Source organism: Allobosea sp. CCNWLY174 (assembly GCF_037120455.1).
GTDB lineage: Bacteria > Pseudomonadota > Alphaproteobacteria > Rhizobiales > Beijerinckiaceae > Allobosea > Allobosea lupini.
In genome coordinates this window covers 1-114,027 of sequence record NZ_JBBBBQ010000012.1, presented here as the reverse complement: position 1 = coordinate 114,027, position 114,027 = coordinate 1, and the positions used below count along the sequence as shown (strand labels likewise).

Below are 114,027 nucleotides of genomic sequence, written 5' to 3'. Positions count from 1 at the left end.
GAAGCCGAGAAAGGTGGCGATATCGACGCCCGCAATGCAGGCCGCGATCAGGTGCTGGCCGCTCACGGGCCGGCCCTGCCGCGCACGCCGGTCGCAATAGGCGAGCGCCGCGGCAAGGATCGCCGCCATCGGATGCAGTACCGCCCGCTCGTGCAGACAGTCGAATTCCAGGGAGTGGATTCGGTAGGCGTTGACGAAGGCGGCCGATGGAGCAGGAAGCAGGTCGCCCGTGCCCCAGGCATGTGCCTCATCCGCCGTGCCCCAGCTGGCTGCGAGCGCATTCATCGCCGTAAGATCGGTCCCGTTCGAGCCGGCCGCGCCAACGCCGAGCGTGTCGAGGATGAAGACCTTCATCCTTTGAATCGCGGAGGCCGGAAGCGCCGCGAAACGCAGGCCTGAGACGTGGGAGACCAGAATCGGAAACGGATCGGTCATGTTGGGCTCGGAAGGACTGGCGGGGGTACAGCGTGCATTGCTCTGGCATCCATCGTCGCGATCAGAGAATTGAATACGAATTCATTCTCTCGCTCGTCAGCTTGTCAAGCCGCAGGACGCCCCGTCGCCTTGCTCATGCGCTCTGACGCTCGAGCGCTTTCTGCGGCACCTTGAAGCGCGGCGGCTTCGGCGCATCGAAGCCCGTCTCCTGCTTGGCGCGGGCCAGGATCTCCGGGATCGTGCCGCCGCGGTCGAACAGGGGCAGCTCGCCGCGCCCCGCCGCTATCTCGCCGCGCAGGGCCTCGGTGGAGGCAACGTCAAGATCCCCGTCGGCCGACACGACGACGCCATAGGCGCGGGCGCCGTCCTGCGTCACGAGTCCGCGCTCGACATCCTTGGCGACCAGCGCCGCGTCGCGCTTCAGCGGGTCGCCCCAGCCACCGCCGCCCCAGGTGTCGAAATGCAGCACATCGCCCGGCGCGACGTGGATACGGTCGCATTTCGAGGGAACGAGCGCCTGGCTGCCGTCGGCGCGGACGATGCGCTTGGTCGATCGCATGCCCGGAGCGCCGCCGTTGACGCCCCACGGATAGGTCAGCCAGCGGTCGTCATGGATCGAGATCTCTCCCGGCTGCAGGAACTCGTACTCGATATGTACGCCGTTGCCGCCGCGATGCAGTCCGGCACCGCCCGAGCTCGCGATCGTCTCGTAGGCGAGGATGCGCATTGGGAAGTAGGCCTCGAGATACTCGTTCGGCACATTGGTGAAAGCCGGGAAGAGCGAGTGCCCGTCGGGCCCGTCACCGACCGGCCGGCCCGGAATGCCGCCGAAGCCGATCTGGAAGAGCTGGTACCACTCGCCGTCCTCGCCATAGCCCGAATACATCAGGTGCGGGCTGTCGGAGAAGCCGGCGGCGTTGAGCGCGTCGGGCGCACCCTGTCCGAGCAGGCCGCCCATGAGGTCGAAGATGCGGCCGAGCAGGTGGGTACGGCAAGACAGGGCGGCCGGGCGCTGCGGCTTCAGGATGCTGCCCTTCGGGATGCGGACATCGACCAGATCGTAGAAGCCGTCGTTGAACAGGATCTGTGGATCGAACAGGTTGATGGTGAAGGCGCCGAGGAACATCTTGAACATCTCCTCATTGAGGAGGAAGTTCACCGAGGCGATCGATTGCGGGTCGGTGCCCTCGAAGTCGAAGATGGCGACATCGCCTTCCCGCCACATCGAGCAGGCGATCTTGTAGGGGCCGTGGCCCATGCCGTCATCGTCGATATAGTCCTCGAAATAGGCCTTTTTGTCCGCCGGAACGAACATTTTGATGATCGCGCCCATAGCGACGCGATTCCGCTCCAGCATCTCGTTCATCGCCGAGATGAAGGTGTCGACCCCGAAGCGATCGCTGATCTCGCGCACGCGACGCTCGGCGAGGCGCAGGCCAGCGATGATCGCGTTGAAATCCGATCGATTCCAGTGCGGCAGCCGGCAATTGCGCAGCAGCAGGTTGAATACGTCCTCGTTCAGCTCGCCCTTGCGGAAGATCTTGATCGGCGGGATCTGGATCCCTTCCTCGAAGATCTGCGTCGCATCGGTCGGCAGCGAGCCCGGAACCTTGCCGCCGGTGTCGGTCATGTGCCCGAACATCGCGGCCCAGGCGATCAGCCGCCCGTCCCGGTAGATCGGCATCATCGTCAGCCAGTCGTTGAGATGGCTGACCGCGCCGTCGCAGGAATATGGATCGTTGGTGAGGAAGACGTCGCCTTCCTCGATCGTGCCCTCATAGCCTTGCATGAAGCCGTAGAGGAAGGAGCCGAACTGGCCGACGACCATCTTGCCGTCGTTGTTGGCGATCATCGGGAAGGCGTCGTGCTGCTCGCGGATGCCGGGCGACATCGCGGTGCGGAAGAGCACCGCGTCCATTTCGGCGCGGGCATTGCGCAGGGCGTTCTCGATGATGTCGAGGGTGATCGGCTCGACGGCGACCTTGTCGAACGGCGTGGCGTTGGTCTGGATGATCTTCGCGGGCATGGTCGTGCTTCCGTTCAGTTCGACGGGCGGATCAGGATGCAGCCGGTGGCATCGACCTCGCCCTCATGGCCGGGCAGGATGAGGGTCGTCGTATCCATCTGCGCCACGATCGCGGGACCGGGAACGACATTGCTGGCGAGCAGCCTGGTACGATCGTAGACGCCCGCCTCGTGGTCTGCGCCCTCGACGAAGATCGTGGTGGTCTCGATCAGTGCGGCGCCGGGGTCGCGGCCGCCCTTGGCGAGCGCCTCGGCTTTGACGTTGGGGACAGGGCCCTGGACGATGGCGCGCAGCGTGACGAGCTCGTGCTCGGCATCCAGCGCAAAGGTGAAGAGCTGGGTGTGCATCTCGTCGAAGGACTCGCCGAGCCCGGCAAGACCCGTCTCGCGGAACGTCTCCAGTGTGGTCGCGACCGGGATGCCGAGACCCTGGCCGTGATAGCGCACGTCGATCTGGAGGGTGGTGTCCAACTCGGCCGCCGTCACGCCCTCGGCCGCAAGCGCCTTGGCCGCCTCCTCGGCGAGTTGCTCCAGCACCTGGAGGACCTCGGCATCGCTCAGCGTGCCGAAGCGGCGCACGAGCGTGCGCGAGGCCTCGTCACGCAGTCGTGTCGTGGCATCGCCATAAGCGCACAGCACGCCTGGCCCCGGCGGCACGATCACCGGCCAGGAGTTCATCAGCTTGCCGATGGCATTGGCGTGGAGCGGGCCGGCGCCGCCGAAGGCGACGAGGGCGAAGTCGCGCGGGTCGTAGCCCTGCTCGACGGAGACCAGCCGCAGAGCGCCGAACATGTTCTCGTTGACGATGTCGATGATGCCGGCGGCCGCGGTCTTGGCCGGCATGTCGAGGGCTGTGGCAATCTTCTCGACAGCGGTCGTCGCGAGGTCGCGATCGATCACCATGTCGCCGCCCAGGCGAGAATTCGCCGGCAGGTAGCCCAGCACGACATTGGCGTCGGTGACGGTCGGCTCGGTGCCGCCCTTGCGATAGGCGGCCGGGCCCGGCGCCGCGCCGGCGCTCTGCGGGCCGACGCGAAGGGCCTTGGTTAGTTCGGGCACATAGGCGATCGAACCGCCGCCGGCACCGACCGTGCGCACGTCGATCGACGAGGCGCGCACGGTGACGTCGGCGACGCGCGTCTCGCGCCGCTGCTGGGCGACGCCGTCCTGGATCAGCGCCACGTCCGTCGAGGTGCCGCCCATGTCGAAGGTGAGCAGGTTCTTGTAGCCGGCTTGCTGGGCGATCCAGAGCGCGCCGGAAACACCGCCGGCCGGGCCGCTCATCAGCAGGTTGACTGGGGCCGACTTGGCGCTTTCGACCGAGGCGAGCCCGCCATCGGAGCGCAGCACGTGCAGCTTGACGTCGCCCATGCTGGCGGTCAGCTCCCTATGAAGGTTCTCCATGTATTTGGCGACGACGGGCCGGACATAGGAGTTCACCACCGTTGTCTCGGTGCGCTCATATTCGTACATCTCCGGGATGACGTCGCTGGAGATCGAGACCGGCACTCCCGGCATCACGCGCTCGGCGATCGCCTTGACCCGACGCTCGTGCTCGCCATTGGCATAGGCATTGAAGAGCGACACCGTCAGCGCCTCGATGCCGCGGGCCTGCAGCTTCACCAGCTTTGCTTCGAGATCGGCCTCGTCGAGGTCACGCACGACATCGCCCTTGGCACCCATGCGTTCGTCGGCCTCGATCGTCAGCTCCAGCGGCGCAAGGAGCGGGCGCTTATTCCAGATCACCCAGCCACCGAGCCCGCCGGGCACGAATGAACGAGCGATCTGCAGCGTCTGTCGGTAACCCCTGGTGGTCACCAGCCCGACTTTCGCGCCGCGCGAGGTCAGGACGGTGTTCGTAGCGACCGTGGTGCCGTGCATGACATGTTCGATGCTGCGCGGATCGATCGCGGCCTCGGCGCAGATCTTGCGGATACCGTTCAGGACGCCGACCGAGGAATCCTGCGGCGTAGACGGCACCTTCGCGCTGTAGAGCTGGCCCGTCTCCTCCTCGATCAGAAGGAGATCCGTGAAGGTGCCTCCGACATCGACGCCAAGGCGATAGGATGCCTTCCCGGCCACCGCGGTCCCCATGATGCTCTCCCCTGAAACAGTCCTGGTCGTGCTCGGCCGCCGTTGAGGCGGTTGATGCGAGCCGAGTGACACCGGCGCGCCTCGTTGGCGGATCGGGAGAGGCATTCATGGGAGCGCGCTCGCGCCGCGGCTGCGCGGCGCAATCCCGGCAAGCCTGCATCGCGCAGACCTCCCGCTCTCTCCCGACAGTGTGTTCAATCCCGACTGATTATAATTTGTCCGGACAAGGTTGCGTCTTTCCCACCACCTGTCAACATGTCTCAACGCCATTTTTTCGGAAGGCATGGTCCGATGAACCGCGTATGGCAGTGATGATTTGGCAAGCGCCGAGCACGTTGAGATGGATGGAGTCGCAGCGTGTCGGTGCGGCTGCGGTCGACCTTGCGGAAGGCTGCGGGCATACTCGTTCACCGCAAGGCAGGGTTCGCCGCTTGCCATGCGTCCGGATGAATGGTCATTCGGCTGACAACGCACAGGCCTGAGATGAGCGACTCGAAGACGTCCGCCCGTTACCTGCAGATCGTCAACGTGCTCCAGGCCAGGCTGAATTCCGGTCTCTATCCGGTCGGCACCCTACTGCCGACCGAGGCCGAGCTGTGCCAGGAATTCGACGTCAGCCGCTACACGATCCGCGAGGCGCTGCGGCGGCTGATGGCGATGGGGCTGGTCTCGCGCCGGCAGGGTTCGGGCACGATGGTGCAGCGGACGGAACCGAGCCAGGGCTATTTCTTCGCCCTCAATTCACTGACAGACCTGTTCCAGTACTCGCTCGACACGTATTTCCAGATCGTCGGCATCGACGAGACGACGCTCGACACAGCGACGGCGGAGGCGGTCGACGGCAAGCGCGGCGCGCGCTGGATGGTTGTGACGGGCCTGAGATCGGTCTCCGAGGGAGAGAAGCCGTTCAGCCTGACCAAATCCTATATTCCGCACCGCCTGGCCTGGATCGTGCCCGAGCTGCCCGGCTGCGTCGGGCCGTTTTACGCACATATCGAGAAGCGCGCGAACGAGCCGATCATCAAGGCGCAGCAGCAGATCAGCGCCGTCCGCATGCCACAGGACGTGCTGCAGGCGCTGGGGCCGCTGACGGACGAATTATCGCTGCTCTTGCTCCGGCGCTACGTCTCGAAAAAGGGGACGCTGGTCGCGTCCTTCAACTGGCACATCGCGTCGGAATTCACCTATCGCATGGAGATCCAGCGCGACAGGGCATGATGGTGGCGCGCGCCTCAGGCCCCCAAGTCTCGCAGCTTGCCTACGATTCCCTTGTCGGCGAGTTCCGAAACATTCTCCGGCGTCAGGCCGAGGATGCCGCACAGCACCTCCCTGCCATGCTCGCCGAGCTCGGGGCCGGCGCTGACGATGCGCCCCGGCGTGTCGGACAGACGTGGCGCGACGTTCTGCATGCGCAGATCCCCGAACTGCCGGTGGGCGATCGTCACGATTGCCTCGCGCGCCTTGAAATGCGCGTCTTCCAGCATTTCGGGCGCGCGGTAGATGTCGCCGCAAGGTACGCCACCCTCGTCGAGCAGGCGCCCGAGCGTGTCGGCATCATGCAGCCGCGACCAGTCGGCAATGATCCCGTCCAGCTCGGCCTGCCGGGCGCCTCGCGCCACATGGGTGGCGTAGCGTTCGTCGGCCGCCAGGTCCGGGCGTCCCATGACCTCGGTGAGGCGCTTGAAGACGGTGTCCTGGTTAGCGGCTATCAGCACCATTCGTCCGTCGCGCGTCGGATAGACGTTCGAGGGTGCTACATTCGGGATAATGGCGCCGGAGCGCTCGCGGACATAGCCGGCCTGATCGTATTCGGTGATTAGCGATTCCATGATCGAAAGCACGGCTTCGTAAAGGGCGCTGTCGACCATCTGGCCGCGCCCGGTGCGCTCGCGGTTATGCAGGGCCATCAATCCCCCGAGACAGGCGAAGGTGGCAGCCAGCGTATCGCCGATCGAGATGCCCATCCTGCTGGGCGGCGTCGATGGATCGCCGACGACGTAGCGCAGCCCCCCGAGAGCCTCGCCGATGGCGCCGTATCCAGCCTTCTCGGCATAAGGGCCGGTCTGGCCGTATCCGGAGACGCGGATCATGATCAGGCGCGGGTTGATCTCCTTCAGCGTGTCATAGCCCAGTCCCCATTTTTCCATGGTTCCCGGGCGGAAATTCTCGAGCAGGATGTCGGCATCTGCGACGAGGCGCCGGATCAGATCCTGTCCCTCGGGCACGCGGGCGTTGATCTCGACGGATTTCTTGTTGCGGGCGATAACCGGCCACCAGAGCGACTTTCCATGGGCCTTCTCGCGCCCCCAAACGCGCATCGGATCGCCCGCACCGGGCTGCTCGACCTTTATGACCTCCGCACCGAAATCAGCCAGCAGCTGGCCGCAGAATGGCCCGGCCAGCAGCTGGCCCATCTCGATGACGCGGAGATCGGTCAGCGGACCGCAACGCGTGGAATCCCGAGCTTCGCCCATCGGTTCCTACCAAATTTGTCCAGACAAAGTTATGTGTTATTGGACTGGCGAAAGCCTGCCTGCAAGCTCTTTCTTCCGGAGGTAGCCGTGTCCACATCGTCGAACATCATCGAGATCGTCGAGGTCGCGCCGCGTGACGGGCTCCAGAACGAGCCGGTCTTCATCCCGACCGCAATCAAGCGGGAGCTGATCTCACGGGCCGTGGCTGCCGGCATCAGGCGGATCGAAACGACGAGCTTCGTCAATCCAAAGCGCGTGCCGCAAATGGCCGATGCCGACGTGCTGAGCGCGGAGCTGCGCGGCTATCCCGGTCTCAGCAGCATCGGACTCGTCATGAACGAGCGCGGGATGGAGCGCGCCGCCGCGCATTGCAGCGAAATCAACTTCGTTGCCGTAGCGAGCGAGACGTTCAGCCAGCGCAACCAGGGCGCCTCGATCGCCCAGACCCTCGCGAGCTGGCGCGAGGTAAGTGGCAAGGCGCGGGAGGCGGGCCTGCGCACTACCGTTACCATCGGCGCGAGTTTCGGCTGCCCGTTCGAGGGCGAGGTCGCGCCGGTGCACGTGCTGCGACTTGTCGAGCAGATTCTCGAAACGCGTCCCGATGAGATCGCCTTCGCAGATACGATAGGCTGCGGCGTGCCCTCGCAAGTGCGGACGTTGCTAGCGGGCGCCCGCTCGCTCGATGCCGGTCTCGCCTTGCGCTGCCATTTCCACAACACTCGCAACACAGCGCTTGCCAATGTGCTGGTAGCCGTGGAGGCGGGTGTCGGCGCGATCGACGCCAGCATTGGCGGCGTCGGCGGCTGCCCCTTTGCACCGAAGGCGACGGGGAACGTCGCGACGGAAGATGTCGTCTACATGCTCGAGCGCATGGGGATCAGGACCGGCGTCTTGCTCGATGCGCTGATCGAGACCGCGAATTGGCTGGCCCCGTCGCTGGCGAATCCCATCCAGAGCGGGCTTGCGCGGGCCGGCCTTTTTCCTGCCAACGCCCTTGCGGTCTGACGGACGAAACGTGATGGGTGATCCGATCCACCAGACCGTTACCGTGGCAGGGCGCAGTCTGCATTGCTTGCGGCTCGGTAGCGGCCCTTCTGTAGTGCTGCTGCACGAATCGCCGCGCAGTTCGGCGGTTCTCCTTCCGCTCGCCAACGCGCTCGCCAACCGCTTCACAGTCTTCGCCGTCGATACGCCGGGTTACGGCGCGTCCGATCCGCTGCCGGAGAGCCGGCCGACGATCGACGATTTCGCCGATGCGATCGCCGCCTCGCTGCAGGCGCTGGGACTGACCGGCTTCGCCGTCTACGGTACCCATACCGGTGCGACGATCGCTGCATCGCTGGTGCGCCGCCATCCTGGCCTGGTCTCTGGCGCGGTGCTCGACGGCTATCCGGTCTTCACGCGGGCAGAACAGGACCTCAACGCCTATCACTATTTCCCGAATTTCGAGCCACGCTGGGACGGCAGCCATGTCGCGGCGCTGTGGTCTCGCGTGCGCGACCAATACAGCTTCTTTCCCTGGTGGCAGCCAGGACGGGACAGCCGAATCCCGCGCGATCCGCCGGCGCTGGCGAACCACCACGCGGCCGTTCGCGACATTCTGTCCGCGGCCGACTATGCGGCCGGCTACAACGCGGCTTTTCGGACGGATGGGCGGGCGGCGTTAGCTGGCATCACCCGTCCTGCCCATCTTATCTGCCGGGAGGACGATACCCTCTTTCCGCATCTCGGTCGTCTTGGTGCGGTGGCATCGCCTTTGACGATCGAACGGATGGGCGTGGACCGGGCAGCCTGGGCAGCCCGCATCGGCACGGTCTTCGCGCAGCTTGCCAACGCCGCCCCGCCGCTCCAACAAGCCGGACAGCCGGGCAAGCCGGAAGGCGCCTTGACGGTTCTCGCTCCCGGGCTGCTCGCGCGCGCCTATGATACGGGTGTTAGGGCGGCGCCGCCGCTGGTGCTGCTACCCGATCTGCCGGGCCAGGCGCGCGACTGGGCTGATCTGGCACGTCGCGAGGCGCGCCGCCGGCCTGTTCTCGCACTGGAACTTCCCGGCGCTGGGCGCTCACTGGCAATGCTCGATGGCTCTCCTGCTGCAATGACCACCTTTCTCGCGCAGGCGCTCGATGCAGCCGGTCTCGGCACGATCGATCTGGCGGGAGCCGGTCTCGGCGGCCTGCTGGCGCAGCGTCTGGCGCAGGCTCGCCCGGGCGGCCGCGTGCTGCTGCTCGACCCGCCTCCCGCACGGTCCTTTGTGCCGGCCCTGCCATCTGAGCCGGACTGGCACGGCGGCTTCCTGATGGCGCATTGGTACGAGGCGCGCGAGGCGATGCTGTTCCGTCCCGCCAATTCGCGTCGTTCCGCTGACGCACGGTCGCTGGGGCCAGGCATTGATCTTGCCGCGATCCAGCGCCGCTTCGTTGCCGGGGTTTGCGCCGCGCCAGAGCTTATAGCTCTCGGTACGGCATTGGCGGGGGAGGCCGCGATTTGGCCCGAGCACACCGATCGGTCGACTGACGTCGTGCTGCACGAAGGCGACCCGGACAACGCATGTCTGGCGAGCCGCCTCGGCGCCGCGCGCGCGCAGTTCCGCAAGGCGCCGCTCGACGGACTGATCGACGCAGCGGCGATCTTGTTGGGACATGGCAACCATACGGATGGCAGCGATGAGTGAATTCGTCGTCAACACCACAAGGAGCATCGTCTCGCGGCCTGGCGCCGCGTCGAAGCTCGGCGAGATCGTCGGGCCGCTTCTCGGCGAGCGCATCGTACTGGTCACCGATGCGGTGCGCCGGGCGGGTCCCCGTTCTAGGCGCCGATGAACTGCGGTTGGCCAGCCGCCTCGCTCAGATAGATGCGAAGCCCCCGGCGGCCGTAATTCGGGATCTGGCCGGCGCGTCGCGCGCGTCAGGCCCGAGCTGGCCACAGCCTCCGCGGCGGAGCTGCCCGGCGTATGATTTATTTCGAGCGGCCTGATCTACTCGATCCCGACATTCGCGGCCAGAGCGACCAGGCGATCTGGGGGCGCTTGCGGGGAAATGAGCCCGACGCACCGGGTCGAACCTACGCCGCCACGCTTCAGGAATTTCGACGCCCTGGTGGCCGTGATCCAGATCGTCAGCCCGTCCCTAGCGAGCTAACGCGCTATCTTCAGTCGCAACTCGTCGCGGCCGCCTGAGGCGCTTGGTCTCGATGTCGAGGTAAATGTGCATGCGGCAGGTCCTCCTGTAACCTCTCCATGACTTGCGTCCGCCCCAACAGACAATAGAGCGCTGGCACGCTGATATGACATCTGCCAATCTGATCAGGCAACGGCTCGAAGAGGCTGTCGGATCGGGGGAATCGATGCTCACTAAAGTCGGCAGATTGAAAAATCTGGGCGTATTTGCGGACTACACCTGGGGCGCACAGCTTCCGAAATTCGAGCGATACAATCTCATCTATGGAGACAACGGCTCGGGGAAGACGACGCTCTCCCGCCTATTCGAATGCTTGGGGTTCGGCGCGCACGATGATTATCCGACCCTCGAATACAGAATCGAAAGCGAATCCGGCGACATCGTTCATGGTCGGGCGGCACACCGAAAGGTCCGCGTCTTCAATGCCGACTACGTCCAGCTCAACATTGGACCCATTGATGGCGCGCTCAAGCCGATCCTGGTCGTCGGCGAGGAAAACAAGGCAATCGCTGACGAGCTGGTGATCGAGCAGGCCGAAATTTCCAGTTGAACGCAGCTGATCAACGCCGCGAAGGACGCGATTAGCACCTTGGAGACGAGCCGCGGCAAGGTCTTCACCGCGATAGCGAAGACGATCAGCGAGGCGACCAGTGGCAGCACGGTTCGCAATTACCGAAAGAACAACGCCGAGGCCGCATTCGCAAAGCTAACCACCGACTTGACGCTCTCTGCGGCGGACCTCGAACTCCGCCGCGCGACGCTCCGGCAGGAGCCTATGGACGATGTCGCCTCCCCAAGCGAGCTACAGGTCATGGTCGGGCACAGCGCCGTTCCAATGACGGTCGCAGTCAGTTCCCTGCTGCAGGAAGCATCGAGTCTTTGCATTCGGTCGGCGATCTCGGATGCAATCCAGCGCCTGCGAGATCATCCCGACATCGCCTCGTGGGTCGAACAAGGGCACGCGCTCCACAGACAGCATGGCAGTACCGACTGCGAATTCTGCGGCCAACCGGTTCCAACGGAGCGATGGAGCCGACTTGAGGCTCATTTCAGCACCGAGGACCAGGCGCTCAAGTCGGCAATCGAAGCGTGCGCGGCGTCAATCGGTGCCCTCATGGCGCCACTCAATGCCGTAGTGCTTCCCGATCGGCTCGCGCTCTACAGCGACTTGCGGGACCGCTACGACGCTGCGGTTGCGGCTTGGCAAGCGGCCAAGGAGGAAGCTGACCGGCAGGTGCAAGCGGTCCTGGAGCGCCTAGCCGCCAAGCTAGCCGCCAGGACGGAGGCCCTTTCTTTTGACCTGGAGGTCGACCTATCGGCAGTCGCGGAAGCCCATGCGGCGCTCGCGGCCGTAATCAAGGATCAGAATGAAAAGACGGCGGGGCTGGGGCAGGCAAGCGACAAGGCACGGGCCGAGATTGAGCAGCACTACCTGACTAGCATCAAGGCCGACGTCGCGGATTATGATCAGAAAATCCGCGACAAGCAGGATCAGATCACGGACGCAACCGAGGGGTCGGCGGGCGAGGGGAAGCCGAGCCTAGAGGCACTCCAGACCTCTACAGCAGAGAAGCGCGCCCAGATTTCGAATGCGCATAAGGCCGGCGACCGGCTGACGAAGCTGCTTCACACTTTCCTTGGCCGCAGCGAGTTGGTCTTCAACTCAAGCGACGAGGGCTACCGAGTCCTACGGAACGGCAGGGTTGCCAAGCGACTGAGCGAAGGAGAGCGAACCGCGATCGCGTTTATCTACTTCATCGTGCAGCTGGAGGATCAAGATTTCGACCTAGCCGATGGCATTGTCGTCATCGACGATCCGGTATCCAGCCTAGACGCAAGCTCGGTCTACCAGGCGTTCGGCTTCCTGAAGGCTGCCGTTAAAGGCGCGAAGCAGGTTTTTCATCCTCACGCATAACTTCAGCTTTCTCCGGTTGCTCCTAAATTGGCTCCAGACCTTGCCAAAAGCCGAGCGCAAGAACGCGTTCTATATGCTGGTTTGGCCTGCTGCCGGTTTCGTGGACACCGAGATTGGGTGTTTCATGAAACCGGAGGTTGGGTATGCGACGAAGGCAATTTGGGCGTGAGTTCAAGATCGAGGCGGTTCGCCTGATCAAGGATCGCGGAGTGAGTGTGGCGCAGGCGTCTCGGGACCTGGATGTCCATGAGAACCAGTTGCGCAAATGGGTGAAGCTCTTTTCTGCCGATCCAGCGCAAGCCTTTCCCGGCCACGGCCAGATGAAGCCGGAGCAGCTTGAGATCGAGAAGCTGCGGCGCGAGGTGGCCAAGCTCAAGGCGGAGCGCGATATCCTAAAAAAGGCCGCAGCCTACTTCGCGAAGGACGTGACATGAGGTTCACGTTCATTGCGAAGCACCGGGGGATCTGGCGGGTGGCGTGGCTTTGCGAAGCGCTGGATGTGTCGCGCTCGGGCTTCCATGCCTGGCTCAACCGGTCACCGAGCCGGCGAGCACGCGACGACGAGGAGATCGGCAACAGGGTCCGGGCAAGCTTCCTTGGTTCGGATCGGACCTATGGTGCCAGGCGTGTCTGGCGGGACGTGCTGGCGGAAGGCATCGATTGCGGCCTGCATCGCATCGAGAGGCTGATGCGTGCCCAGGCTTTGCGCGCCAGGCCGCGTCGGCGCAGCCTGCCCAGGGATGAGGGCCAGCGATCTGCCATCGCACCTAATACGCTCGGCCGGGAGTTCCATGCCGAGCGTCCGAACCAGCGCTGGATCGCCGACTTCACCTATATCTGGACCGCAGAGGGCTGGCTTTACGTTGCAGCCGTCATCGACCTCTTCTCCCGCCGGGTGGTGGGCTGGTCGATGAAGGCCGACATGACCGCTCAACTGGTTACAGATGCACTGATGATGGCGATCTGGCGCCGGGGAAAGCCGGATGCCCTGCTGCACCATTCGGACCAGGGCAGCCAATATGCCAGCGAGCAGTTCCAGAAGCTCATGACCGACAACGGTGTCACCTGCTCGATGAGCCGCTCGGGCAATGTCTGGGACAATGCCGCGATGGAGAGCTTCTTCTCCTCCCTCAAAACAGAGCGGATCAAAGGCAGGGTCTACAGGACACGCGACGATGCTCGTGCCGACGTGTTCGATTACATCGAGCGCTTCTACAATGCCGTTCGCAGGCACTCGACCATCGGCTACATCAGTCCGATCGAGTTCGAAAAGAAGGTCGGATTAGCTTAACTGAGCGTCCACGAAACCCGAAGCAGGCCATTGTGCCGGTGCATTACGTTGGCTGGAGGCCCAGAAGGCCTGCCTGCGGCGAAGCATCGAAGTTGTCCAGAGGGACAAGCAGCCTGCTGATTGCGGCGGCGGACAGCCTCGTGCAATTGCTGCTTAAGCGACTGAGTCTAGTGAGTGACTCGGCGCGCAGCGCCTGCAGGATTAGCAGCATGTTTTTGTACCGAGAGGCCATGAGCGGCGGCGATCATCTTGCGTTCGGGGCGCACAGCTAATGGCCAAGCTTACTCTTGAAAAACTTGAACGCCACCTCTTCGCCGCAGCGGACATTCTTCGCGGCAAGATGGATGCGTCGGAGTTCAAGGAGTACATCTTCGGCATCTTGTTCCTGAAGAGATGCTCGGACGTGTTCGAGCAGCAGCGCGACAGAATCATAAAGGAGCAGCGCGCGCAGGGCCGGACGAACGAGGAGGCCCTCCAACGGGCCGATCACCCGTCTTCATATGACAAAACGTTCTTTGTCCCGACCGTCGCCCGATGGGGACGGCTGCTGCACGACGTCCATTCGAACGTCGCAAACGAGTTGAACAAGGCTCTGGCGGGCTTGGAAAACTCGAACCACCAAGCGCTATCTGGCGTCTTGGGCCACATCAATTTCGCCCGTAAAGTCGGCGAATCTGAAATCCCCGACGAGAAGCTGCGGCGGCTCATCAGCCACTTCAACAAGTACCGGCTTCTAGACGAGGATTTCGAGTTTCCAGACCTCCTCGGTGCTGCCTACGAGTATCTTATCAGCGAGTTCGCTGACTCGGCCGGCAAAAAGGCCGGCGAGTTCTACACCCCAAGAGGGGTCGTGCAGCTCATGGTGCGGATCCTCGACCCGCAGGGCGGTACGTCGCTCTATGATCCGACCTGTGGCAGTGGCGGCATGCTGAACCAGGGAAATGAACACGCCCTGCAGCACGGTGGGCCGCGGCTCCGCCTCTATGGACAAGAAGACAACGGGGCCGTCTGGGCGATTTGCCGGATGAACTTGCTGCTGCATGGCGTCCCTGACGCCGACATCCGGAACGGGGACACTCTGCTCGAACCGAAGCACATCGAGGACGGGCGCCTGATGCGCTTCGACCGCGTGATTGCCAATCCGCCGTTCAGCCAGAACTACACAAAGCGCGGCATCCAGTTTGGCGACCGCTTCCGCTTCGGCTGGTGCCCGACGACGGGCAAGAAGGCCGACCTGATGTTCGCGCAGCACATGCTGGGGAGCCTCAAGCAGAACGGAAAAATGGCGGTCGTGATGCCCCACGGCGTGCTGTTCCGCGGCGGGGAAGAGAAGAAGATCAGGATTGCCCTTCTCAAAGACGACTGCATCGAGGCGGTCATCGGTCTGCCTCAAAACCTCTTTTATGGAACCGGCATCCCGGCCTGTGTCCTGGTGATGCGCCATCCCGGCGGCAAGCGGGATGAGCGCAAGGGCAAGGTGCTTTTCGTCAACGCCGACCGCGAATATCGCGAAGGCCGTGCGCAGAACTTCATTGATCCGGAGCACATCGAGAAGATTGTCAGCGCGTATGATGCTTTCGCTGACGTGCCTGGATTCGCGTCCGTGGTCGACAACAAGAGCATCATTGAGGACGAAGCCGGAAACCTGAACATCCGTCGCTACGCCGACAGCAGCCCACCGCCAGAACCCCACGACGTGCGCGCACACCTTCATGGCGGTGTGCCAAAGCGTGAGATCGAAGCCATCCGCCCTCAGGCATTTGCGCAGGGCTTCGACGTCAGCGCGCCCTTCTCCGACCGCAATTCCGACTACGCCGAATTCGCTCCCGCCGTGGCGAAGCGGATCGACATCCGTGCATTGGTGGAATCGGATGCTGGCGTGGCCGCCCGGGCCGGAGAGATGCTGGGTGCCTTTGATGTCTGGTGGGCATTGGCGCAGACAGGTTTGGCAGACCTACCAAAAACCAAGCGCCTCATGCCGCTGCGGCGGGCGCTGCTCGACAGTTTCGAGCCGGCGATGCTGCCGGTGGGCTGCGTCGATCGCTATGCGCTGATGGGCGCCATCGCGGGCTGGTGGGACGAAATCCGCTATGAGCTGCGAGTCATCGTTGAGAACGGGTTCGCCGAACTTGTCGATGGCTGGGTTGAAACGCTGCGCTCCGCGCTCGAAGACGAAGAGGCCGATGACGACGAAGACAGCGACGTCAAGAAAACCGTGAAGGTGACGATGGAGGAGTTGCTCGCTCATCCCTTTGTGCGGCACCGGATGGCCGATTATGTCACTCAACTGTCTGCGGCGCAGGCCGAAGTGGAACGCATTAAGGCCGAGAAGGAAGCCTGGGAAACCGGCGACGGCGTCGAAGGCGCCGAGGACTGGATGGACGGGGCCGACGAAAGCGCCACGTTGCCCAAGGTGCTGGAGAAGCGCCGCAAGGAACTGCGTGCCGAGATGGGCGAGGATGACAGGCGCCGCAAGGAACTGGTGAAGACCACGCCAGCCGGAAAGCCGTCCAAGGGCTCCATCGACTGGATGCGGGCGCAAGGCATGGACGTGCGGGAATTCGAGGCCGAGCTTGCCGACCTTAATCGCCGTCTTGCGCCGCTGGTCGAGGACGCAGAGACCATTGATGTCATGCTCGCCCCCTATGAGGCGATCAAGGAGGAGCTGAAAGCGGCGCGCGCAACGCTGCGGCGGCTGAAGGCGGCTTTCGTCGAGCGTCTGACCGCCGCGCGGGCCGAGCTCGACGACGACGATTGCCGCAAACTGGTGCTCGCCATCGACCGCGAACGGCTATTCGACCGGCTGGAGCGTGCCCGTGCGCGTCGCGTCGCTGTCTTGGTGACCAACCTCAACCGTCTCTGGGACAAGTATCGGGTCAGCCTCAAGCATATCGAACGACGAAGGGCCGATGCGACAACGCGGCTCGACAGCTACCTGAAGGAACTCAGGTATGCCTGAAACTGCGTTGCCAATTCATTGGACACTTAAGCCGCTCGGCGCGCTCTGCAATCTGACCAATGGATTTGCATTCAAGCCCTCAGACTGGAGCTCCGAGGGTACCCCTATTATCCGCATTCAGAACCTGAACGGAGGAAAAGAATTTAATTTCTTCAAGGGATCATTTGTTCCGGAGAAGTATATTGTTGCAAACGGAAGTCTATTATTCTCGTGGTCTGGTAATCGGGGGACGTCGTTTGGGCCATTTATCTGGAAGGGCCTCGACGGATACGTCAACCAGCATATTTTCAAAGTCGAGTCTGTCGGTTCGACAAATGTTCGTTGGCTCTACTACGCCTTGGATCGGGTCCGCATTATGGCCGAGCGTGATGCTCACGGCGGGTCCGGATTGGTACACGTAAAACGCAGTGATTTTGTCAAATACTTGGTGGAGTGCCCTCCGCCGTGCCAGCAAGAACTGATCGCAGACATTCTCGATGCGATCGACGATGCGATCCTCGAGGCCGACGCGCTCATCGAGAAATTACGCACAGTCCACGTCGGCATGATCGACGATCTGCTTATGCGCGGTCTGGCAGACGATCGCTCACCCCGCGTGCCGTCTGCGCTCGTGGAGACGGCGGTCGGTCCGCGCCCGGCGAAATGGAAAATCGCGAATTTGGGGCGCTTCGTCGTGGGGGCAGAGTATGGCACCAACCTCTCGTTGGGCGACAGCAGCGCAGGCATTCCCGTTCTGCGGATGAACAACATCCAGGACGGCGAGTTTGATCTGTCCGATTTGAAATACGCGCCGGCTCATGCGGTCGAGCGATTCCGGGTGCAGCGCGACGATGTCCTGTTCAACCGCACCAACAGCTGGGAGCATGTGGGCAAGGCCGCCATCTGGCGGCAGGACGAACCTGGTCCCGCCTTCGCTTCCTACCTCGTGCGCCTTCATTGTGGCGACGAACTGCTGCCCGAGTTCCTTCACCTCTGGCTGAACTGGGCGCCAGTCCAGCGTGCCATCCGTCAGTTCGCGACGCCGGGCGTCCAGCAGGTCAACATCAATCCGACGAACTTGCGGCGGGCGTTGATTGCGGTGCCGGACACCTTGGACGAGCAGCGCGCCATCATCGCACGCGTGAATGGTGTTTCCACGGCTATTGAGGATCACTGTCGTGAGCGCGCCAAGCTGGCGTCGCTTCGCGAAGGGTTGCGTGATGACCTTCTGACGGGCCGTCAGCAGGTCGTGGCCATTCGAGAGGCCGCCGAATGAGCCAGCTGGACCGCCTGGACGAGTTGAACGCCGTTGAGCGCCCTTTGCTGCGCCAGTTGGGCGCGATGGGCTGGCGCCATATCGAAGGCGCCGACGAAGAGCCGGGCTGCGGCCGTAAGGACTTTCATCTGCTCGGCCGCAGCGATTTTCAGCAGACGCTGCTACGTGACCGGCTTGAGGCCGCACTGCGCCGCCTGAACCGCAACGACGATGGTTCTGAGTGGCTGGACCACCGCCGCATCATCCAGGCGATCTCGCAGCTCGAACGACCGACCGCGAGGGATTTCCTCGCGATCAACGAGGAGCTGCACGACAAGATCGTGCGCGGCGTGAATGTCTCGGGCCTCAACGGCGAACATGAGCGGCGCGTGCGCTTCGTCGGCTTCGAGCCGGACGACGAGAACGAGTTCGTCGCGGTGAACCAGTTCCGCGTGGATCCGCCCGGCGCCAGCGGCGTGTCCGGGTTCATAGTGCCGGATGTCGTGCTGTTCGTGAACGGCTTGCCATTGGTGGTCATCGAGGCCAAGAGCCCCGCCGTCACAGACCCCATCGCCACTGCGATCGACCAGATGCGCCGCTACGCCAATCGCCGCGTTCCCGAGAAGAATGAGGGCGCGGAGCGGCTGTTCTGGACAAACCAGCTTCTGGTCGCCACCGACTATTACGCTGCCCGTGTCGGCTCCGTCACGGCTCGGCCTGACGAGTTCTTGCCGTGGCGGTCAGTCAAGCCAATCGGCATCGAGGACACGCGCGCTGCAAACGATGAGGTCTGCCGCGAGATCGGCAAGGCGCTCGGCACCGAACTGGTGCAGCAGGAAGTGCTCGCCGCGGGTCTTCTTCGGCCAGCGTACCTACTCGACGCGATGCGCTCGTTCACCGTTTACATGACGACGGACGATGGTATGCGGATCAAGGTCGTGCCGCGCTATCAGCAATTCCGTTCGGTACACATTGCGCTGCAGCGCCTGCGCGAGGGCAAGACTCGCCGCCAGGATGGCATGACGGATCGGCGGGGCGGCATCATCTGGCACACCCAGGGCTCGGGGAAGAGCCTGACCATGGTGTTCCTGGTCAAGAAGCTGCGGACAGTCCCGGAGCTTCGGCGGTTCAAGGTGATCGTGGTCACTGACCGGACTGATCTCGAGGACCAGTTGTCGAAAACGGCGAAGCTCGCCGGTCAGGTCATGCGGGTGGCGCGGAACGCCGATGGCGCGAAAACGCATCTGTGCCGTCAGGAACCAGACCTGGTGTTCGTGATGATCCAGAAGCTGCAAGAACGGAACGGCGGCGGTGACGAGCAGGAAATCGTGTTCGCTGCCGAGAACAATGAGCGTCAGTACACGAAGAGTGATGCGCTTCTTCCCGCTAAGCCCGATCAGCTGCGTTTGGGCAAGCTGGTCGCAAAGATCGGCGAGCGGCCAGCCTTCCCGGTCTTGAACGAGAGCGAGGACGTTCTGGTCCTTATCGACGAGGCGCACCGCTCGCACACGAGTGGGCTCCACCAGAACCTTTTGGACGCTCTGCCGAACGCTGCGCGGATCGGGTTCACCGGAACGCCGATCGAGGAGAAGAGCAAGAAGAAGACGAGGGAGATTTTCGGCAGTTACATCGATCGTTACCTCCTCCGGGACGCTGAGGCTGACGGCGCAATCGTGAAGATCCTGTACGAGGGACGCGAACTCAAAGCCGATGTGACCGACAAGGGCACGCTGGATGGGTTGTTCGATGCCACGTTCGCCGGAAAGTCGTCCGAGGAGCGGGAGGCGATCAAGGACCGCTATGCGACGCGCGCGCGCGTTTTGAATGCCGCCGACCCGCTGAAGGCCAAGGCGATCGATGTGCTCCGGCACTACATCGTCAACATCCTTCCCAATGACCTGAAGGCGCAGCTCGTCGCCCCCAGCCGGGAACTGGCGGTCCAGTACGTCGAAGCGCTGAACGATGCCCGCGACGAGATCGTTGCCGCCGTTGAGGGCTCCGCGGAGATCTTGAAGGACATTGCACCTGAGGATACGCAGGAAGCCGGTGGGGACGTGGCGTTCCTGGCTACCGCGTTGCCTTACCTGGGCACGATAAGGGCACTTGAGTTTGCCGCTGTTATCTCGGTGGACCACAACGATCTGCCTCACCTGAAGGCTTGGGGCGGCGCGACCGAGACAAAGCAACGGATCGAACGCTTCAAGAAGCCGCTTTCACGCGATGGGCTCGCGATCCTTGTTGTGAAGAGCAAGCTGCTCACTGGCTTCGACGCGAAGGTCGAACAGGCGATGTATCTGGACCGCGCCATCGCGGGCGCCGAGCTGCTGCAGGCCATCGCCCGCACCAACCGCACGGCCGGTGAAGCGAAGCGGTTTGGCATTGTTGTTGACTACTATGGGGTTGGAAAGAACCTGGCAGACGCGCTGGCTCTCTATGACTCCGAAGATCAAAGCGATCTGACAGGCGGCATCGGCAAACCTGACGACCTGCTTCCTGAGCTTCGCCAAGCCCGCGATGCAGCGGTTAAGCACTTTGCCGATGTCGGCATAACCCTTGGTGCTGATCTGCAGGCCTATGTCGATGCGTGCGTCGGGAAGCTCAAGGATCAGAAGTTTCGGGCGCAGTTTCTGGTTCTGGTGAAGAGCCTCATCGGCTTGTTCGACACGTTGATGCCACGCCCCGAGGCAAGGCCGTTTACCAAGGACGTCAAGATTTTCGCCTTTATCGCCAAGGCTGCGGCGAACCTCTACCGGGACGGCACGCTTGATGTGCGTGGGGTGGCGCACAAGGTTCAAGCCATGCTCGATGCCTTCATCCAGGCGCATGGCATCGATCCAAAGATTCCGCCGATCGAAATCCTCGATCCAAACTTTGCTGCGGAGGTTTCGAGCAAGAAGACCGATCGTGCCAAGGCGTCCGAGATGGAGAATGCTCTTCGTCACCACATTTCGATTTCGTTCGAAAAGGATCCGGCGAAGTTCAAGAGCCTGAGCGAGAGGCTTGAAGGCATACTGACCAGTCATCAACAAGACTGGAACGAGATCGCAAGGCAGCTTCAGAAGCTTATCGATGAGGCCTTGGCGGCGTCATCCGCGTCAGCCGTGTATCACGGGCTCGACCCTTACACAGAGGGACCGATCTTCGGCATTGTGAGGATGCGATACGGGAATGGCGACCGGGACACCGAGCTTGCGGAACTGGCTTCGGAAATCGTTCAGCACCTGCGGCAGGAGAGTGCCGTAGCCGGCTTTTGGGACAATTCAGTCGGGCAAGAGGAAGCAAGACGTTGGGTTTTTCGTCAACTCGACAGTAGCAACTTGTTCCCATTCGCCGAGTTAGATGCAATCGCCGCTGATTGCATGGGGGTTGCGCGGGCAAACCGTGCAGCATTCACGTCATGAACGAAACTATTCGTCTCGAGGACCTCACCCTCCAAGTAAAGCGTAGCGAGCGCCGAAAAACTGTTGGCCTAACGGTGGGGCGCGACGCATCAATTGTCGCTCACATCCCGAAAGATGCCGATATCCACCAGGCCACCGAACTGATAAAAACAAAGCTGGTCTGGGTTCACCAGAAGCTCGCTGCCCATAAAGAGACGCGTGGCGAGGATGTATTCCGTCGCCCAGAATTCGTCGATGGTGAGGGCTTCTACTTCCTCGGCAAACATTATCGACTGAAACTGGTCGATGTAGACCCCTCCGGGTCGCCCACCCCCACAATTCGCTTCGACGGCGATCGGCTGTTGTTCCGACGAGAACAAGTGGCCGCGGGCGAGAAGCGCATAGCCGAGCATTACACGCGGACGGCTCACCCTTACTTGAATGACACGATGCACAGGTGGAAGAAGATCGTAGAGGTCGATCCTGTAAGATATGTAAAAATCATGGACTTGGGTTTCAGGTGGGCTTCCTGCAGCGCCGATGGAACGATTAATTTTCATTGGCGGATAATGCAGCTACCGCCGCAGGTAATCGACTACGTTGCTGTGCATGAATTGACGCACCTCAAAGTTCCCGATCATTCGCCGGCGTTTTGGCACGAAGTGAGCCGTGTGCTTCCGAACTACCAAACGCATCGCAAATGGCTGCGCGACAGGGGTGGAGAACTTTAGGGGGTTGAAATGGATACTGTTGCAGGCGCGCGTGAGTTTGCGGCATTCTTCCACTTTGTTCACGACGGGTGTGTGGGAAAGTTTCAGGCCTTCGGAACACATCGGCGCGCCGGTGTTAAGCATTTCGAGGCGAAATAGGCGAGGCCGGACAAAGCAGAGATCTCCCAGATGCCTACCCACATTACTGCTCGCCTCGCTTGGCACACGGACGGATGGAACGGTGCGATCTGCAAAACCCCGGAGAAGAACACCTATTGCGTCGGGTGCAAGTCCTTCCCCGGCGATGTCATAGCGCGGGAGCGCGATCTTGAGGCGGAGAAGCGCCTGGCGGGGTGCTCGGGAGTCAAGCTGGACGGCTATGTGCCGCCGTGCAGCTACAGCTACAACGCCTTTGGTCGGGCTGAAGCACCAAGCGCGTCCAACCCGCCTGACTTCTTCTTCGACGGCGCGCGCCGGCACGAATGGACGTTGCCCCCCGCGACAGTGAGCGTGTGGCCCTACGAGGCGATGTACGCGGAAGAGGTGAAAGCGGAGGGTTATCTCGACAACAGCAAGCGCCGCGCGCTTACGCTGCAGTTCTTTCAGCCCATTGAGAAGGACTGCGGCGCCAATTTCATCTTCTACTATGCGAACTATTCCAACCCGCTCTCTGAGGAGGCTGCACCGCGCTATGTCCTAATCGGCGTCTCGCGCATCGTGAAGGTCGGTAAGGAGCTCTTCTACGAGAACGTCTCGGAGGATATTGCCAAACGCTACGCCGGCGGCATGATCTGGGCGCGCGACATAAGCGCGGCCTATCCTGATGAAGGTGTGCGGCTGCCCTACCACCGCTACCTCGACGAACCCGACCGCCTCGCCGAGATCGCGCTATTCCCCGAAAATCCGCTCATCTGCAAATACGGCTCTAAGCATCTTGCAGACGACGAAGCCATCGGCCTTCTGGAGCAGTTTCTCGCGAAGGTCCGGTTTCTGCGCGACATCGGGGACGAAAGCGAGAACTGGAACGCCCGGGAGGCCTGGCTTCTCTCAACGATCAGCGAGCTCTGGCGCCATCGGGGTCTTTATCCCGGTCTCCTCAAGTCGCTGAAGGTGGCCGGGGCGACTCCGCTCATCGATGGCGTGAAGCAGCTCGCCGTTCAGGAAGGGCAGGAGCGCGCGCGAGCCGCCGCCTTCGAATTTCTGGAAACTGGAAAGGACAGCGTCCTCACTGCTGGCCTGGACGCAGCGGAGCGCAAGAAGATCGCACGGAGCTGGATGCTGCTGGAAGATGGTCCCCGCCTTCTCCTGCGCGATGTGCTGCCGCGCCTGGATTTGACACCGGAAGTGATGGACGCCGTTGCCTCGGAACGCCGTGGCGATTCCGGCATCGCCGCATCCGCCGAGGAAATCGTGGCGAATCCATACCTGATTGCCGAAATGTATTGCGGGACTGACGCCAGCGACCGCGTGCCGTGGAGTGCAATCGACCGCGGTGTGTTGCCGTCACCGGAGATTGGCGGAAAGCCCCTTGCCGGTGTTGAATTCAATGACGAGCGCCGCTTCCGCGCACTCTGCGTCGAACATTTGCGCCGCGAACCGAAGCACAGCTTTCGCTTCGCCAAGGATCTGCTGGTTGAGATTGCGCAGCGCATGGACCGGCTGCCGACTTGGAAGCAGGCGGAGTTCAGCGAACGTTACTTCACGGTGGATGCCGATTTTCTTTCGGGCGCGCTCGCTCTGCGACCAACAGGCCTTGGCCTCGCCGTCTATCTTAAATCCGTATTCGAGGATGAGCGCCTCCTTGAAGCAACGTTGAACGAACTGGTGTCGCGGCCCGAGATCGATTTACGACGCCCCGTCACGGCGGCGGACTGGTCGTCATGGGTGTTCAAATCCGATAGCCCGCTTGCGAGCAAGGCGAGTGCCGACTACGCGGACGCAACCCGTGAACAGGGCGAGGTCTGCGAGCGTCTGTTTCGCCTTCCGGTTTCCGTCGTCACCGGGCCGGCAGGCACCGGGAAGACCACGGTCATCGAAGCGCTCATCCGTGGGGTACGCCGCGCGGATGGGGAGGGCGCGGCCGTGTTGGTGTTGGCGCCGACCGGGAAAGCAGCAGACCGCGCCAGGGAGGTTTTCGAGAAAGCGTCGCTACAGCGCGTGGAGACGGTCACCGTCCATTCGTTCCTCGCCGCTAACGGCTGGCTCAACGGCAATCTGACCCTCAAGCGCCGTGGCGGCAAGAAGGCGGCCGTGGGGACACTGCTTCTCGATGAAGCCTCGATGCTCGACCTGGAGCTCGCAGCGGCGCTCTTTCGCGCGGTTGACTGGCAGCATATCCGGCGGCTGATCCTAGTAGGCGATCCGGGTCAGTTGCCGCCCATCGGGCGCGGGCGCGTCTTTGCCGACGTGATCCGATGGATGTCGGCCGCGCATCCTGCCAATCTTGGACGTCTAAGCAGGAACCTGCGGCAATTGCTGAACAAGGTCCGTGGCGAAGGAACGGCCATCGTCGCACTTTCGGAGCTCTTCATCGTCGACGATGAAGACAAAAGTATCGATGGCACGGACAGCGCGACACGCCCCGATCAGGAGGCGCTCATCGCACGCATTCATGCCGGCGGAGCGGTCGACCGAGACCTCGACGTGATCTATTGGGACGAGCCCGAGCAACTCGCCGAGATCCTGATCTCAGCCATGGAATCGGGGATGACGAAGGGTGCCGCTCCCGATGAGCGGCAACCCTATCAAATCTGGCGAAACGCCCTTGGCGACGATCCGACCACTTTCCAGATTTTGACGCCGCACCGCGGAGAGTTGCACGGTGTCGAGGCACTCAATGAAGTATGCCAAAGTCGCATTTCGAGTTTCATCATCGAGCGGATCGGCACGGTCGATGGAATCACCCTTTCCGACAAGGTTATTCAAGTTCGCAATCGGCCGAAGTCCGACCCGATCTGGGGTTACGATGCGGCAACACGAAAGAAGCTGAAGGTGGAGGTCTTTAACGGTGAGATCGGCACCGTGCAGGCCTTTGGTTTTGAAAGCAGCAAACTCTGGGACAGAGTCAAATCGGGCTACGGACCTAGGCTACGGCGCTTCGCCGTGCGGTTTACGCGAAAGCCGGGGATCACAGTCGGCTATGGCAGGGATGTTCCTAACGACACGAACTACAAGCTGTCTGAGAGCGTCGAAGAGAATCTGGAGCTGGCCTATGCCGTTTCCATTCACAAGGCGCAAGGCAGCGAGTTCGCGCATACTTTCGTGATCATTCCATCCAGCACCAAGCGCGCGGTCTCCGCCGAGCTCGTTTATACGGCGCTTACGCGGGCGAGCCGTCACTGCACACTACTCCTACAGCGGGACGTCGCGAGCCTTTTAGATGCACGCCGTCGTGAGAACGCGCAGACACCGCAAATCAACTCTTTCCTTTTCACACTCCATGGCGCGAACGAGCCCCTTGCCCATCGTCGCGGCTGGTACGAAGCGGGCAAGATTCATGAGGCTCTGAGCGGTCACATGCTCCGATCCAAGTCGGAGGTGATCATCGCCAACCTGCTCCATGAGCGGAATATCCCGTTCTGCTACGAGCAGCCCCTGTTTGCAGGCGACGGGACGATCAGGCTTCCTGATTTTACGATTACTTGGGCAGGTAAGACTTACTATTGGGAGCATCTAGGTCGGCTTGACCTCACCAACTATGCGGAAGAGTGGAAGGAGAAGCGCGCTTGGTACGAACACTGGTTCCCCAGTCAGCTCGTGACGACGGAAGAGGGGCCGACGCTGAGCAGCGCGGCCGCTGACCTCATCGCAAGTATCACCATGCGAATCGATGCCTAAGTTTCGCTATGGTCAGAATCGAAGCGGCAACTGCGCGTGCCCCCGAACCGCCTGCGCCACGACCTTCATCGCCTCGCGCGACAGGGCATCGTCGGGACGGGTGCTAGTGCAGCGCACCGTCGAGCGGTCGATCCTCAAGGCCAAGCACGCCCGACGCTGGGGCTGGAGGCGCGCCTGCCGGACAGCAGCAATCTTGGCGCTGTAGCCAGAGATAGCTCGCTCAGACTATCGGCTACTCACGCCTTCTTGGATGAGCCGGCGCTGTCTTCGGCGAACTCACGAAATCCAGTAAGCGACTTAGAGACGGATCCAGCTGCCGATCATCGAGGTGTAGCCCCCGAGGTAAGCCGGTACCTGCTGGCAAGTCCAATTTGCTTATCCAACCGACAAATTCTGCCCGCAGGTTGAAGTGGCGGCTGGCCCAGCCCCGTGCCACTCCTTCGCAAAACCAATAGGGAGACTCCCCATTAGGCACGTCGAGGCGGACCTTCGCGTAAACGTCGGCCCCCTGAGCCGCCGGGACTGTCAGACCCTTTCGATGTACTTTGACGTCAATGGTCCACTCACCAGCGCAGTAGTCATAGCCTCCATCACCGCCACCATGAGGATGGAAATGGGGCTTCCGCCGTAAATACTGGTTCCGGCCCTGCTTGGCTGATAGCCAGTTGAAACTGGATTTGAAGCCGATCTCGCCGAGAGATCCAACAAGCGCTTTGGAAAACGGGAGCTTATTTTCTTCGCGCTGCGACAGTCTTTTGGCAAAGTCGACGGCACGCCGGTACTCCCAATAATCAATTCTCGGCATAGACAGTCCACGTGCGATAGCGCTTGGACGGCAGGATCCGAAATGCATCTTTCGATCGCGATAAATCCCATTGGAGAAATGCACACGTCTCGTTAGGGTAAGGTTGGCGATGCGCAGCGGCCTACGGGAACCGCTTGGAGATGAGAGCTTTGGCGCGCGCCTTGGCCTGATCAATCTGGGCATCGACCTCATCAAGGTTATCCAGCTCAATCTGGAGCCGCTCAGGTGTGAGCTGGCCGTCAGGAGGCAGATCCAGGTTGAGTCGCCTTATGAAGTAATAAGCGAGGCATGCCGGCATCTCGATGTCTCGCCGGCCCTTCGTCATGCCGAAGTCCTTTTCAATGGCACTTCGCTGCTGATCAGAGAGGCCGCGATGCGGTCGCAGGTGCAGTACGACCTTGGTATGCCACGCGGCATCGTCTCCAGGGTCGTACTCCACGCTCGACGTCGCACCGAATTCATCCATCCTAGAGAGGACGAAATCTCGGAACTCCAGATTCTCGCAGCACCAGGCGCGGACATGCCATCGAAACCCGTCATGGGCCAGCGCATGGGGGGCGATCACGCGCCTGCGTGAACTGGTCAAGGATTGATAGCGAATCTCAATGGCCTCCCGATCACGCATGACCCGCAGGATGGAACGCAGGCAATCTGCCGGGATGTCACGCGCGATGTCCGGCGCGATCGCAACGTCAGGAATGTCTTTGAACCAGATGTCGTTGCGCGGAATGACGCCGGACAGAAAGGCGCGCAGTTGCAAGAGCAGACGGTCCGCCGAGGGCTTGAGGAAGTGCGGTAGGAACTTCGTCGCCGGTCGATAGCCGCGAGCGGTTTGCTCCATGTTGTCTGGCACCAACTCGCGATAGCGCCGCAGGTCGACCGACGCTTGCGGGGTCGAAATGTCGAAGGTGCTTTCGAGGTCGTTCCGGATGACGCGGCCCTCCCAGAACATCTTCCATTCCAGGAATTCCATGCGTCGCTGATGCGTCCAAGAGGGACGGTCGCCTGCTTCACTCATTCTCTACCCCTATCAACTCTTGACCCGTATCAGATTTATAGCCCTATAATGTCAATGCGGGTCTGATTCACAGTCCGCCGTTTTGCCGCGATGAGCAAGGCAAAGCGTAGGTCCCGATCGACAAAGAGGTGAATGGCTATGGCCACGAATTCAGGAAAAGGTTTCCGGCACGGCGCGGTGACGGGGCGTACCCAGTTGCAGCGTTCGGATGGACTCTTCCAGAAGCGCAATGAGCGCAATGGCGAGTTCATGGAGGTCAAGCAAACCCCGGGCAAGTTCAAAGGGATCGCGCGGGAGCCGGATGGCCGTGACACCAAGAACTCGTGATCACTCGTCATAAGCGACGCGGTGCATGGAGGGCAAAGTCGGCGATCGGGCCTTAAGTGCAGCGATCGCCGATGATCCCGACAGGCGATTTTGCTCCTCATCGGATTGCAAGAGGGTGCGAATATGAAATCGAGGATTGAAGGCAGCTGGACGGGCTGGAGCGGAGATACCGTCGTCAAACTCGTGGACGGATCGGTGTGGCGCCAAGAGCAATACTACTATCGCTATCAGTACAAATATCGCCCGGCCGTCATCGTCGAAAGGAACATGATGCTAGTCGAGGGCATGCCCAAGGCTGTGCGGGTGACGCGGATCGATTAGCGGAGACGCCGCGTTTTGCGCTGAGCCCTGCGGCAACGGCTAATCGGGTCGTGAAAGACGGCCGAACGATGGAGTAGGGGGGTAAGTTGCAGCTTTACTTTGGACTTCAGGCGGATAGTCGGACCTACCCGGATACGGTAACGCCGATCGGGGGCGTCGATGTCGCCCTTGTGGGACCCGCTGGTCTGGTCGCGACGCTGGAGGCTCAAATTGGCCTACTCGGCCCGGTTGCCTCACGAGCGACCCGCATCGCGGCCTATCTGAGCAAGCTGCGTGCTGCTGGAGGCAAGCCGCGCTTCTGGCGTGACTCATTTTCAAAGGATGCCTGGTCGACCGCCGCGGCGGTTCTGACGTGGCGCGATGCGCTCGTCGCCGGCGGCTGGACGACTGGTCCCACAGGCTCTTCCCGCATTGACGATCTAGCTGCCGCCGAGGCCGCCGGTTCAGCGCTTCCTCTTGGTCTTGTTGACCGCGCGGTGATGGTAACCGCAGCCGTCGCGCTCCGCCCGGGCCTCAGAGTTTCGAGGCTCGTCCTTTTGGAGGCGAGGGAAGCGCTGCCGCGACAATGGGCTGGCCTTGTCAATGTGCTGGAGAAAGCCGGGGTCTCTATTGAAGAGCAGCCATCTTCTTCGTCCGGTGTGGACGGAACGGACTTGCGGCGAGTGCAGTTGGCCCTGTCGGGTGGCGAGATTGAACCTCTTGCGGGTGACGGCAGCTTCGTCATGCTTGAGGCCGACACCGAGCTGATGGCGGCTGAAGCCATTGCCGACTGGCTCGCCGCGACGCCTGCAGAGGAGGTGGGCGAGACCGTTATTCTCTCGGGTGATGGAGATACCGCGCTGTTGGACAAAGCCTTGCGGTCGCGTGGTCTGCCGGCCTTGGGGCTTTCCCGCCCGTCGCCTTGGCGCGGGGCGCTGCAGCTGATGGCGATGGCATTCGCAGTGGCTTGGCGGCCATTGGATGCGAAGGCCTTGCTGAGCCTTTTGATGTTGCCGCGGCCGCCCATGCCGCGGTTTGCGGCCACCCGGCTCGCGCGTGCGCTGACCTCCGAGCCGGGCCTGGACGGGCGGGCCTGGCAATTGGCCTGGGATGATATCCGGGCGCGGGCCGAGGTGATGTGCGTCGACGACGGTCCGCGGGCTCCCGCGAAGGCGCTGGCCTTGGTGGAGAAGTGGCGTAGCTGGACGCGTGGAGCCCGCTTCGATCGGGACGATGGCATGCCCGTGGAAGAGGTTCGGCAGATCGCCGGGAGGGTCGCGGCCTGGGCGGTCGAGGTCGATGCCGGCGCGGGAGATTCGCTGCTGCTGGCGGTGGCTGGCGCGGCGGGTGTGCTCGTCGAGGCGGTCGAGCGCCTTGATCTGGACCGGGTGCCGGCGTTGCTGCTGGAGCGGATCATCGGACAGGTCCTGGCGGACGGCGTTCGCAATCCGGCGCACGGTCCCGAAGCTGGCGAGCTGCGCGGCGTTCAGGCGCCAGGCTCGATCTGGGGCGAAGTCCCCCGACTTATTTGGTGGAGTTTCACAGGGCCCGGCGAGCGCCCGACGTTGCTGCCCTGGAGCCGAGCGGAAATCGCGAGCCTGGAGAAGGGGGGAGTGTTTCTGGAGGAGCCTGCGGTCACTGCGGGCCAAATCACCGCGCGCTACTCGCAGGTACTGCAGCGGGTCTCCGGTCAGACGATCCTAGTTCGACCGGCGCTGGCCAGGAGCGAGCAGACGATTGCGCATCCTCTTTCCCATCAGCTGCGGCCTATCCTGAAGGATGCGAGCGCGGAAGTGTTCGTCCGTGCCGAGCGCTTGTTGCGCGAACCTGAGGTTCTGCTCGCCAGGCGCCGGCTGGTTCGACAGGAGAAGCAGACGACGAGCCCTCCCTTGGGTCGTGCGGCTTGGGACGTGCCGGAACAGGCTCTTCGGCGTTTGGAGGCGCGGCGTGAGAGCGCCTCTTCGCTGAGGCGGCTGCTCACCTGCCAAATGGCCTGGATGCTACAGGATGTCATCGGCCTTCGTTCCGGGACATTCGCCGAGATCCCGGGGCCGGATCAGCTGTTCGGCAATCTGGCGCATGAAATTGCCCGCCGCCTGCTGAGGCCGGGCGCGCCTCCGCCGGAAGCGACAGTTCGTGCGGCTGCAGGGCACCTTTTCGAGGAGCTGCTGCCGCAAATGGCCGCGCCACTGCAGCGGCGGGAGTTTGCAGGCGAGCTTGCAACAGCGCGGGACCTGGTCCCTGCGGCGCTCGAAGCTCTCGTTCGACTCATGCATGAACGCGGGCTGGAGATTGTCGGAACTGAACTCGACCGCGTTGGCGCCGTTGGGGATCTTGCCCTGCACGGCCGCATCGACCTTGCCGTGCGTCAGGGCGTCCGCCCGGCGATCCTGGATTTGAAGTGGACGCGTTCCGAGCGGCGTTACCGAAAAGAGATCGTCGATGGCGACGCGGTGCAGCTCGCTATCTATCACGCGCTTGGCAGTGAAGGTGGCGTCGGGGCGGACGGAGCTTATTTCCTCCTGCGCCAGCGCCGCGTGCTGGCGGGGACGGGCTCGAATTTGTCGAATGAGCCCCTGGAGAGCGCGCGCGACAATGCGGAGACGCTGCGGCTGGTGGAGTCCGATTGGTCGGTCTGGCGGGAACTCACTCGAAACGGGACCTTGCTCGCCGCTGGTGTCGAGGGAGCTGCGGAACAGCGTCCGGTTCAGTTGGCCTTCCCGCCGGCTGAGAAGCCCTGTCAGTTTTGTGAGCTCACCGGCCTATGCCGTGTTCATGTGGAGATGGTGTGATGCCGGGGAAGCTTCAGGCCATCACCGCGGCGGCAGGTGCCGGCAAGACGACGCGCATCGTTGGCGATATCGCCAATGAAGTGTCGAAGCGCTCGCCGGAAAGCATTCTGGCAACGACCTTCACCATCAAGGCGGCGGATGAGCTAGTGGAGCGCGCCCGTGCCGAGCTGTTTCGTAGAGGGCAGTATGAGGCGGCCGCCCGCCTACTCGGTGCCCGCTTCGGCACCGTGAATGCCGTCTGCGGTCAGATTGTCAGCGAGTTCGCGCTCGACCTGGGACGCTCGCCCGCAACCGCAGTCATCGGCGAGACAAACGAGGCGCTGAGCTTCTCGATAGCGGCGGATGTTGCGATCGCCGCACACGCGCCGATCCTCAACAGGATTGCCGACCTATTCGGCGACAACGATCCTCGCCCGCCGCACAAGGAAAGGCCCGACTGGCGGAAGACGGTGCGCTCGATCGTAACCCTGGCGCGGGCCAACGGTATCGGCCCAGACGAGCTTCGCCACTCGGCGGAGCGTTCGATCGAGAGCTTTCTGGAGCTACTACCTCGGACCACATCGACCAGCGAAGCACTCGATGTCGGCCTGGTTGCCGCGATCGCACGCGCGGTTGATCTTTGCCCGACAAATCCGAGCGCAAGCGGGCGTCCTGACGCCGAGGCGCTACGATCGGTTCACCAGCGCATAAGCCGCGGTGAGCCGATGTCATGGTCGCAGTGGGCGAAGCTGACGAGGCTCAAATGCGCGCCGACCAAGGATGGCAAGGTCTATGAGGAGGCCTTGGCAGATGTGATGGCTCGGGCAGGTCAACATTCGAGCCATCCTCGGCTGCGCGAGGATGCCGAACTCTTCATTCGCACCATCTTCACCTGCGCCGCCGATGCCCTGGAGGCCTATCAGAACTGGAAGGCGGAGCGAGGCTTAGTCGATTTCACTGACCAGGAGGCGCTTGCGCTGAAGGTTCTCTCGAACCCGGTCTTGGCGGAACGGGTTCGCGAACGCGTCGAGCGGGTGTTCGTGGATGAGTTTCAGGATTCAAGCCCGCTTCAGGTCGCGCTATTCAAGGCGCTGGGCGACATCGCGGAGGAGAGCACTTGGGTCGGTGATCCAAAGCAAGCGATTTACGGGTTTCGCGGCGCCGACACGGAGCTGACACAAGCGGCATTCGCCGGCGCGGGCGATGACACTGGAGACGTCCTGTCGGTTTCCTGGCGCAGCCGGCCGGGGATCATTGAATTCGCCAACGCATTGTTTGGCCCCTCGCTGGAACGAATGGGACTACAGGCTTCGCGGCACGCTTTTTCCCGGGCAGCCCGTTCCGACGTGGGTTTCGATCGGCATCCGCTGGCTTGGTGGCCGTTGATCGGCAAGGTAGAGGAGCAGGCGCAGGCTTTGGCCGAGGGCATCAAGGCTGCCCTCGAGGATGCCGATAACTGGCTGGTTGGCCTGGAGGGTGACGAACATAGGCCGCTGGGCGTGGGCGACATCGCGATCCTGTGCCGGAGCAACACGGATGTTTCGCGCTTTGCGACCGCACTGAGCCGCGCTGGTCTACCTGTCGCGGTAGAGCGGCCGGGTCTCGCGAGAACACCGCACGTAGAGTTCGTGCTCGCGGCATGTCGCTGGGTTGCCGACGCTGGCGACCGGCTTGCCTTGGCGGAACTGGCACGATTCTTTGCCGATGCCCCTGAATCAGCAGCGTGGCTGGAAGCCGCGGCAGATGATGCGCCGGACTCGGCCCTGCGAGCGCTTGTACCGGTGGCAGACGCGCTGGAGGCGCTGCGAGCGCAGGTTCTGAACCTGACGCCTACTGAGCTGGTCGACGCCGTACTAGCGCGCCCGGAGGTGATCGGTCGTATCGAAGCATGGGGCGACCACGCCGTTCGGCTCGATGATCTCGAGGCGCTTCGCGGCTTCGCGGCTGACTATCAGGCCGAATGCATAGCTTCGGGCTCATCGGCAACTCTTCAAGGCTTGCTGCTTGCGGTCCTGAGCAATGATCCGAAGCGGCCGCCAAGTCTCGCGGCCGATGCCATCCAGGTGATGACTTATCATGGCGCCAAAGGCCTGGAATGGCCGATGACGGTCCTGACCGGCCTGCATTTTGAGCCGCGATCTCGGTTGTTCGAGCCGGTGGCCGAGATGGAAGGGGCAATCGACTGGAGCGAGCCACTTCGTGGCCGTTGGATCCGCTACTGGCCCTGGCCGTATGGCCTCGCGGGGCAGGGGAGCACGCTGGAGGTGACCGCTTCCAACTCGGTCTATGGTCGGGCTGCCGGGCAGAGAGCAGTGAATGAGGAAACGCGCCTCCTCTATGTCGGCGTGACCCGGGCTCGGGACTATCTCGTGTTCGCGCCATCGGCGAAGGCGCCGCTCAATTGGCTCAAGGTGCTGGACGCGCCCGACGCCGGGCCCCACCTGCGACCGCCATCCGAGGACGACGGCCAGATCGATGTCGGTGCTTACACGTTCGCGGCTGATGTTCGGCCTTTGGCAGCAAGCAACGCTGATGATGAGCGCTTTCCGCTTCCGACCTTCATTCGACCCACGCCGAACGAAAGCGCAGCAGCGCCGCCGCTCTATTTGCGCCCAAGCGCGGCAACGGGTGGCGTGTGGTCTGTAGTGGAACGCATTGATCTGGGCGGCCGTCTGCCGATTGATGGGGTTTCGAACATGGCGACTCTCGGCGAGGCCCTACACGCAATCCTGGCTTACGACGATCCTGCGCGGGAGCCAGCTATTCGGCTTGCCGATGCTCAAGCCACGCTCGACCGTTGGAGCGTGCCGGGCTTCAATGCGCGCGATGCGTTGACCGCTTCAGATCGCCTTCACGGCATACTGGCGGCTCGCTGGCCTGGCGCGATTTTGCGGCGGGAGGCTCCAGTTTCGGCACGGATCGGCCAGCAGCTGGTTCAGGGACGCATTGACCTGCTGATTGAAACGAGTTCGACGTCAGCGATCGTCGACCACAAGAGCTTCCCGGGGCGGGCGGATCTTTGGGAGACGCGGGCGCTTCAGCATGCCCCGCAGATCGGGCTGTACGCGGAAGCGATCGAGGCAGCTTCCGGCCGTTCGTGCGGGGAGTTGTTTGTGCATATGCCGGTTGTCGGAGCGCTTATCCGTGTGGCTCGGGCATAACGAGGTGCAATGCTCTCTGCTTTAGCTGTCACGGCTTCGGCAACTAGCCGACCACGCTACGCATTTCAGCACAGCTGTGGGAGCGAGGCCCGCTCCGGCTCTGGTACGGCGAGCAGGAGGAGCACTTTCCCTAAACGTAGGGTTGTATAAGCTCGTTTTGGTAGCACAGAATCAGGGAGAGCGTATGTCTAGCAGTGGTAATGCCGGTGGAGACGATGAACCGCTGCGCCCAGAGGCTCGCCCTGTCGCAATCCCTTCCGGCTCTGGCTCTGGCTCTGGTTCTGGCGGAGGCGTGGCTTCGCCGTGTAACATTGTCGAACGAACAAAAATAAACTCTCCGGACGCAACTGTCGCGGCCACTCTTCGGCCTAACGATGTTTTGTATCTAGACTATGAGGTAGGGCCTCCTAAGCGACTGCTTGTAAAAAATGCACGCGGTTTAACGCTTGGCGCAATCACTTCGCAGTCAATGCCTCAGCTTATCCAGTGTGTCATCAGCGGGGTGCAGTATAACGTCGTTATCCTGTCTATCGCAGGTGGACTCATCGATGTTCAGGTACAGCCCGCGTGACAAAGTTCGTCGTCGCTGGGGGAGTGTATCGCGAACGTTGCGCGTGGCCGTTTTGGGATCAAGTGTATGGCTCCGGCGGGCGCGCTGCTGCTGCGGTTGCGGAAATGGCCGCTCCCGTTACGCTTCGGGCATATGCCACACCGGAGGTTGGGCAGCATTTCCAAGCATATGCCGACATGTACGGATTCGACTTTGTTCCAGATTCGGCCCCGCAAAGAATAACATTCGACTACGTCCACCCACTGTCTGTGCCAGTGATTAGGCCCGCTTTGGTCCAGATCACAGCGCTTCCACCGCTATCTGCCGAAGGGGATGTCGTGCTCCGGTTTGGGATGCTTGAGGGCACAGCGGTCGTATCTGCGCACACCTGCATTTACGACCCTCAATCTGCCTTCTCACCAGAGCGCTTCAGCGCCAATGGGAGTCGAGCCGAGCGCTTGGCTGTGGTTGCGAACCGAAGCGAGATCCAGGCTATGGGTGGGGCAGGGGACATTGGAGCCGCGGCCCGTGCAATCATTGCCGCGGAGAATGCAGAGGTTGTGGTCGTCAAATGTGGTGCTGACGGAGCGGTAATCGTCTGTCCCGATGGTGCTAACTATAGCGTGCCCGCCTACCGTTCTGATGGTGCTTTTACCATAGGTAGCGGCGATGTCTTCGCTGCTGTATTCGCAGCCTCTTGGGGTGTGCAAGGAAAAAGCCCAGCTGAGGCGGCTCATCTGGCGTCCCTCGCGGTCTCTGAATACGTCGGAAGCCGCGCGCTTCCGTCGCGGCAACCCGAGCAGCTAGCTGCTTCAACGAGCATCAAACTCGTAGCGCAACCTGGCGAGGTCTATCTGGCCGGCCCGTTTTTCAGCATGTCACAGCGCTGGCTGATCGAGGAGGCTAGGCGTTGCCTGGCAGAAGTCGGAATGACAGTCTTGTCGCCATTCCACGACATTGGACCTGGGCCGGCAGGTGAGGTGGCACCCGCTGACATTGCCGCGCTTCAGAAATGCGACGTCGTATTCGCGGTCCTCGAAGGGTTGGACAGCGGAACGTTATTTGAAGTCGGGTATGCCCGAGCCATTGGCAAGCCGGTCTATGGCTTCGCGCAAACCGTTGCCTACGAAGACCTCAAAATGGTGATCGGGACAGGCTGCATCGTGCATTCGGATTTTACGACGGCAATCCATCATCTGGCGTGGCGAGCATGAAGACCGCGCTTCTTTTGTCTGGCGGAATGGACTCGATCGCTATCGCGTTCTGGAAACGACCCGAGATCGCCGTCACGGTGGACTACGGCCAGGTTCCTGCTCCTGCGGAAGTTAGGGCCGCTGCAGCTGTCTGCGCACAGCTCAACATCCAGCACATTGTGGTGCGTTCCGACCTCTCCGCCCTGGGCAGCGGTGATATGGCGGGCCGGCCGGAGATCGACGTCGCACCGCTGCCGGAATGGTGGCCATTCCGGAACCAGATGCTGGTGACGCTTGCAGCCATGGCGACGCTTTCCCACAAGGTGACCCACTTAATGATCGGGACGCTCAAGACGGATGGGCAGCATGTGGATGGTCAACCCGGTTTTATTGATCGATTGGACCAGCTTTTGAACTTTCAGGAAGGCAGCATGCGTTTGTTCGCTCCTGCGATCGCGCTAACGGCCGAGGAACTCATCCGAACCTCAAACGTCCCCGCAGAGATCCTAGGATGGGCTCACTCATGCCACCGCTCTGATTTTGCCTGCGGAGAGTGCGGGGGGTGTCGGAAGCATTACCGTACGATGGAAGCCGTCGGGTTGGGCGCCTACTGACTTAGCCATATGAAGGAAGATGCTGGCCAACCCGTCCCTCGCGAAGCGCCTGTCGCATTTTCAGAGCTCGCTTGGCCGGCAGCAAGCAGCTTTCCGCTGGGGAATTTTGTTGCCCCACCGATCGTCGATTTTGCCTCGGTTCTGGAAGCAAGGCGCTCGATCAGAGCACTGAGCAGGGCCCCCTTCAGAGAGGTCTGCAATCTCGTCAACTTCGTATGCGGCGAACGGCAGTCCTGGGGCAGAGAGCTGCACCGTTCTCGCCGAACAGCCGCGTCCGCAGGGGCGCTGCATCCGGTTGAAACCCTCATTGCTTCGACGAAGGGCAGGGGCCGGATCTTTCGCTTTAACGCCAGTTTGCGAACGATGGAGCTACTTCGGCTGCACTCTGCCGAGCTGGCCACCGAAGTGCTCGGACAGGCACGGCAAATCCTGCCGCAAGCGGCAGGGGACTTCCTCGTACTTGTCGTCGACCCGACAAAGACGGGAGCTGCCTACGAAGCGGCGAGCTCCCTGGCGTGGCGGGACGGAGGTGCCCTGATGCAAACGTTGCATCTGGCCGCGACAGCCTACCGGCTCGGCTTCTGCCCGATCGGAGCAACCGGTCACGACCTCGTGGAAGCCATCTTTGGCCCGGGCTCGCGATTGCAGGCGCTGGGAATGGCTGCGGTAGGGCGACCTGCGTAGGGGATTGACGCCCCGGCGTTTCGGCCGCTGGGTCAAGCTCGTTCCCGAGCGCGAAACGCCGGATGCCCTTTCGAACCGACCAGGCCGCAGCCGCAGTTGAGGTTCGGCCGATTTGGTCAGGCGTGCTGGAGAAGCCGCATATGCTGCCACATTAGCGCGTCCAAGAGCGATGCGGGTGCCCTGATCGCTTCAGCAAACCGCAGAAACTTGGATTCCAGCGATGGATAATCCCGCTGGGGTGTTTCGCCTTTCGAGAACAGGCCCAGAAACTGCCCGGCTCGAACAATATGGACATCCAAGACGGCCACGCTATCGGAATCCCTATAGTTTCTGACCACCCATGAAGCCGTCTTCGGGCCAATGCCCGGCAGGCCAGTAAGCGCATCGCGGAGTTCGATATCGGACAGAGAGCCTGCGTCGATCTGGGCGAGGCCTGCTAGGCAGCCTGCGAGATATCGAGCCTTCTGCTGCGGGAAGCGATAGCGAACGGAACGGCCTTGGACGGTCATCGGTTCGCTCAAGACGCGTTCGAGAGCCGCTGCTCCCACGTTCGGACGCAGCATTCCGAGATTTCGGATCCTCCGATAAGCGGCTAACCCGATCTCGGCCTTCATGCCATAACCGCCCAGCAAGCACGCCGCGACCTCTTCGGTCAGGGAGCGTCCCAGTTTGAGTCGGCTGTAGTGGTCATGCTCGCGCGCCTGCCAAGCTTGGCCGTGCCAATAAGCCGCGGTGAAAAGTTCCTCGAAACGGCCCCACCGAATTCCCGGCATGAGCCACTCGTCTGGCCGCGGCATTTCGAGCACCAAGGAGCGGTCGCCCACAAGCGTGTGCATCGTTTGCATCGTCTGCTCTCTTGCAATCGCATCTTCGGATCGAGTTATATGCGTTATTATGCATCTAACAAATGAACAATGTCCGATAGCAATTCTCTCGATGAGCTGGTCCGATTGGGGCGGATAAGGGGGTTGGCGCAAGCCGACCTGGCGGTGAAGTTGCGCATAAGTCAGGGGCACTTTTCGAAGCTAGCTAACGGCTTGCATTTGCCGAGCGCCAAACTTCACCAGCGAATTGCTGATCTGACGAGAGAGCTTGCGGGCTCAGATTCGGGGTGGATTGGCGCTGTTGAGCGAGCCGCATCGCAATCAGCGGACTTCCGGGATGCGGTCAACGCATTGCTTCGAATTATGCGTTCTAATGCATCCTAGGAGAGGGCCTCACTTCCCTTGGGAATTCCGCTAAGCGCATGGCCAAAAATGTGCCTGTCAAAAAGTGACAGGGCGAAATGCGTTCATTAACGCGATACAGATTTAATTCTGCGAAGCATCGGCGAGGCATTGCTAAAATCGCCGCCTTTGATTCATATCGTGTTCCGCGACTCGGGAGAACGTCATGGCATACGCAGCAGTCCTCGAAGCCTTCAAAATGGCTGAGAAGCAGTCTGGAACGTATCGCGAGGCGCTGAAGCTGCGCGCGCAGCGCGAGGCGGAGAAGGCTGCGAATTCTGCGGTGAAGGACACTTCGCACGCGAAAAGCGGGAAAGAGATCGCGGGCCGCCGTTGACGCGATCTGTCTATTCCGAAAACGACCAGAAGCGGGAATATGAAGACGGAGCGCACTCCGATCCGTGGCGTTCTGCGTACTCTCGCGATTACGGTCGCATAATCCATTCGGCTAGCTTCCGTCGCTTGCAAGGCAAGACCCAGGTCTTCCCTGGCCACGAGAGCGACTTTTTCCGAAGCCGCCTGACGCACAGTCTCGAGGTCGCACAGATCGCTGAGGGGATCGTCGAGCGTCTCAATCACGACCACGACTTCTTCAAGCAGCAACAGAATCGGATCGAGCCGCGCCTCGTGGCTGCTGCGTCACTCATTCATGATCTTGGTCATCCACCATTCGGGCATAATGGTGAGCGTGCGCTCGACGAAATGATGCTGAGCCATGGCGGCTTCGAAGGAAACGCTCAGACCCTGCGCATCGTCAGCCGGCTGGAGCGCAAGGTCATTGACGAGAACGAGAACTGCTACGGCTTGAATCTCGCCTATCGGACGCTGGCGGCGATTCTGAAGTATGATGAGATGATACCCGCCAAGCGACCGGAAGGATCAAAAGTCGCCAAGGGCTATTATGAGACCGAAACCGCTCTGGTTCAGAAAATAAAACAGGCGGTAGCCGGTGATCCGGCTTTTCGACCCGGAAAGTTCAAGACAGTCGAATGCGTGATCATGGATCTCGCCGATGACATCGCATACTCGACGTATGATTTGGAGGACTGTCTCAAAGCCGGGTTCCTGACACCTGCGGAGATTTTGGCGTCTGCAGATGGCTTGCTTTCACAAGTCGCCGAGAAAGTCGCAGAAGAGCTCGATTGCACCTTCTCGAAGGCCGAGGTCATGGCGGTTTTTCAGGATATTTTTGCTCCGCCAGAAATTCCTGAAGGGGCGGATTCCGACGCAAAATCTGAGCTCTACGTGGACTGGTACCGAAGCTCTCGGAACTTGGCCAATTCTTCGCATCTGAGAACGAAGCTATCGTCGGCCCTCGTCCACGAAGCTATCTTGGCCGTGGAGGTTGACCCGGACGAAGAATTTCCAATGTTGTCGAAGCCGAGGCTGTCGGGCGACCAGAGGAAAAAAGTCGAGGTTTTAAAGTGGTACACTCGACTTTCGACGATTTATTCGTCGCGAGTGAAGTTGGCCGAATACCGGGGCTTCGAGGTGGTCAAAAGTATCTTCGAGGCACTCGCTCATAAGAAGAACGGCGCACTTCTAATGCCTCTGGATGTCCGCACGCGGTACGAATCCGCCAAGGACGACGAGGCTTTGCGCATGCGCATCGTGTGCGACTTCGTTGCGGGCATGACCGACCGATACGCGCTGGAGTTTTATGGGAGGCTTGCTTCGGACAACCCTCAGAGCATGTGGAAGCCCATCTAGAGGTCCGAAAGCGGTGCGCTTACGGCCGCTCCGGTGCCGCGGGGGCCACCACGGCAGGCCGGCCGGACTTCCTTAAGAGGTCGGCGATGTGGCTTGTCAGGCCGACATCGCCAACGACCCTGACACCAGCTCCGACCGGTAGCTCAGTCACAATTGCGCGCAACCTGTCGATGCCGTCGGAGACTTTGAAGTCGACCCACTCGGCTGGCTCGCCGGGAACAATGACGCCGCTCATGGTCGGCGTCCCGCCGCAGTGCAACTGCACGATCCATAAGCGATCTCCGTCATGAACCCACTCGAAACGGACCGGGCCCAATTGCTTTACGATCTGCTTGTTCGCCGCACGGACGCTTTCGACGATGGTTCCGGGAAGTTGCTCGGGGGCCTCTAGCCCCAGCATGAAGCGATCTCCTTCGCCTCGTCGTCCTTCGATGAGCAACTGGCCGTCCCGCCCCGCGACAGCTGCCCCGGAATAGCGAGCCCGAACCGCCGCTTGGCACAACACGGACGCTATCGTCCCATGCTCTGGATCTTCGGAGGCAAGAAGGCGAAAGGGATCAGTCCAGCCTTTGACGGTCGAATACAGCCCAGGCTGAGGTTCGTGGGGACACGTTCTGGTCCAGACTTCGAGGGAGCCGGTTTCATGTCCAAACGAGAAGGGGGCAATACGGCGGCCGACTACCAGCGTCTTGGGAACGGGTTGGCCTAGCAAATGAGCGATCAGCAGACCGTAGGCCTTGTCGCCAATGTGCCGACTGAATCTGTTGGGCCAAGCAGGCCGGGCCACCGGTGCGCCCGGGACGTTCTCTTCGCGCTCCCATATGACCGTATGCGAATGCTGATAGCCACGCGGTTTGGGATGGATGCTGAATTCAAGTCGAACGCCTGGCGCCCATTGCCAGTCCGGCTCAAAGCCGTAAATCGTTCGGAATAGGGGGATGGCAAGTTGGATCGGAAGTGCGGCAACTCCCGGCTTTTCGACACAACGAGGCGTATCATCCGGAGCAAACTCGACCATTTCGCCCTGCAATACCCCTGACACTCCACCGTCCGAGACATCGATTGTCTCGTTGACGATCGTGTGGAGGCCTTGGGCGGTAAGGCGCCCGAGCGCCTGCAGGACTGCATCAGTGCTCTCCAGCCCGTAGATGAACTCCCGGCTGCGAACTCCGTCGGGCGCATAGCTGCGAACATTGACCTTTCGGTCTGAGGCCGCCTGCAGAAGCGAGCGAACTGCATCGCTCGGGGACTCGAATTTGGTGTTGTCCGGAAATCCCGCGATCCGGGAGTGGGTTTGGACGAAACCGTCGGCATCCGGACGAAAGCTTACGAACTGGGCCACGTTTCCAAAGCGCGCCACGGCATCCAAGATTTCGTCTTTTTGCAATGGCATCTGCATTCCGGTCTAAGTGCCGAGCGGCTCGATCAGCTCAAACCGGTCGATAGAGGTTTGTTCGCGCGGATGTAAGCGCCTCTGACCAGAATATCGTGGAAGATGCCTGGCGCGACTTTGTCAGGAACAATGAGCGATCACGCGCTCAGCTGCCGGCCCCGTTCAGCTGAGCTCTGTGATGTACGTACCAGCCTATGACGATCAGTGCCCGTTCCTCAGGACGCGTTTGGCAGCTCTGCTATTTCCGCAGGAACCACTAAAGAGTCTTCAGCGCCTCCGCTGATGATTCTAACTCAAGCGGCATGGAGCTCGCGCTCGGCTGGTCGTAGAAGCTCGACCGTATTGCCTTCAGGATCCCGGATGACGGCGCGCTCTCCCCACTGGCTCATTCGTGGCGAAGACACGGATTGAGCCCCTCGCGCAAGGGCCTCCGTGAAGCTTGACGAAACGTCATCTACGCGAAAGCCGAGCCGCATGGGGGGAGGTATCGATCCTTCGGACGGATAAAGCTCGATCGTGGTTCCGCCCATCGAGCAAGCCAAATGTTCGGGCCCGGCTCCATGACGCTCGCGCAAAAATGTCATGCCAAGCGAGGAATAGAAACGCCCCAAAGCATCAACATCGCGGGCGCGAATAACCAGCAGATTCAGAAGCATCTCGGGGCCTCCTGCAGCATGATTTCGGGAGCGCTGGTGTCAGGCAGCGTTAGGGAAGTGCGTCGTCAAATCGACAGGAGCTTCAAATTCATTAAATCGAACGACCACACGAACTTCGCCGCCCAACGCTTCAATGTATTCTTTCACAGTACTCATCAGCGCGTTATCTTGATTTTCCAGCCTAGAAATGAATCCCTGATCCTTTTTAAGCCTGTCGGCGAGAGTTTTCTGTGATTGATCAAGGAGATTTCGAACCTCTTTAAGGGTCATTGCCGACTGTTTTTTGTCTGTGCGTTTGATCAGTTGGTTCAATCGCTTGGCTGCCAAATCCGGGTTGCGATAGAGTTCGTCCGGCCGCGAGCCATATGATTCATCGTCGGAGGTAAAAACTCCGAATCCCCGGTCTAATCTCCAACTAACGTTCGTCTGAAAGTCACGATACTCTAGATCAACCCACCATTCACCGCTTGGATCAGCAGGCTCGTCGATTGAATGTCTGGCGCCGGTCAGCGCAAGGCTTTCGATAAATCTCTGGATGTGTCGACGTCCATTTTCTCGCTGATCGTCAACCCGTCGCTCCCTGGCTTGTCCAGACATGTTTCGAATCCTTTCACGATCTTGATTGCGCCGTTGGAGGCGATCAGTGTGCTGTGCTTCCGGCTTCGATAGCGCACGATATCGTCATGGCCTTCGACCTCTCTTCGGCTGTCTTCCCGCGGGGGATATAGCCGACCATCACTTTCCCAAAGATCGGGATTGTTCGGGATAGTCGTGAACTCATCCTCCACTGCGGTTAGCGTCTCAGCCAGCAGTTCCAAAGCTTCGCTCGCTGACGAACAAGGCGCCGCAGCTTCCAAGCGGGACAGAAAAATCTCAGTTCGTTGCTCTTTGCCAATCATATAACATCCATATCATATGGCTTCAATGACATATTTCAAAAACGTTGGTCAACCCACAATGTTCGGCTTTGTACTTGTTCGTTCCTTCTAAGATGGAGGATACCGGCGAGACCAAGTTGTGGAGGCATGCGTCTCGTTGGGCTCGATGCGTCTCGTCCGTCTGCCGTTTGCCTGGCGTTATCAACTCCCTGCATGAGATAGATTAGGTCGTTGCGGCACAGCGCTCAGCGTTGACGGCGTCAGCGAACGCGCTCGCTTGATCAGCGGTTCGAGCGGCCATGGCCGTCCATCCCATCATATGAATATGAGGTGCAGCGAGCGCCAGGTAGACGCCGTCAAACAGCAAACGCATCAAAGTTTGATGCTGATGCTGAAGGTCATTCCTGAGACGGTGCCTCAAGATCTCCGAGGAGTTCCCGATCCGACGCATCAACGCCAAGCCCGCGCGGAGAGCCTCATCGCGGCGCTCGGTGTCATCTGCAAGGGACATCACGGCATCCGCACATCTGATGAGTTCACCGACCTCGGTGACCAACTGGTCGGCTCCGGAGAGCGACTCTGCCCTTCGCAACCTAACGTCTGCATCTACAGCGTCGGCCCGACGTTCAATGCATTCAGTTCGCGTTTCCAGATGAGCGATGAGTTGCCGAGGCTCGACAAAGCGGGCGCCTGATTCCCCATCCAGCATGGCGCTGAGAAAAATTGGGAAGTGCCCGGCAATTGCCTTGTCGATGGCTAAGCCCACGTCGAGGCAAGCACCCAGCAGGGTGGCCAGTTCATCCATATCGACGGCCATGACCGACACCGATCGACCTTGAGCATCGTATAGGTGGTTGCGAAGCCTATTTTCGAGCCCACGCTTGATGCCAAGCAAGGCTCTCAACCGATGAAGGTTGATATCGTTGCTCGCGGATGCAGACAGATCGCTTAGGCTGGTCAGGGTAACATTCGAATGGCGGGAAGCCTCGATTGCGCCAGACTGAAAACCGCTCTCTGACAATAGGAATGCGCGGTCAGCGCCGACGTCCTGCGCAATTTGCGAGAGCGTCATGACTTGTTCCTTGCGAACCGCTGATCGCCAATGCTTGCACTCGACGATCCAATGAATCGGTACGCCAGCAATGGTCGACCGAGCGGCGATATCAATCTTATGTCGCGCCCGAGCTCCCTGAACAGTGGTCTCTACCTGCGCTGAAAACCCCATCGATTCGAAAAGTTCAGCAGCATCGTTTTGATATTTGCGCCACGCGGGGGGCATACCGATTTGGCTCCTTGTTCTCAACGAGTGCAGCAGGCCGCTCGCTCAAGCAAATGAGCGCTTCCAGCTCTATTTCGTGCGCCTCCCGTTACGCGCTGCCGGTGTTGGAGACTGTTGAACGGGAATGCGTCCACATACAGACGATCCACCGCGTCCCGCTCTAGCCGGTCGCGGAGCTGTTCGCGGACGTCCGGCCGTTCATCCGTAGGCCCATCCGTCGCGCAGATATTGATGTCGACCAGGATCTTCCGTCTGACGCCGTCTCGATCAGGATCTGTCGCCGTTGCCGACTTTGAAATGCAGAGGCTTCGCTGGCATCGATAGCTCCTAGAGCCTCAGGCTCTCAAATAATGTTCATCGAATGTTCCTGCTGCGATTTGGCGGCAAGACAATCCGCTGTCTCGCCGCCAAATGCCGTCCTTGTCGTCAGGCCTCGTCCGACCTCAACCAATCCATCGTGACAACTCGAACTGGTGATTTTGCCGTCCCGGAAATCGTCTAAGTGATTCCAGCCACTACGTTATTTCTCGATTCTTCCTGCGGTTCAGGACAATCCATTCGGGGTTTCGCATTCAACCACATTTCACCACCAAACTATGAGCACCCGATTGTAGAACCACAAGTGTTGCACTTCAGGCAGATCCCGTTGCGCAGCTGGGTAAAGTTCATCGACTTTCTCCTCCTCGGCCCCTTCGCGGTGCCGACAACCTTCCCCTCCTAGCAGCGACAGATTGGTCTCTCCTGCCGACAAACTCTGTGCGGCGGCACACCCGTGACGAGTACGCGATTCACTTTTCCGCGTCCTCCGTCCGAAAGTTCCGCACTGACTTAAGTCGGTTCGGACCGTTTAGCCCACCGCAGACCAGCTCCGCCCCCGTTTTCGGGGATAAGCTCTATCCCAGCCTTCTCGAAGGCTCGCCGAATGGCGTCGAGGTTATTGTGATGAGGGGTTCGGAGCCCGCGCTCAAAATCCACTATGGTTGTTCGAGACACTTTTGCCGCGTCTGCCAAATCTCCTTGGCTCCATCCAAGCATGGCCCTCGCCGCCCGACACTGCTCAAGCGAAATCAAAATCATACTCAAAGTCGTTCTTTTTGGTTGACATCGGTCATAAAGGGCGTCTTTATGGTTGTGTCGGCTGATGCTGGCGGCGGTTGCGCGAGCGACTTCGCATGACACGACCTCACGACGTTGTTCGGAAGCCGCATTGCGGCCGATTCCGACAGTACCACGACTTTGTCTTCCGTCACGCTGGGACGGGAGAGCTGGATGACGCCCATGACCCTACCCTCGTGTTTCGGACTTATTTGCATAACGACGTTGCCGGATCCGGCCTTGTCAGTGTCGCAGGCATGGATCGAGGCGCATGCCGATACGGCCGAGCAGTGTCTCAAGCAGCAGCGGCTAGAGACCGAGCTGCTGGGAAGTTCCTCGGAGAGCGTCGACGCGAAACTTGCCAGCAGGGCAGAGGGCCGCGCCGGCGTGAGGCGGGCCTACGCAGGCGCAAAAGCGGCCGAGTCACTGGCCGTTGCGCGCGAGCAAGAGCTGCTGGAGCGCCTTGCCCGGACGCCCGCGCTCTCGCTCGCGGGGATCGCCGCGAAACTCTCGGTCATCGCAATCGAAGCAGAGGACAATACCGACCTGGCTGACTTCCCTGTGTCGCACGTCCGATCCGCGCTGGCGGATCTCCAGCGTTTGATGGGAGGGGCGATCGTTAATCCCTGCCTGGCTCCGGAGGAAGAACGCGCCGACGTCGGTGGAGCCGACCTTTGCCGTTTGCAACGTGACGTATTCCAACAGGAGAGGTGAAATGGGCGTACATGCTGCGAACAGGATGGGGTTGTTCGGGATCGCTGCCCTGCTGCTGATCTCGGATTGGAGCCGCGCATCCGCCGAAACGACTAAGGACCGGATCCTGCGGGAAGGCAGGATCGTTGTCGGCATCCACAACCGCTCGCCCTGGGGTTTTCGCGACGAGAAGACTGGCGAAGCCACTGGTTGGCATCCCGACATTCTCAATGCCGCCTTCGCTGAGCTCGGCGTGAAGAACATCGAGTTCCAGGTGACCGAGTTCGGGGCACTCATCCCGGGCCTTCTGGCGCGCCGTTTCGACGCTGTCGCCTCAGGTCTGTCGATTACCCCCGACCGTTGCAAACAGGTGGCCTTCGGCGCGCCGGATTTGCAGGCGCCGGACGCGGCCATCGTACTGGCTGGCAACCCCAAGAAGATCCACGGCTATGCCGACATCGCCGCTAAGGACGGCATAGTCATGGGAGCTGGCCGCGGCAGCGTCGTCACCACCAACGCCGCAGCGGCTGGCGTACCCAGTAGCCGCATGCTGCTGTTTCCCGACATCGAATCCAATCTTTCGGCGCTGCGCGCCGGCCGCATTGATACGGCGCTAATGGCGTCGCCGACCGTGATCGGACTTCTGGCCGGGAAGGGCGGTCACGGCCTCGAACGCGTGGCGCCGTTCGACGTCGGTCAAGCGCAGACCAACTTCGCGGCGATCGCTTTCCGCAAGGAGGATGTCGATCTGCGTGAGACCTATGATCAACAGCTCGCCAAGCTGAAGCGCACCGAGGCCTTCGCTGCGATCATGGCGAAATATGGCTTCGGCGATCAGGAAGCCGTGCCGCCGGGCATCGTCACCGCCGACCTCTGCAAAGGGCAGCCATAACGATGCCGATGAGCCTGTTCGAGATCTGGCTGGGCATTCTGCAGGGGCTCGGCACAACCCTGGCCGTCACCGCCTACGGCCTCGTCTTCGCCGTTCCCTTCGCGCTCGTGTTCGGCGTCGCCCAATATCTCACGCGCGGCGTCGCGCGTCTGCTGGTCACCGGTGTCATCGAATTCTGGCGCAGCTCCGCCGTCATCATCCTGCTGTTCGTCTTCTACTACGCGCTGCCTGTCGTCGGCGTGACGCTGTCGGCTCTGACGGTGAGTGCGATGGTTCTCGGGCTGAACGCCGGCGGCTATGCCAGCCAGGCGGTGCGTGCCGGGCTGCAGGCGATTCCGGCGGGCCAGAAGGAGGCGGGTGCGGCCCTTGGTCTGTCGCGCCCGGCCATCCTCCTCCTGATCGAGCTGCCGCAGGCGCTGATCGCGATGAGCCCGACCTTCGTCAACACCCTCATTCAGCTGGTCAAGGCGACGGCGCTGGTCTCCCTTGTGACGCTGACCGACATGACGTTCCGCGCCAAGGAAATCGCCCAGGTCGAGTACAACCCCGTCGCGATCTACACGGCGCTCCTCCTTGCCTTCTTTGTCGTCTGCTACCCGATCGCCCTGGCCGGACGCTGGCTGGAGGCGCGTGTCGCCGCACCCGGGAGCCGCTCCAGTGGGATTTGATCTCGCCTTCGCCTTGTCCAGCGTACCGACCATTCTCGGCGCGATCGGCACGACCCTAGGTGTGGCGCTCGTCAGCTGTCTGGGTGCCGCCGCGCTCGGCTTCCTCTTCGACATGCTACGACGCATGGGTGGCCTCGTCGGCCTCTCGATCGGCTTCGTCATCGACTTCATCCGGTCGACGCCGGTTTTGGCCTGGCTCTATTTTCTGTATTTCGTCCTGCCCTTTTATGGCATTCGCCTGGGCTCGCTGACGGTCGGCGTGCTGGGGCTGAGCCTCTATTACAGCGGCTATCTCGCCGAGGTCTTTAAGGCCGGCATCGACGCCATTCCCAAAGGCCAGTCGGAGGCTGCTCGGGCGCTGTCGCTCAGCCGGCGCGATGCCCTCATCTACGTGATCGCGCCTCAGATGCTGCGCAAGATCGCCGCCCCGCTCGGCAATTATTTCGTCTCGATCCTCAAGGCGACGCCCTATCTGGCCGTCCTGGCGGTTCCCGAAATGCTCGGACGCGCCTTCGATATCGCCTCGGAAACCTATCGCTACACCGAGCCGCTGGTCGTCGCCGGCCTCATCTTCCTCGTGCTCGCCTTGGTCATTTCCCATGGCGTCAAACGTCTGGAACGGCGCCTGCTCGCCGTCGGCGCACGATAATTCAGCCAAACCCGGACCGGACCATGAGCACGCAATCGCAGTCCATCGTCGATATCCAGGGCCTCAACAAATGGTACGGCGCCCTCCACGTCCTGAACGACATTGACCTTGCGGTCGCAAGCGGCGCCTGCGTCGTGGTCTGCGGGCCGTCGGGTTCGGGCAAATCGACGCTCATCCGCTGCATCAACGGCTTGGGCAGCTACCAGACAGGCACGCTTCGCCTGGCGGGGACGACGCTCGGGGCCAACGCCAGCGAGACGGCCGCGGCGCGCCGCCAGACCGGCATGGTCTTCCAGAGCTTCAACCTGTTTCCCCACCTGACAGTGCTGGCCAATTGCACGCTGGCACTGCGCCGGGTCGCCGGCCGGAGCCGCGCCGAGGCGGAAGATATCGCCATGGCACATCTCGAAAAGGTCAGGATCCCGGAGAAGGCCAAATCCTATCCCGGCCAGCTGTCTGGAGGCCAGCAGCAGCGCGTCGCGATTGCCCGGGCGCTATGCCTCAACCCACGCCTCATGCTGTTTGACGAGCCGACCTCGGCGCTCGACCCGGAGATGATCAAGGAGGTGCTCGACGTCATGGTCGCGCTGGCCCGCGACGGCATGACGATGATCTGCGTCACCCACGAGATGGGCTTTGCCCGTGAAGTCGCCAACCAGGTCGTCTTCATGGATGGCGGATCCATCGTCGATCATGCGCCCGTGCGCGACTTCTTCGGCCCATCGGGCCATCCCCGCTCACGGCTGTTCCTCAATACCGTCCTCAAGCACTGAGCGCGCGCCGATGACAAGCTCCACACAGGTTTGGACGCCACTCGACTTCGAGGCGAATGGCAAGCAATGCGACTGGCTGCGCGTGCCGTATTCAACGGACTTGTCGGGTTATGGCGTTGTCCCGATCCCGATCGTCTGCATCCGGAACGGAGCAGGACCCACCGCCCTGCTCATGGCTGGCAGCCATGGCGACGAGTATGAAGGGCAGGTCGCGCTTGCCGCGCTGGTGCGCGAGATCGATCCCGCCGATGTGCAGGGGCGGATCATCGTGCTGCCCGCTCTCAATGCCCCTGCCGTCGCGGCCGGTCGGCGCGTCTCGCCGCTGGACGCAGGCAACCTCAACCGAGCCTTTCCAGGCGATCCCGTGGGCGGCCCGACCGCGATGATCGCGCACTACGTCGCCACTGTCCTCCTGCCCATGGCGGACCTTGCCATCGACCTGCACGCAGGCGGCCGATCTTGCGACTACATCCCCTGCGCCCTGATCAGAAGCGGGGGAAGCGAGACCGAGCATCGGCAGCTTGTCGACCTCGCAGTCTCGTTTGGCGCTCCGGTCACCTCCATCAGCGACGGCTCCGGCGGCGGTGGCAGGACGACATTCTCGGCGGTCGGGCAGGGGGCCGGAGTGCCGGTGCTGACTGCCGAACTTGGCGGTGGCGCCGCGCTGTCGAGGGACGGCCTGGCAATCGCGGAGCGCGGACTCAAACGCGTCCTGCAACGCTATGGCCTGTGGTCGGGCGCAACCCCCGATCCTGCGCCGCCAACGCGCTTCATGCGGGTACGGGGAAGGGGAGCCTTTGTCTATGCCATGCGCAAGGGCCTATTCGAACCGTCAGCGGAACTGGGCGCTGTCGTCCGGGCCGGCCAGCTTGCCGGTGTCATTCATGCCATCGATCGGCCGTGGCAGGCGCCGGAACCGATCGCGTTCACCGAGGACGGTATGGTTGCCTGTCGACGTGCCCCGGTCCTGACTGAGCCGGGCGATTGCCTCTACAAGCTCCTCGTCGACGTCGATCCCGCCTGACCGCCGCAAAGGCGCTCGATCGGAGCGATCATGATCCTCTGGAGACCAAGACGCCCTTCGACGATCCGTCCGGTGGGCGTCAATCCACAGGCCAGGTTCAACTTGATAGCGGCGAGATTGGCGACGTTCACGCTCGACATGACCTGGGTGACAATCGGCCGTTCCCGCGCGATCCATTGTGCGGCGAGACCGATCGCCGCCTTGCCATAGCCGCGGCCCTGGAGTCGCGTGTCGATCCGCAGATTGTTGAGGGTCATGCAGCCTGCCTCCGCCCAGTCGGGCAGAGCCGCGCCTTCCCGCGCAACGATGAAGCCGACGACCCTGTCGTCATCGACCAGCGCAAAAGGTGTCTGGCGTGGCGGTGAGGCTCGCAACTGAGCAAAGACGTCGCCGATCGGCCCGCCGGAATAGGGCTCCGTGTCGGGATCGACGGCAATGCCAGCGACCACGTTCTCATCGTCAAGACCAAGCACCCGCAACGAGACTGCCATTTGATGCCCTCCGGACCGTCCGTCTTACGACCAGTCTTGTTGTCAGTCTCCGAGCTCGGGGCTGACGGAATCCCGGGATGGACCTGGCCATGCTGCCGAGCGGGGACGACAACGCAGCGAGCGCAACGCTCGATCCAGCTGAGCTATGAGAGCGAACCGCAGAGTCTGGGTAGCCGCGCCCAGCTGCTGAAGAACAAGCCCAGGTATGAGATTTTTCAGATGACGACCAGTTACTCAGCGGCCAGGTCACGATGTCCTTTGCTGAGATGGCCTGCTGCCGGTTTCGTGGACACCGTTTGGGCGTGAGTTCGAGATCGAGGCGGTGCGCCTGATCAAGGACCGCTGGGTGCGTTTGGCGACTGAAAGGAGTGACTGGCGTCGCGACCGGAGGGCGACGCACAACCACAGGTTGCATCTATCACGCAATCCTGGATGGGCGATGTATTTGTTCTAACGTCTAGCCAAACGGCCAGGATATTTTTCGCGATATCGTTGTATATTAAAAAGAACGTTCGTTTGACTAAAAGAACAAACCTTACCCACAATTCCTCTCCTCGTCGGCCCCTGCCGTTCGAGGCCGAATTGGGTGAAGGGACGACCATGGTTGAGGCGGGCGAACGTTCGAAACGTAGAAGTATTGACCGCCGCGCGCTGTTGGTCGCCAACCTGCTGATGCCGCTTCTGGTCACGACGGCCGGCATCGCGCAGGCGCAGGTGCCGTTGCCCACACAGATCCCCGCAGGAACGAAGCTGGTCGTCGCCGACCAGAACGAGGCCCTGCAGACGCTGATCCGAGCCTCTGGCGTTCAGGCCAAGCTGTCGAGCACGGTGATCTATGCCAATTTCCTGGGCGGGCCGGCGATCCTGGAAGCATTCAGGGCCGGCGCCCTCGATCTCGCTACTGTCGGCAACACCCCGCCGATCCAGGCGCACGCGGCCGGCGAGCAGATTCCGATCGTCGCAGCGCGAGTCTCCTCGGAAACCGATTACTTCCTGGCCGTACGGCCGGGACTGAAGATCAACAGCCTCGAGGAGTTGAAGGGCAAGAGCATCGCCTATGGCGAGGGCACCGGGCGCCAGCCCTTCGTCCTGAACGCCCTCAAGCTCGCCGGGCTGACGCGCAAGGACGTCAAGCTCGTGCCGCTGCGGGCGGCCGATTTCCCTGATGCGATCCGCACCGGCCAGGTCGATGTCGCTGCGCTCAACGAGCCGCATTTCTCCCGCTACCGCGCCGATTTTGCCGACCGTGGTGCCAGTGCGCTGCCGAAGGAGCAGAACGATCGCCTTCCGAAGAGTCTGACCTATCTCTATGCGAGCAAGAAGGCACTCGACGATCCGGCCAAGGCGGCAGCGATCCGCGAGTTCGTCGCGGGCTGGATCGATGCCAGCCGCTGGTCGCACGCGAATGTCGAGGCCTGGGTCGACGCCTACTACGTCAAGCGCCAGAACCTGAAGCCGGAAGACGGTCGCAAGATCGTCGGATCCGAGGGAGCCTACGAGTTCCCCGTGCTGGCCAGCCTGATCGCCAAGCAGCAATCGCTGATCGACGTGATCTTCGAGGCAGGTGACCTGCCGAAGCGCCTCGATGCGCGCGAGGAGTTTGACCTGCGCTTCGACGACGTCATCTCCGCCAAGACCAACTGAGCATGACCAATTGACGTTAAGTCTGGACGGAAGGGCCGCCATGAGCGTCGTCACCTATGCTCCCGAGCGTCAGGCTGAAGCGGATGTTGTCCGCCCGGCGGGAACGCATGCGGGGCGTCTGCCGAAGCTGGCGCCAGGCCGCCTACCTCCGGGCGCGATCCTGTTCGGCCCGGTCGCGCTCGTCGCCATCTGGGAGCTCGCCTCCGCCCTCGGCTGGCTTTCGCCCAGGTTCCTAGCCGCTCCGTCGACCGCGGTGCTCACCGGTTTCGAGCTCCTGACCAACGGCACCCTAGCCGATCATTTCCTCGCCTCTGCCAAGCGAGCCTATCTCGGCCTCGGCATCGGTGTTGCGATCGGGCTCGTGATGGCGCTGGCTGCCGGCCTCAGCAGGATTGGCGAGGCTTCGCTCGACGGGCTCGTTCAGATCAAGCGGGCAGTACCGACCCTGGCGCTGATCCCACTCGCCATCCTCTGGCTCGGTATCGGCGAGACCATGAAGATCGCGCTGATCGCCTCCAGCGTTCTCGTGCCGGTCTACATCAATACGCATGCGGCACTGCGCGGCATCGATATCCGCCATATCGAGCTCGCCCGCAGCGTTGGGATCTCCCGCGGCGCCTTCTTGCGCGAAGTCGCGCTGCCCGGCGCGCTCTCGGGCTTCTTCACCGGCCTCAGGCTCGCCGTCACCACCTGCTGGACAGCTCTCGTCGTACTCGAGCAGATCAACACCACCGAAGGCATCGGCTACCTGATGAACCGTGCGCGCGATTTCGGCCAGACGGACATCATCGTCGTCGGCCTCGCGATCTACGCGATCCTCGGACTGGGCTCCGACTTCGCGGTCCGGGCCTGGGAGCGCAAAGCGCTGTCCTATCGCAAGGCGCTGGCGTCATGAACGCCTCGGTGCATCCGCTACCGCCAGCTGTGGCGCCTGCCGCCGTCAGCCTGCGCGGCGTCACGCGCCGCTTCTCGGGCCGCAGCGTCTTGCGCGACGTCTCGCTCGATTTCGCCCCAGGCGAGTTCGTCGCGCTGATCGGCAAGAGTGGTTCGGGCAAGAGCACGCTGCTCCGCGCCATGGCCGGACTCGATGACGGCGTCGAGGGCGAAGGTCGCATCAGCGTCCCCGCCGATCGCTCGGTGCTCTTCCAGGATTCCCGGCTGCTGCCGTGGAAGACCGTGCTGCAGAACGTTGTCTTCGGCCTGCGCACCCCGGATGCCGACACGCGTGGGCTGGCTGCGCTTGCCGATGTCGGGCTGGCTGGACGCGAGAGCGCCTGGCCGAATGCCCTCTCTGGCGGCGAGCAGCAGCGCGTTGCGCTTGCGCGTTCACTGGTGCGCCAGCCGCGCCTGCTCCTGGCAGACGAACCCTTCGGCGCACTTGACGCGCTGACGCGGATCAAGATGCACGAGCTGCTCTTCCGTTTGATCCGGCAACACCGGCCGACCGTCCTACTGGTCACGCATGACGTGGACGAAGCGATCAAGCTCGCCGACCGCGTGCTGGTGATGGACGATGGCCGCATCATCGTCGATCGGCCGGTCGCATTGGCGCATCCGCGTCTCAAGGATCCGCATTTCGAGGCGCTGCGCGGTGATCTGCTCGCGGCGCTCGGCGTATCCGACGCCGTCTAGAATTCCTTTCGACAGTTGGACCTGCCATGTCACGCGAGCTGCACCTCAATCTCTTCATTCATGGTCGCGGTCATCACGAGACGGCCTGGCGCCATCCGTCATCGACGAAGAAAGCACTGAGTGACCTTGGCTATTACCGCGACCTTGCGCTGGCTGCCGAGGCGGCCAAGCTCGACTCGATCTTTTTCGCCGATGCGCTTGCCCTCGGCGAGGAACTCGCCCATGCCGCCCGCGGCGAACTCGAGCCACTGACCCTGCTCGGCGCGCTCGCCGCGCTGACGGAGCGCATCGGCCTGATCGCCACGGCCTCGACCACCTATAACGAGCCCTACAACCTCGCCCGGCAGTTCGCCTCGCTCGACCATCTCAGCGGCGGACGCGTCGGCTGGAACATCGTGACCTCCTGGGCCCCGGGCGCCGCCGCCAATTTCGGCCAGGACACGCAGGTTGGCATCGACCAGCGCTATGCCCGAGCCCACGACTTCGTCGAGGCGGTCTCCAAGCTTTGGGACAGCTGGGCGGCGGACGCGATCGTCGACGACCGCGACTCCGGCATCTATGCGCTACCCGAGCGCGTCCGCCGCACCGAGCATCGCGGCAGCCATTTCAGCGTCGCCGGCGCGCTCAATATCCCGCGCTCGCCACAGGGGCGGCCAGTCTTCGTCCAGGCCGGCGCCTCGACTGACGGCCGTGCCTTCGCTGCTCGCTATGCCGAGGCGATCTTCACCGCGCATCTCAGCAAGGAGAGCGCGATCGCCTTCTATGCCGACCTCAAGACGCAGGCGCGCACGCTCGGCCGCAGCCCCGACCAGATCGTCATCCTGCCGGGTCTCAGCGCCGCGATCGGCTCGACTGAAGCGGAGGCGAAGCGGGTCTGGGAGGAGTTGAACGAGCTGTCACATCCCAGCGTTGGGCTGGCGAGGCTGTCGGGCCGCTTCGGCGGCCATGATTTCTCGCATCTGAAGCTCGACCAGGTCCTTTCGGTCGAGGATTTTCCTGACCCGGCGCAAGTGCAGGCCTCGCGCAGCCGGGCGCAGTCGATCACCGCGCTCGTCGCGCGCGAACGGCCGACCTTGCGCGGCCTGCTGCACAGCCTGGCCGGCGCGCGCGGCCATTTCACCGCTACCGGAACACCCGAGCAGATCGCCGGCATCATCGAGGATTGGTTCACTTCCGGTGCAGCGGATGGCTTCAACGTCATGCCGCCGATCCTGCCGACCCAGTTCGAGATCTTCGCGAGCGAAGTCATCCCGCTCCTGCGCAAGCGCGGCCTGTTCCGCAGTGAGTATCCCGACGGCACGCTGCGCGACCGGCTGGGTCTCGACCCGGTCCCAAGCCGATTCAACACAAGCGAGCCAGCGAAACGCTCAGCCTGACGCGTCGATATTTCGCTGTCCGGAATAACGCCGTCTCCCAGGACGCGGCCCGTGTCAGCGGCCCCAGGGCGAACACCTGCGTGGAGGGCTCGTCTGGACGTGAGCCGTTGCTTGTGCCGCTGATATGGCCGGCCAATGCTCGTATAAGGCTGTTCGTAGGAACGAACGGCGCATTTTCGGGAGAGGGACGGCTTGCGCGAACGAAGTTTAAAAGTCGCTGGCTTTCGGGGACACTCTTCTCCGCAAATGAGCGGATTCTCGAGAAGCATGTGACCGTTGAGAAGCGGCTTGAGGACTGGCCCGAGCGTTACGAGCGCCGACAGCAATGATTCAAGCTCGGCGACGCTGCAGACCTGGTTGGTGAGGCAGACTTGGGCGCGCTCACGCGATCATTGAAGGTAAGCTAACCGCAGGGCAGGGGCTCCGGCTGCCGCTGTTCGTCGCCAGCAACGTCACCGGCGAGCACTAGCTCCGCCGGCCGATCCTCAGGCCATCCATACCCGACCCAGAGCGCAATTTTGGCCCCTAGCTGACGTCCAGGATGTTTGCTTCCGGGTAGTCCGGTGAGGCTTGCAGTCGAGTGGCCGAACGTGGCGCGCTGCCGATGGTAAATCGTGTGAGTATCCGGCTTAAGCGTATTCGGGCCGGCGCGGCGTGAACACATCGAGATTAATCACCGGCTCATCGCCGACGACCTCGCCCCAATGCTCGACATTCGACGGGATCACGACGAGCCCGCCGGGACCGATCAGATGCTCCTCGCCGCCGATGAAGAAGCGGATGGTGCCGCTAACGATATACGCGATCTGTTCATGGGGATGGCTGTGCGGCTTGGGCTCGTGACCGGGCATCAGCCGGTGCAGCGCCAGCGTCGCTGCGCTGCCGGAAAAGGCCTTACGGTCTACACCCGGACGCACGGGTGTCCACGGAATCTGGCTCCAGTCGATCTTGTTAAGGTCCATGGCAGGGGCTCCGATCGTCGCTCAGTCAGATAGTCACTTGGGTGTCATTTGGCGGCGCCGAGAATCCCCGACGGACGGATGAACAGGAACAGCAGCAACACCGACAGCGCTGCAACATTCTTCAATCCGGCGCCGAAGCCAACGATGGCGAGCGCCTGTAGCAGGCCGAGCAGCAAGCCACCGAGAAAGGCGCCGAAAGGCCGGCCGAAGCCGCCGACGATCGCAGCGATGAAACCGCTGATCGCGAAGGGGACGCCGACATTGAACGCGGTGAACTGTGTGGGCGTGATCAGGATGCCGGCGATCGCCCCCAGTGCCGCGCTCAGCGCGAAGGCCAGCGCCAGCATGCGCGAGACCGGGATGCCCTGCAGCGCCGCCGCCTCGCGGTTGATCGAGCAGGCACGCATCGCCTTGCCGGTCCGGGTCAGCCCGAAGAAGGCGGCGAGCGCGGCGACGATCGCGAGCGAGCCGCCAACGATCCAGATGAGCTGGTAGCCGATCGCGACCGGGCCGATCATCAGCGGCGGCCGGTCGGTGAAGACGGGCAGGGTCTTAGGTTGGTCGCCGACGGCGATCAGGGTCAGCCGCTCGATCACGATCTGGGCGGCGAGCGTCGCCAGGATCATGACGAACATCGTCGCCTTGCGGTTCCAGAGCGGCCTGACGACGACGCGCTCGATCGCGACGCCGAGTATAGCCACTGCCGCGATCGCGATGAGCGCCGCCACTGGCAGCGGCACGCCGTTCCGCGCGAACAGCACATGGGTGATCATGCCGCCCAGCATCACGAACGCGCCCTGGGCGAAGTTCACGATGCCGCTGGCATTGTAGATCACACAGAAGCCGATGCCGATCAGCCCGTAGACGCAGCCGATGCCGAGCCCGCTGACCAGGACCTGCGGAATATAGGACCAGTCAGCCATGGGGCACCTCCTGCGCGAGGGGCGTATCCGCGGCCGGCTTGCCCGTACCCAGATAAGCCGCGATCACGGCTGGGTCGGCGCGGACCTCGGCCGGAGTGCCCTGCGCGATCTTGCGGCCGAAATCGACCACGACGACGCGGTCGGCGGTGTTCATCACCAGCGTCATGTCGTGTTCGATCAGCAGCACGCTGGTGCCGTCCTCGGCGATACGGCGGATGATCCGCGACAGCGCCGCCGATTCCTCGGTGTTGAGACCGGCGGCCGGTTCGTCGAGCAGGATGAGCCGCGGCCTGGCGGCCATGGCTCGTGCCAGCTCCAGCATGCGCTGGCGGCCGTAGGGCAGGGCCGAGGCAGGCTCATCCGCCATCGCCGCCAGCCCGGCGAAGGCCAGCAGCTCTCGCGAGCGTACCTCGACCGTCTGTTCCTCGCGGCGCGCGGACGCCGGCCGCAGCAGCGCCGCGAACAGCCCGGCCTTGCCCTGCAAATGGCAGCCGACCTTGACGTTGTCGAGCACGCTCAGGTCCTCGAACAGCTTGACGAGCTGGAAGGTCCTGACCAGACCGCCGGCGGCGATCTCGGCCGGCGGACGGCCGGTGATGTCCATGCTCTCGAACAGGATGCGGCCGGCGCTCGGCGCCAGGAAGCCGGAGATCAGGTTGAACAATGTGGTCTTGCCGGCACCGTTAGGGCCGATCACGGCGGTGACGCCCTCGGCCGGCACCTCGAAGGAGACGTTATCGACTGCGACGAGCCCGCCGAACCGGCGCGTCACCCCTTCCAGTTTCAGCCGGGTCATGAGCGGCCTCGCGGCGAAAACAGGCTGGCGAGCCCGCGCGGGGCATAGATCAACAGCACGATCAGCACCGCGCCATAGGCCAGGTCCTGATAGTCCTTGAAGGCGCGGAACGTCTCGGGCAGCAGGCTGACGATCAGCGCGCCGACCAATGGGCCGGCGACCGTGCCGATCCCGCCGACATAGAGCATGGTGAAGGTGACGATGACCATGTGCAGCCCGAAGACCTCGGGGCTGACGAAGCCGACGACATGGACGAAGAGCGAACCGGCGAGCGCGGCAAATCCGGCCGAGAGCAGGAAGGCGAGGAGCTTGTAGCGGGAAACCTCGATGCCGAGCGCGGTCGCCGCTTCCTCGCTGCCCGCGACCGCCGAGAGCGCGCGCCCGAAGCGCGAGTGGCGGATGCGCGCGGCGGCGAAGGCGCAAGCCGCGACGACCAGCGACAGCAGGATCAACTGGCCGCGGTCGGAGGTGACCTCATAGGGGCCGATGCCGAAGGGCGGGATGCCGGAGATGCCCATATAGCCCTGCGTCACTGACTGCCACTCGACCGTGATCTCATAGGTGATCAGGCCGATGGCGAGCGTGCCCATGGCGAGGTAGTGCCCCTTCAGCCTGAGCGTCGGAAAACCGACGATCGCCGCGACCAGCACGGCGGCTGCGATACCCAGCAGCATGGCCGGTAGGGGCGGCCAGCCATGGCTGGCGGTCAGTACGGCCGAGAGATAGCCGCCGATCGCGGCGAAGGCGTTCTGGCCGAAGGAAACCTGGGCGGCAAAGCCCATGAACAGGTTCAGCCCGGTGACGAAGACCGCATAGATCAACGCAAAGGAGACGACAGTCGCCGCATAGCCGCCCACGACCATGGCGTAGCCGACAACGACCGCGGCGAAGAGCCAGGGCAGCAGGCCGGCCAGCCTGATCGGGCGCCGTTCAGGCGAAGTAATGCTTGGCGAGGTCGTCATGGGAGGTGATGTCACGCGGATCGAGTTCGGCGACGATGCGCCCGAGGGAAAGCAGGTAGACGCGGTTCGCGAGCTCGAGCGCCAGCGGCGCCTTCTGCTCGACCAGCACGATCGATAGGCCTTCGCGGTTGAGGAGACCGAGCGTCTCCAGGATCTCCCCGGTGACGCGCGGCGCAAGGCCGAGCGAGGGCTCGTCCAGCAGCAGGAGCTGCGGCCCGGCCATCAGCGCACGGCCGAGGGCGAGCATCTGCTGTTCGCCACCCGACATCGAGCCTGCGGCCTGGCCGAGCCGCTCCTGCAGGCGCGGGAACAGCGTCAGGACGCGCTCGCGGCGGCGGGCGAACTCGGCCTTGTCGCGCAGGCGATAGGCGCCGAGTTCCAGATTGTCGGCGACGCTCATCGGCGCGAACAGGCCGCGCCCCTCCGGAACCATCACGATGCCGCGCGCCGCCACCGCGACCGCGTCGTTGCGCGGCAGCGCCTCGCCGCGGAAGCGGACCTCGCCGCCATTGGCCGACAACCCCATGATCGCGCGCAGCAGCGTCGACTTGCCGGCCCCGTTGGGGCCAAGCACAGCGACGAGCTCGCCTTCGCCGATGCGCAGGTCGATCCCATGCAGCGCATGGATGTGGCCGTAGCGCGCGGAGAGGGCGGTCGCGGTCAGGATGGGCGGGGCAATGCCCGCCCCGGTCGCGGCCGCGGCGGCAAGGCTCATTGCACCACCTTGACCTTGCCGCCTTCGATTGTGGCAAGCACGAACGGGTTCTCGGTGATGCCCTGATGCAGGTCCGGCTTGAAGTTGTAGATGCCGGTCGTGCCCTGGAAGCCGCTCAGCTCCTCATAGGCCGCGCGGACCTTCTCGCCCTCGAAGGACTTCGCCTTCTCGATCGCGGCAGCCGTCAGCATGACGCCGTCCCAGCCGCGTGAGGCCCAGTTCGGGTCGCGGTCCTTGAACTTCTCGCGCCAGGGGTCAAGGAAGCCCTTGATGCCGGCCTTGAGTGCGCCCTCGGGCAGCGCCTCGTAGACCTGCGAGGGTGAGGCGACGAAGAAGAACTTGTCGCCCAGCACCTCGGCCACCGGCCCGAAGACGGCGAGATCCTCGAGGCTGGTCAGCAACAGCATGTCAGCGCCGAGCTGTTTGATGTTCTTGGCAGCGGTCAGCGTCGTACCGCCGAGTCCGATCTTTAGGATCGCCCCGGCGCCAGCCGAGCGCGCCTTGCTGATCTGCACGCTGAGGTCGGCGTCGTCTTGCTTGTACTGGTCGACGGAGACGACCTCGAGGCCAAATTTGGCGGCGTTGCGCTCGGCCACGCTTTTCTGGAGGTTGGCGTAAGGGGTTGGGTCGTGCAGAACCGCGATCTTGCGGATTTGCGTCTTCTCCTTGAGGTATTCCAAGCGCTTGTCGACCTCGAAACCGGCGGGCGGCAACGTGCTGAAGGCCCAGACCAGATGCTCGGCCTGCGTCGGCAGGATCGAGCACAGCATCATTGGCACCTTGGCGCGCTGCAGCAGGCCCGCCGCGGCGAAATTACCGGCCGAGACGCAGCCGCTGACGAAGACGTCGACCTTGTCCGAGCTCAGCATCTTCCGATAGACGGTCACCGCCTCCTGAGGCTCGGAGCGGTTGTCCTCGACGACGACCTGGATCTTGCGGCCCATCACGCCGCCCTTGGCGTTGAGTGCAGCCGCGGCGAGCTCGACGCCGTCGCGCCATGCGCGGTCGACCGTCGCGGCATAGCCGGTCAGGCCGGCGGAGACGCCGATCTTGTAGGGTTCCTGGCTACTGGCGGGCTGCGCGCTGACCAGTGCGAGGCTCGCGGCAAGGCTGGCCGCGAAAAGGGTCTGTTTCATTATCTGTCCTCCCGGTTTTCTCTGGTCCAGGCTGGTGGCCTCGATGAAAGGCCCCGCCATTTTTTTGGCTTCGAGTCTGGTTGTGGGTTTTTCGCCGGCGGTCTGGTCAGGCCGTCGGCTTGCCGTAGCCGCCGCCGCCAGGCGTCTCCAGCAGCACGACGTCGCCGGCCTGCATGGTCAGCTTCTTAGCTTCGCTGACGTTCTTGCCGTTGACGAGGAAGCGGCCGGGGGCGCCCGACAGGCCACCATCGATTCCGTCCGGCCCCCGTTCGAGCCGGCTCGGCACGGCGTTGAGCAGCCAGGCATGGTCGGTTCGCATGTGGAACTGGATAATCTGGCCGTCGCCGCCCTGCATCCGGCCTTTGCCGCCCGAGCCCGCTCGCAGCTCCTTGCGGTCGAAGACGATCGGCATCGCTGCTTCGAGGATTTCGATCGGAACCGCGGCGACGCCCGTCGGATAGCAGGTCGCACTCGGCCCTGGCTTGCCAGCGCGTGCACCCATGCCGCCGGAATAGTTGAACATCGACGAGGTGAAGGGCTCGCCGCTGGGCTTGCGGCCCTGGATCTGGATCGTCCAGACCGCGCCTGATCCTTCCGCCAGCACGCGCTCGGGCATGACCTGATGCAACGCCTTCAGGATCGGCATCGGCACGTACATGCCCACGACATGGCGGGCATTCACAGGCGCGGGATAAGCGCAGTTGATGATCGAGCCGACCGGCGCGCGCACCTCGATCGGCGCCAGCGAGCCGGTGTTGTTGGGCAGGTCAGGATTGAGGCAGGAGCGGATCGCGAAGGTCGAATAGGCGTGGGTATAGTTCAGCACCACGTTGATCCCCGTCGACGTCTGCGGCGAGGACCCCTCGAAATCGACGATGATCGAACCGCTTTCGGCATCGACCGTGATAGCCGTCTTGAGCGTGATGATCTCGCCGCCGGGTACGTCGAACACCGCCTCGCCATGATAGGTGCCCGGCCTCAGCTTGCGGATGGCGTTGCGCGTCGCTTCCTCGGAGCGGTCGATGATCTCGTCGGATAAAGTCTCGATGTCCTCGATGCCGTAGCGCTCGCACAACGTAATCAGATGATCGGCCGCCGCCTCGCCGGACGAAACCTGCGCAGAAAGATCCCCGAAGACGGCATCCGGCGTTCGGACGTTGCGGCGGATGATGTCGTGCAGCATCTCGCTGGGCTTGCCGCGCTCATAGAGCTTTAGTGGCGGAATCCAGAGCCCCTCCTCATGCACATCGCGGGCGCCGGCACCGATGCCGTAACCGCCGATATCGGTGTGGTGGATGGTTGAGCCGATATAGGCGAGCAGCTTCTTCCCGTCGAAGATCGGGGTGAGGATGGTGATGTCGAAGAAGTGCCCGGCCGAGAGCCAGGGGTCGTTGGTGATCAGCACATCGCCGGGCTCGCAGCGGTCCTTGAACAGCCGCACCAGATGGGCGCCGGCGAAGGCGAGCGAGTTGATATGGCCGGGTGTGCCGGTATTTGCCTGCACCACCATGCGGCCGCGCTGGTCGAACAGCGCGCAGGCGAGGTCGCCGGCCTCACGCACGATCGGGCTGAAGGCGATGCGCTGCAGCGCCTTGGCCCGCTCGGTGACGATACCGATCAGGTTCGACCAGAGGATTTCGAGCTCGACGCCGTCCATCGGATGTGACCTTGCCATCGGGTTCAACCTTTCGTGGCGACGATGCAGCCGAGCGCGTCGATCGTCGCGCTCCAGCCGGGCGGCAGCGCGGTCGTGGTCTCGCGCTCCTCGATGATGGCGGGGCCGGCGATGGTCTGCCCGGTGGCGAGGGCCGCGCGCTCATAGACCGGCACGGATTGGCCGTCTTCCCAGGCATGAACCGGGCGGTGGCGCTTGGGCGCGCCAGCTGTGATCTGCGCCCGTGCCTGACCGTCGAAATGCGGCAGTGGGCCACGCGCGACGACGCGCCAGGTCACCAGCTCGATCGGCACATGCGAGGGGTTGACGCCGTAGAGCGTGCGATAGTTCGCCTCGAACTGCGCGCTCAGAACGGACGCGTCGCGGCCGAGTCGCGGATCGGCCTCGAAGATGACCGTGATCTCGTGCTGCTGCCCGACATACCGCATGTCGGCGCCGACCAGGATCGTGACGTCGGCCGGCGCGCAGCCGGATTCGCCCAGTGCAGCCAGCCCTTCCTTTTCGAGGTCGCCGAGGACGCGATCAACGCGGGCCCAGTCGAGCTGGTCGATCCTGGTCAGGTCGCTACGCACGAGATCGAGCCGAACGGGGGTGACGAGCGTGCCGAAGGCGGAGAGCACGCTCGATTGCGGCGGCACGATCACGCTGGTGCTCTGCAGCAGTTCGGCGACGCCGCAGGCATGCAGCGGCCCGGCGCCACCAAAGGCGAAGAGCGGCAGGCCACGATAGTCGACGCCGCGATCGGTGGCATGGGTCCGCGCCGCCGAGGCCATAGCCTCCGTGACGATGCGGTAGATGCCGCGCGCCGCCTGCACGGGACTGAGGTCGAGCGCCTGCCCGAGTCTGGCCATGGCGCCGTCGCAGGCCGCCTTGTCGAGCGACATGTCGCCGCCGAGGAAGTTCTCGGCATCGATCAGGCCGAGTACCAGATCGGCGTCGGTGACGGTGGCCCTCTGGCCGCCGCGACCGTAGCAGGCCGGGCCGGGAGCGGAGCCCGCGCTTTCGGGGCCAACCTTGAGCAGGCCGAGATCGTCCACATGCGCGATGCTGCCGCCGCCGGCGCCGATCTCGATCAGGTCGATCGAGGGCACCGTGACGGGCAGGCCGCTGCCCTCGCGGAAGCGATAGCGGCGATCGACCTCAAACAGCCCCGTGATCAGCGGCGTGCTGTTCTCGATGAGGCAAGCCTTGGCGGTGGTGCCGCCCATATCGAAGGACATCAGCCGGTCGATCCCGAGCAGCTCGGCGTAGTGGCAGGCTGCGAGCGCGCCCGCCGCCGGGCCACTCTCGATCATCCGCACCGGGTTCCGCCCCGCCGTCTCCGCCCCCACGACGCCGCCGGAGGACAGCATGATCAGCGGGGTGTTGGCGAAGCCCTCGACGCGCAGCCGGTCGCTAAGCCGCTTGAGATAAGGCTGCGAGATCGGCATCGCATAGGCGTTTACCGTCGCCGTCGAGGCGCGCTGATATTCGCGGATTTGCGGTGCGACCTCGGAGGAGGTGCAGATGAAGACGTCGTTGAGTTCGCGCGACAGGGCGGCCGCGACCTGCGCCTCGTTATCCGGGTTGGCGAAGCTGTTGAGGAAGCAGATCGCGACGGCGCGCGCGCCGCTCGCGCGGATATCGGCTGCGAGGTTCACAATGTCCTGCGGGCTCGGTGAAAGCGCCAGCGTGCCGTCCGCCAGGACGCGCTCCTTGAGGCCGAAGGTCAGCTCGCGCGTCACCAGCGGTTCCGGGAACTCGATCTGCGGGTCGTACATGTCGTAGCGATGCTCGTTACGGATCGAGAGCACGTCGCTGAATCCTTCGGTGACGACGAGCGCCGTCGGCAGGCCCTTGCGCTCTATCAGCGCGTTGGTGACGACCGTCGTAGCGTGGACCACGACGCCATCGACCGCATCCGCGGCAATGCCGGCCTTGCCGAGCACGGAGTCGACGCCCCGGAAGAAGCCTTCGAGCAGATCGTGATGCGTCGTCAGGGTCTTGTCGACGCTGAGGCCACCGCGCGAGTCCCGCAGGACGATATCGGTGAAGGTGCCGCCTATATCGACGGCCAGCGAATAGGTCATGCTCTTTAGTCTTTCCAGGTCAAGCCACGCGAGATGCGCGCGGCGCTGCCGACGACCTCACGGATCTGTTCGGGATCGGGAACGGGCGGAATGAACTGCGTCGCGCCGACGATGGCGATCGAGCCGACGAGAACCTTGCGGTGGTCGAACACGGGAGCGGCCAGCGTGTTGACGCCGGTGATGACCTCGTCGGGCGCCGTCGCCCAGCCGCGGTTGCGCACGAGGTCGAGATCGGCGAGCAGAGCCTCGCGCGACACGATCGTCGCTGGGGTCCAGGCTTCGAGCGGGCCGTCGACAATGGCCGCCGTGCGCTGCTGGGAGCCGAAGGCGAGCCAGATTTTGCCGTGGGCGCTGGCATGGAAGGCGAGCCGCGTCCCGGGCCGCGTGGCGAATTCGATAAGTGTGCGTCCCTGGATCAGTTCGAGCACGATCAGCTCGTCGTCGATAGCGGCGCAGATCGTGACGGCCTGGCCTGTGCGGTCGCGTAGGGTCATCAGCTCTTCGCGCGCGGCGCTGACGATATCGAAACGCTGCCGCAGGGCCTCGCCCAGCACCATCAGCTTGATCCCGGCCTCATAACGGCCGGTTTCGGCCTCCTGCCGGACGAAGCCATGGCGCTGCAACGTCACCAGATGACGATAAATCGTCGCCTTCGACGCCAAGAGCGCCTCCGCGATCTGGGAAAGCGAAGCCGGGCGGCTCTGCTGCACCAAGTACTCGACCGCGTGAAGCGCGAGATCGAGCGTACTGGTGCCGGCAGGCGCAGGCTTCCCTGCAGCTTTTGGCAAGTCTGTCGTCAAGGCGTTTCCCATTTTGTTTCATATAATGAAACGCTATTTTATTATATGATACGCTATGGCGGATTCGAGTTGGCTGTCAAGGTCGAAGGTACGCAGTGAAGTGTCCCGCTATCACCGAGCGACAGCGCGACGGGCAGCTTCTTCGCAGCCCGCAGGCGAGCTCTTTAGGGCCATGGCCGGAACGAACTCTCCGTCGTGATCCCAGGCGACATCGATCGCGTCTCCGGGCTGATTATCTGCGGCCAGTCTGTCGCCAGTCTCCGAGCTCGGGCTCACGGAATCCGGGATAGACTTTATGCGCGGCCAAGAGGGGGACGACGGCGCAGCTGACGACACGAACTATGCCGGTGGCATGGCGGTGCAGCCTGGCATAGCCAGGGCCCTTGCTGACTCCGGAAATGTCCGGCTTCAGGCTATCCAATACACGCCCATCCCGTGGTGGCTGGTGCTGGTGGCCAGTAGCCCAAAGAGCGGTGCGGGCGTCGGTTATAGTACCGCCGCATCATCGCATCGAGGCGCGCTTTGGGTGAAAACGGCCATCTTTCGGGAGCAACATCGCCTGCAGCGTCGTTCAGAGCGCATGCGCGTTCCGGTCAATCGATTCCGCATCCTACTCGCCTAAAGACGCACTGTAATGATGGCGTCATTACAACGCTTGTAATGACCGCGTCGTTACAGCATGATGACCTTAAGGAGATTTCTATGGCAACGACCCGCACAAGGGATGCCGAGAACAGCGAACCGCTGAACATGCGCATCAAGCCAAGCATCCGCAGTCTCATCGACCGCGCCGCAGCTCTGGTGAAACAGAACCGAACCGATTTCATGCTCGAGGCAGCCGAGCAGCGGGCGCAGCGTGTCCTGCTCGATCGCGTCGTGTTTCCGGTCAGCCCCGAGGTCTACGCCCAGTTTGTCGAGCGGCTCGATGCACCTGCGAACCCGAATGATCGCTTGAAGCGCACCATGACCACCAAGGCGCCTTGGGACGCTGCGTGACGCTTTCAGCACCCGTGCCGCTGGCAGACCACCACGAACTTGCCGGATTCAACTCCGGTGTCGCCGAGCTCGACGACTGGCTGGTGAAGCGTGCGCGCAGCAACCAGGCCAGCAGTGCATCGCGCACCTTCGTCCTTTGCGAGGGCAATCGCGTCGTAGGCTATTACGCACTCGCCTCCGGCGCTGTTGCGCAGGCGGAAGCCCCAGGAAAGATTCGCCGCAACATGCCTGAGCCCACCCCGTTCGCGGTGCTGGGCAGGCTGGCGATCGACACTGCCCATCAGGGCAAAGGCGTCGGTTGGGCTATGGTCAGGGATGCCGGGCTTCGACTCTTGCAGGCGGCAGAGGTGCTAGGCATCCGCGGCTTGCTCGTGCATGCGATTTCGGAGGAGGCCAAGGCGTTCTACCTCGCGCTTGGTTTCACCCCCTCGCCGCTCGACCCGATGATGCTGATGGTCACGCTACGCGATTTGTCCGCGGCCGCCAGCCGGCGATGAATGGCCTGCTGCCGGTTTAGGACGCCCAGTTAAGCTGACTGGACTGCCGCCGGTCCGTTAAACACCGAACCGAGCCGGTGGCATCGTGGTGTGGCGAGGCATAGTCCGGGCCTTTGCTGACTCCGGCAATGTCCGACTTTCAGGCTATCCAATACGCGCCCCGACCATGGCGGCTGGTGCTGGTGGCGAGTAGCATAACGAGCAGTGCGGGCGTCGGTTATGGCATCGCTGCCTCATATCCCATGACTGACGATCCACAGCGGAAAGCCGGTCTGACTTAAATTCACGAAACCATTCCGCTCGCACGTCGTTGATTTACCCGAACGATTAAGAGCGGCGTATGAGCCGCCGCGTGTCTTTTGCCATTGCCGAGGAAAAAGCGACGTGTTTATCGGCCCCTGGCCCAACGTCGGAATTGCGGTCCTACCGTACGGATTTTTCATCCGTGGTGGTCCAAGAGATGTCGACAGTCGCTGGAGGTGGATGTGATCAAGCCATTCGATAAGCCAGCCCTGACAGGCGTGACCGGGTTGGACGACGTTCTCGGGGGCGGATTGGAACGGCGGCGTCTGTTTCTTCTCGAGGGCAACCCCGGAACGGGCAAGACCACGATCTCGATCCAGTTCTTGTCGGCGGGAGCCCTGGCGGGCGAACGCACACTTTACATCACTTTGTCCGAAACCGAGGAGGAGCTGCGCGCCGGCGCGGCCTCTCATGGCATGGACATGGCGGGCATCGAGATCTTCGAGCTCGTTCCGCCGGAGCTCCTTCTCGATGAGGATCAGCAGCAGAGCCTGCTCTATTCATCGGACCTGGAACTCGGCGAGACAACCAAGCGCATCTTCGAGGCGTTCGAACGGACACAGCCCGACCGCATCGTCTTGGACAGCCTGTCGGAAATCCGGCTTCTCGCCCAGGGCTCCCTGCGCTACCGACGCCAGATCCTGGCGCTCAAGCATTACTTCGCGAAAAGGGGCGCGACGGTGCTGATGCTCGACGACCTGACGACGGACATCAACGACAAGACGGTGCACAGCGTCGCTCACGGCGTGATCCGGTTGGAGGAGACGTCGCCGGAATACGGCGCCGACCGTCGTCGCCTTCGCGTTATGAAGTATCGTGCCCGTCGTTATCGCGGTGGTTATCACGACTTCTCCATCCTCACTGGCGGCGTGCGCGTGTTTCCCCGTCTTGTCTCCGCCGAGCACAAGACGCGGTTCGTGCGCGATGAGCTGAAGAGTGGTTCGTCCCAGTTGGATGCGCTTTTGGGAGGTGGAATCGAACGCGGATCGAGCGTGTTGGTCCTGGGCCCGGCGGGCACCGGTAAGTCGCTGCTGGGTCTCACCTTCGTCGAAAGTGCCATCTCTCGGGGCGAGATCGCCGGCTTGTTCGTCTTCGACGAGGAGCTTGGCTTGCTCTTCGATCGAGCCAAGAAACTTGGCATCGACCTTCAGGCGATGGTCGATGGAGGCAAGCTTTTCGTCGAGCAGGTCGACGCCGCCGAGCTAAGCCCGGGCGAGTTCGCCGAGCGGGTGCGCCGTTGCGTCGAGGAGCACGGCGTCAGGACGGTGATCATCGATAGCCTGAACGGTTACCAGGCCGCCATGCCGCACGAACAAGCGCTAGTACTGCACATCCACGAGCTGCTGCAGTATTTGAATAGGCAAGGAGCCACGACGTTCCTGACTGTCGCGCAGCATGGGCTGGTCGGGGACATGAAGACACCGGTGGACGTCACCTATCTTGCGGACACAGTCATACTGCTTCGCTACTTCGAGGCTTTCGGCCGGGTCCGGCGCGCGATCTCTGTCGTGAAAAAGCGCATGGGGGGGCATGAGGACACCATTCGCGAATACCGGATCGGTGGTCGCGGAATCACCCTCGGCGAGCCGCTCGTCAACTTCCAAGGTGTACTCCGGGGCATTCCGACTTTGGTCGGTGAGGGCCCGGAGTTAGTGCGGGCAGGCCAGGCGTGAAGCGTTCGACATTCTCGGAAAGGGCTCTGATCCTGGCGCCCCGTGGACGGGATGCATCAATCGCAGTCGCGATGCTCGGCGAGGCAGGCACCATTGCAGAGGCTTGCGGATCGATCCTCGACCTGATCGGGGAACTCGATGTGGGCGCTGGGGTCGTGGTGGTCACTGAGGAAGCGTTGGCAACTTCGGACCTGGGCCCTCTGGCTGCCTGGATCGCAGACCAGCAGGAATGGTCCGACATGCCCTTTGTGCTCCTGACAGGCCACGGTGGCGGGTTGGAGCGAAACCCGTCAGCACGCCGATATCTTGACGTGCTCGGCAACACCATTTTTCTCGAACGCCCGTTTCACCCCACAACCTTAGTGAGCCTGGTCCGCGCCGCCTTACGGGGCCGCAGGCGACAGTATGAGGCGCGGGCGCGCGTCGACGAGCTGCGCTTCCTCGCAGAATTGGACGAGGCCATGCGAGGCGCACGCGATGCGCGCGCGGCAATGCTGACGGCGGCCACTCTCCTCGCAAAGCGCCTGGGCGCATCCCGATGCGCCTATGCGGACGTCGACGTCGACAATGATCGCTTCTTCATTCGCAACGATTACGCCGCACCCGAGATCGAAAGCTCGGCAGGCACTTACAGCCTCGACCTCTTCGGTCCCCGAGCCGCTGCCGACATGCGAGGTGGGCATACTCTGGTCGTCCGCGACGTCGCCGCTGAGCTGGCTTCCGGCGAGGGACGCGAGATGTTCCTGGCAATCAATATCTCCGCAATCGTGTGCTGCCCGCTGGTAAAAGGCGGTCGCCTGGTGGCCATGATGGCAGTCCACCAAAGCCATCCGCGCGACTGGCAATCGCGTGAAATTGCCCTCGTTCAGTTAGTCGTCGAGCGCTGCTGGTCGCATATCGAGCGAGTCGGCGCTGAGGCCCGCCTTCGCGAGAGCGAGGAGCGCCTTCGGCTGGCAACCGAGCACGCTGACATCGGCTTCTGGGACGTGGACCCTGTTCACGATCAGCTCATATGGCCTGCCCGCGTCAAAGCCATGTTCGGAATTTCGGCGGACGTTCCCGTGACTATGCAGGATTTCTACGACGGACTGCACCCGGACGACCTCGAGGCGACTGGCGCGGCCTACGCCGCCGCAGCCGACCCGGCGCGCCGCGCGCTCTACGACGTCGAGTACCGCACGATCGGCAAGGAAGACGGCGTACTGCGCTGGGTTGCCGCAAAGGGGCGAGGCGTTTTCGAGGGCGACCGTTGCGTACGACTGCTTGGCACGGCCATCGACATAACCGCCCGCAAGGCAATCGAGGAGCAGCTTCGCCACCTTAACGAGACCTTGGAGCAAAGGGTCGTCGATGAGGTTGCAGAGCGGACCAAGGCCGAGGACGCGCTGCGCCAGGCGCAGAAGATGGAGGCGGTCGGGCAGCTGACGGGTGGCGTCGCCCACGACTTCAACAACCTTCTGACTATCATAAAGAGCTCCACGGACCTGATGCGCCGGCCGAACCTCCCGGAGGAACGTCGGCGCCGTTACGTGGACGCAATCTCCGATACGGTGGACCGGGCCGGCAAGCTGACCGGTCAGCTCCTGGCCTTTGCGCGTCGCCAGTCTCTGAAGCCGGAGGTGTTCGAGCCCGCCGTCCGCATCCGCGCCATCGCCGAAATGTTGCGGACCATCATGGGATCGCGCGTCGAGATCATCGCCGATATCCGTGCGGAGGACTGCTTCGTCGAGGCCGACATCAGTCAGTTTGAGACGGCCCTCGTTAACATGGCCGTGAACGCGCGCGATGCGATGGACGGTGAAGGCACCCTGACGATTGCGGTCGAGGACCTTTCGCGGATGCCGGCTATCCGCGGCCATGCCGGGGGAGCGGGGCCGTTCATCGCGGTGTCGCTTTCAGATACCGGCATGGGCATCCCGTCCGATAAACTCTCCCAGATCTTCGAGCCGTTCTACACAACAAAAGAGGTCGGCAAGGGAACGGGCCTCGGGCTTTCGCAGGTCTTCGGCTTCGCCAAACAGTCAGGCGGAGACATCGACGTCGACAGTACAGTCGGGGCCGGAACCCGATTCACGCTCTACTTGCCGCGGGTGGAACGTCGACCAGAAGCGGAAAGCGAGCAAGGCGAAGCACGGCTTGCGGCCATCAGCGGCGGAAGCGGCCAGCGCGTGCTGGTGGTCGAAGACAACGTGGACGTGGGGACTTTCTCGACGCAGCTCCTGATCGATCTCGGCTATGAGACGACATGGGCCGCCAATGGCAACGAGGCGCTGAAGATCCTCGCCGAGGTCGACCGTTTCGACGCGGTGTTTTCCGATGTCGTCATGCCCGGCATGAGCGGAGTGGAACTCGGTCTGGAGATCCGGAAGCGCCATCCCGGGCTCCCAGTCGTGCTCACTTCAGGGTACAGCCACGTCCTTGCCGAGGAAGGCCGGCACGGCTTCGAACTGTTGAAGAAGCCCTATGCCGTCGAGGACCTGTCCCGGATACTGCGGTCAGTCACTCGAGCCAGGCCGAAAAATCGGCAAGGCGGTACCTGAACGCCGACGCGTTACAGCTTGCGAGAGGATTAGTCGGGCAGACAGGCCCGAAGCACCTGTTCGACGTGCTCGATTGTGTAAGGCTTCGCCAGCACGCGGCATCGGTTTGGCAGATCGGGCGCGCTGCCGCCGTAGCCCGTCGCGACGATGACGGGGACGCCCTTTCCGATGAGCGCCTCGATCAATGGATGCGACATGGTCCCGTTCAGGTTGAGGTCGACAATTGCGGCATCGCAAGTGTTCGTCCCAATTAAGCTTTGGGCCTGAGCAAGATTGTGTGCCGGTCCGACGACGCTGCACCCCAAATCGTTCAGCAGGTCTTCAAGCACCATGGCGATCATCGGTTCGTCCTCAACGACCAGGATCGCTTTACCTTTCAGCATCGATAGTCTCTAAATTCCTTGGCGAAAGGCTTCGCGTACCTGATCCAACGACGGCCCTGGGGTTTCGCATGAAACCTGTTCTCCCGTCTACGGCGGTCGGACGGTACGGGCGCATCCCTCGCTTCTGTGTCACAGCCTGGTTGGAAAAAACGGAGCGGGTTGCCGGCCGCGACGTCCACGCCAGCGACTTGCAACTTGCAAATTAATGCAGCGCATCTCCTGCGACACCGTGGTGCACAGCTCCCGTTGCTAGGTCGCTGTCAGCGAGGCGGGCCCGTGATTGGACGAAGGCGGGGGCTAGCACCGTCGCCAGGTCCAAGCGCGACGCCCGGTTCTCGGCGTAAGGCAGCGACCAGGTGCTTTAGTTCACGAATGCATGGCCGCGCCGGACAGCCCAGCACCGAGTATCAACCCCTGGCGCCGGGATGCGCCGAACTCGGTGCCGAGGCGCACATGGCAGCCGTCGTGTCGTGGCACCTTTTGTTGTACCCTGGTGTATGTCCGCATCCGGCAAGGCACGAACTTCCGGACGTGGCGCTAATTGTCCGCGCCTCCCTCGATCGAGCATCATTGACCGTTCCCTATGAACTGTTCGAGGCCGCGATCCCAGTAGGGCTGCCCCCCAAATCGCTCGACCAGCCAGTCGATGAAGACTCTTACCTTCGGCGCCAGTTCGCGCGAGCTCGGGTAAAGCACCCAAAGCGTCTGGGTCGAGACGAGCGGATACTCGGGAAGGACTGGGACGAGGGCACCGGAGCGAAGCTCATCCGCGGCACACCACGTGGCCATCAGAGCGATGCCAAGCCCCGCACATGTCGCATCGCGCACGGCACCGCCGTCATTGATCCGCAAGCTTGGGGTCATGCGCCGCTCGATCAATTCGCTGCCCGGTCCGCGGAATGTCCAGAGATCAAGCGTACCGACAATTAGGCAGGCGTGTTCTGCGAGGTCATCGGGCGTGCTCGGCCGCCCGCGCCGCTCAATGTACCCGGGCGAAGCAACCAGCACCCGCCTGTCTGGAGCGAGCCGCCGCGCGACGAAGGACGTGTCGTTGAGGTCGGCATAGCGAACCGCGACATCGAAGGCACCTTCGACGAGATCGACAACACTGTCCGAGATGCGCAAGTCGAGAGCCAGCTCGGGATATCGCCTGCAAAAATCGGGTAGGCCCGGCACGATATGCATGCGCGCGAACGAGGCCGGAGCCGCCACCCGCAGGGTGCCGCGCGGGGCGGCTTGCTCCCGCCCGAGCGCCGCGCGGGCGGACTCTGCGGCGAGCACGACATGCTCTGCGTGCGGCAGGAAGGCGAGGCCGTCCTCGGTCAGCGTCGCCTGCCGCGTCGTTCGGTGGAGAAGCCTGGCGCCCAGCTTCCTCTCGAGGGCTGCCAATCTGGCGCTCGCTACCGCTGGAGTGAGGCCGAGGTCGCGGGCTGCAGAGCTGATACTCCGGAGCTGAGCAATACGGACGAACAAGTTCAGGTCGTTCACATCCATCGCATTGCTTTCAAGGATTCGTTGAAGCTGATCCTAATTTTGACCTGCTACCGAGAGCAATCACGACAAGTCATATGAGCATCACCGCAGCGGGACCATGGCCAATGGAGTCCGCTCTGCCTCAACTCCTGAAAGGAGGTCGTGATGACCAAGACCATGAGGGCTGCCGTGCTTACGCGCTTTGGCGGGCCGGACGCGTTCGAGCTGCGCGAGGTCAACGTGACTGACGTCGGCCCGCGCCAGGTGCGCGTGCGGGTGCATGCCACGGCCGTCAATCCGCTCGATTACCAGATCCGCCGTGGCGACTACGCGGACTACGTGCCGTTGCCCGCGGTCACCGGCCACGACATTTCGGGCGTCGTCGAGGAACTGGGCTCGGATGTTCGCGAGTTCGCGGTCGGCGATGAGGTCTACTACACGCCTAAGATCTTCGGCGCCGCCGGCTCCTATGCCGAGCAGCACGTTGCTGACGTCGAGCTCGTTGGACGCAAGCCGCGAAACCTCTCGCACCTCGAGGCGGCGAGCCTGACGCTTGTCGGCGGCACTGTCTGGGAGGCGTTCGTCCAGCGCGCGCAGCTGAGGGTCGGCGAGACGATCCTCATCCATGGCGGGGCCGGTGGCGTCGGCACGATCGCGATCCAGGTCGCGAAGGCGATCGGCGCTCGGGTGATTACGACGGCGCGTGCGCGCGATCACGACTTTGTCCGCACGCTTGGCGCCGACGAGGCGATCGACTTCACCGCTGAAGACTATGTGGAGTCAGTCGCCCGACTGACCGGCGGAGAGGGCGTGAACGTCGTCTTCGACACGATCGGCGGCGACGCCCTCACGCGAAGCCCGCTCACGCTCGCGCCGTTCGGGCGCGTGGTCAGCCTCGTCGACATAGCACAGCCGCAGAACCTCATTGAGGCCTGGGGCAAGAACGCGGCCTATCACTTCGTGTTCACCCGCCAGAACCGCGGCAAGCTCGACGCGCTTACCAGCCTCGTCGAGCGCGGTCTGGTGAAGCCAGTGATCGGCGCGACACTGCCACTTTCCCGCATGGCCGAGGCGCACGAACTGCTGGAGAACGGCTCAGCGCGAGGATTGCGGGGCAAGGTCGTGATCGACGTCTCGGGTGAGGCGGCCGCCTGACATGTCCCGCGGCCGGCCGGGCAGCTCCCCGGCCGGCCGCTTCGTTCAGACCGCATGCGCCGCTGCGTGCCCCTTTCTGCACCGGTACGACTGGCCGATCACCACGAGCTTGCAGAGTTTAATTCCGGAACCCTTGAGTTGGACGACTGGCTGGTAAAGCGCGCGCGCAGCAACCAAGCCAGCGGCGCATCATGAACGTTCGTGCACTGCGAGGGCAACGAGTCGTCGGCTACTACGCCATTGCAACCGGCGCCGTCACGCAAGCGGAAGCGCCGGGCAGGCTCCAGCGCAACATGCCCGATCCGATCCCGCTTGCAGTGCTGGGCCGTTTGGCGATCGACAGCGCCTACCAAGGCAAAGGCATCGGCCGGGCCATGGTACGGGATGCTGGATTGCGGCTGTTGCAGGCCGCTGAGATCCTCGGCATACGAGGCTTGCTCGTGCACGCCATCTCCGACGATGCCAAGGCCTTCCATCTCGCGCTCGGCTTCACGCCCTCGCCGCTCGATCCGATGACACTCATGGTCACGCTGCGCGATTTGGCGGAGGCAGGCGCGAGATAAAATCTAGCTGTGGGCGCAGAATCGAGAAACTCGGCGCGATGATGCCCGCCGATTCCGAAGGCAACGAGCCCGGCCCGGTCGGCGACCTCGACCTCGTCGAGGACATCGGCGATGCGGTCGGCTGCAGACGGAGGCTTGCCAGTCGCCGGATCGGGGAGGATCGCCGCGAAACTGTCGATACCGATCTCCATCATTGATCCTTGGGCTCTTTCAGCGACGGCATTGGTGTGGCTTCGAGGGACATGCAGGAAGGCATGGTCAGAACCGATAGTTCGCCATGACGCCGACCAGCTTGATGACTTGAGCCGAGCCGGTTTCCCGAATGAATGGTCCAGGATCGAAGACGCCGACCGAAGCCGCGAAGTTCAGCTCCGGCGTGGCCTGCCAGGCGACCGCGATTTCGGCCTGCGTCCCGATGAAGCGCGTGTTGCTGCCCTTGCCGCTGCGCACGAGAGCGCCCGAGATCGTATAGACGCCGTCGGCCGTGCTCTGTCGCCAATAGGCCGAACCCGACAGCGACAGCTCGATATCCTTGTGCGGATGAATCGCGATGGACGGCCGAAGCTGGATCAGGTTGCGTGGCCCGATCGGCGACTGGGACACGAAGTACTTGCCCCTTGGGAAGAGAGGATTGAGCGTTCCCAGTTTCGGATCGTCCGGATCGCCGTCACCTGAAATCGCATCGGCGGCCAGCCTGAGGTCGGGCTGCAGCGGAGCCTGGGCAAAGCGATAACCGACCTCGCCGCCGATGCCCCATCCCGCCCTGCCATGGCCTGCGAAGGTTCCGCTCTGAACGGCGGCTTCGAGGTTCCAGTAAGCGGAGCCGGTATCCCCGAAGATGCGGGTGCCGAAGGTGTGGACCAGCTCCTTCCCAGCCCCCTGATCGTAAATCGCATTTCGGTCGCGCAGCCCCAGGTAGTAGAAATCGAAGCCATTCCTCCGCTTTTCGCCCAGCCAGCGCGTCGCATAGACGCCCCAGAGAGATTTCTGGGTCGACGTCCGGTCATCGAAACTGTCGAGCCGGTTGTCGACCGGGCGGAAAGCGAGCGCCGTGACCTGCCAGGCCTTGGCCGTCAGGGCCGCATCGAAGCCGTCGAATGCTTGAGGGATATTGGGACCGTAGCGTGTGTCGACGAAGCGCCCCGCGCCCAGCGACACCAGCTTGCGGCCGGCTGACATCCGCAGCGAAACCGCCTCTGCGACATCCGTCTCCACCTCGGCGAAGGCCTGCAGCAGGTCCGCGCCGGTCGTATCGACGGGCCGCCTGGGGCGGCGGACGCCCGAGATCCCGGAGATGATCGGCTGAGCAAACAGGCGCAGCTGTCCTGCGTGGAAATCGGCATAAGGCATGAAGCGATGCCAGACATAGCCGTCATGCGGCGCGTCACCCCAACGCGGATTGGCATAGCCTTCGTAGCGCGACCGGACTTCGAGACCTGTCGTGAGATAGGTCGATCCATCCGCGCTCAAGGGGATGTACTTGAACGGCTCCGTCCACCGCCCCGTCCGCTGCGTCGGGTCTGCGAGATAGGACCAGCTTTCGGGGTAACGCTCGATCGTTAAGGTCGGCGCCCGGCCGATATCCGTACCCGTCTGTGCGTCTGCCACAACAGGCAACGTTGCTGCCGCGAAAGCGATCATCCACTTTCGCGGCGACAATTGTTTCAGGCTTCGGCGGAAGCGCCGGAGCTTAGCGGGCCCCGGCACAGAGGGGATGGCGAGCCGCGACACCGGGTCCATTGTCTCGCAAGGCATCTCGCCGCGACTTGCCGCCCGAACAGGTCAGCCGGCGGCGCTCGGGACCGGCGTGTTGAGCAGCTGTTGCTCCCACAAATAGGCGATGCCACTGCCCGCAGCATGTTCCTTGAGGACGTCCGTCACCTTGCCAGCGGTTTCGATGCGGGCCCAGTCCCGCTGCCATTCGGCCATCACGGCGAGCCAAGTCATCATATTCGCGCCGGCTGCGATCATGCGTTGGATGGCGACCTCGTGGGATTCGATCGAAATGCCGCCGCAGGCATCCGTGACCACGGTCACGTCCCAGCCCTCGCCCAGAGCCTGGATCGCCGGCATCGCAACGCAGACTTCAGTCCAGAGGCCGGCGATGATCAGCTGCTTACGGCCCGTCGCCTTGACCGCGTCCACCACCTTCGGATCTTCCCAAGTGTTGACGAACGTCCGGTCGATCACCTCCTGGCCCGGGAAGACATCGGTGATCTGCGGGAAGATGAGACCGCCTCGCTCAGCGATCACGCTCGTGAGAATGGTCGGGACGCTGAATGCCTTGGCGGCCTTCGCCAGAGCCGTCGCATTGTTGACCGCCATATGGGGGTCGTGGCTGTTTAGGTTGGTGAGCTGGAAAGGCTGGTGGTCGATCAGAACGAGGACCGAGTCTTCAGGGCGAAGAAGCGACTTCAGGCCATTGCGAAAGGTCATGATTATCCTCTTCTGACGTCGTCAATGAGCGGCAATGTCAGCCGTGCGATTTGCGCCACAGGCAGCGCCGCCGGTTTATCGCCGTTCCCGAGCGCGCTGCGATAGCGCCATGGTCAGGCTAGCTGTGTCGCAATATGAGGAACGCCAAATTGGAGATTGAAGATCTGCAGACATTCGTGGCGGTTGCCGATGCCGGAGGCGTCTCGCCCGCCGCGCGCCGACTAGGCCTGTCTAAGTCCATCGTGAGCCGACGGCTGCTGCGGCTAGAATCGGAGCTCGGAGTCCAGCTGCTTGCCCGCACGACCCGTGGCGCGGCACTCACGGAAGCCGGCGCGACATTCCGCGAGCACGCGGCCAGGGTCTCCGCTGAGATCGAGCTGGCCAGGGAGGCGATCCTGCCGAATGGCGACCTTCGCGGCCGCCTGCGGATCGCCATGCCACTGACCTTCGGGCCGACGCACTTTGCTCCGATGGTCGCCGAGCTGGCGCGACGCTACCCGCAGCTCCACATCCATACCGTCTACAGCGACCGCTTCGTCGATATCATCGCCGAGGGCTTCGACTGCGCGATCCGGGTCGGCTACCTGCAGGACTCAAATCTGGTCGCAAGGCGTATCGGCCCGATCTACGGCAAGCTCGTCGCGAGCCCGGACTATATCGAGACTCACGGCTCCCCTGAGAAGCCGGAGGAGATCGCCGCCCATCCGGCCTTGATGCAGGGCATGGAGACCTGGCAATTCATGGACGGTGACACGATCGTCACCATCCAGCCGCAGGGGCGCTTCAAGGCAGACAGTGCCACGGCTCTCGTTGCTGCCGCAGCAGCGGGGCTCGGTATCGCCTGGCTGCCCGACTGCATGATCCATGAGCATGTGGCCGCTGGCGCGCTCGTCCCGATCATGCTGCGCTACCCGCCGCCGCCAGCCGGCGCCTATGTCGTCCGCCCGCCGGGCCAGCACCCCGAACGCAAGATCCGGGTGCTCACCGAATTGTTGATCGAGATGCTCAAATACGATCCGCGTTTCGCCGAGATTGGTCTGCCGAATACGAAAGGCGAGGTCTTCGCGCCGGCCGTGTGAGTTCCGCTTTGGGCGACACAGCTGAGCGGCTCGCGCAACTAGTCGTAGGAGCCGCGGCTCACTAGGTCGATCGTCGATGAAGGCCGCCGACGGGAGATCGCGACACGCATGAGCTGGAACCCTGCCATCGAACCAGGCTGCCCTGACGAGGTCGGCATCGATGCTATCGAGACCCTGATCGTTCCGCGGGCGCGGGATCTCGGCGGCTTCGAGGTGCGGCGCGCCCTGCCGGCGCCGAAGCGGCAGATGGTGGGGCCGTTCATCTTCTTCGACCAGGCCGGACCGGCCGAGCTGCTGACCGGGCAAGGCATTGACGTCCGCCCACACCCGCACATCGGTCTCGGCACGGTAACCTATCTGTTCCGCGGCGATTTCCATCATCGGGACAGCACCGGAGCCGATCAGATCATCCGCCCCGGTGCGCTGAACTGGATGGTCGCCGGGCGCGGCGTATCCCATTCCGAGCGCACTTCCGCAGCCAGCCGAAGCGGGCCGAACAGCCTGTTCGGCATCCAGACCTGGTTAGCCTTGCCCGAAAGCCATGAGGACATGGCGCCTTCGTTCGAGCATCACGGCAAGGAGTCGTTGCCGTCCATCAAGGACGGCGGCGTCTCGGTCAGGCTCATCCTTGGAAACGCCTATGGCGAGCGCGCACCGGCGACGATGTTCTCCGAAACCTTCTACGCCGATGTCGCGCTCGAAGCTGGAAGCCGGCTGCCGATGCCAGACGATCACGAGGACAGGGGCATCTACATCCTCGACGGGTCAATCTCGATCGCAGGTCAGGAATACGAGGCGCCCCAGATGATGGTCTTCCGCCCCGGCGACAGGATCACGGTCGCAGCCGGCGCGAGGGGCGCACGCCTCATGATCCTCGGCGGCGCGACGCTGACAGGTCCGCGTTACATCTGGTGGAACTTCGTCGCCTCCTCCAAGGAACGCATCGAGGAAGCCAAGGCCGAGTGGCGCGCGCAGAACTGGGGCAATGGACGCTTCGATCTCCCCGCCGACGACCGGGACGAGCACATTCCTCTCCCGGACTGAACAGCGCTCTCCACCCGAATTTGAGCTGAGTTCGTCAGAGCTCTTGACCATCAGGCCGCCGCTGGCTGGCTGTCGGATTACTTTGCCGCGAACTGAGAGATGACGATTCGTGGATCACGCTCGACATCGCCGTTGAGCTGCGGCGGGCTCGTGTCGCGATTTTCTCGGCATGTCGTCATCGGAAACGAGCCCTATGCGGTCGGTACGCTTGAGGGGGAACTGCGTCATGACCTCCGAGCTGAGGATATGATGCCGTTTTCGGGATAATTATGCAGCTATTTCAAAAAATTATCTCGAGTCACGGCTAGTCATTTTTTGGGGGGCGCAGATATTTTCAACAACCTGAAATTGCATGAACTGCAATACAACTATCTGCCGCAACGGCGAATTTCTGTCACCACTCGCATTTTAGTGTGTAACTATACCGCCGTACGCTTGATATCGGATGGAGCGAATCAGTTACTGAGGATCCACCGTGATCGGAGGGACGATGTCTGGAGATAGCGAAGAGCTGCTTGGGCTGACGACGATGGTTGCATCGGCCTATGTGAAGTTCAACCGCCTTCCGCAATCCGAGCTCGCCGGACTCATTGCGGGCATTCATTCGACGTTTGTGACGTTAGGGCAACCCACTGCACCTGAGGCTCCCAAGCCGACGCCTGCTATTCCGATCAAGAGATCGATCACTCCCGACGCAATCTACAGCCTCGAAGATGGTCGGCCCTTCAAGTCGCTGAAGCGGCACCTGCGCGCTGCCTATGACCTTTCTCCAGATGAGTACCGGAAGAAGTGGGACCTTCCCGCGGATTATCCGATGGTCGCACCAAACTATGCCGAAACTCGTTCTCAACTGGCCAGATCGATAGGCCTCGGCCGTGATGCTGGGAGCAAGCGCAAAAGGCGCTGATAGCGAACTGCCAGCGTGCGCAGCACGTAAGCCTAGCGCGCGGAATGCGTTGGCAATAGCTCTAGAGCGCTTCAGCGCAGGCGTCGTGACCTGTGACGTTCCGGGTTACTCATCCCGAATAAGCCTGCTCCCGAAGGAGCAGGCTAGTGTGGACACACGCGTGCCGCGCACGGGCCAGCTGATTATTCAATGATCTGAACGACCCGGCCGGTATTCGGATCGACCAGCACCGTGCGGTTGTTGACAACGGTGTAGCGATAGCCGCTGGCGCCGTATTCTGCGGGCACCTCCCGGTAGACCACACCTTGCTGCGGCAGGACGGTGCCGACCGTCATCGGCTCTGCATAGGTGTAGGACGGGACGCGCTGCTCGACCACATACGCTCGGAAGCGCGTTGAATCGTCGATCATTACCCCACCAGCCGGGTCCCGCTTGAGAGGAGCCTCAACGCTGCCTGCGCCGAGCGCCGGATCGCGGGTTGAGCCGCCGGTGGGATCGCGGACGACGACCCCGGAAGTCTGCGCGAACGCCGTGGCAGGTAGCAGTACCAGCCCGGCGGCGAAAAGAGCATTCTTGAGCATGTGATGTTCCTTCATCGCGGTTAAGCCGAAGTTCAAACTTCGCTATCCTCGTCCGATGAACGGCTCGTTTGCTCCTGGGTTCCGATGGCGCGTCGTCACAATCATCCACTGCGCACCTTTTGGTGGCCTTAGGTCATGAAAGCGAAAGGGTCGAAGGCGCACGCAAAGCGATGAACTGATCAAATCGGGTCAGTGTTGCGCCCGCGGGGCTTTTTCATGCCTCCGTTAGCCGCGGAATGTCGGGCACCGCACGAAGGCTGCCACTCTGCGGATCACAGGGATCAAAGAACGTTGCGGCAAGTTCAGAGTGCGTCGCTGGGCTCTCTCCAGGCGCCACGCCCCTCGTCGACGTGGCATGCTGCCCAGCCGCTTCGTCGCAGAGAGGCGCTTCCGCCTCCAACGGACCACTAATTTGTTGTTGTTTGCCGGTGCCCGCGGGCCAATAATCCGCCGTCTGATGATTTTTGCATGGGGAAAGGACATGCCATTCTCATCACTCACGGACCCGACGGAACTAGCCCGGGCCTCAACGGCTCTAGACGAGGCCTGGAACGAAATTCGATTGACCCTGGCCGACCCATGTGACGAGCGCGAGCGGACGCGCCTCGCCTACATCGTGGCAAGCTTCGCTGCGGATGGGCAGGATGCGGACGAGTTGGCCCGCCGCGCAATCGAGCGGTTCCGAAACGCAGCACGCACCTGACGACGACGCTCCGAAGAGGAAGTGCAATGACCAGACATCCGTTCTTGTTGCCCGGAACTTTTTAGAGGGCTTCTAAGTTAGGCCCGGCATCTGGGGGGATAACCAGGAGGTCTGACGGATGAGGAAGATCATTCTTGCTGCTGCCATCGCGATGGCGCCAATAGCAGCGTTCGCCCAGAATCCCCAGGGTGCGCAGGGTGGTGCGGCCGCAGGTGCGGCGACCGGCGCCGTTGGCGGTGCAATCGTCGGCGGACCCGTTGGCGCTGTTGTCGGCGGTGTTGGCGGCGCTGTGGTCGGCGGTATCGTCGGAGACAACACGCCGCGCTTCAAGACCTACGTGACCGAACAGCGCGTTCCCTCCTACACCTACAAGGAAGAGGTCCACGTCGGAGCGGTTCTGCCCGAGCGCGGCGTGACCTACCGCGAGGTGCCAGCCGAGTATGGCGTCAAGGGTTACCGGTATACGGTCGTTAACAATCGTACCGTGCTGGTCGAGCCCGGGACGCGTAGGATTGTTCAGGTGATCGAGTAGCGGCCCAAGGCCCTGCGAGCACGCGCGTCGTCCCGTTGATTGATCTCTCAGAAGTCAGCAGTTCTATAAGCACTCGCCCGGGCCTCGCCGCACTTCCCGTCAATGGCCGACGCATTGCTGCGTCGGCCGCTTTTCTAAGGGCCATGGCATTGCACGCTCCTTCTCGCCGCACAGTTCTCGCATGGGCCTCCAGCGCTTACGTACTGGCAGACAGATCCGTGCAGGCCCAAGCGCCTGCAGGGCCAGCCAGGCGCTTTAGCTATGACGAGGTTGTTGAACGGGCAACTGCACTGGCGAAACAGCCATTCGACGCCGAAAGCCCGAAGATTCCCGGAGAGCTGTCGACGCTGAGCTATGACAGCTATCGAGAAATCCGCTTCCGTCGCGACAAAGCATTTTGGCGTGATGGCGGGTCGGATTTCCGGCTACTTCCATTCCATCTCGGTTTTCTACACGACAAGCCCGTCCAGCTTCACATCGTCAACAATGGCAACGCGGTCCCGATCCCGTTCACGACCAGCCTGTTCGAGTACGGCAAGGTCCCTGTTCCGAAAGGGCTGTCGCCAGCACTGGGCTTCGCTGGCTTCGCAGTGACCACTAACCTGAACGACCCGAAGGTTCAGGACGAAGTCATCTCCTTCCTTGGCGCTAGCTATTTCCGCCTGATCGGCCGGGGGCACCGCTACGGCCTTTCAGCCCGCTCGCTCGCGCTGGACGTCGGTGGCAAAGGCCCCGAGGAGTTCCCTTTCATGCGGGCGCTCTGGGTGGAGGAGCCGTCCCGCGAAACGACCGAACTTGTCATTTATGCCCTGCTCGACTCCCCTTCGGTCGTTGGAGCCTTTCGGTATGTCGTCAGTCCGGGTCGCGACACCTACATGGACGTCACTGCAACAGTCATCCCGCGAAGGGAGATCGAACGGATCGGCATCGCGCCGCTGACGTCGATGTTCCAGGCCGGCGAGGGGGATCTTGGCCAACGAACCGATTTCCGTCCCGAAATCCACGATTCCGATGGGCTGATGATGCAGTCCGGCAATGGAGAATGGATCTGGCGCCCCATCCGAAATCCCAAGGCACTGCGCATATCGAGCTTCGGTGACAAGAAGCCGCGCGGCTTTGGTTTGATGCAGCGGGACCGCGACTTCGGCAGCTACCAGGATCTCGAAGCGCGCTACGATGCGAGACCGGGTTACTGGGTCCAGCCGCAAGGGGACTGGGGGGAAGGGAAGATCGACCTTATTGAAATCCCCACGGTGAACGAAGCCTTCGACAACATCGTCGCGTGCTGGATACCCAAAATACCCTTGCCCACAGGACAGGCTGCTGAATTCCGCTATCGCCTCTCGGCGCTCTCGACGACCTGGCACCTGCACCCCTATGCGCAAGTCCAGCAGACCTTCAATGGCTCTGACATCGAAGACGGTGTCGTCGACGGGAATGGCACGAAGCGCTTCATCGTCGATTTTGCCGGTGGCGATCTCGCCTATTATCATGGCGATGCTGATCGCCTGGAACTGGTCGCAACGACGACGGGCGGCTCCATCACCTCAAAGATACTGACATTCAACGTGCCGCTGAAAGGGGTGCGGGCTATCGTCGACGCATCGCTGCCTGACGGTCAGTCAGCCGAACTACGCATGTTCCTTCGGGCAAGAAATCGCACTTTGAGTGAGACTTGGACGGCGACCTGGTCGGTTCCGCCCGGCGATTCCACACGGCCACAAGCGCCTCAAAACGAACCGGCGCGCAATTGACGGCCCGTCCATTCGTGTTGCCACGCACATGACAGTTCGACAGCATCCCCTGATCGTTGCAGTCCTCTCGGTCATCCTCGGAGCCGCGGGCTGCCTCCTCATAAGCAACCTTCTGCCCGAACCTCAGGAACTAAGGGAACCGATCCCCCACAATCTGGCTGCCTCGGATCGCCAGCTCAAAACATCGATGGGCGCCCTGTTCGGGTCGAACTATATCCCCGGGAACAAGGTTGAGACACTCGTAAACGGCAACCGGATATTTCCCGCGATGCTGAGTGCTATCCGGGAGGCACGGCAGACGATCAATTTCGAGACTTACATCTATTGGCGCGGCGCGATTGCCGAGGAATTCGCGGAGGCGCTTGCCGCGAAGGCTCGAGAGGGCCTCAGCGTGAAGGTACTGCTCGACTGGGTCGGCAGCCTTCCAATGGACGAGAAGCTCACCGAACGGATGCGGCGTGCTGGCGTCGAGGTCGTCCGGTTCCGCCCGATCGCCTGGTACTCCTTGGACCGGGTCAATAACCGCACGCATCGCAAATTGCTTATTGTCGATGGGCGCGTAGGCTTCACTGGCGGTGTCGGCATCGCCGACGAGTGGAACGGCGATGCGCGTTCGCCGAACGAATGGCGTGACACCCACTATCGCGTCGAAGGGCCAGCCGCGGCCGAATTCCAGGCGGCGTTCGCCGAACACTGGATCGAGGCAACCGGCGAACTGCTACTAGGCGACCGCTTCTTCCCGGAGATTGTCCCGGAAGGCGGCCATGCTGCGCAGGTCGTCGTCAGCTCGACCCATCAACGCAACGTCATGCACCTGATGCTCATGACCGCGCTCGCCTCCGCGCAAAAGAGCATCCGGTTCGCAACACCCTATTTCGTGCCGGACGAGCTCACACGCCGGCATTTGCTCGAGGCTCGGAAACGGGGTGTGGACATCCAGATCCTTGTCCCCGGTCCCCAGACCGATGCGCGCATCGTGAGAAGCGCATCCCGCCATTTGTGGGGCGAATTGCTTGAGGCCGGGGTCAGGATCAGCGAGTATCAACCGACTTTCTTCCACTGCAAGCTTGTGATCGTGGATGATCTCTGGACGTCGGTTGGGTCGACTAATATCGACGATCGTGCCCTGAGGCTGAACGACGAGGCGAACATCAATCTGTTCGATCCGGAATTCGCCCGTACTCAGACTAATTTATTCAACCAGGATGCTGCCGTTTCCCGGCCATACACCTTTTCAGATTGGCAGAACCGCTCGGTGAGCATGAAAATATCGGATTGGCTCGCCAGCCTGAGCCGGTCGCAGATCTGACAGGTAGGGATTCGAGCTCCCCGCGTAGCGCTTTTGCTTGAAACAACCGAGTGAAGAACGACCACCGGCCCAGATGCGAAATCGGATCGGATATGTCGGGAATGCGCGCTCGCGAATGAAATGCGGCTCCGGGAAACCCGGAGCCGCAAGAGCGTCAGGCAGCCTTGGACTGCGCCTGCTTGTTGACCTTGCTTGCGCCGAGATTGGACAGCGTCAGATCGGTCTTGAGCTCTTCGGTTAGGGTCTGATCGAGAAGCTTTGCGGCGTTGGCGTAGCCGAGCTGCTTTGCCCAAGCCTTGAGCGTGCCGTAGCGCGAAATCTCGTAGTGCTCCACGGCTTGCGCGGCGGCAAGAAGACCCGCATCGAGGGCGGGGCTTCCCTCGAACTCCTCGATGATCGATTTGCCTTCTTCGATGATGCCGAGGATCGCATCGCAGGTCTTGCCCCGCGGCGCCTTGCCGATTTCCTCGAACACCTCGCCGAGGCGTTCGACATGGGTTTCGGTCTCCTCGCGATGTTTCTCGAACGCCTGCTTGAGCTCGGGGGATTTCGCCGACTTGGCCATCTTGGGCAGCGTCTTCAGGATCTGTTTCTCGGCGTAATAGATGTCCTTGAGCGTATCGAGAAAGAGGTCATCAAGGGTTTTAGGTTCGTTGGCCATCGGGGGCTCCTCCAGTTGTTGGTGTCTCCCTAACGATTCTGTTTCCGCTCAGTTCCGGGGTGTGGTGAGGAGTGCGAGCGGCGCCGAAGAGTATCCAGTGAACCATTCCGACGCCCAGTCGTTGGCAGTCCAAACCGGTCTGCTCCATGGGCTCCACCATCATGAAATTTTTGCGCGATAACGGTCTGACCATCACCCTCGTGATCGTCACCATTCTCTGTATTGCCGGCATGATCGGGTCCGGCCTTCGCGTCGAAAATGACATGCTCGCAAAGCACGGCCAACCGCCACTCGGCGTGCTGGCCTACATCGCTTCCGGAGCCTTCCTCTCAGCGCTGTTCGAGAACTGGGAGAGCGAATTCTTGCAGATGTCGGCCTACGTGATGTTGACGGCCGTGCTGTTTCAAAGAGGCTCGGCGGAATCGAGAGACCCTGATGACCCCGGGCGCGAGGGCGATGCGCAAGCCGAAGCCTGGCAAGAGAAAAGCCCCTTCCGCACCTGGCTGTATGCGCACTCGCTGGGTCTCGCATTGGCGGCGCTGTTCGTTCTGAGCTTCGTGCTGCATTGGCTAGCGAGTGCTGCGGCGTCGAACCACGAAGCGATGCTGCACAACGCAGAAATCAAGTCGGCACTGGCCTACCTGACCGATGCACAATTCTGGTTCGAGTCCTTCCAGAACTGGCAGTCGGAATTTTTGTCGACCGCGGTGCTGGTTGTGCTGTCGATCTTCTTGCGCTTCAGGGGCTCGCCGGAATCAAAGCCTGTGAGTGCGCGGAACAGCGATACTGGCGCCTGAGAGACGAAGCGCCTGGCGATCGTGTGGTCCCGGCATGGAACGGCAGACCGGCCAGGCGGTTGCAGCATAAGGGAGAGATGCAATGGGGCCAGTTCCCCTACGATGTCGGGAGCCAATCATGGTCATCCAAAACCACACCGAGTACGCGGCGGCGGCCGAGCGCGCCAACGCGCTGAGCGACGCGCCGGAGGGCTCCGAGGCGGCGCGCGAGCTAGCTACTCTCATAGCTGCCTTGCGCAAATGGGATGAGGATCATGCTGGCGAAAATGCGCATGGGCCGGAAACCAACCCCGAGCCCGGAAGCAATGTCAGCCGAGACGACCTGCCTGTGTCCGGCCTGCCCGGGAATCTCGGAAAGTTGAAAGCGGATTAGCGCCGGTTGATTGGCCTAGTGCTGGATGGGGCGGTTTGCCTGCTGGTTGTCGGCTTCCTGGAGCCGGCCGGCCGCCAGGGGAAATGGATTCCCAAATGGTTGGTGCGCGCCGTCCCTCGGCGGCCCGCAACGTCAATCATAGGGCGATAGTTTAGCCCCGCAGCGACTTGTCAGCTGCGCTGGGCGGCATCGGCCGGCTGCTGCTGGCCGCCCGCGGCAACTATGGCCGGCCTATGTCGGGAGCGTCGGGACCGGCTTAACCCATGCGAGCGCAACGGCACTGCGACGGCAGCTCGATCAGCTCAAGGCAACCGCCCCGCCGGCACTCGGCGTAACAGGATGTGATCTGGGTGACGCCGAAGCTTGCGGCCAAAATCTCTTAGCGCGGTTGGACGCATGACGACAAGTTGCGCCATGCATCGTTCAAGGGGCCGCGTGACAAAGCTGATGAGGCGGCGGATTTTCGCCTTATCTGACAGCCCTTTCTGACCCTCAAAGCGCAGTGTGCCCGCAATCAGCGGCTGCCGTTCCCGTTTCCATTCCCGCCGGCATTGCCGTTCAAGCTTCCATTCCCATTCCCGCCGGCATTGCCGTTCCCGTTTCCGTTCCCATTCCCGCCGGCATTGCCGTTCCCGTTTCCGTTCCCATTCCCGCCGGCATTGCCATTCCCGTTTCCATTCCCATTCCCGCCGGAATTGCCGTTCCCTTTTCCGTTCCCATTCCCGCCGGCATTGCCATTCCCGTTTCCGTTCCCATCCCCGCCGGCATTGCCCTTCCCGTTTCCACTCCCATTCCCGCCGGAATTGGCGTTCCCGTTGCCGTTGTTCCCTTTACCGTTGTTGCCGTGGCCATTGCCAAAGCGATTGCCGTTGCCGCTCATATTCCCGGAACGGTTCCCATTTCCACTTCCAACGCCTTCTTTCCCATTTCCGACGCCTTCATTCCCACTTGCGCCGTGGACCTTGCCGGCGCCGCGGTCGAAGACGGCATTGTGGCTGGCGTTGCCGTTGCCTTGCGCATTGGCCTGCCCCTTCGCGTTCGCGAAGGCCGAATCCGAGTTCGCACCTGTCGAGTTGCCGCGCGAACCGGTCCCGCTGCTTACATTGCCTGGAGCATTCTCCCCGGTCGACCAGAAGGCCGCTTGGCCTCGCGCAGCGCCGACGCCCCGCCCTGGATTGCCTTCGCGCGCCAGGCCTCCAGTCGCCGCATGGACGTTGACCCTGACCTCGCCAAGAGGCGCACCGATCCGCACAACGCCTCCGCCCACGGACCCCGCACGACCGTTGGGCACAGTAGCAGCTGGAGGGCTGCCCTCGCTCCCGCTGGCTGGACGAGCCTGCTGGCCAGAAGCGGGTTGAACGAGGCCACCAGGCGGCACTGCAAGCGGCCTCACAGTGGGAGCGCGCGGCGCTCCCTGCTGGATCGCATTGAAGCTTCCGGAGCCCGACAGGTTAAGCCCCGCGACGCCACTGCCGGAGACGCTCGCGGCCTGTCCCGGCTGTACAAGCGCGAACTGTCCCGAACGGAAATCGGCTACCTCGACCTGACCGCGCTGGACGTTGACCTTGGCTCCCCGCGGCGTCACCGTTACTTGGAACTGCGTGCCTTTGACGACGGCGGCGAGAAACGGCGTCTCGACATCGAAATGCTGTACATTCCGCTTTTCGACATCCAGCAGAATGGTGCCGGCCTGCTGCAGGATCGTGGTGCGGCCAACCTCATTTGAAATCGGAACGACAACTTGTGAGTTCGCGGAAATCAGTATGGTTTCGGCGCCGCGGACCAGCAGGACACGGCCGTTGCGGCCCGTCCGAACCGTATCGCCGGGCTTGAGGCTGGTCGTCGAGCTGACCGAGACCTGTTGCGCGCCTGGGCTTCCAATCACTACGTCGCCCGAGACCTTGCTGACGCGCCAGGCGCTGTCCTGCGAGACAGCACTGGTCGGAACAATGGCTTGTGCCAGTGTGAGCAGAGCTGCGGCGAAAAAAACGCGCAAGGCGTTGGGCATAATGGTCCCGGCTCCATTCTGGAGATCGCAATGCGCGACAAGCCATAGCGCTATCGAAGAAGTCTGAATGACAGCTTGCGACGGAACTCGTATGGAGCTTCTAGCGATTAACCGGGGGTGCACCATGATGCTCCCCGGATTGCAGCCCGTCGCCAGCTTAGTCGCGGTCACGAATGACGAGTGCGATCTGGCACGGGCCGCGATCGAGCGTTACCGACAATCTCCCTGATCGAGATCCGGAACCGGACCCTCGGTAACGCGTTTGACCCTCGGAATTCACGGTAGTGCTCACCGGTAGGTAGAGCAAAGGGCTGGAGGCCCACGAAAGCCCCGTCGGCGATCCCGGCGGGGCTTTCGCGTTTGCGGAACTACGAAAAGTTGACGGGTTCTCGCGATGGAGGCCACCGGAGCGAGTTTGATGCCGAAATACCGCTTCACGACAGATGATGACGATTCGCTCGACTTCAGTCCGGATTGGCTGGAATTTCAGGACGACCAAGCTGCTATTCGTGAGGCTCAGCGGGCGCTCGCGGATATGGCCAGGAAGAGTCTTGCCGACAGACCTCACAGGGTGATGCGCGTGGCAGTCGAGGTCCTGGGTGGCGAAGTCTTTTTACCAGGCGTAGCTGGAGTTCAATGGTGAGGCGAGCAGTGACATGCGAGCCAAGGCTAACGGCGCGCCCTGACGTGCTCAATTCCCAAGAATTATGGTCGCGGAGGTGATCCAGCGGCGTGCTTCCGTCTCTTTGAGCGCAAATGGCGACATTTCTGGCGGCGATCTGGAGGCCGCTAGGGCGAACCTCGGGGCCCGCGTCTTGCGCCTGATGCTGGACCTCTCGCAGTCGATCGACGATTTATCGGCTGCGGCTATCGCTGCGTTCAACGCTGACTAGGAATTCGTCTGCCCCTCGCCGACCGGAAGAGATCGCGGTCTTGTTGCCTCTATCTTCAGCATGCCGCGCAGGAACTCAATCAAGCCCCGGATGTTGCGTTTTCGTCATCGCAAAGGGGCAGTGCCATGCACATTCGCGTCGGCTATCACATTGAACTTGTCACCGCCCAGCCTACTCCCACCATCCTCTTGCTCGACCCTCACCCGAGCCGCGACGCCGATCTTGTTCAGGGGCAGGGAGCCCGCATCTCGGCGTTGAGCACTGGCGCTCCCGTCATCGCATCGCACTACACAGACGGGTTCGGCAATCGCTGCAGGCGGCTCGCGGTGCCGGCTGGCGGAGCAGTCTTCTCGCATGATGCGGTCGTCCGCGACCCCGGAGTGCCTGATCAATGGGACAAGGCCGCTCAGGAGATCTGGCCGGCGGAACTGCCGCCTGACGTCCTCCAATACACGTTGTCGAGCAGGTATTGCGAGGTCGACGAGCTATCGGGCGCCGCCTGGAGTTTATTTGGTAACTTCGCGCCCGGCTGGAACCGGGTCCAGCAGATTTGCAACTTCGTCAACGCGCAGATCCGGTTTGACTATCAATTCGCGCGCAACACGCGAACCGCCATGCAGGCGATGAACGAGCGCGTTGGCGTCTGCCGCGACTTCACTCATCTTGCCATCGCGCTCTGCCGCTGCATGAACATTCCGGCGCGGTATTGCAACGGCTTCCTTGGTGACATCGGCGTCCCGCCCGATCCTGCCCCGATGGACTACAACGCCTGGTTCGAGGCCTATCTCGGCGGACGCTGGTACACCTTCGATGCTCGCCACAACGTTCCCCGGATCGGGCGTGTGCTGGTTGCGCGCGGTCGCGATGCGGCCGACATCCCGATGATCCATACCTTCGGGCCGCACATGCTGCAACGGTTCGAGATCATCACAGAAGAGATATTGCCGACCTCGGCCGCGGATGCAGCCTAAGTCGTTTTGTCATTTGGCCATCTCGGCTCCTCAGTGCGCTGCTCGCTATCCCCATGAATGCGTTGTTGCAGGTCATATTCGACACGGAACAACGGCCGTATGGCAACGTTGATCCGGCGGTCGATTCAGTTCCAGGCGGCCGGAACCTGCTGCCTCGCCCGGCATTGAATCGCTGGTGCGTTGCGTTGCGTTGGGAATTGGTGCCATGGTCTCGCCGCGGGCAAATTGGAAGGGCTATCTGAAGTTCGGCGAGATCAGCTGCCCGGTCGCGCTCTACACCGGCGCCAGCACCTCGGAACGCATCGCTTTCCATACCGTCAACCGCGATACCGGACATCGCGTCCGGCGCGAGTTCATTGACTCTGTCACGGAACAGCCGGTCGACCGCGAGCACCAAATCAAGAGCTTCGAGATCGACACGGACCGCTATGTCGAGATCGAGCCGGACGAAGTCGCGCAGGCCGTTCCGGAGAGCAAGAAGCTGCTGGCGGTGCAGGCCTTCATCCCGTGCGGCGAGAAAGACACCGTCTTCTTCGACAAGCCCTATTACCTCGCACCCTCCGGCAAGATTGCCGATGACGCCTTCGCCGTGATGCGTGAGGCGCTGCGCGCTAGCAAAGTCGTGGCGCTGGCGCATGCGGTGCTGTTCCGGCGCTATCGCGCGCTGATGATCCGCGCGCAGGGCCTCGGCCTCGTCGCGCATACCCGCAACTTCGATTACGAGGTGCGATCCGCGGCGGAAGCCTTCGACGGCATTCCCAAGTTGAAGATTCAAAAGGAGATGCTCGAGCTCGCAAAGCATATCATCGAGACTAAGAAGGGCGAGTTCGACCCATCCAAGTTCGATGACCGTTACGAGGCGGCCGTCGCGGAGCTGGTCAAGGCCAAGCTCGCCGGCAAGCCTGTCAAGGTTCCAAAAAAGGCCAAGGCGCCGAAGCCCGTTGACCTGATGGAAGCGCTGCGCGCGAGCGTCGGTGGGAGCGAGCCCAAGGCAGCGGAGCGCAAGCCGGCGAAGAAGGCGGCGTAGGTGGCACGAGCGAGGCGGCTTCGGGTCGCGACGTTCAACATCAACAACATCAACAAGCGGCTGCCAAATTTGCTTGCCTGGCTCGATGCGACGCAGCCCGATATCGTCGCGCTACAGGAGCTGAAGGCAAAGGACGCTGCCTTCCCGCTCGCTGCGATAGAGGCGGCTGGCTACGGGGCCGTCTGGCAGGGAGAAAAGACCTGGAATGGTGTCGCCTTGCTGGCGCGTGGCGCTGAGCCCGTCATCATACGCCGCCAGCTTCCCGGTGACGACGAAGATGGCCAAGCCCGATACATCGAGGCAGCCATCGGCGGCATCGTCGTCGCGTCGATCTACGCTCCCAATGGCAATCCTCAACCAGGGCCGAAATTCGATTACAAGCTGGCTTGGATGAAGCGGCTTATCGCGCACGCCGCGGACTTGAAGGCAGCGGGGGTGCCGGTGATTCTTGCCGGCGATTACAATGTCGCCCCGACCGAGATCGATATCTACCCGACCAAGTCATGGGATGATGACGCCTTGATCCAGCCGGCGCCTCGCCGGAGTTTTCGCCGCTTGGTCGATCAGGGGTGGACCGATGCAATCCGGCATCTGTTCCCCGACCGGCGGATCTATTCGTTCTGGACCTATTGGCGCGGCCGTTTCGATCGCGACCACGGGCTGCGGCTCGATCACATCCTCCTGTCTCCCGATCTGGCTGGGGGCTTGGCAGATGCCGGCGTCGATCGCGACGCCCGTGGCCGGGACGGGGCGAGTGACCATGCCCCGGTGTGGGCTTTGCTGGAGAGTTGACGTCGTGCGCAGCGCGGCCAACCCGTTGCGGGTCTGTCAAATGACATAGACGCATTACACTTACCCTGTACATTCGGCAGCTGCAGTTGTCTCCTTGCTTCTGGACATGACCGCGCGCGGCGCACGTTGACGCCGTCAAGCGGAGACTTGTCATGCACACACAATCTCTGATGCCGCAGTCCCGAACGAGGGAGAGCAGCACTCGAAAGCTTGGCTCAATTCTGCCGTCCACGACGATTCTGCCGTGGTACGAAGAGGCTGACTTTGCTGATCTATCTGCGATAGCTGGCCGTGGGAGCCAGGACTATCAAACCTGGTACCGCAACGTGATGCAGGCGGTCGATGAACTGCTGCGAGAAGGGAAGTCGATCAAGTTTGTCACCGTGCGGCCGGCCGCTTATTGTGCTTGGCTTCGTGAGGGGCCGAACACACCAGAATCACGCCTCGGCTACGCCAAATACCTTGCTACCGCCTCAGAGGCGGCCGCAGCTTAGGCGAGACCACCTGTTAATGCCGCATCAGCGGTGGGCGAAAGGTCTCGCGCACGACCATCTTGAATTGGCTGACTGCACGTTCACGTACGTCGGCCTCAGCGGTTTTGCCGGCTTTTCGCAATTGAATCGCCCGCCGAGAAACATGTCGGCGACAATTGTCGCCGCCTCATGAGTAATGGCCATCGGGCCGGAGCCGCAGCCCGGCAATCGCAATCATAGTCTCGGGCTGGGAGGCATAGTCTCGGGCTGGGAGGACTATCAGCCGCATCCCTGACTCAATGAGCTGGAGGATAGCCGCCGATCCCGACAAGGCTCTCGAACCGGAGTTAGCTGCCTAGCTGAAATTCAAGGGGCTGCTCGGCGGCCGCCTAAACAAGCTAGGTAAGGGCCTCGCCTACTATCTGCCAACTGGCGGGCTGGACGATATGAAGAATGCCCGGCGGACGGTGAACCTCACTGACCATTGGAATGAGATCGCCGGGTTCTACCGCCAGTTCTTGGCGGCGATAGCCGCGGCTCACCTCTGAGCTGCCCTCGGCGGCGGATAATTGACCTAGCTGATGTCCGCGACTGTGATGGGCCGGTAGGTCAATTCACCCCAAGTTTTTCTCGTAGGCTGCAAGAATTTAACAGTTGGGATCGTCGCTAAAACTTCGGATTTGCGAAGCGATTTCTTCTTGCTGATCAAATCTCGAAGCCTGGCACGCCTCAGATAATAGGCCATCGAACGCTTCTTCATCGCGTCAACTCCTTTTGCCTAACCATCACGATAGCTGATTTTGATTGCGCCGTCGTGAATATTTGACATCCCGCCGGCTGCCGGGCCTGCCGCCATCCTAATCACCCTGGAGATCGTCATGATCCGTTTCGCGGCGCTTGGCGCCTATTTCCGTCTGCTCATTGTCGTTGGCACCCACGCCGAGGCGCAGACCGTCACGACCGGGGAATCGCTCTTCAGCGTGTTCAAGCCCTATCCGGTGGAGCTCGCGAGCGTATTGGTCGCGGCAGTCGTGGCGTGGCTGTTCAAGCTCAATCGCGAGAGGCTCGACCTGTGCGCAATCATCCCCGCGGATCTCGATCGCATCAAGACTGGCCTGCTCATCCGCGGCCAGATCACTTACCACATGCCGCATGGGCTTTGGTCCATCTGGCAGGAGCTCCTATTATTCGCGTTCGGCCAATGCCTTCTTAAAATCGGCGAGACCCGGGCATGGATCCCGCGCTCCGCCTCCGGACACTCCTAAGCCCCGTTGGCCCCGTTGGCGCCCGCCGGCGAGGCCATTCTTGGCGTCAGATTTGGTCGGAGACGGCCAGCATGACGCAACAGGCCACCGCGACGGCGGCCAGGGCCACGAGGTAAAGCAAGGTCTCTGGCTTCATCGTCGGTCCAGGCGTATCATTGGCGTTCAACGGCGGGGCAGAATGATCGTTTCGGCTCGGTACGGTGACGCACCTTCCATCCGCCGTTGTTTGGCCTTGTGTCATTTTCGGTGCAGGGTAAGGAGATGCCCTTCTCATCGTTAAGCGACCCAAATGATCTCGCGCGTGCGTGCCGAGTTCTCGATTCCGCCTGGGCGAAAATTCAAGAGCTCAACCTCGTTCGTGGTGACCCCGAAGCCGAGCGCACCAGCCTGGCTTATGTTGTTGCTGGTCTGCTACAGTCAGGCGGCAGCGATAATGAGCTCATAGAAGCTTCCATTGCGCGGTTCTTGCAACGGGAACACGGCCCCTGATCTGGCGTTCATCGCCCAGCGCCCGCTGGTCCCTGGCGCGAGGCTGATCCTTCTATTTGGAACCGTTTTAGCTGCGTTTGGTTTGCAAAGAGAGCAACCGACGGAGTTGAGGCATGCCAAAATATCGCTTCACCACAGACGATGGCCGCTTGCTCGATGTGAGCCCCGATCGCCTCGACCTTCCGAACGATGAGGCGGCGGCTTGCGAGGCTCAACGCGCGCTGGCCGGTATGGCGACCGACCGACTTCCCAACGGGGCGCATCTCGACATGAGCGTCTCCGTTCAGAACGAGGCTAGTGAGGTGATTTATCAGGCCTCGCTGGAGTTCAACGGCGCGAACGGCGCGGAATTGCGTTCAAAGAATGCCCAGACTGACAGTCCTTCGACGAACGGAAGTCACCGGTCGCGGAAGGATAGCTCAGGCAGCGGCGGGCGGGTTCGATGAGGATCAAAGCAGCGCAACGCGAGTTAATAACGCGACGCAGGCTCGCTGCCTGTGCCGCGCCTCTCGCCGACACGGCTCGCTGCCCAGCTCCATGTCGGCGAGAGGCAATTTAATTATCTGCGGGTTGGCACCGGCGGGTTTCAAGGAACAATTTTGCTTGGCATCGGTTTCCTAAACCTGGTGGCTTAACCTGCTCTAAATGAAGGGGAATCACATGCGCAACGTGCTTGTCACGTCGATCTTCTGCGCCCTTCTTTCAACAGCCGCGCTGGCGCAGACCTCGACCACGTCACCGACACCGTCGCCGAACGCACCGGCAGATGCCAATGCACCGCTTCCGGGCGCCAACAGCTTCACCGAAGGCCAGGCCAAGAGCCGCCTGGAGGCGAACGGCTACACCGAGGTCAGCGAGCTCAAGAAGGACGACAACGGCGTCTGGAAGGGCACCGCGACGCATTCTGGCGCCAAGGTCAACGTCTCGGTCGACTATCGCGGAAATATCACCCGCAACTGAGGAGGAAACCCAGATGACCCGCACCATCACCCGTGCTTACGACGACTACACGACGGCTCAGAGCGTCGTGGACCAGCTCGAGGCCGCTGGCGTTGCAAGTTCCGACATCAGTCTGCTGGGACGGCACGAAAAAGCAGACAACGACGACAGCAATGCCGGCGAGGGCGCCGGGATTGGCGCCGCAGTTGGCGGTGCTGCAGGGTTGCTGGCAGGCTTGGGGCTTCTTGCCATCCCTGGTGTTGGGCCGGTGGTCGCGGCTGGTTGGCTGGCTTCAACGCTCGCTGGTGCAGCAGCAGGCGGCGCCACGGGCGGCATCATCGGTGCGCTCACGAGCGCCGGGGAAGACGAGGAGAGCGCGCACTATTACGCGGAGACGGTCCGACGCGGTGGCTCGGTGGTCTCGGTCCGTGCGGAAGAGGTCCGCGCGGCAGAGGTTGAAGCTATCATGGATGGCGCCACGCCGATCGATCGAGAGGCTCGTCTTGCCGATTATCGCCAGAGCGGCTGGAGCCGCTTTGATGAAACGGCCGCGCCTTATCGTGACGGCGCAGTCTGATACCCCGCTTTTCCCGCTTTTCCCGCCGGTTCACGCTGGCTAGGCGTTTCGATCGGCCCGGTCTCGCTCGCGCGGGGCCGGTCTTTTTTGTATCAGATGATTCGATCGAACAGCTCGGCAAGCAGACGCCTATGGCCATCGCTTCGACCTTCCCCATCCGCCGAGTTTTGACGCCGCGCGATGCGACAAACACAGCGCGAGAGATCATCACCGAACCTGCCTGAACAGGAGCCAACCCCGCCAGAAACGAATTCAGCGCTGGATAAGAACTGGGGGCAACCTCAGTGGCACTCGCAGTTCGCCGTCTCAAGCTGCCGAACGCGCCAGTGCCCCCGACGGCCGCGCCGAAATGGATAAGTGCATGCGGGAGCGCCAGCGCACGCTTGTAGCAAACCAGCCCTGCGTAGAGCGGGAACTGGATCAGCGAACTGAGCAATAGTATCCAACTGTCGATCTGGGCATATGCAAAGATCATCGACCACGGGAGCAAGATGCTGGGTGGAACATTTGCGCCATGCCCGGCGCCCATGCTGAAAAGCGACACGAAAATCGTAGAGACGCTTAACAAAAGGCCGATTGCCAACGGTCTGATTATCTTGACTCCGTATCACTGCCAAATTTTGGGCGTTGCGATAGGCGAAATTCATTACTACGGCGGGGACGAGCGATATTTACGCCCGAGGACGAACAAATGTTTCCTCGCGACGCCGGTTCAGATTCTATGATGCGATTGCCAGAACGAGAGCAATCACAAGCAACAATGGCCCAATCCACTTGAAATGGCCAAGGAGAGTTGTCACCCAGGATGGTTGGCTGGCAGGGTTGCCGGGGGTCGGCAGGTAACCCAAGCCGACTGCTGTCATCCATAGCCCCACGCAAAACATGATAAGCTCGTCGATATAAGCTGCGATCATCGCCCTGCCTTCGGTGCTCTATGACTATCCGCCTTCGACGCTCAGAAGTCAGAGTTTAAGCCTGTTGACTGACATTCCGTGGCGGCAGCGACAGCGCCAACAGCCAGCTTCAGCACGCACATCCGCCGTTGCCGCTCCGGCCTCCCCTGGGCGAAGATCAGCGTGTCAGTTGGGGCGATCTCGCATTCGTGCTTCCACTCCTACGACCAGGTCGACACTTCTCGGCCGGCGAGGCGGGAGTAGGCCATGGGCGGTTGACAGGCGGGGGGGGCAGGGCGGCTGAATCTCTTTGATAGGCGCAACCGAGCCTGTAGCCAGATTCGGCTCGTTTAGTCCTTGGGTATCGCGGAATGCGTTCCGGACTGCTCATCGAAGGTAGACTTGTCTTTTGACATTGACGCACCGCCCGTCGGCTGTGCCGGATGAGGGAGCTGTGGGGGCAGTCGCTAGGAGAAGCCCTATGGCCGGCCCCGCAGAACGGATCGAGATCATCGCGCGCGCAATGTGCCGATCAGCAGGATTTGATCCAGACGAACTGATTGAGACCGATGCGCATCACACTCGATGGCATTCCATGCAGCCTGCTAAGGAGCAGATTGAGGCGTGGCGGCGATACCAAATCGCGGCAGAAAACTTCTGCGCAGTGAGCCGAGACCTTTTGGAGGTCGATCGTCGGCACTAGGCTCGGATGCTTAGTCAGAGCTCGCATCGCGTGAGTGTTCGTCCGCTCGACGCAATCGCGAATAGGCAATCGTCGATGAAGCGCACCGGTGTGCCGTCTTCCATTTCGTAACGGGTGACGTTCAGATCCGCGAACGGTCGATAGACAATGACCGCGAAGCGCTTGCCGTCCTGGTCCTGGCTCAGCTCGCGGGAGATTACTTGGCGGTCGTAAGCTGGACTGCTGACGATTTTTTTGGCTGAGCCTGGCGAGTGCGGCTGGGTACGCATCGCTACCTCCTACGTGACTGACGGAGGTTCAACCCCCCGGGGCGGCAGCCGCGTTCCACTGGCGCTCGCCGGGGTTAGCGAACTGCACACGCTCCCTTGGCATCGCAGCCGTCCGCTCACGCATTTCCCACAGTGCCAACGCCAACGTCAGCAGAACGAGTTCGACCTCTTCCGGCGACTGTTCAATGACGCCAGATAGCTCCTCTATACGCTGCAGCACGCGCTCGCGATCGTCCTCGCTCTCGATTGCGTTGATGGTCTGCTGCATATGTCTGCGTGCTTCTTATTGAAGATCTCTCAGATGATTCGCCCGCAATAGTTGCATATCGACTAATTCGTGACGTCTTTTTGGGTAAATTTTGCCGATTCAGGAACGCGGTCGATCGGCTGACGTTGAGTCGCCAGTTCAGTTGCGTTCCAGTGGTGTTGAGTATGGCGAGGCAGCCGCGTCGCGTCCTAAAGGCTATGCCTGCCGGCGACGCACTTCAGAGTGCGCCAGTCAAAGCGCGTCGCGGCGCTGCCAAACCCGATCTGTTCGCCGATCCAATGCCGGAGCGCATCGAGCCGTGTCTCGCACTCCTTCAGTCCAAGGCGCCACAAGGGCCGGACTGGGCTTTCGAGGTGAAGTGGGACGGCTACCGCCTGGCGATCCATCGCGACCATCGCGGCGTTAGGGTAATCACCCGAGGCGGTCATGACTGGACGGACCGCTTCCCTTCAATCGCTGCCGGAGCAGCCGAGATCGACGCGAATAGCTTCATCCTCGACGGCGAGGCCGTGGTGCTCGACGAAGCTGGCCGGGCTGATTTCGGTTTGCTGCAGCAAGCGCTTGGTGGTCGCGGCGGCAAGGCCAGGGCTGAGCGCGCCATGCTATTCGCCTTCGATCTGCTTTATCTCAACGGGCATGACCTGACCCGCATGGCATTGGTCGAGCGACGGCAAATGCTAGAGGACCTAATCGACCATGAAAGCGCAGCGATCCGACTGAGTGAAGAAGTTGATGCGGAGGGGGCTGAGTTTTTGGCGAGCGCCTGCAAGTTCGGCCTCGAAGGGATCATTGCCAAGCGCCGCAATGCGCCCTATCGCTCGGGCCGCGGCGGCGACTGGCTGAAGATCAAATGCGTCCAGTCTGACACCTTCCTGGTCATCGGCTATGAGCCGTCCACAGCTGCAATAGGGGGCATCGGCAGGTTGCTGCTCGCCGCCCATGGCAACTATGGCCTGGCTTACGTCGGCAGCGTAGGCACTGGCTTCACGCATCGGAGTGCAGCCGAACTGTGGAAGCAGCTCGAGCGGATCACGGCTGCAGCGCCGCCGGCGCGCGGCGTCTCCGAGAAGGGCGTGATCTGGGTGAAGCCGAAGCTTGCGGCCGAAATCGCCTACCGCGGCTGGACGCACGATGAGAAGCTGCGCCATGCATCGTTCAAGGGATTGCGCGAGGAGGCTGACGAGGCGAAGGTTTATCGGCTGGGCTGAACCTGCCTGTCCTTATTTCAATCCCAAAAGTCCGAGGACGAAGGCGCCTGCGATCAATGCGCAGCCAAGGCCGGCGGCCATCAGGATGCAGCCCAGCGGGCGCTGAGATCCCATCGCTTCTTTCCAGTCCGCTTTGAAGTCCACCTTGCTGGGCGATAACTGCTCCTAGGTTATAGGGGTTCCAAACTGTGTCTATCATGCGCTAGGCGGATCTTAGTATTCCGCTCCTCCTCAATACTTCCGGCCGCCTTCGGCGCGCGCCCTCACCATCGCCATGTGCTCGATGTGGTGCTGCCAGCCTTCGGCGCCGATGTGCTCTTGGCAGCGCCCGAACGCCGCGCGAAACGCCACCATCGCCTGCTCCCTCGTCGTTTCAGAGCCCTCCGGGGTCGGCACTCCATGGCTGAAACGTCCAGCATGCAGGGCACGACACAATGCCAGTCCGGTGGGTTATCGGTCCGCCCCGGGTTCAGAACGATGACGCCGACACCGACGCCATCGCATTCCACCTTCCAGAACTTGTCGTTTTCCTCGGGGCCCGAGAGATCGTTGTACGTTCGGCGGAGCGTCAGATTGGGTGTCACAGCGCTCTGATCTGCTCTTCGAACTCTTCCGGGATCGCACCATGGCGGGCAAGGACATCGAGCGCGCTGACCTCGCCGGTCTCATCATCCGCGGTGACGTGGATGACTGCGACGCCTTCCGCAGTGCGGCCCAGGCGCTCGCCTTCATTCAGAGCGTGATGCTTCGTCTTCGCCGGGAGGCGCTGGCCGGGTACCAGGCGCTTGCGATGCGTCTTGAAAGGCTGGAGAAGAACGTGTCGACAGTGGGCATGACTTGACTCGCTGATGCGGTTTGTTCTCTTAATGTTCTCATGTCGAGGACGCAAGCCATATCCCCTGAACCTGAGTGCGATTCCGCCTGTGTCGCCGCGGACGTGCGCCCAGCTCGTCAACGGCAATGGCGCTTTCCGCAACGCAGGCGGAGCAGACCGATGCAGGCACGACCCGTGACGATCGGCCCGCTGATGCTGCTGGCGCGGTTTACCAACCGCGTCTGTGCGGGCTTCCCGTCGCCGGCTGACGACTACATCGACGCGCCCATCGATCTGTCTCGCGAGCTGATCAAGAATGCTCCGGCAACCTTCATCATGACGGTGGCGGGAGACAGCGCCATCGATCTCGGCATCTTTGACGGCAGCATCATCACCGTTGACCGATCGCTCGTGCCTCGGGATGGCGATCCCGTGGTGGTCGATGTCAATGGCGAGCGCAGCGTGAAGGTCTTCAAGATCGAGGCTGGCCGCACGTGCCTGGCCTTCGGAAACCATCGCTACCCCGAGTTCGATCCAGGCAGTGATCCGGAGATCGCGATTTTCGGGGTGATAACCAATGCTGTGAGACGCTTCCGCAAATGACAGCCTCGTTTGCTCTGATCGATGGCAACAGCTTCTATTGCTCGTGCGAACGCGTCTTCGATCCAAAACTTCGCGGCAAGCCGGTCATCGTGCTTTCGAACAATGATGGCTGCGCGGTGGCGCGGACGAGCGAGGCCAAGGCCCTCGGCATCAAGATGGGCGCGCCGATGTTCAAAATCCGCGAGCTGTGCAAGCGGGAGGGTGTCATCGTCTTCAGCTCAAACTATGCGCTCTATGGCGACATGAGCCGCCGCATGAACACGGTCTATGAGCGGTTCGCATCCGACATCGAGGTTTACTCGATCGACGAGAGCTTTCTCGACATGACCCCGGTCGCGCCGGAGCATCGGGAAGAGCTCGGCCGCGACCTGCGCGCGACCGTCTCCACCTGGACGGGCGTTCCGACCTGCGTCGGCATCGGTCCCACCAAAACGCTGGCGAAGCTCGCCAATAAGATCGCGAAGAGCACGCCGCAACTGCGCGGCGTCTGCGACCTGACCAGTGACGAGGCTAGGCGCGAATGGCTACCGCTCGTCGCCCTGGAGGACATTTGGGGGGTCGGGCGCGCCAGTCAGGCAAAGCTTGGAGCCTTCGGCTGCAAGACAGCCGCTGATGTCGCGGGGCTCGACCCCAGGCTGGCGCGGCAGACGCTGACGGTTGTCGGAGAGCGCATCGTACACGAGCTGCGCGGCCGGCCCTGCATCGAATTGGAGGCCGTCGCGCCGACGCGAAAGGGATGTGCCGTGACCAGGTCATTTGCCGGCCGCGTCGAGAGCCTCGAGATGATGCAGGAAGCCGTTGCCGCTCATGCGACACGCTTGGGCGAAAAGCTTCGGCACCATGGCTTGGCGACGGACCACGTTACGGTCTTCTTCCACACCTCGCCGTTCGACAGCGGCCCGTCGCGCTCGGTTTCGACAACCGTGGATTTTCCGGAGCCCAGCAACGACACGCTGGTTCTTGTGCGGGCGGCCAAGTGGGGCGCTCGCCGCATCTGGAAGCCGGGATACCGCTACGCCAAGGCCGGGTTGATGACGGTCGATCTGGTGGCGCCGGCGGTGTCGCAGCGTGCCTTGATTGGCGCTCTCGACCGCGAGCAGAGCGGCAAGCTTATGGCAGCTTTGGACGCCTGCAATCAGAAGCATGGCCGCGGCACTGTCTATCCGGCGGCTGCCGGAATCGCGCGTCAGCAAAAGGCCTGGTCAACGAAGTTCGAAATGCGCTCGCCGCGTTTCACGACGCGGCTCAACGAGGTGCCAATCGTCGGGAATGCGGGCTGGTCTCAACGGGATGTGCGTCCGCTTGTTCCGCGCGACGGGGTGGCGTGCGAAATGGCCGAATCTATAGCTGTGAGCGCCGCCTCCATCGGCGAGTCATTATGCGTAGGACTGGAACGATCACGACTTGCTGTTGTTGAGCGACCTAGGTGGAGATCCTTCCGTTTTCACGAGGAAACGGCCGGAGCGACAAGGCGGATGAACTGACCGTCTGCTTAGCGTGAACGGAACGTCGCCTTCCTCTACGCGTTGGGCGCCCGGAGGAGCGTGCCGCCATGAACGAGCCCGACGTCCCGACGAATGCGACCGTGGCGGAACAGATCGTCTTCCTGCGCGCTGCAGCGGCAAGATGCCGCCGTCTTGCAAGCGCCACCGCGGATGTGGGCCTGACCGATACGTTGCTGGCGATGGTGATCGAATACGAGACAAACTTCAGGTGCTCCTGAGTTTGACGGAAGAAGATTCCGACGAAACTTCAACCGATACGAGCAGCCGGCTTTATGTCACCTGGCCTAATGGCGCGGCGAATTCGCCTGAAATGCGCCGCAGATACGCAGAGCATCTGGCCGCCTCCGCGCCGCCCGAGATCGGGTTGGGAGCGCAGTCGCCCCGGGCCGCAGTTGGTTGAGAGAAGTCCAGACTCATCGACGCCTTGCCTCGCCCCGCTCATGCGATGTCACGCATGATAGTTTTCGGGTGGTGGAACAGCTTGCCCCCCATTCCGTTTGATCCCCATCGGTGATGCGGCGCTCGGCATCGCCCCAGTTCAGCAAGAGGGATCATCCATGGAAAACGGATTCAAGACGATGTCTGAAGCCGCGGACGAAGGCCGCGACGGAACCGCGTCCAGTCAATCATCCGTTGAGGCAGCCTCTGACCGGCTGAAGGACTACGGGGTCGATACCAATGTGATGGCCGATGCTGCCGCGGACCGCGTGAGCGAGCTGCAGCGGTTGATCATTGAGGAGGTCCGTGAACGACCGTTGCGCGCCCTAGGCTGGGCCGCGGCAGTCGGCGTCGTGTTCGGCTTCTGGGCAGCGAAATAGGTCGTGGGCGGCCTGCTCGCCTATTTTGCCGCACGAGCAACAGCAGCTCTCAAACGGACGGCGGCGTCCTACGCCTTGATGGCGCTGAGTGGCCTCATCACGATCTTCGCCCTGGGTTACGCACTCAACGCCGGCTACGCCGCGCTGATGTTCCGCTACGGTGCGATCGTCGCCAGCCTTTCGATCGCCGGGGGCCTTCTTTTGGTAGCGGCGGCCTGCCTTCTGGCTGCGCGAATTGTTGGCGACCGACCTCGGGCGGCGCCTGCACCTCTGAACCTTCAATACGAAACTTATATGTTGCGTCGCACGAAATTGCCCGCGCTCGCGGCTGGCGCAGGGATAGCAGTCGTGGCCGCGGTGGCGGCTGCAGTAATTCGCCGCCGCAAGCGCACGCTTTCAGGCAAGCGCGACAACAGCACCCACTAGCCCTTTTCTTTGTCACGAACCTGCTCTCGCTAAGATCCGCCATTTCGTGAAGTTCGACTGTGACCAGCCGAGCATAGCTCGCGCGCTGAGCCTACTAATCCCTCAAAGAGTTCGCTCATGCCCCTCGTTGTCCTTGTTGTTGAAGATGATGCGATTGTCCGCATGGATACCGTCTCAATTATCGAGGAAGCCGGCTTCGAGGCGATCGAAGCTGGAAATGCCGATGAAGCGATCGTCCTCCTGGAAGCCCGGGCAGATATCAAAGTTGTCTTCACCGACATCGAGATGCCTGGGACCATGAATGGTTTGAAGCTTGCCTTCGCAGTGCGAGACCGCTGGCCGAGATCCAACGGATCTCGTCACCGATGATGATGCGGAAGTCGATCTCATAGGCACCGACGATGGTCCGGGTCGCCGTGAAGGCCGCCCTCACCCTATCCCGATCCGCGGGGTGAATGCGGCCCGAAAAGTCTTCAAACTTGACGTCATCGCTTTGAGGTACGGCCCACAGCTGGAAGCCCCGCTCATCCATGGCGAACACGTCGGTTTCAACGTTCCAGGACCACAATGCAACACCGCAGCGCTGATCGCACGGCGCAGGCTTGTCGCGCTCCAGGCGCTGGGGTTCGATTCAGGCTTCGGAGAACTCGGGCGAGGTCAGGGCAGCGGCCACTGCCATTCACTATAGAACACGCCGGGTTTAACCTAGTCGCTGTGTAGATCGTCCCATGGAGGCAGCATTTGCCCCGTCGGTTCGATCTTTACCGTTCAATCTCTCTTGGCGGGCCGCCCAGGGTCGAAGGCGCTGGAGGTTTCTGAGGGCTTCCAATTGGTTGCCGACATCCGAGCCTGGGAGGAAGCGAAGCAGGACAACGCGCCGCGGAGACAATGACGACTGCTCCCTGAAGCTTCCTACGACTTCGACAATCGCCGCACGTTGGCGCGAACCTTGCGCCGGTAGGCTTTAACGACAGAGCTAGGGTGGGCGCCCCCGATCAACTTGCCGGCGGCTTGCATTGCGGCCGACAGCTTCTCGTCGACCATCAGCTTGGCTTCCCGATCGGCTGCTGGGCCGCCGGTGGACAGCTTGATGGTGCGCAACCAGATCGCCTGCTGCGATTCATAGGCGAGCATCGATAGATCGAAGAACATGTTGGACATTTGTGTTGTGACCTCATGGGTGGGCATGACGTGGGTGGGCGGGATGCGGAGCACGCGAGCGATGGGCACCCCGGCCATTGGCTTAGCGTGACGCTTTGTAAAGCTTGGTCGCGATCTCGAACATTTCCTCGGGCGCATAGTCCGGGGTGAAGGCGGACGGGACGCCCGTGAACTGATGGATCTTGCCGCCCTCCGGCATGCCTTCGACGACCTCGAGCTCGCCTGGCGGATCACCCGGCAAGGCTTTTTCGCCGTTGCCCCAGATGCCGGACATCTCTTTGTAGTCGGAGGGGCTGAAGGTGTAGAGGCGCCGGTGTGAGCCCTCGTCGAGGTATTTCTGGCACTCCGGGATCTTGTCGAGATTGATGTTCGGGGTCGGCAGCATCTTCTCAATTTCGACGCCGGTGATCTGCTTCAGCGCCAGTGCATAGGCATGGGCGTGAACCGAGCCGCGGACCAGGAGGTAGCCGCAGACCTCGCGGCCAGTCGGGTCCGTCAGCGTTTCATAGACCCGGAGCTTGTGGAGGCGAGCGCCGCACTCGAGGTGGAAGTTATGCAGCAGGTCAGTCACGACATTGCCTGTCGTCGTGATGAAGTCGTTGTTCCAGGAGACGCCATTGCCGTTGACCGGCGTTGCACCGCCAGCATTGGACAGGAAAGCCGATGCCAGGCGGATATCCTGCATGGCGTTGTAAGGCGCGCCGGAGATGTCGCCGCCGTCTCCTTCATCGCCGCCGGGCTTGTCCGGCCCGTTGTTCAGCATTGCAACGCCATTGCTGACGAGCTCAACATGCCCGAGTTCCTCGGCCGTGATGCTCGCTACGAGATTGTAGAAGGGGCGCAGCTTGTCCTTGCTGCGGAAATTGAAGCTCTGGAACATGTAGTTCCCGAGAGTCGACATCTCGCCGTACTTCCCACCGAGCAATTCCTGAAGCGCGGCCGCGGCGTTCTCGTCTTTCTTCTTCGGGGCGGGAAGGTCTATCTGAAGCTTGTCGACACGTAGAAACATGATCGTCTCCTCATTGGCCCCAGCCGATTTTGGAGTGTGAAGAACGCGCGCCTAAGGGCGAAGGACGACCTTGATCACGCCGTCCTCCTTGTCGCGGAACTTCTTGTACATGGCGGGCGCGTCTTCGAGGCTGGCCGGATGCGTGACGACGAAGCTCGGATCGATGAGGCCTGCCTCGATCTTCGCAAGTAGCGGCTTTGTATAGGCCTGGACATGGGTCTGGCCCATTTTGAAAGTCAGGCCCTTGTTCATTGCAGCGCCGATCGGAAGCTTGTCGGCCATGCCGACATACACCCCCGGGATTGAGATGGTGCCGCCCTTACGGCAGCACATGATCGCTTCCCGCAGCACATGCATGCGGTCGGTTGCAAGGAATGTCGCCGCCTTAACCTTGTCGAGGATGGCATCCGCCGCGCCGTGTCCTGAGGCCTCGCAGCCGACCGCGTCGATACAGCTGTCGGGACCGCGACCATTGGTCAGGGCCATGAGCCGGTCGTAGACGTCGGTCTTCGAGAAATCGATCGTCTCGGCGCCGCCCGCTTCGGCCATGGCCAGCCGTTCCGGCACCTCGTCGATGGCGATGACCCGGCCAGCGCCGAGCATGAAGGCCGAGCGTATCGCGAACTGACCGACCGGCCCGCAGCCCCAGATAGCGACGAAGTCGCCGTCTTGGACCTGCGCGTTCTCTGCGGCCATGTAGCCCGTGGGAAAGATGTCGGAGAGGAACAGAGCCTGCTCGTCGCTGACGCTGTCAGGCACCTTGATCGGCCCGACATCGGCCATCGGGACACGCAGATACTCGGCTTGACCGCCACTATAGCCGCCCAGCATATGGCTGAAACCAAAGAGACCTGCCGGCGACTGGCCCATCGCCTTCGCCGCCATCTTGGCGTTCGGATTGGTCCGGTCACAAGCTGAGAACATGCCCTTCTTACAAAACCAACAGTCGCCGCAGCTGATCGTGAACGGCACGACGACGCGGTCACCGATACGCAGGTTGGTCACTTCCGAGCCGAGCTCGACGACCTCGCCCATGTTCTCGTGACCGAGAATGTCGCCGCTCTCCATCGTTGGCTGGTAGCCGTCGAGGAGATGCAGATCGGAGCCGCAAATCGCGCAGCAGGTGATTTTGATGATCGCATCCCGAGGATGCTGGAGTTGCGGGTCAGGGACTGTATCGACCCGAACGTCGCCTTTTCCATGCCAACAAAGCGCACGCATGCGTCATCCTTCCAAAGCGGGTTGAGGCACCCCACCGCGCGTCGGAGGCTGACGACAAGCTCGCTTTGTGGAGCATGACTACCCAACAAAGAGGCGGTTGATCTGTTCCGTTGCGCGGGAGCTAAATTCCGGACACACGAGCGGCGGGTATCGTCGCGAACCCCGCCTATTGGCTTCCATCAACAGGAACCTGTTTCGGATCGTCCAAGTGATCGAACAGTCTCGGACCGGCCCCGTGTTTCGACGCGGCGCTTGGTCCATCGGACGGATCACAAACAGTTCGGATGCACTCGCACAATCTCCTCCATCCGCTCAAGGTCGGCCCTTAAGGAGTGAGCTCCGGCCTGACCGAGAAATCGCGGAGAGCGGCCTGCCGTCGCGCCCATCCTCCGCATTGCCGAACCCTTCAGGAAGCGGAGCCGCTGAGCCGGAGACATACGGAGAAGCGTGTTCATTTGGCATTGCCGAGTCCATTCGCTCGACCAGTCCTCTCGGCCGACGAGATGGAAAAACTGGAGCGGGGCTGCGGCACGGCAGGACATCGTGCTCATTTGTCGTCGTCAGATCGCGTCACCCGGTACACCGCAAGGAAGTAGGCGACTAGCACTGCGATGACGGCGACGATGGTTGTAAGCGTGCGCATGATTGTCTCGCCGGCTGCGCGACGGTCCTATCGAAACGAGGCAATCCCGATGGCGCCAAGGATCGCGGCGATGACCAAACCCCAAATCAAAAGCGCTTCCATCAGTGGCACCTGGTCAGCACGCGCCCGGTCGACTCAATCTCGAACAGGCAATCGTCAACGAACCGCACCGGCGTGCCGTCTTCAAGGGCGTACTCGGTGACGCTTAGCTGAGGGAATGGCCGGTACACGACGACGGTGTAGCAGTTGCCATCCTCGTCCTGGCAGCGCTCGCGATAGAGTTCGCGGCGGGTTTGTGCGGGACGGGCGACGACTGTGTCGCTGAGCCACGACTGCTTCGGCTGGGTACGCATGACAAACTCCAACGCAACTGCACTGCTGACGAAACAGCCTTGCATCCCGACCGTTCCGATTGGCCGTTAGATTCTTCGAGACGCTCCGGAACGCGGCAGCTCGGTTGACGTTGAGTCGCCAGTTCAGTTGCGTTCCAGTGGTGTTGAGTATGGCAAGGCCGCGTCGCGTCCTAAGGGCTACGCCTGCCGGCGAAGTGCTGCGTAGCGCGCCCGTCAAGGCGCGGCGCGGTGTCGAGCAGGACCTCTTTGCCGATCCAATGCCGGAGCGCATCGAACCGTGTCTCGCACTCCTCCAGTCCAAGGCGCCACAAGGGCCGGACTGGGCCTTCGAGGTGAAATGGGACGGCTACCGCCTGGCGGTTCATCGCGGCCCCGATGGGTTAGGGTAATCACCCGAGGCGGCCATGACTGGACGCATCGCTTTCCCTCGATCGCGGCGGCTGCCGCAGAGATCGATGCCGCGAGCTTCATCCTTGAAGGCGAGGCGGTGGTGCTCGACGACGCCGGCCGGTCTGACTTCGGGCTGCTGCAGCAAGCACTCGGCGGGCGTGGTGGCAAGCGAAGTGCTGTATCGGCCATGCTCTACGCCTTCGATCTGCTCTACCTCAACGGCCACAATCTCACGCACATGGCGCTGAACGATCGGCGGCATCTGCTCGAGGACCTCGTCGACGGCGACGCCGGGCACATCCGACTGAGCGAAGAGATTGACGCGGACGACGCTGCCTTCCTGGCCCGGGCTTGCGAGCTCGGTCTCGAAGGCATCATCGCCAAGCGCCGTGATGCTGCCTATCGACCTGGCCGTGGCGGCGATTGGCTCAAGATCAAATGCGTCCAGTCCGACACCTTCCTGATCATAGGCTATGAGCCGCCTACAGCTGCGCTGGGAGGCATCGGCCGGCTGCTGCTGGCCGCCCATGGCAACTATGGCCTGGCCTATGTCGGCAGCGTCGGGACAGGCTTCACCCATGCGAGCGCAATGGCCCTACGACGGCAGCTCGATCAGCTCAACGCGACCGCGCCGCCGGCGCGTGGCATCAGCAAGAAGGGCGTGATCTGGGTGAAGCCGAAGCTCGCGGCCGAGATCGCCTATCGCGGCTGGACGCATGACGAGAAGCTCCGCCATGGATCCTTTAAGGGCCTCAGGGAAAGACAGACGAGGCGACGATCTACCGGCAGGGCTGATGTCCGCTTGCGACCCATTGCTGACACCGAGTGCTTGGTGTTCCATCGTTAGGCGACACCAGCGTACCCCGCAGCGCCTTTCGTCAGACTGCCCCAGCGGCTTCAGCGAGTGCGCTGGAAAACATCTCCATTGGTAGCTCTTGCGACAACGGAGTTTTAGTCACGATCGATGAGCCTTGAAACCGACCTGCCGGTCTCTGCGTAAGCCGTTTGGGTGGGTTTGCAAGGAGATCTGACCATGCAGGCCAAGATTACTGGACCTCTTGCGGGCTGCATCTTGCTGGCAGTCTGCAATACCGCTCCGACGTCGGCTATCGCCGAAGACCTTTGTGCGGGGTTAAGCGGAAAAGGACATTCCGACTGCTTGAAGCTTTCGTCGCGGATCAAGTCACAGCTGATGCTGCAATACAGCTCCCTCGGCGTAGGCTCGGGCAATAGCGTCAGCGGTGGCTCCGGCACAGCCGGCATCGGCGGTGCGGACGGCAGCGGCCGCGGCGGAAACGGGCCTTCTGGCAGCGGCAATGGCAACGGGTCGTCGGCCGGCAACAGTGGCGGCGGCGCGGGATCAGCTTCCGGCGCCGGCACCTCGCCCGGCCCTGGTGCCTGCGCGGCTTCGGGCTTGGCGTGACTGCCAGCGTCAATGCAGGCGGCACCCGCGCAGGCACCAGGGCCGGCGCAAACCTGAGCAACACCGGCATCAGCGCAACCGCCGGTCTCGGCGCTGATATCGGTGGTAATTCGGTCAATGGCGGCTTCGTCGCCGGCGCGAACTATGGAAATATCGGCGCTGGCGTCGGCGCGGGCACAAATGTCGCGGGCGCCAATGTCGGCGCGGGCGTCGGCGCCGGGCTCAATAGCGGCGGCATAGGGGTTGGCACTGGCGCCGGAGCCAGTATCGCAGGCGCCAATGTCGGCGCTGGCGTCGGCGCCGGAGCCGGCAATAGCGGGGTGGGAGCAGGCGGGGGTGCCGGAGCCGATGTCGGCGGCGTAAACACCGGCGCGGGGATCGGTGCAGGCGCCAACAACAGCGGCGTCGGGGCCGGCGTGAGTGGCGGTGGCAATGTCGGTGGAGCCAGTGCCAATGCCGGCGTCGGAGCCGGTGCCAACAATAGCGGCGTCGGAGCCGGTGTCGGGGCAGGGGCCAACGTCGGCGGGACGAGCGCCAGCGCAGGCGCCGGCGCAGGCGCGAACAGCGGTGGCATCGGAGCCGGCGTCGGAGCGAGTGTTGGGGGCGCCAGCGTCGGCGCAAGCGCCGGCCTCGGCGGAGGAGGCCTTGGCGCTGGCCTCGGAGCGAATGTCGGCGGGCTAGGCGTCGGCGTCGGTGCCGGTGCTGGCGAAGGCAGTTCGCCCAGCGGATCCGACGGCTCCACCCCGAGGTAAGACACAAAGGCGTTGCCTCCGCGATCGGGAGGCGGCACGCTCATCTTGCCCGGCCCCGCTTCTGTGGGCCGGGCCTTTTGGCGTTTCAATACCTTCCCTTGCCCGCCCGCGCGTCCACAAGCTCCATGTGCGTGATCCACTGGATCCACCGCTCATCACCAAGCCAATGACGGTAGGTGTCCCAGGCTGATCGGAACTTTTTCATCGCATCATCGCGCGTCTGAGCGACGCCTTGCTTCCCGAGGTCTGAGCAGGGGTCATGCACCTGTATTGTCCAATGCCATACGGCGCTCTGCTGCCATGCCTGGTGGACAATAGACCCGATGTAGACGCCTTCGCTGGTCGGTTCTGCTGGATGGGATCGTCGGGGTAGCTGCGGGACAGCACCAGGCTCATGCCGTCAATCCACCGAGACTGGACTTGCTTGCGGGGCGGGCCTGATAACGGTCACAGCGCCCTGATCTGCTCTTCGAACTCCTCCGGGATTGCACCATGGCGGGCGAGGACGTCGAGCGCGCTGACCTCGCCGGTCTCATCATCTGCAGTGACGTGGATGACTGCGACGCCCTCCGCAGTGCGGCCCAGGCGCTCGCCTTCATTCAGGGCGTGATGCTTCGTCTTTGCCGGCAGGCGCTGGCCGGGCACCAGCCGCTTCCGATGCGTCTTGAAGGGCTGGAGGAAGAACGTGTCGACAGTGGCCATGGCTTGACTCCCTGATACGGTTTGTTCTCATAATGTTCTCATATTGAGGACGCAAGCCATGCCAGCCGTGCCGTTGCCGGAAACGTCACCAATGATGACGATCGAGACCGAAATCGATGATGTCATTGCCGAGCATGGCAGTGAGCGCGCGGCGATTCGGGCGCTCCTGCTCGATCTTGCAGAGCTTGCACGAGACGGCGATCGCGCTTCCTCAAGAGGTTATCTGCGCGGGCTATTTTCGGAGGGCGCACGGCCGCTCCCAACCGATGACGAGCCGTGATGAAACCCCGCATCTGGAGACGACGCTTGAGCATTACCCCTGGATCATCGTCCGCTTCCGTTGCACGCGCTGCCGCCGTTTCGGCGATGCCAGGCTGGCTCGGCTTGCTGAGAAGTTCGGGGCGACTGAGACGATCGCCAGGCTGGTCGAGCGCTTCCATGCGAGCTGTCCGCATCGGCCAGCGATGCGCAACGGGCGGCTCGCACGTCGCCCGGAGCCGTGCGGCGGCTATTGTCCCGATCTCGGCTCCAACGTCCCGCCGGATCTGCCGCCAAGCCTGTCCGGCCTAACCGTGATCGAAGGAGGCAAGGATGGCCGTCTCCCAGCAGAACCGAGCCGAGAAACCCGTCGCCGTCGGATCGGAGGCGATTGAGCGACCGGTCGCCAACCTCCTGCGTGCGATCGGAAGCGTAGGTCAGACCGGCGAGCCCTACGTCATCACCCACACTGAGATGCGCGACCTCGGACTGTTCGACGCAGTCGAGGTCAGGGGCTGGACTATGGTCGTGGTCTCGCGCGCTTTCAAAGCCGTCCTCGAGCACCACGGCTGCTACTGCAGCGGCCCTTACCTCGGTCATCCGGAGGTCGGGGCTGACGACTACTATCTGGTCGATCGCAAGAAGGCCGCATAGGCTGCGCGCTGAACCGGAGACGCGCGGCATGTGCAACCTCTACAGCCATACCCGCAACGTGGAGGCGATGCGGCAGCTCTTCGCGCCGTTCAACGATGGCGGCGCGAACCTCGCCAACCTGCCGCCACAGCCGGGCATCTTCCCCGACTACCAGGCGCCGATCATCCGCAACGAGGATGGCGAGGCGAGGCTGGCGCTGACACGCTGGGGCTTGCCGTCTTCCAAGAAGGCACTGCTCGACGCTGCGACCAAGCGGGCGGATAAGCTGCGCGCCAAGAACAAGCCGGTCGACTTCGACAACCTGCTGCGCATGGAGCCAGACAGCGGAACCACCAATGTACGCAACACCTCGAGCTCGCATTGGAAGCGCTGGCTCGGCGTAGAGAACCGGTGCTTGGTGCCATTCACCAGCTTCAGCGAATTCAACCGCGACGCCGGTGGCGATATCTGGTTCGCCTTCGGAGAGGAGCGTCCGACGGTGTTCTTCGCCGGGATCTGGGCGCCCAAATGGAGGAGCGTTCGCAAGGTCAAGGAAGGCCAGGTCGAGGCTGACCTATTTGCCTTCCTGACAACCGATCCGAATGCCGAGGTCAAGGCGATCCACCCCAAGGCGATGCCGGTGATCCTGACGACGCCGGAGGAGTGCGCCGCCTGGATGACGGTGCCGTGGGACCAAGCGAGCGCGCTGCAGCGTCCGCTGCCAGACGGTTCGCTGACGATCGTCGCGCGCGGTGCGAAGAAGGACGGCCCGCCGGAAGTGCTCGCGGCTCTGGCCGAAAAGTCGACACAGGCGACGCTGCTCTAATGGGCCACTGGGAACAGATCGGCGTCGAGAACCGCAAGAGCCGCGAGCGGCAGGCCAAATGGCCGCGCTGGCGGCGGGAGCTCTATCGCTATGGGAACACGGCGACCATTGCAGCCGTTTGGATCGCCTTACTGGCGACAGGGCTTTGGCTGTTCGGCCTGCTCTGAGAGGTGATCGGGTTCGATCTTGTCGCTGCGCCATTCGCTGACCAGGGCGGATGATCTGCATGGGGCCGGAGCCGCAGCCCGGCAATCGCAATCATAGTCTCGGGCTGGGAGGACTATCGGGCTCATCCCTGGTTGCCCTCAATAAGCGCGAGGATAGCCGCCGATTTCCATTCATACGCTTGGCGGACACCGGCCTCCCATGCCCTGCCTTCTGGTGTGTCAGCCCTCGGGCGACGAATCCAGACCGCGATCAACTTTTCGACGTCGCTGGCGTCGAGTGCCTCTTTCAGACCCTCCAGCCGGCCGGCAACACGAGCTTCGCTGACCAATTGCCTGCAATCGTTACAGCTGACCGCTTCCGGCATTTCCCCTCCCGACGACTGGCGCTCCGACCTACTGACGCGGTGGCGCTACCTGTAGATCCGTAGGATTCTTCGGCAAGTCTCGCTGATCGACCTGGCCTGACTGCCGTTCGCGCTGCGTGTCAGCATGATAGAGGTTGAAGCCCACGAATATCGCCAGGATCATGGCGCCGAGCGTGGCGACCGCCAATAGTGCAGCGATGCCGGCCTTTTTAGGCGGAGGAGGATCGTGGTCCATCAGGCTCGCTCCCAATAATGACACCCCCTCTTGGCAAACTGCGCAAGCTTCAAAAGGGCCGCATTCTTGTCGGCTTGTTCCAGCTCACGCCGGCATGCGCCCATCGGGAGTATATTTGT

106 protein-coding genes and 3 pseudogenes (1 of these 109 only partly in view) are annotated in these 114,027 nt (G+C 62.4%); 69 read left to right on the top strand and 40 right to left on the bottom strand.

From position 1 onward, the window contains the following. From V7S63_RS25815 to V7S63_RS25805, 3 genes are all read right to left on the bottom strand, one after another. On the bottom strand, window positions 1-435 hold the start of the coding sequence (locus tag V7S63_RS25815) for an MmgE/PrpD family protein (protein ID WP_336532376.1). 948 nt of this gene lie to the left of the window's left edge; only the first 435 of its 1,383 coding nucleotides appear in the window; its start codon is at window positions 433-435; its stop codon lies beyond the left edge, outside the window. Window positions 436-568: 133 nt separating this feature from the next. Further along, window positions 569-2,461, bottom strand: coding sequence for a hydantoinase B/oxoprolinase family protein (locus V7S63_RS25810; protein ID WP_336532375.1), 1,893 nt, complete (start codon window positions 2,459-2,461; stop codon window positions 569-571). Window positions 2,462-2,475: 14 nt separating this feature from the next. Beyond that, window positions 2,476-4,554, bottom strand: coding sequence for a hydantoinase/oxoprolinase family protein (locus tag V7S63_RS25805; protein WP_336532374.1), 2,079 nt, complete (start codon window positions 4,552-4,554; stop codon window positions 2,476-2,478). 483 nt (window positions 4,555-5,037) lie between these two features. On the opposite strand from V7S63_RS25805, the gene V7S63_RS25800 reads away from it, so the two are divergent. Further along, complete coding sequence (locus V7S63_RS25800) at window positions 5,038-5,772, top strand: GntR family transcriptional regulator (protein WP_336532373.1); 735 nt, start codon at window positions 5,038-5,040, stop codon at window positions 5,770-5,772. A 14-nt stretch (window positions 5,773-5,786) separates the two neighbouring features. Here the strand turns inward: V7S63_RS25800 and V7S63_RS25795 are convergent, their stop codons facing one another. Next, complete coding sequence (locus tag V7S63_RS25795; protein WP_336532444.1) at window positions 5,787-6,956, bottom strand: CaiB/BaiF CoA transferase family protein; 1,170 nt, start codon at window positions 6,954-6,956, stop codon at window positions 5,787-5,789. Between V7S63_RS25795 and V7S63_RS25790 the strand changes: the two genes are divergently transcribed. The 10 genes and pseudogenes from V7S63_RS25790 to V7S63_RS25745 all read left to right on the top strand — a co-directional run bounded on the left by V7S63_RS25790 (window position 6,843) and on the right by V7S63_RS25745 (window position 25,530). Further along, window positions 6,843-8,033 carry a hydroxymethylglutaryl-CoA lyase gene (locus tag V7S63_RS25790; RefSeq protein ID WP_336532372.1) on the top strand — a complete coding sequence of 397 codons (1,191 nt, stop codon included), beginning with the start codon at window positions 6,843-6,845 and terminating at the stop codon, window positions 8,031-8,033. The two genes, V7S63_RS25795 and V7S63_RS25790, sit on opposite strands and share 114 nt — an antisense overlap. 13 nt (window positions 8,034-8,046) lie before the next feature. Beyond that, entirely contained in the window at window positions 8,047-9,699 is a 1,653-nt protein-coding gene (locus tag V7S63_RS25785) for an alpha/beta hydrolase (protein ID WP_336532371.1), read from the top strand. Next, a complete protein-coding gene (locus tag V7S63_RS25780) occupies window positions 9,692-9,847 on the top strand; it encodes a hypothetical protein (protein WP_336532370.1) in 156 nt (51 codons plus the stop codon). The genes V7S63_RS25785 and V7S63_RS25780 overlap by 8 nt, the downstream gene beginning before the upstream one ends. A gap of 463 nt (window positions 9,848-10,310) precedes the next feature. Further along, window positions 10,311-12,119 (top strand): annotated as a pseudogene (locus V7S63_RS25775) (AAA family ATPase). Between the two features lie 143 nt (window positions 12,120-12,262). Then, window positions 12,263-13,410, top strand: a protein-coding gene (locus tag V7S63_RS25770) for an IS3 family transposase (protein WP_336532369.1) whose coding sequence is annotated in 2 segments (ribosomal slippage) — window positions 12,263-12,512 and window positions 12,512-13,410 — 1,149 coding nt in all. Because the reading frame shifts where the segments join, the coding sequence is not laid out codon by codon here. 271 nt (window positions 13,411-13,681) lie between these two features. Continuing rightward, window positions 13,682-16,369, top strand: coding sequence for a type I restriction-modification system subunit M (locus V7S63_RS25765; protein ID WP_336532368.1), 2,688 nt, complete (start codon window positions 13,682-13,684; stop codon window positions 16,367-16,369). Further along, window positions 16,362-17,624 carry a restriction endonuclease subunit S gene (locus V7S63_RS25760; protein WP_336532367.1) on the top strand — a complete coding sequence of 421 codons (1,263 nt, stop codon included), beginning with the start codon at window positions 16,362-16,364 and terminating at the stop codon, window positions 17,622-17,624. The genes V7S63_RS25765 and V7S63_RS25760 overlap by 8 nt, the downstream gene beginning before the upstream one ends. Continuing rightward, the gene (locus V7S63_RS25755) at window positions 17,621-21,004 is read left to right on the top strand and encodes a type I restriction endonuclease subunit R (RefSeq protein WP_336532366.1); all 3,384 of its coding nucleotides are present in this window, start codon (window positions 17,621-17,623) and stop codon (window positions 21,002-21,004) included. Before V7S63_RS25760 ends, V7S63_RS25755 begins: the two co-directional genes overlap by 4 nt. Further along, entirely contained in the window at window positions 21,001-21,714 is a 714-nt protein-coding gene (locus V7S63_RS25750; protein ID WP_336532365.1) for a M48 family metallopeptidase, read from the top strand. Before V7S63_RS25755 ends, V7S63_RS25750 begins: the two co-directional genes overlap by 4 nt. 168 nt (window positions 21,715-21,882) lie before the next feature. Then, window positions 21,883-25,530: an ATP-dependent DNA helicase gene (locus V7S63_RS25745; RefSeq protein ID WP_336532364.1), complete on the top strand. Its 3,648-nt coding sequence runs from the start codon at window positions 21,883-21,885 to the stop codon at window positions 25,528-25,530. Window positions 25,531-26,456: 926 nt separating this feature from the next. Here the strand turns inward: V7S63_RS25745 and V7S63_RS25740 are convergent. Beyond that, window positions 26,457-27,353 carry a WYL domain-containing transcriptional regulator gene (locus V7S63_RS25740; RefSeq protein WP_336532363.1) on the bottom strand — a complete coding sequence of 299 codons (897 nt, stop codon included), beginning with the start codon at window positions 27,351-27,353 and terminating at the stop codon, window positions 26,457-26,459. 138 nt (window positions 27,354-27,491) lie between these two features. On the opposite strand from V7S63_RS25740, the gene V7S63_RS25735 reads away from it, so the two are divergent. The 7 genes from V7S63_RS25735 (at window position 27,492) to V7S63_RS25705 (ending at window position 36,953) form a co-directional block, all read left to right on the top strand. Then, window positions 27,492-27,680, top strand: coding sequence for a hypothetical protein (locus V7S63_RS25735; RefSeq protein WP_336532362.1), 189 nt, complete (start codon window positions 27,492-27,494; stop codon window positions 27,678-27,680). 123 nt (window positions 27,681-27,803) lie between these two features. Next, window positions 27,804-28,001: a hypothetical protein gene (locus V7S63_RS25730; protein WP_336532361.1), complete on the top strand. Its 198-nt coding sequence runs from the start codon at window positions 27,804-27,806 to the stop codon at window positions 27,999-28,001. A gap of 86 nt (window positions 28,002-28,087) precedes the next feature. After that, window positions 28,088-30,772: a PD-(D/E)XK nuclease family protein gene (locus V7S63_RS25725; RefSeq protein WP_336532360.1), complete on the top strand. Its 2,685-nt coding sequence runs from the start codon at window positions 28,088-28,090 to the stop codon at window positions 30,770-30,772. Next, window positions 30,772-33,912, top strand: a complete 3,141-nt coding sequence (locus V7S63_RS25720; protein WP_336532359.1) for a UvrD-helicase domain-containing protein — start codon at window positions 30,772-30,774, stop codon at window positions 33,910-33,912. The genes V7S63_RS25725 and V7S63_RS25720 overlap by 1 nt, the downstream gene beginning before the upstream one ends. Window positions 33,913-34,659: 747 nt before the next feature. Continuing rightward, window positions 34,660-35,676, top strand: a complete 1,017-nt coding sequence (locus V7S63_RS25715) for a PfkB family carbohydrate kinase (protein ID WP_336532358.1) — start codon at window positions 34,660-34,662, stop codon at window positions 35,674-35,676. Beyond that, window positions 35,673-36,269: a 7-cyano-7-deazaguanine synthase gene (locus tag V7S63_RS25710; RefSeq protein ID WP_336532357.1), complete on the top strand. Its 597-nt coding sequence runs from the start codon at window positions 35,673-35,675 to the stop codon at window positions 36,267-36,269. The genes V7S63_RS25715 and V7S63_RS25710 overlap by 4 nt, the downstream gene beginning before the upstream one ends. Window positions 36,270-36,278: 9 nt before the next feature. Continuing rightward, on the top strand, window positions 36,279-36,953 hold the full coding sequence (locus tag V7S63_RS25705) for a nitroreductase family protein (RefSeq protein ID WP_336532356.1): 675 nt from the start codon (window positions 36,279-36,281) through the stop codon (window positions 36,951-36,953). Between the two features lie 116 nt (window positions 36,954-37,069). On the opposite strand, the gene V7S63_RS25700 is transcribed toward V7S63_RS25705, so the two are convergent. Next, on the bottom strand, window positions 37,070-37,798 hold the full coding sequence (locus V7S63_RS25700) for an 8-oxoguanine DNA glycosylase (RefSeq protein ID WP_336532355.1): 729 nt from the start codon (window positions 37,796-37,798) through the stop codon (window positions 37,070-37,072). A gap of 580 nt (window positions 37,799-38,378) precedes the next feature. On the opposite strand from V7S63_RS25700, the gene V7S63_RS25695 reads away from it, so the two are divergent. Continuing rightward, window positions 38,379-38,516 carry a hypothetical protein gene (locus tag V7S63_RS25695; RefSeq protein ID WP_336532354.1) on the top strand — a complete coding sequence of 46 codons (138 nt, stop codon included), beginning with the start codon at window positions 38,379-38,381 and terminating at the stop codon, window positions 38,514-38,516. Between the two features lie 125 nt (window positions 38,517-38,641). Then, window positions 38,642-39,889 carry a dGTP triphosphohydrolase gene (gene dgt / locus V7S63_RS25690; RefSeq protein WP_442896521.1) on the top strand — a complete coding sequence of 416 codons (1,248 nt, stop codon included), beginning with the start codon at window positions 38,642-38,644 and terminating at the stop codon, window positions 39,887-39,889. A gap of 19 nt (window positions 39,890-39,908) precedes the next feature. Here the strand turns inward: dgt and V7S63_RS25685 are convergent, their stop codons facing one another. The 6 genes from V7S63_RS25685 to V7S63_RS25660 all read right to left on the bottom strand — a co-directional run bounded on the left by V7S63_RS25685 (window position 39,909) and on the right by V7S63_RS25660 (window position 45,172). Further along, entirely contained in the window at window positions 39,909-41,282 is a 1,374-nt protein-coding gene (locus tag V7S63_RS25685; protein ID WP_336532352.1) for a hypothetical protein, read from the bottom strand. A gap of 293 nt (window positions 41,283-41,575) precedes the next feature. Continuing rightward, entirely contained in the window at window positions 41,576-41,938 is a 363-nt protein-coding gene (locus V7S63_RS25680) for a VOC family protein (protein WP_336532351.1), read from the bottom strand. A gap of 39 nt (window positions 41,939-41,977) precedes the next feature. Next, entirely contained in the window at window positions 41,978-42,535 is a 558-nt protein-coding gene (locus tag V7S63_RS25675) for a helix-turn-helix domain-containing protein (RefSeq protein ID WP_336532350.1), read from the bottom strand. Beyond that, on the bottom strand, window positions 42,445-42,837 hold the full coding sequence (locus V7S63_RS25670; RefSeq protein ID WP_336532349.1) for a hypothetical protein: 393 nt from the start codon (window positions 42,835-42,837) through the stop codon (window positions 42,445-42,447). Before V7S63_RS25670 ends, V7S63_RS25675 begins: the two co-directional genes overlap by 91 nt. A gap of 202 nt (window positions 42,838-43,039) precedes the next feature. Continuing rightward, window positions 43,040-44,095: a restriction endonuclease gene (locus V7S63_RS25665; protein ID WP_336532348.1), complete on the bottom strand. Its 1,056-nt coding sequence runs from the start codon at window positions 44,093-44,095 to the stop codon at window positions 43,040-43,042. Window positions 44,096-44,923: 828 nt separating this feature from the next. Then, on the bottom strand, window positions 44,924-45,172 hold the full coding sequence (locus V7S63_RS25660) for a helix-turn-helix transcriptional regulator (RefSeq protein ID WP_336532347.1): 249 nt from the start codon (window positions 45,170-45,172) through the stop codon (window positions 44,924-44,926). A gap of 192 nt (window positions 45,173-45,364) precedes the next feature. Between V7S63_RS25660 and V7S63_RS25655 the strand changes: the two genes are divergently transcribed. The 6 genes from V7S63_RS25655 to V7S63_RS25630 are packed head-to-tail and all read left to right on the top strand — an operon-like array spanning window position 45,365 to window position 49,889. Next, entirely contained in the window at window positions 45,365-45,904 is a 540-nt protein-coding gene (locus V7S63_RS25655) for a hypothetical protein (RefSeq protein ID WP_336532346.1), read from the top strand. A gap of 1 nt (window position 45,905) precedes the next feature. Beyond that, window positions 45,906-46,775, top strand: coding sequence for an ectoine/hydroxyectoine ABC transporter substrate-binding protein EhuB (ehuB, locus tag V7S63_RS25650; RefSeq protein ID WP_336532345.1), 870 nt, complete (start codon window positions 45,906-45,908; stop codon window positions 46,773-46,775). 8 nt (window positions 46,776-46,783) lie between these two features. After that, complete coding sequence (locus V7S63_RS25645; RefSeq protein ID WP_336532344.1) at window positions 46,784-47,443, top strand: amino acid ABC transporter permease; 660 nt, start codon at window positions 46,784-46,786, stop codon at window positions 47,441-47,443. After that, the gene (gene ehuD, locus V7S63_RS25640) at window positions 47,433-48,092 is read left to right on the top strand and encodes an ectoine/hydroxyectoine ABC transporter permease subunit EhuD (RefSeq protein ID WP_336532343.1); all 660 of its coding nucleotides are present in this window, start codon (window positions 47,433-47,435) and stop codon (window positions 48,090-48,092) included. The genes V7S63_RS25645 and ehuD overlap by 11 nt, the downstream gene beginning before the upstream one ends. A 23-nt stretch (window positions 48,093-48,115) precedes the next feature. Beyond that, window positions 48,116-48,865 (top strand): amino acid ABC transporter ATP-binding protein, encoded by a 750-nt coding sequence (locus V7S63_RS25635; protein WP_336532342.1) that lies wholly within the window; start codon window positions 48,116-48,118, stop codon window positions 48,863-48,865. Between the two features lie 10 nt (window positions 48,866-48,875). Then, window positions 48,876-49,889, top strand: coding sequence for a succinylglutamate desuccinylase/aspartoacylase family protein (locus tag V7S63_RS25630; protein ID WP_336532341.1), 1,014 nt, complete (start codon window positions 48,876-48,878; stop codon window positions 49,887-49,889). Here V7S63_RS25630 and V7S63_RS25625 read toward each other — a convergent pair. Further along, window positions 49,856-50,380 (bottom strand): GNAT family N-acetyltransferase, encoded by a 525-nt coding sequence (locus V7S63_RS25625; protein ID WP_336532340.1) that lies wholly within the window; start codon window positions 50,378-50,380, stop codon window positions 49,856-49,858. The genes V7S63_RS25630 and V7S63_RS25625 overlap by 34 nt on opposite strands. 432 nt (window positions 50,381-50,812) lie before the next feature. Between V7S63_RS25625 and V7S63_RS25620 the strand changes: the two genes are divergently transcribed. From V7S63_RS25620 to V7S63_RS25605, 4 genes are read left to right on the top strand one after another with little or no spacing between them, the layout of a single operon-like run. Next, entirely contained in the window at window positions 50,813-52,024 is a 1,212-nt protein-coding gene (locus V7S63_RS25620; protein WP_336532339.1) for an ABC transporter substrate-binding protein, read from the top strand. Window positions 52,025-52,064: 40 nt separating this feature from the next. Beyond that, a complete protein-coding gene (locus tag V7S63_RS25615) occupies window positions 52,065-52,919 on the top strand; it encodes an ABC transporter permease (RefSeq protein ID WP_336532338.1) in 855 nt (284 codons plus the stop codon). Window positions 52,920-52,927: 8 nt separating this feature from the next. Then, window positions 52,928-53,656, top strand: a complete 729-nt coding sequence (locus tag V7S63_RS25610; RefSeq protein WP_442896524.1) for an ABC transporter ATP-binding protein — start codon at window positions 52,928-52,930, stop codon at window positions 53,654-53,656. Between the two features lie 26 nt (window positions 53,657-53,682). After that, window positions 53,683-55,032 carry an LLM class flavin-dependent oxidoreductase gene (locus V7S63_RS25605; protein WP_336532336.1) on the top strand — a complete coding sequence of 450 codons (1,350 nt, stop codon included), beginning with the start codon at window positions 53,683-53,685 and terminating at the stop codon, window positions 55,030-55,032. Window positions 55,033-55,661: 629 nt separating this feature from the next. Here the strand turns inward: V7S63_RS25605 and V7S63_RS25600 are convergent. The 9 genes from V7S63_RS25600 to V7S63_RS25560 all read right to left on the bottom strand — a co-directional run bounded on the left by V7S63_RS25600 (window position 55,662) and on the right by V7S63_RS25560 (window position 65,070). Continuing rightward, window positions 55,662-55,994 carry a cupin domain-containing protein gene (locus V7S63_RS25600; RefSeq protein ID WP_336532335.1) on the bottom strand — a complete coding sequence of 111 codons (333 nt, stop codon included), beginning with the start codon at window positions 55,992-55,994 and terminating at the stop codon, window positions 55,662-55,664. 44 nt (window positions 55,995-56,038) lie between these two features. Then, window positions 56,039-56,917, bottom strand: coding sequence for a branched-chain amino acid ABC transporter permease (locus V7S63_RS25595; RefSeq protein WP_336532334.1), 879 nt, complete (start codon window positions 56,915-56,917; stop codon window positions 56,039-56,041). Then, entirely contained in the window at window positions 56,910-57,713 is an 804-nt protein-coding gene (locus V7S63_RS25590; RefSeq protein WP_336532333.1) for an ABC transporter ATP-binding protein, read from the bottom strand. The genes V7S63_RS25595 and V7S63_RS25590 overlap by 8 nt, the downstream gene beginning before the upstream one ends. After that, on the bottom strand, window positions 57,710-58,675 hold the full coding sequence (locus V7S63_RS25585) for a branched-chain amino acid ABC transporter permease (protein WP_336532332.1): 966 nt from the start codon (window positions 58,673-58,675) through the stop codon (window positions 57,710-57,712). The genes V7S63_RS25590 and V7S63_RS25585 overlap by 4 nt, the downstream gene beginning before the upstream one ends. Then, window positions 58,644-59,390, bottom strand: a complete 747-nt coding sequence (locus tag V7S63_RS25580) for an ABC transporter ATP-binding protein (RefSeq protein ID WP_336532331.1) — start codon at window positions 59,388-59,390, stop codon at window positions 58,644-58,646. Before V7S63_RS25580 ends, V7S63_RS25585 begins: the two co-directional genes overlap by 32 nt. Next, window positions 59,387-60,526, bottom strand: a complete 1,140-nt coding sequence (locus V7S63_RS25575; protein ID WP_336532330.1) for an ABC transporter substrate-binding protein — start codon at window positions 60,524-60,526, stop codon at window positions 59,387-59,389. Before V7S63_RS25575 ends, V7S63_RS25580 begins: the two co-directional genes overlap by 4 nt. A 106-nt stretch (window positions 60,527-60,632) precedes the next feature. Then, window positions 60,633-62,201, bottom strand: a complete 1,569-nt coding sequence (locus V7S63_RS25570; RefSeq protein WP_336532329.1) for a hydantoinase B/oxoprolinase family protein — start codon at window positions 62,199-62,201, stop codon at window positions 60,633-60,635. Window positions 62,202-62,206: 5 nt separating this feature from the next. After that, a complete protein-coding gene (locus V7S63_RS25565) occupies window positions 62,207-64,270 on the bottom strand; it encodes a hydantoinase/oxoprolinase family protein (protein WP_336532328.1) in 2,064 nt (687 codons plus the stop codon). A gap of 5 nt (window positions 64,271-64,275) precedes the next feature. Further along, window positions 64,276-65,070 (bottom strand): IclR family transcriptional regulator, encoded by a 795-nt coding sequence (locus V7S63_RS25560; protein WP_336532327.1) that lies wholly within the window; start codon window positions 65,068-65,070, stop codon window positions 64,276-64,278. Window positions 65,071-65,772: 702 nt separating this feature from the next. Here V7S63_RS25560 and V7S63_RS25555 point away from each other — a divergent pair. From V7S63_RS25555 to V7S63_RS25540, 4 genes are all read left to right on the top strand, one after another. Next, entirely contained in the window at window positions 65,773-66,066 is a 294-nt protein-coding gene (locus V7S63_RS25555; protein ID WP_336532443.1) for a type II toxin-antitoxin system TacA family antitoxin, read from the top strand. After that, the gene (locus V7S63_RS25550; RefSeq protein ID WP_336532326.1) at window positions 66,063-66,563 is read left to right on the top strand and encodes a GNAT family N-acetyltransferase; all 501 of its coding nucleotides are present in this window, start codon (window positions 66,063-66,065) and stop codon (window positions 66,561-66,563) included. Before V7S63_RS25555 ends, V7S63_RS25550 begins: the two co-directional genes overlap by 4 nt. Window positions 66,564-67,048: 485 nt before the next feature. Beyond that, on the top strand, window positions 67,049-68,539 hold the full coding sequence (locus V7S63_RS25545) for an ATPase domain-containing protein (protein ID WP_336532325.1): 1,491 nt from the start codon (window positions 67,049-67,051) through the stop codon (window positions 68,537-68,539). Further along, entirely contained in the window at window positions 68,536-71,079 is a 2,544-nt protein-coding gene (locus V7S63_RS25540) for an ATP-binding protein (RefSeq protein ID WP_336532324.1), read from the top strand. The genes V7S63_RS25545 and V7S63_RS25540 overlap by 4 nt, the downstream gene beginning before the upstream one ends. A gap of 29 nt (window positions 71,080-71,108) precedes the next feature. Here V7S63_RS25540 and V7S63_RS25535 read toward each other — a convergent pair whose 3' ends face one another. Then, window positions 71,109-71,462 carry a response regulator gene (locus V7S63_RS25535; protein ID WP_336532323.1) on the bottom strand — a complete coding sequence of 118 codons (354 nt, stop codon included), beginning with the start codon at window positions 71,460-71,462 and terminating at the stop codon, window positions 71,109-71,111. Window positions 71,463-72,029: 567 nt separating this feature from the next. Continuing rightward, window positions 72,030-72,956, bottom strand: a complete 927-nt coding sequence (locus V7S63_RS25530) for a LysR family transcriptional regulator (RefSeq protein WP_336532322.1) — start codon at window positions 72,954-72,956, stop codon at window positions 72,030-72,032. A 144-nt stretch (window positions 72,957-73,100) separates the two neighbouring features. Between V7S63_RS25530 and V7S63_RS25525 the strand changes: the two genes are divergently transcribed. The 3 genes from V7S63_RS25525 (at window position 73,101) to V7S63_RS25515 (ending at window position 74,850) form a co-directional block, all read left to right on the top strand. After that, a complete protein-coding gene (locus tag V7S63_RS25525) occupies window positions 73,101-74,090 on the top strand; it encodes a zinc-dependent alcohol dehydrogenase family protein (RefSeq protein ID WP_336532321.1) in 990 nt (329 codons plus the stop codon). Between the two features lie 191 nt (window positions 74,091-74,281). Continuing rightward, window positions 74,282-74,653, top strand: a complete 372-nt coding sequence (locus V7S63_RS25520) for a GNAT family N-acetyltransferase (RefSeq protein ID WP_442896520.1) — start codon at window positions 74,282-74,284, stop codon at window positions 74,651-74,653. A gap of 41 nt (window positions 74,654-74,694) precedes the next feature. Continuing rightward, the gene (locus V7S63_RS25515; RefSeq protein WP_336532320.1) at window positions 74,695-74,850 is read left to right on the top strand and encodes a hypothetical protein; all 156 of its coding nucleotides are present in this window, start codon (window positions 74,695-74,697) and stop codon (window positions 74,848-74,850) included. Between the two features lie 61 nt (window positions 74,851-74,911). On the opposite strand, the gene V7S63_RS25510 is transcribed toward V7S63_RS25515, so the two are convergent. Continuing rightward, window positions 74,912-76,294 carry an alginate export family protein gene (locus V7S63_RS25510; protein ID WP_336532319.1) on the bottom strand — a complete coding sequence of 461 codons (1,383 nt, stop codon included), beginning with the start codon at window positions 76,292-76,294 and terminating at the stop codon, window positions 74,912-74,914. A 141-nt stretch (window positions 76,295-76,435) separates the two neighbouring features. Next, window positions 76,436-77,089: a hydrolase gene (locus V7S63_RS25505; RefSeq protein WP_336532318.1), complete on the bottom strand. Its 654-nt coding sequence runs from the start codon at window positions 77,087-77,089 to the stop codon at window positions 76,436-76,438. Between the two features lie 149 nt (window positions 77,090-77,238). Between V7S63_RS25505 and V7S63_RS25500 the strand changes: the two genes are divergently transcribed. From V7S63_RS25500 to V7S63_RS25490, 3 genes are all read left to right on the top strand, one after another. Next, window positions 77,239-78,168: a LysR family transcriptional regulator gene (locus tag V7S63_RS25500; protein WP_336532317.1), complete on the top strand. Its 930-nt coding sequence runs from the start codon at window positions 77,239-77,241 to the stop codon at window positions 78,166-78,168. Window positions 78,169-78,276: 108 nt separating this feature from the next. After that, a complete protein-coding gene (locus V7S63_RS25495; protein ID WP_336532316.1) occupies window positions 78,277-79,212 on the top strand; it encodes a pirin family protein in 936 nt (311 codons plus the stop codon). Window positions 79,213-79,702: 490 nt separating this feature from the next. Beyond that, window positions 79,703-80,119, top strand: coding sequence for a Ros/MucR family transcriptional regulator (locus V7S63_RS25490; RefSeq protein ID WP_336532315.1), 417 nt, complete (start codon window positions 79,703-79,705; stop codon window positions 80,117-80,119). Window positions 80,120-80,301: 182 nt separating this feature from the next. Here the strand turns inward: V7S63_RS25490 and V7S63_RS25485 are convergent, their stop codons facing one another. Beyond that, window positions 80,302-80,736, bottom strand: coding sequence for a DUF1236 domain-containing protein (locus V7S63_RS25485; protein WP_336532314.1), 435 nt, complete (start codon window positions 80,734-80,736; stop codon window positions 80,302-80,304). Between the two features lie 785 nt (window positions 80,737-81,521). Between V7S63_RS25485 and V7S63_RS25480 the strand changes: the two genes are divergently transcribed. From V7S63_RS25480 to V7S63_RS25470, 3 genes are all read left to right on the top strand, one after another. Then, entirely contained in the window at window positions 81,522-81,935 is a 414-nt protein-coding gene (locus V7S63_RS25480; protein ID WP_336532313.1) for a DUF1236 domain-containing protein, read from the top strand. A 218-nt stretch (window positions 81,936-82,153) separates the two neighbouring features. Next, window positions 82,154-83,689, top strand: coding sequence for an OpgD/OpgG family glucan biosynthesis protein (locus tag V7S63_RS25475; RefSeq protein ID WP_336532312.1), 1,536 nt, complete (start codon window positions 82,154-82,156; stop codon window positions 83,687-83,689). Window positions 83,690-83,876: 187 nt separating this feature from the next. Further along, window positions 83,877-84,998 (top strand): phospholipase D-like domain-containing protein, encoded by a 1,122-nt coding sequence (locus V7S63_RS25470; RefSeq protein WP_336532311.1) that lies wholly within the window; start codon window positions 83,877-83,879, stop codon window positions 84,996-84,998. Between the two features lie 154 nt (window positions 84,999-85,152). On the opposite strand, the gene V7S63_RS25465 is transcribed toward V7S63_RS25470, so the two are convergent. Further along, on the bottom strand, window positions 85,153-85,659 hold the full coding sequence (locus V7S63_RS25465) for a YciE/YciF ferroxidase family protein (RefSeq protein WP_336532310.1): 507 nt from the start codon (window positions 85,657-85,659) through the stop codon (window positions 85,153-85,155). A 161-nt stretch (window positions 85,660-85,820) separates the two neighbouring features. On the opposite strand from V7S63_RS25465, the gene V7S63_RS25460 reads away from it, so the two are divergent. Together V7S63_RS25460 and V7S63_RS25455 are read left to right on the top strand one after the other, a co-directional pair. Then, window positions 85,821-86,456 carry a DUF6766 family protein gene (locus V7S63_RS25460; protein WP_336532442.1) on the top strand — a complete coding sequence of 212 codons (636 nt, stop codon included), beginning with the start codon at window positions 85,821-85,823 and terminating at the stop codon, window positions 86,454-86,456. A gap of 118 nt (window positions 86,457-86,574) precedes the next feature. After that, on the top strand, window positions 86,575-86,829 hold the full coding sequence (locus tag V7S63_RS25455) for a hypothetical protein (RefSeq protein ID WP_336532309.1): 255 nt from the start codon (window positions 86,575-86,577) through the stop codon (window positions 86,827-86,829). Window positions 86,830-87,343: 514 nt separating this feature from the next. Here V7S63_RS25455 and V7S63_RS25450 read toward each other — a convergent pair. Then, a complete protein-coding gene (locus V7S63_RS25450) occupies window positions 87,344-88,837 on the bottom strand; it encodes a FecR family protein (RefSeq protein ID WP_336532308.1) in 1,494 nt (497 codons plus the stop codon). Between the two features lie 418 nt (window positions 88,838-89,255). Here V7S63_RS25450 and V7S63_RS25445 point away from each other — a divergent pair, with 418 nt between their 5' ends. From V7S63_RS25445 to V7S63_RS25405, 9 genes are all read left to right on the top strand, one after another. Next, window positions 89,256-89,480 (top strand): DUF6894 family protein, encoded by a 225-nt coding sequence (locus tag V7S63_RS25445; protein WP_336532307.1) that lies wholly within the window; start codon window positions 89,256-89,258, stop codon window positions 89,478-89,480. A gap of 375 nt (window positions 89,481-89,855) precedes the next feature. Continuing rightward, window positions 89,856-90,701, top strand: a complete 846-nt coding sequence (locus V7S63_RS25440) for a transglutaminase-like domain-containing protein (protein ID WP_336532306.1) — start codon at window positions 89,856-89,858, stop codon at window positions 90,699-90,701. A 205-nt stretch (window positions 90,702-90,906) separates the two neighbouring features. Continuing rightward, window positions 90,907-91,728, top strand: coding sequence for a non-homologous end joining protein Ku (ku, locus tag V7S63_RS25435; RefSeq protein WP_336532305.1), 822 nt, complete (start codon window positions 90,907-90,909; stop codon window positions 91,726-91,728). Beyond that, a complete protein-coding gene (locus V7S63_RS25430; protein ID WP_336532304.1) occupies window positions 91,729-92,520 on the top strand; it encodes an exodeoxyribonuclease III in 792 nt (263 codons plus the stop codon). It begins immediately after the preceding gene. A gap of 152 nt (window positions 92,521-92,672) precedes the next feature. After that, window positions 92,673-93,014, top strand: coding sequence for a hypothetical protein (locus tag V7S63_RS25425; protein WP_336532303.1), 342 nt, complete (start codon window positions 92,673-92,675; stop codon window positions 93,012-93,014). Between the two features lie 857 nt (window positions 93,015-93,871). Then, window positions 93,872-94,258, top strand: coding sequence for a hypothetical protein (locus tag V7S63_RS25420; protein WP_336532302.1), 387 nt, complete (start codon window positions 93,872-93,874; stop codon window positions 94,256-94,258). Window positions 94,259-94,860: 602 nt separating this feature from the next. Next, window positions 94,861-95,193, top strand: coding sequence for a DUF6894 family protein (locus tag V7S63_RS25415; RefSeq protein ID WP_336532301.1), 333 nt, complete (start codon window positions 94,861-94,863; stop codon window positions 95,191-95,193). Window positions 95,194-95,407: 214 nt separating this feature from the next. After that, window positions 95,408-95,707: a PepSY domain-containing protein gene (locus V7S63_RS25410; RefSeq protein WP_336532300.1), complete on the top strand. Its 300-nt coding sequence runs from the start codon at window positions 95,408-95,410 to the stop codon at window positions 95,705-95,707. Window positions 95,708-95,720: 13 nt separating this feature from the next. Then, a complete protein-coding gene (locus tag V7S63_RS25405; RefSeq protein ID WP_336532299.1) occupies window positions 95,721-96,263 on the top strand; it encodes a hypothetical protein in 543 nt (180 codons plus the stop codon). A gap of 1,610 nt (window positions 96,264-97,873) precedes the next feature. On the opposite strand, the gene V7S63_RS25395 is transcribed toward V7S63_RS25405, so the two are convergent. Next, complete coding sequence (locus V7S63_RS25395; protein WP_336532297.1) at window positions 97,874-98,128, bottom strand: hypothetical protein; 255 nt, start codon at window positions 98,126-98,128, stop codon at window positions 97,874-97,876. A 28-nt stretch (window positions 98,129-98,156) separates the two neighbouring features. Beyond that, complete coding sequence (locus V7S63_RS25390) at window positions 98,157-98,396, bottom strand: hypothetical protein (RefSeq protein WP_336532296.1); 240 nt, start codon at window positions 98,394-98,396, stop codon at window positions 98,157-98,159. A gap of 164 nt (window positions 98,397-98,560) precedes the next feature. Between V7S63_RS25390 and ligD (V7S63_RS25385) the strand changes: the two genes are divergently transcribed. Next, window positions 98,561-99,604, top strand: a complete 1,044-nt coding sequence (gene ligD / locus V7S63_RS25385; RefSeq protein WP_442896519.1) for a non-homologous end-joining DNA ligase — start codon at window positions 98,561-98,563, stop codon at window positions 99,602-99,604. A gap of 231 nt (window positions 99,605-99,835) precedes the next feature. Here the strand turns inward: ligD (V7S63_RS25385) and V7S63_RS25380 are convergent, their stop codons facing one another. Next, the gene (locus V7S63_RS25380) at window positions 99,836-99,958 is read right to left on the bottom strand and encodes a hypothetical protein (protein ID WP_336532294.1); all 123 of its coding nucleotides are present in this window, start codon (window positions 99,956-99,958) and stop codon (window positions 99,836-99,838) included. 271 nt (window positions 99,959-100,229) lie between these two features. On the opposite strand from V7S63_RS25380, the gene V7S63_RS25375 reads away from it, so the two are divergent. From V7S63_RS25375 to V7S63_RS25345, 7 genes and pseudogenes are all read left to right on the top strand, one after another. Continuing rightward, entirely contained in the window at window positions 100,230-100,445 is a 216-nt protein-coding gene (locus V7S63_RS25375; protein ID WP_336532293.1) for a hypothetical protein, read from the top strand. A 153-nt stretch (window positions 100,446-100,598) separates the two neighbouring features. Continuing rightward, window positions 100,599-101,021 carry a LexA family protein gene (locus V7S63_RS25370; protein WP_336532292.1) on the top strand — a complete coding sequence of 141 codons (423 nt, stop codon included), beginning with the start codon at window positions 100,599-100,601 and terminating at the stop codon, window positions 101,019-101,021. Next, a pseudogene (locus V7S63_RS25365) lies at window positions 101,018-102,286 on the top strand (Y-family DNA polymerase); the annotation flags it as partial. The gene V7S63_RS25370 and the pseudogene V7S63_RS25365, both read left to right, overlap by 4 nt. A gap of 287 nt (window positions 102,287-102,573) precedes the next feature. Next, window positions 102,574-102,744 carry a hypothetical protein gene (locus V7S63_RS25360; RefSeq protein WP_336532291.1) on the top strand — a complete coding sequence of 57 codons (171 nt, stop codon included), beginning with the start codon at window positions 102,574-102,576 and terminating at the stop codon, window positions 102,742-102,744. A 339-nt stretch (window positions 102,745-103,083) separates the two neighbouring features. Next, on the top strand, window positions 103,084-103,344 hold the full coding sequence (locus V7S63_RS25355; protein WP_336532290.1) for a hypothetical protein: 261 nt from the start codon (window positions 103,084-103,086) through the stop codon (window positions 103,342-103,344). A 3-nt stretch (window positions 103,345-103,347) separates the two neighbouring features. Continuing rightward, window positions 103,348-103,770, top strand: coding sequence for a hypothetical protein (locus V7S63_RS25350; protein ID WP_336532289.1), 423 nt, complete (start codon window positions 103,348-103,350; stop codon window positions 103,768-103,770). Window positions 103,771-103,887: 117 nt separating this feature from the next. Next, entirely contained in the window at window positions 103,888-104,139 is a 252-nt protein-coding gene (locus tag V7S63_RS25345; RefSeq protein ID WP_336532288.1) for a response regulator, read from the top strand. Here V7S63_RS25345 and V7S63_RS25340 read toward each other — a convergent pair. From V7S63_RS25340 to V7S63_RS25320, 5 genes are all read right to left on the bottom strand, one after another. After that, the gene (locus V7S63_RS25340) at window positions 104,042-104,302 is read right to left on the bottom strand and encodes a PAS domain-containing protein (RefSeq protein ID WP_336532441.1); all 261 of its coding nucleotides are present in this window, start codon (window positions 104,300-104,302) and stop codon (window positions 104,042-104,044) included. The two genes, V7S63_RS25345 and V7S63_RS25340, sit on opposite strands and share 98 nt — an antisense overlap. A gap of 380 nt (window positions 104,303-104,682) precedes the next feature. After that, window positions 104,683-104,931 (bottom strand): hypothetical protein, encoded by a 249-nt coding sequence (locus V7S63_RS25335; protein WP_336532287.1) that lies wholly within the window; start codon window positions 104,929-104,931, stop codon window positions 104,683-104,685. A gap of 82 nt (window positions 104,932-105,013) precedes the next feature. Next, window positions 105,014-105,940 carry a manganese catalase family protein gene (locus V7S63_RS25330; RefSeq protein ID WP_336532286.1) on the bottom strand — a complete coding sequence of 309 codons (927 nt, stop codon included), beginning with the start codon at window positions 105,938-105,940 and terminating at the stop codon, window positions 105,014-105,016. A 51-nt stretch (window positions 105,941-105,991) separates the two neighbouring features. Further along, entirely contained in the window at window positions 105,992-107,161 is a 1,170-nt protein-coding gene (locus V7S63_RS25325) for a zinc-dependent alcohol dehydrogenase (RefSeq protein ID WP_336532285.1), read from the bottom strand. Between the two features lie 744 nt (window positions 107,162-107,905). Next, window positions 107,906-108,157: a hypothetical protein gene (locus V7S63_RS25320; RefSeq protein WP_336532284.1), complete on the bottom strand. Its 252-nt coding sequence runs from the start codon at window positions 108,155-108,157 to the stop codon at window positions 107,906-107,908. A 149-nt stretch (window positions 108,158-108,306) separates the two neighbouring features. Between V7S63_RS25320 and ligD (V7S63_RS25315) the strand changes: the two are divergent. The 3 genes and pseudogenes from ligD (V7S63_RS25315) (at window position 108,307) to V7S63_RS25305 (ending at window position 110,722) form a co-directional block, all read left to right on the top strand. Further along, window positions 108,307-109,394 (top strand): annotated as a pseudogene (gene ligD / locus V7S63_RS25315) (non-homologous end-joining DNA ligase). Window positions 109,395-109,580: 186 nt separating this feature from the next. Beyond that, window positions 109,581-109,970 carry a hypothetical protein gene (locus V7S63_RS25310; protein WP_336532283.1) on the top strand — a complete coding sequence of 130 codons (390 nt, stop codon included), beginning with the start codon at window positions 109,581-109,583 and terminating at the stop codon, window positions 109,968-109,970. Further along, window positions 109,967-110,722 carry a hypothetical protein gene (locus V7S63_RS25305; RefSeq protein ID WP_336532282.1) on the top strand — a complete coding sequence of 252 codons (756 nt, stop codon included), beginning with the start codon at window positions 109,967-109,969 and terminating at the stop codon, window positions 110,720-110,722. Before V7S63_RS25310 ends, V7S63_RS25305 begins: the two co-directional genes overlap by 4 nt. Before the next feature lie 447 nt (window positions 110,723-111,169). Here the strand turns inward: V7S63_RS25305 and V7S63_RS25300 are convergent, their stop codons facing one another. Further along, window positions 111,170-111,424, bottom strand: a complete 255-nt coding sequence (locus V7S63_RS25300; protein WP_336532281.1) for a hypothetical protein — start codon at window positions 111,422-111,424, stop codon at window positions 111,170-111,172. 91 nt (window positions 111,425-111,515) lie between these two features. Here V7S63_RS25300 and V7S63_RS25295 point away from each other — a divergent pair, with 91 nt between their 5' ends. The 4 genes from V7S63_RS25295 to V7S63_RS25280 all read left to right on the top strand — a co-directional run bounded on the left by V7S63_RS25295 (window position 111,516) and on the right by V7S63_RS25280 (window position 113,308). Beyond that, window positions 111,516-111,704 carry a hypothetical protein gene (locus V7S63_RS25295; RefSeq protein ID WP_336532280.1) on the top strand — a complete coding sequence of 63 codons (189 nt, stop codon included), beginning with the start codon at window positions 111,516-111,518 and terminating at the stop codon, window positions 111,702-111,704. A gap of 311 nt (window positions 111,705-112,015) precedes the next feature. Then, window positions 112,016-112,336 carry a hypothetical protein gene (locus V7S63_RS25290; protein WP_336532279.1) on the top strand — a complete coding sequence of 107 codons (321 nt, stop codon included), beginning with the start codon at window positions 112,016-112,018 and terminating at the stop codon, window positions 112,334-112,336. Window positions 112,337-112,364: 28 nt separating this feature from the next. After that, window positions 112,365-113,141, top strand: a complete 777-nt coding sequence (locus V7S63_RS25285; RefSeq protein ID WP_336532278.1) for an SOS response-associated peptidase — start codon at window positions 112,365-112,367, stop codon at window positions 113,139-113,141. After that, window positions 113,141-113,308 (top strand): hypothetical protein, encoded by a 168-nt coding sequence (locus V7S63_RS25280; RefSeq protein WP_336532277.1) that lies wholly within the window; start codon window positions 113,141-113,143, stop codon window positions 113,306-113,308. The genes V7S63_RS25285 and V7S63_RS25280 overlap by 1 nt, the downstream gene beginning before the upstream one ends. Before the next feature lie 122 nt (window positions 113,309-113,430). On the opposite strand, the gene V7S63_RS25275 is transcribed toward V7S63_RS25280, so the two are convergent. Together V7S63_RS25275 and V7S63_RS25270 are read right to left on the bottom strand one after the other, a co-directional pair. Beyond that, window positions 113,431-113,673 (bottom strand): hypothetical protein, encoded by a 243-nt coding sequence (locus tag V7S63_RS25275; protein ID WP_336532276.1) that lies wholly within the window; start codon window positions 113,671-113,673, stop codon window positions 113,431-113,433. 28 nt (window positions 113,674-113,701) lie between these two features. Continuing rightward, complete coding sequence (locus V7S63_RS25270; RefSeq protein WP_336532275.1) at window positions 113,702-113,908, bottom strand: hypothetical protein; 207 nt, start codon at window positions 113,906-113,908, stop codon at window positions 113,702-113,704. Between the last annotated feature and the right edge of the window lie 119 nt (window positions 113,909-114,027).

Coding starts and splice junctions, on each gene's coding strand:
- V7S63_RS25810 (WP_336532375.1), bottom strand. CDS start 2,461: ATGCCCGCGAAGATCATCCAGACCAACGCCACGCCGTTCGACAAGGTC.
- V7S63_RS25805 (WP_336532374.1), bottom strand. CDS start 4,554: ATGGGGACCGCGGTGGCCGGGAAGGCATCCTATCGCCTTGGCGTCGAT.
- V7S63_RS25800 (WP_336532373.1), top strand. CDS start 5,038: ATGAGCGACTCGAAGACGTCCGCCCGTTACCTGCAGATCGTCAACGTG.
- V7S63_RS25790 (WP_336532372.1), top strand. CDS start 6,843: ATGGGCCTTCTCGCGCCCCCAAACGCGCATCGGATCGCCCGCACCGGG.
- V7S63_RS25785 (WP_336532371.1), top strand. CDS start 8,047: ATGGGTGATCCGATCCACCAGACCGTTACCGTGGCAGGGCGCAGTCTG.
- V7S63_RS25780 (WP_336532370.1), top strand. CDS start 9,692: ATGAGTGAATTCGTCGTCAACACCACAAGGAGCATCGTCTCGCGGCCT.
- V7S63_RS25765 (WP_336532368.1), top strand. CDS start 13,682: ATGGCCAAGCTTACTCTTGAAAAACTTGAACGCCACCTCTTCGCCGCA.
- V7S63_RS25760 (WP_336532367.1), top strand. CDS start 16,362: ATGCCTGAAACTGCGTTGCCAATTCATTGGACACTTAAGCCGCTCGGC.
- V7S63_RS25755 (WP_336532366.1), top strand. CDS start 17,621: ATGAGCCAGCTGGACCGCCTGGACGAGTTGAACGCCGTTGAGCGCCCT.
- V7S63_RS25750 (WP_336532365.1), top strand. CDS start 21,001: ATGAACGAAACTATTCGTCTCGAGGACCTCACCCTCCAAGTAAAGCGT.
- V7S63_RS25745 (WP_336532364.1), top strand. CDS start 21,883: ATGCCTACCCACATTACTGCTCGCCTCGCTTGGCACACGGACGGATGG.
- V7S63_RS25740 (WP_336532363.1), bottom strand. CDS start 27,353: ATGAGTGAAGCAGGCGACCGTCCCTCTTGGACGCATCAGCGACGCATG.
- V7S63_RS25735 (WP_336532362.1), top strand. CDS start 27,492: ATGGCCACGAATTCAGGAAAAGGTTTCCGGCACGGCGCGGTGACGGGG.
- V7S63_RS25730 (WP_336532361.1), top strand. CDS start 27,804: ATGAAATCGAGGATTGAAGGCAGCTGGACGGGCTGGAGCGGAGATACC.
- V7S63_RS25720 (WP_336532359.1), top strand. CDS start 30,772: ATGCCGGGGAAGCTTCAGGCCATCACCGCGGCGGCAGGTGCCGGCAAG.
- V7S63_RS25715 (WP_336532358.1), top strand. CDS start 34,660: ATGTACGGATTCGACTTTGTTCCAGATTCGGCCCCGCAAAGAATAACA.
- V7S63_RS25710 (WP_336532357.1), top strand. CDS start 35,673: ATGAAGACCGCGCTTCTTTTGTCTGGCGGAATGGACTCGATCGCTATC.
- V7S63_RS25705 (WP_336532356.1), top strand. CDS start 36,279: ATGAAGGAAGATGCTGGCCAACCCGTCCCTCGCGAAGCGCCTGTCGCA.
- V7S63_RS25700 (WP_336532355.1), bottom strand. CDS start 37,798: ATGCAAACGATGCACACGCTTGTGGGCGACCGCTCCTTGGTGCTCGAA.
- V7S63_RS25695 (WP_336532354.1), top strand. CDS start 38,379: ATGGCTGAGAAGCAGTCTGGAACGTATCGCGAGGCGCTGAAGCTGCGC.
- V7S63_RS25685 (WP_336532352.1), bottom strand. CDS start 41,282: ATGCCATTGCAAAAAGACGAAATCTTGGATGCCGTGGCGCGCTTTGGA.
- V7S63_RS25680 (WP_336532351.1), bottom strand. CDS start 41,938: ATGCTTCTGAATCTGCTGGTTATTCGCGCCCGCGATGTTGATGCTTTG.
- V7S63_RS25675 (WP_336532350.1), bottom strand. CDS start 42,535: ATGTCTGGACAAGCCAGGGAGCGACGGGTTGACGATCAGCGAGAAAAT.
- V7S63_RS25670 (WP_336532349.1), bottom strand. CDS start 42,837: ATGATTGGCAAAGAGCAACGAACTGAGATTTTTCTGTCCCGCTTGGAA.
- V7S63_RS25665 (WP_336532348.1), bottom strand. CDS start 44,095: ATGCCCCCCGCGTGGCGCAAATATCAAAACGATGCTGCTGAACTTTTC.
- V7S63_RS25660 (WP_336532347.1), bottom strand. CDS start 45,172: ATGATTTTGATTTCGCTTGAGCAGTGTCGGGCGGCGAGGGCCATGCTT.
- V7S63_RS25655 (WP_336532346.1), top strand. CDS start 45,365: ATGACGCCCATGACCCTACCCTCGTGTTTCGGACTTATTTGCATAACG.
- ehuB (WP_336532345.1), top strand. CDS start 45,906: ATGGGCGTACATGCTGCGAACAGGATGGGGTTGTTCGGGATCGCTGCC.
- V7S63_RS25645 (WP_336532344.1), top strand. CDS start 46,784: ATGAGCCTGTTCGAGATCTGGCTGGGCATTCTGCAGGGGCTCGGCACA.
- V7S63_RS25635 (WP_336532342.1), top strand. CDS start 48,116: ATGAGCACGCAATCGCAGTCCATCGTCGATATCCAGGGCCTCAACAAA.
- V7S63_RS25630 (WP_336532341.1), top strand. CDS start 48,876: ATGACAAGCTCCACACAGGTTTGGACGCCACTCGACTTCGAGGCGAAT.
- V7S63_RS25625 (WP_336532340.1), bottom strand. CDS start 50,380: ATGGCAGTCTCGTTGCGGGTGCTTGGTCTTGACGATGAGAACGTGGTC.
- V7S63_RS25620 (WP_336532339.1), top strand. CDS start 50,813: ATGGGCGATGTATTTGTTCTAACGTCTAGCCAAACGGCCAGGATATTT.
- V7S63_RS25615 (WP_336532338.1), top strand. CDS start 52,065: ATGAGCGTCGTCACCTATGCTCCCGAGCGTCAGGCTGAAGCGGATGTT.
- V7S63_RS25605 (WP_336532336.1), top strand. CDS start 53,683: ATGTCACGCGAGCTGCACCTCAATCTCTTCATTCATGGTCGCGGTCAT.
- V7S63_RS25600 (WP_336532335.1), bottom strand. CDS start 55,994: ATGGACCTTAACAAGATCGACTGGAGCCAGATTCCGTGGACACCCGTG.
- V7S63_RS25595 (WP_336532334.1), bottom strand. CDS start 56,917: ATGGCTGACTGGTCCTATATTCCGCAGGTCCTGGTCAGCGGGCTCGGC.
- V7S63_RS25590 (WP_336532333.1), bottom strand. CDS start 57,713: ATGACCCGGCTGAAACTGGAAGGGGTGACGCGCCGGTTCGGCGGGCTC.
- V7S63_RS25585 (WP_336532332.1), bottom strand. CDS start 58,675: ATGACGACCTCGCCAAGCATTACTTCGCCTGAACGGCGCCCGATCAGG.
- V7S63_RS25580 (WP_336532331.1), bottom strand. CDS start 59,390: ATGAGCCTTGCCGCCGCGGCCGCGACCGGGGCGGGCATTGCCCCGCCC.
- V7S63_RS25575 (WP_336532330.1), bottom strand. CDS start 60,526: ATGAAACAGACCCTTTTCGCGGCCAGCCTTGCCGCGAGCCTCGCACTG.
- V7S63_RS25570 (WP_336532329.1), bottom strand. CDS start 62,201: ATGGCAAGGTCACATCCGATGGACGGCGTCGAGCTCGAAATCCTCTGG.
- V7S63_RS25565 (WP_336532328.1), bottom strand. CDS start 64,270: ATGACCTATTCGCTGGCCGTCGATATAGGCGGCACCTTCACCGATATC.
- V7S63_RS25555 (WP_336532443.1), top strand. CDS start 65,773: ATGGCAACGACCCGCACAAGGGATGCCGAGAACAGCGAACCGCTGAAC.
- V7S63_RS25535 (WP_336532323.1), bottom strand. CDS start 71,462: ATGCTGAAAGGTAAAGCGATCCTGGTCGTTGAGGACGAACCGATGATC.
- V7S63_RS25530 (WP_336532322.1), bottom strand. CDS start 72,956: ATGGATGTGAACGACCTGAACTTGTTCGTCCGTATTGCTCAGCTCCGG.
- V7S63_RS25525 (WP_336532321.1), top strand. CDS start 73,101: ATGACCAAGACCATGAGGGCTGCCGTGCTTACGCGCTTTGGCGGGCCG.
- V7S63_RS25520 (WP_442896520.1), top strand. CDS start 74,282: ATGAACGTTCGTGCACTGCGAGGGCAACGAGTCGTCGGCTACTACGCC.
- V7S63_RS25515 (WP_336532320.1), top strand. CDS start 74,695: ATGCCCGCCGATTCCGAAGGCAACGAGCCCGGCCCGGTCGGCGACCTC.
- V7S63_RS25510 (WP_336532319.1), bottom strand. CDS start 76,294: ATGATCGCTTTCGCGGCAGCAACGTTGCCTGTTGTGGCAGACGCACAG.
- V7S63_RS25505 (WP_336532318.1), bottom strand. CDS start 77,089: ATGACCTTTCGCAATGGCCTGAAGTCGCTTCTTCGCCCTGAAGACTCG.
- V7S63_RS25495 (WP_336532316.1), top strand. CDS start 78,277: ATGAGCTGGAACCCTGCCATCGAACCAGGCTGCCCTGACGAGGTCGGC.
- V7S63_RS25490 (WP_336532315.1), top strand. CDS start 79,703: ATGTCTGGAGATAGCGAAGAGCTGCTTGGGCTGACGACGATGGTTGCA.
- V7S63_RS25480 (WP_336532313.1), top strand. CDS start 81,522: ATGAGGAAGATCATTCTTGCTGCTGCCATCGCGATGGCGCCAATAGCA.
- V7S63_RS25470 (WP_336532311.1), top strand. CDS start 83,877: ATGGGCGCCCTGTTCGGGTCGAACTATATCCCCGGGAACAAGGTTGAG.
- V7S63_RS25465 (WP_336532310.1), bottom strand. CDS start 85,659: ATGGCCAACGAACCTAAAACCCTTGATGACCTCTTTCTCGATACGCTC.
- V7S63_RS25460 (WP_336532442.1), top strand. CDS start 85,821: ATGAAATTTTTGCGCGATAACGGTCTGACCATCACCCTCGTGATCGTC.
- V7S63_RS25455 (WP_336532309.1), top strand. CDS start 86,575: ATGGTCATCCAAAACCACACCGAGTACGCGGCGGCGGCCGAGCGCGCC.
- V7S63_RS25450 (WP_336532308.1), bottom strand. CDS start 88,837: ATGCCCAACGCCTTGCGCGTTTTTTTCGCCGCAGCTCTGCTCACACTG.
- V7S63_RS25445 (WP_336532307.1), top strand. CDS start 89,256: ATGCCGAAATACCGCTTCACGACAGATGATGACGATTCGCTCGACTTC.
- V7S63_RS25440 (WP_336532306.1), top strand. CDS start 89,856: ATGCACATTCGCGTCGGCTATCACATTGAACTTGTCACCGCCCAGCCT.
- ku (WP_336532305.1), top strand. CDS start 90,907: ATGGTCTCGCCGCGGGCAAATTGGAAGGGCTATCTGAAGTTCGGCGAG.
- V7S63_RS25425 (WP_336532303.1), top strand. CDS start 92,673: ATGCACACACAATCTCTGATGCCGCAGTCCCGAACGAGGGAGAGCAGC.
- V7S63_RS25420 (WP_336532302.1), top strand. CDS start 93,872: ATGATCCGTTTCGCGGCGCTTGGCGCCTATTTCCGTCTGCTCATTGTC.
- V7S63_RS25415 (WP_336532301.1), top strand. CDS start 94,861: ATGCCAAAATATCGCTTCACCACAGACGATGGCCGCTTGCTCGATGTG.
- V7S63_RS25410 (WP_336532300.1), top strand. CDS start 95,408: ATGCGCAACGTGCTTGTCACGTCGATCTTCTGCGCCCTTCTTTCAACA.
- V7S63_RS25405 (WP_336532299.1), top strand. CDS start 95,721: ATGACCCGCACCATCACCCGTGCTTACGACGACTACACGACGGCTCAG.
- V7S63_RS25395 (WP_336532297.1), bottom strand. CDS start 98,128: ATGCGTACCCAGCCGCACTCGCCAGGCTCAGCCAAAAAAATCGTCAGC.
- V7S63_RS25390 (WP_336532296.1), bottom strand. CDS start 98,396: ATGCAGCAGACCATCAACGCAATCGAGAGCGAGGACGATCGCGAGCGC.
- ligD (WP_442896519.1), top strand. CDS start 98,561: ATGGCGAGGCAGCCGCGTCGCGTCCTAAAGGCTATGCCTGCCGGCGAC.
- V7S63_RS25380 (WP_336532294.1), bottom strand. CDS start 99,958: ATGGTGGCGTTTCGCGCGGCGTTCGGGCGCTGCCAAGAGCACATCGGC.
- V7S63_RS25375 (WP_336532293.1), top strand. CDS start 100,230: ATGGCGGGCAAGGACATCGAGCGCGCTGACCTCGCCGGTCTCATCATC.
- V7S63_RS25370 (WP_336532292.1), top strand. CDS start 100,599: ATGCAGGCACGACCCGTGACGATCGGCCCGCTGATGCTGCTGGCGCGG.
- V7S63_RS25360 (WP_336532291.1), top strand. CDS start 102,574: ATGAACGAGCCCGACGTCCCGACGAATGCGACCGTGGCGGAACAGATC.
- V7S63_RS25355 (WP_336532290.1), top strand. CDS start 103,084: ATGGAAAACGGATTCAAGACGATGTCTGAAGCCGCGGACGAAGGCCGC.
- V7S63_RS25345 (WP_336532288.1), top strand. CDS start 103,888: ATGCCCCTCGTTGTCCTTGTTGTTGAAGATGATGCGATTGTCCGCATG.
- V7S63_RS25340 (WP_336532441.1), bottom strand. CDS start 104,302: ATGGATGAGCGGGGCTTCCAGCTGTGGGCCGTACCTCAAAGCGATGAC.
- V7S63_RS25335 (WP_336532287.1), bottom strand. CDS start 104,931: ATGTCCAACATGTTCTTCGATCTATCGATGCTCGCCTATGAATCGCAG.
- V7S63_RS25330 (WP_336532286.1), bottom strand. CDS start 105,940: ATGTTTCTACGTGTCGACAAGCTTCAGATAGACCTTCCCGCCCCGAAG.
- V7S63_RS25325 (WP_336532285.1), bottom strand. CDS start 107,161: ATGCGTGCGCTTTGTTGGCATGGAAAAGGCGACGTTCGGGTCGATACA.
- V7S63_RS25320 (WP_336532284.1), bottom strand. CDS start 108,157: ATGCGTACCCAGCCGAAGCAGTCGTGGCTCAGCGACACAGTCGTCGCC.
- V7S63_RS25310 (WP_336532283.1), top strand. CDS start 109,581: ATGCAGGCCAAGATTACTGGACCTCTTGCGGGCTGCATCTTGCTGGCA.
- V7S63_RS25300 (WP_336532281.1), bottom strand. CDS start 111,424: ATGGCCACTGTCGACACGTTCTTCCTCCAGCCCTTCAAGACGCATCGG.
- V7S63_RS25295 (WP_336532280.1), top strand. CDS start 111,516: ATGATGACGATCGAGACCGAAATCGATGATGTCATTGCCGAGCATGGC.
- V7S63_RS25290 (WP_336532279.1), top strand. CDS start 112,016: ATGGCCGTCTCCCAGCAGAACCGAGCCGAGAAACCCGTCGCCGTCGGA.
- V7S63_RS25285 (WP_336532278.1), top strand. CDS start 112,365: ATGTGCAACCTCTACAGCCATACCCGCAACGTGGAGGCGATGCGGCAG.
- V7S63_RS25280 (WP_336532277.1), top strand. CDS start 113,141: ATGGGCCACTGGGAACAGATCGGCGTCGAGAACCGCAAGAGCCGCGAG.
- V7S63_RS25275 (WP_336532276.1), bottom strand. CDS start 113,673: ATGCCGGAAGCGGTCAGCTGTAACGATTGCAGGCAATTGGTCAGCGAA.
- V7S63_RS25270 (WP_336532275.1), bottom strand. CDS start 113,908: ATGGACCACGATCCTCCTCCGCCTAAAAAGGCCGGCATCGCTGCACTA.